Raw genomic sequence first — 115,343 nt, forward strand, 5'->3', positions numbered from 1 at the left:
GTCGGCGCGAGCTGGTACGGCGCCAACCGGCAGATCAGCGTCACCGCCGCATGGCCGCTCGGCAACGCGGACCGCTCGCAGAGGGTCACGCGCGCGCCGAGTGTCTGGTTGCAGGCCGCGCAGTATTTCTAAGGAACCGAGCAACCGGGGCGGCCTCAAGTCGGCCGAACCGCACCGGCGGGCAGCCCCGCTGCCCGCATTCCGAAGGGGCGAATCCATCCGCTCCATCCGTTTCGCTTCGTCGCGCACACGCGCTGCGTCGTGCCGGCGAAGCGAACCAACCCTGAGGAAACAACAACGATGAACAAGACCTATGCATTGGTATGGAACGGCGCCCAGCGATGCTGGACCGCGGTCGGGGAAACCGCGCGCCGGCGCGGCAAGGCGAGCGGCGGCAAGCGCGCCGCCGTCACCGCCGTCTCGCTGCTCGGCTTCGCCGCGCTGCCCGCGTTCGCACTGCCCACCGGCGAGGCGATCACGTCCGGCAAGGCCGACATCCTGCGCACCGACGACGGCCGCACGATGAACATCAATCAGCAAACCGACAAGCTCGTCACGAACTGGCAGGACTTCAGTGTGAGCGGCGGCGAACGCGTCAACTTCCACCAGCCCACCGCGCAATCGATCGCGCTCAACCGCGTGATCGGCGGCAACGGCAGCCAGATCGACGGCCAGATCAGCGCCAACGGCCGCGTGTTCCTCGTGAACCCGAACGGCGTGCTGTTCGGCTCGGGTGCACAGGTCAACGTCGGCGGCCTCGTCGCCTCCACGCAGAACCTGTCGGATGCCGACTTCCTCGCCGGCAACTACCGCTTCTCCGGTTCCTCGACGCAAGCCGTCACCAACGACGGCACGATCACCGCCGCCGACGGCGGCAGCGTCGCGCTGCTCGGCGCGCGCGTCGCCAACAACGGCACGATCCAGGCGAAACTCGGCAGCGTCGCGCTCGGTGCAGGCAACGCGTTCACGGTGAACTTCGACGGCAGCGGCCTGCTGAACCTGCAGGTCGACGGCGGCGCGGTCGATGCGCAGGCGTCCAACGGCGGCCTGCTGAAAGCCGACGGCGGCGCGGTGCTGATGACCGCCCGCGCGGCCGACAACCTGCTCGGCGCCGTGGTCAACAACACCGGCACGATCGAGGCGCGCGGCCTCAGCACGCGCGGCGGCAAGATCACGCTCGACGGCGGCACCGTGAACGTCGGCGGCAAGCTCGACGCGAGCACGGCCGACGCCGGCGCAGCGGCCGGCTCGGTCACGACGCGCGGCGAACGCGTGAACGTCGCGAACGGCGCGCAAGTCGATACGCGCGCAGGCGACACGGCCGGCACGTGGGCGATCGAAGCCGCCAACGCGGGCGTGAACGGGGCGAATGTCAACGGTCAGGCAATCGACGCGGACACGCTGTCGCGCAACCTCGGTACGACGAATGTCGCGCTCGCGAACACGAAGGGCGACCTGACGGTCGGCGGCCCGATCGCGTGGACGAACGACAACGCACTGACGCTCACGTCGCAGAAGGGCAACGTCGACCTGAATCAAACGCTGTCGGCCACCGGGGCGAACGCGAGCCTGTCCGTCAACGCCACAGACCGGATTCGCGTGAACGATGCGGTAAAGCTCTCGGGCCGCAACGCGCATCTCGAGCTGAATTCGACCAACGGCCACACGCTGGCGAACGACACCGGCATCGTCACGCTGTCGGGCGACAACGCGTCGTACAGCTCGAACGGCGAAGGCTACAAGGTACTGCACACGCTTGCCGACCTGCGCAACGTCGACGCGGACCTGAACGGCCGCTACGTGCTCGGCAACGGCATCGACGGCGCGAACGCCGGTTTCACCAGCATCGGCGGCAGCAACAACGCGTTCGCCGGCACGTTCGACGGCCTCGGCAACACCATCCGCCGCCTGACCATCAGCAATCCCCGCAGCGACGTGGTCGGACTGTTCGGGTGGAACTTTGGGACGATCGGCAATCTGAGACTCGACTCGCTCGCCGTCAGCAGCGTATCGACGTACTACAACGCGATGATCGGCGGGCTCGTCGGCGCCAACTTCATGGGCCGGATCCACGACGTCTCGGCCACGAACGTGAACGTCGTCCACAACGGCGCGGGCCTCGGCTGGGTCGGCGGCATCGTCGGCCGGAATGTCTCCGGCACGATCGACAACGCCCGCTTCAGCGGGAAGCTCGACGGCACCCGCGACACGATGAACATCGGCGGTATCGCCGGCAGCAGCGAAGGCGCGCGCGCGACGATCACGAATAGCCGCGCCGACGCCGACATCAAGATTGCCCGCGCCAAAGATCTTGCCCAGCACATCCAGAGTGCCGGCACGCTGGTCGGCCTGAACACCGGCACCATCGAGAATTCATCCGGCAGTGGCCGCATCGCAGCCGGCGACGGCATGAACGTCGGCGGGCTCGTCGGCCTGAACGACGACGGCACGCTGCGCAACGTGTCGGCGGCCGCAACCGTCACCGCTGGCAAGGGCAGCCAGGTTGGCGGGCTCGTCGGCAAGGCCGTCGGCGGCACGATCGAGCATGCGTCGGCGAGCGGTACGGTCAACGCGACGCAAGCCGCGGCAGCCGGCGGCCTCGTCGGCCTCAACGAGCACGGCAGGATCGCCAACGCGTCGTCGTCCAACACCGTCCAGGCCGGCACGTCGGCCTACGCAGGCGGGCTCGTCGGCTTCAACTCAGGTGTCCTGTCGAAGGTCTCGGCAAGCGGTCAGGTCGTCGCGAACGGCCCGGGCTCCGTCGGCGGCCTCGTCGGCCGTCACACCGGCACGATCGAGAACGCGTCGGCCGACGTCGACGTCTCGGCAGGGCGGGATGCCAACGCAGGCGGCCTGGTCGGCACGAACGGCGGCGGCGTAATCCGCAACGCATCGGCCAAGGGCAGCGTCAAGGCCCTTCGTGCCAACGTCGGCGGCTTGGTCGGTGTCAACGAGAAAGGCGGGCTGATCGAGAGCGCCAACGCATCCGGCGTCATCGGCGGCGCTGGTTCGACTCTTGGCGGCCTCGTCGCGATCAATGACGGGGCAATCCGCTCGTCCGAGTCGCATACGACGCTCGATGCCAACGCATCGACCAACCCCGGCTTCCGCGGCGGGCTGGTCGGATTCAATAGCGGCTCGATCGAATCGAGTGCCACCTTCGGCCCCTCGAAGCAATTCAACACCGTCGGCTTCAACGTCGGCCTCATCGACGGCCAACGCCGCCCGGGCCAGATCAGGTAAGTCACACCGGCCAGCGTCGGCTTCCCGCACGGCGCTACCGGTACGAGCAGCCGCATCGCGACCGTGCGATGCGGCTGCCGGGGAGCAGGCAAAGCCCGCTCCCACCAGATTCGCTTCGCCCCATGTCTCGCCGCCTCGCCGCTTTGAACCCCGGCGCAGGCGGCCGACTCGTCCCGCCCCCCGTCGCGGATTCCGCGTCGGGTCCGGGAACATTTCCCGCTGAAGATCAGCGCAACCCTGAGGAAACAACAACGATGAACAAGACCTACGCATTGGTATGGAACGGCGCCCAGCGATGCTGGACCGCGGTCGGGGAAACCGCGCGCCGGCGTGGCAAGGCGAGCGGCGGCAAGCGCGCCGCCGTCACCGCCGTCTCGCTGCTCGGCTTCGCCGCGCTGCCCGCGTTCGCACTGCCCACCGGCGAGGCGATCACGTCCGGCAAGGCCGACATCCTGCGCACCGACGACGGCCGCACGATGAACATCAATCAGCAAACCGACAAGCTCGTCACGAACTGGCAGGACTTCAGCGTCGCCGGCGGCGAACGCGTCAACTTCCAGCAACCCACCGCGCAATCGATCGCGCTCAACCGCGTGATCGGCGGCAACGGCAGCCAGATCGACGGCCAGATCAGCGCCAACGGCCGCGTGTTCCTCGTCAACCCGAACGGCGTGCTGTTCGGCTCGGGTGCACAGGTCAACGTCGGCGGCCTCGTGGCCTCCACGCAGAACCTGTCGGATGCCGATTTCCTCGCCGGCAACTACCGCTTCTCCGGTTCCTCGACGCAAGCCGTCACCAACGACGGCACGATCACCGCGGCCGACGGCGGCAGCGTCGCGCTGCTCGGTGCGCGCGTCGCCAACAACGGCGTGATCCAGGCGAAACTCGGCAGCGTCGCGCTCGGCGCCGGCAACGCGTTCACGGTGAACTTCGACGGCAGCGGCCTGCTGAACCTGCAGGTCGACGGCGGCGCGGTCGATGCGCAGGCGTCCAACGGCGGCCTGCTGAAAGCCGACGGCGGCGCGGTGCTGATGACCGCCCGTGCGGCCGACAACCTGCTCGGCGCCGTGATCAACAACACCGGCACGATCGAGGCGCGCGGCCTCAGCACGCGCGGCGGCAAGATCACGCTCGACGGCGGCACCGTGAACGTCGGCGGCAAGCTCGACGCGAGCACGGCCGACGCCGGCGCAGCGGCCGGCTCGATCACGACGCGCGGCGAACGCGTGAACGTCGCGAACGACACGCAGGTCGATACGCGCGCCGGCAACACGGCCGGCACGTGGGCGATCGAAGCCGCCAACGCGGGCGTGAACGGGGCGAATGTCAACGGTCAGGCAATCGACGCGGACACGCTGTCGCGCAACCTCGGCACGACCAGCGTCGCGCTGACCAACACCCGCAACGATCTGACAGTGAGCGGCCCGGTCGCGTGGACGAGCGACAACGCACTGACGCTCACGTCGCAGAAGGGCAACGTCGACCTGAATCAAACGCTGTCGGCCACCGGCGCGAATGCGAGCCTGCTCGTCAACGCCGCGAACCGGATTCGCGTGAACGACGCGGTAAAGCTCACCGGCCACAACGCACATCTCGAGCTGAATTCGACCAACGGCCGCACGCTCGCGAACGACACCGGCGTCGTCACGCTGTCGGGCGACAACGCGTCGTACAGCTCGAACGGCGAAGGCTACAAGGTACTGCACACGCTTGCCGACCTGCGCAACGTCGACGCGGACCTGAACGGCCGCTACGTGCTCGGCAACGGCATCGACGGCGCGAACGCCGGCTTCAACAGCATCGGCGGCGGCACGACGTTCGCCGGCACGTTCGACGGCCTCGGCAACACCGTCCGCCGCCTGACCATCAGCAATCCCGGCAACGACCGGGCCGGCCTGTTCGCGGCGAACAAGGGATCGATCGGCAACCTGACGCTCGATTCGCTCACCGTCAGCAGCGCGTCGACCTCCCCCAACGCATTCATGGGCGGGCTGGTCGGCATCAACTACGGCGGCCGGATCCACGACGTCGCGGCCACGAACATGAGCGTCGTCCACAACGGCAAGGGCATCGGCATACTCGGCGGGATCGTCGGCAAGAATAACGACGGCACGATCGACAACGCCCGCTTCAGCGGGCGACTCGACGGCACCCGCGACACGTTCAGCATCGGCGGGATCACCGGCAGAAACGAAGGCGCACGCGCGACGATCAGGAACAGCCGCGCCGATGCCGACATCAAGATTGCCCGGTCCTACCGCCTCCCCACGTATGCGCAGAGCGCGGGCACGCTGGCCGGCCTGAACACCGGCACCATCGAGAATTCGTCCGGTAGCGGCCGCATCGCGGCCGGCGAAGGCATGCACGTCGGCGGGCTCGTCGGCCTGAACGACCGCGGCACGCTGCGCAACGTGTCGGCGAAAGTGGCCGTCTCGGCGGGCAAGGACAGCCATGTGGGCGGGCTCGTCGGCAAGGCCCTCGGCGGCACGATCGAGAACGCCTCCGCCAACGGCACGGTCAACACGATGCATGCCGCGACAACCGGCGGCCTCGTCGGCCTGAACGAACGCGGCCGGATCGCCAACGCATCGTCCGACGTCAAGATCGATGCATTCGGCGGCGGCCCGGTGGGCGGCCTCGTCGGTCGCAACGACCGCGGTGCCATCGAGAACGCAAGCGCAACTGGCGACGTGCAAGCCTACGTGGCGGCGCCCGTGGGCGGGCTGGTCGGCAACAATACGGGCACGATCGAAAACGCGTCCGCCAGCGGCAACGTGATCGCCGGCACCCGCTCGGACGTGGGCGGGCTCGTCGGAACCAACACAGGCACGATCACGCGCGCATCGGCCAGCGGCAGCGTCACGGCCGGCAGGGAATCGAACGCGGGCGGGCTCGTCGGCCTGAACGACTTCAACGGCGTGATCCGTCAGTCGTCGTCGTCCGGCAGCGTCACCGCGGACCTTTCGTGGGTCGGCGGCTTGGTCGGCGCCAACGTCAACCTGATCGAAAACAGCCAGTCGACGGGTTCGATCGACGGCGTGAATTCGGATCTCGGTGGCCTGGTGGCGCTGAACATGGGCACCATCCGGTCGTCGGAGTCGAGCACCCGGATCGGCAGCCGTCCGTTGCCGGAACCGCTCCTCCGCGGCAGCCTGGTCGCGCTGAACTTCGGGAGCATCGAGTCGAGCACGGTGTCGGGTCCGTCAGCGGGCATGCAGATCGTCGGCGAAAACTGGGGTACGGTTGACGGCAAGACCGGCTGGTAATCGAGCAGTAATCGGTTGACCCCATCGGGCGGCGAGGTGGCCGGCAGGCCATCCTTGCCGCCCGTGTTCGTTTGGGGGTGGAAGGGTTCACCCCGTCTTCGTGCGTTTCATGGCATGCGAATCGATTGGTATTTCGGGATGTTCCGAAAGGGTCGAGGCTCCTCCGGCGGAACGATGCCTGCCCGGCACGGATGCACCGTGCCTCTGCCGAACCCGGCAAACCCGGAGCATCGTCAGTCGTGCAATCCCGTCACGGTACGAATGAAACGGGCGAATACGCGGCGATACCGCCATGGGGGCGCTACGCAGCCCGTGATCACCGCTTCGGAATAGGCATCCATCCGGCCGCAGTGGTGCGAGAGCTTGCCGGGATGGCACGTATCGTCTGGCATCGAGAAACGCGACGAAGCGCTGCGTCGCGAAACGCCAGCCGATATTGCGCGCTACGCCCGGATCACCGTGGCTGCTGCGCCCTTTACGCGTCCTCCGACCTGTACACCACTTCTTCGACTGCCGCAAACCCTCCCTTCTTCGCCAGCCGCTCTCAGCTCGTTGCGAATCGTTCGCGTCGACGACCCGACATTGCGCGTCCTTCTAAAGACAAGTCCGACTATGTCAATCGCCCATTCGGACGTGAATCCGGCTGATTCGTACACGTACTAATCCATTTCCACGGCAATTAGTAGGCGTTCTATTTAAATCAGGCCCCTGCTTCCCGAAAATTGACCCTGTCGAGTCGGCCGCAACGTTTCGCAAGCATTCGTCCTTCATCGCGCGAGGCTCGGATCGCACCGTTGCAGCGCATCCGGTCGACCGGCACCCCAGGCAGCGTCTCCTTCCCCGGTGGCATTTCCCATGCAGTGGAAACAGCGGCCGCGCTCCGCTACGGCCGAGCGTGCGGTTTCGCGTCGCGATCGGAACGACGGGCGTCCCTTTAAATCAGAACGGCAGCAGAAGGGTATATGGATATGTCATTCGAACCACGGCACGCGCACGCAGCGCGTACCGCCGGCGGCCTGATCGCGCGCATTGCTGACGTCGCCCTGATCTCGTCCGGCGCGCTGGCCGCCGCGCTCGTGTTGCCTGGCACGGACGTCGATCGGTCGTCCGAACTGGCCGCCGTCGCCTGCGCGGCAACCTTTGCGCTGATGCTGTTTCCCGCATTCCGCCTCTACCACTCGCCGGCCCGTACCCCCGCGCATCGCACCGCACTGCTGACCGCGTTCGCCTGGCTGATCGCGCAGGCCGGCGCGGCACTCGTGATGTTGGTGCTCGCGCCGACCCTGGCCATTGCGCTGCCCTGGTACCTGCTCTGGACGGCGATGAGCGGCATCGCACTTGTCGCATCGCGCGTCGTCGCCGGCACGACGCTCGAACGGATCGGCCGCCCGCAGGAAAGCGAGCGCCTCGTCGCGATCGTCGGCACCGGCGCCCATCGCGACGCCGTCCTCGACCGCATTGCCAGCGCGCCGTCGGCCGGATTCCGCACGGCCGCGATGTTCGACATCGCCATCGCCAACCCGACGAGCCCCGACGGCATGCCGCGCTTTTGCGATCTCGATACGTTCGCCCGGCATGTCCGCACGCACGCGATTCCCGAAGTCTGGCTCGCGCTGCCGATCGGCGAGGCGCGCATCGTGATGGCCGTGCTCGACGCGTTCCGCGACGATCTCGTCAACATCCGCTTCATGCCCGACGTCAGCAAGCTCGCGATGTTCGACGGCGAGATGATCGACCTCGTCGGCGCACCGGCGATCAACCTGGTCGCGTCGCCGCTGTCGTCGCGCGCGCTGCTGCACAAGGCGATCTTCGATCGCGTGTTCGCGGCCACCGTCCTCGTCGGCCTGGCGCCGCTGCTGCTCGCGATCGCGGCGGCGGTCCGGCTGTCGTCGAGCGGCCCCGTGCTGTTCCGCCAGCAGCGCAAGGGCGCGGACGGCCAGGCATTCACGATCTTCAAGTTCCGCACGATGCGGCTGCACGACGCGGGCGGCGAAGTGCACCAGGCGACGCGCGACGATCCGCGCATCACACGGGTCGGCGCGTTCCTGCGCCGCACGAGCCTCGACGAGCTGCCGCAGTTCCTCAACGTGCTGCGCGGCGAGATGTCGGTCGTCGGCCCGCGCCCGCACGCGCTCGAACACGACGACCTCTACCGGAAGATCGTCGACGGCTACATCCACCGCTACCGCGTCAAGCCCGGCATCACCGGATGGGCCCAGATCAACGGCCTGCGCGGCGAAACCGACCGCGTCGAAAAAATGCAGCGCCGCGTCGAAGCCGATCTTCATTACCTGCGCAACTGGTCGTTCGCCCTCGACATGCGCATCGTCCTGGCCACCGCCCTGCGCGGCTGGGCCCACCGCAACGCGTACTGATACGCACGCGGCACCGCCATCGTGCGTCGCCGCATCACGATAAGGATGACTGATGAAATCCGCCATGATCGAGCGGGCCGGAACCGCACGTCCCTACCGCGTGCGCACGCTGCTGGCCGCAACGGTCAGCGTCGCGCTGTCGGCCTGTGCATTCGCACCCGGCATGCAGATGAGCGCACCGCCCGCCACCACCGACGGCCAGTTTGCCGGACACGCGAACGCCAGCGCGAGTGCCCTGCCGTTCCGGATCACGACGATCGACGCCAGCCTGATCCGCCAGCTCGACACGCAGGCCGCGCAGCAGCCGAACCTGCCGTCCGGCCCGCTGGCAGCCACGCTCGGCGCTTACCGCCTCGGCCCCGGCGACGTGCTGCAGATCACCGTCTGGGATCACCCCGAACTCGCTGCCGCGCAAGGCGCCGCGCAGCAGAACGCACCGCGCACGGCCGACCCGGTTGCCGGCTTCGTCGTCGATCCGCACGGCAACCTGGCGTTCCCGTTTGCCGGCAGCGTGCCGGTCGCGGGTCTGACGGCCGACGCCGCGCAGGCGCGCCTCGCCGCCGCGCTGTCGCGTGTCTATCGCAATCCGCAAGTGACGCTGCGCGTCGCGTCGTTCCGCTCGCAGCAGGTCTATATCGACGGCGAAGTCCGCACGCCGGGCGCACAGCCCGTCAACGACGTGCCGATGACGCTCTACGAAGCGCTCGGCCGCGCGGGCGGGCTCGGCACGGCCGCCGACCAGAGCCGCATGACGCTCGTGCGCGACGGCGTGTCCTATCCGCTCGACCTGACGCGCATGCTGCGCGACGGCCGCAATCCGGCCGACGTCGTACTGTCGGCCGGCGACCTGCTGCACGTACCGGCACGCAGTGATTACGGCGTGTACGTGATGGGCGAAGTGAACAAGCCGTCGCTCGCGGTGCCGCTGCGCGACGGCCGGCTGACGCTGTCCGACGCACTGTCGCAGGCCGGCAGCGTGAACGCGAATACCGCCGACGCCGCGCAGATGTTCGTGATCCGCGGCTCGCAGACGGGCGACCCGCAAGTGTTCCACCTCGACGCGCGCTCGCCGGTGTCGATGGTGCTCGCGAACGAGTTCGCGCTGCAGCCGAAGGACATCGTCTACGTCGACGGCAACGGCCTGGTGCGTTTCAGCCGCGTGCTGAGCCTGCTGCTGCCCGGCGTCAACACCAGCGCCACCGCGGCGCTCGCCGTCAAATGAGCGCCATCGCCACGCTGCTCGTCGTGTGCGTCGGCAACGTCTGCCGCAGCCCGATGGCGCAGGCGCTGCTCGGCGCGCGCCTGCCCGGCGTCGACGTGCGGTCGGCCGGCATCGGCGCGCTCGACGGCCAGCCGGCCGACCCGCTTGCCATCGACCTGATGCGCGAGCGCGGCCTCGACCTCGCCCCGCACCGCGCGCGCCAGGTGTCGTCGCGGCACATCACGCGCGCCGACCTGATCCTGACGATGGACCTCGAGCAGAAGCGCTGGCTCGAGCGCCGCCACCCGTTCCTGTGCGGCCGCGTGTTCCGCCTCGGCGCCGCCGCGCATGGCTTCGACATCCCCGACCCCTATCTCGGCCCGCGCGCGTCGTTCGAACACAGCCTGCGGCTCATCGAGCGCGGTGTCGACGCGTGGTGCGCGCGCATCGCGCCGGCCGCTTCCTCCCCCACCCCGCTTTCCGGACCGAATCGATGACCTCACCCGTTTCCCGCGAACGATCGCACGATCGCGGCGCCGAACTCGACCTCGCCGGCGTCGTCGACGTGCTCGCCGCCCAGCGCTGGCTGATCGCGCTGACCACCGCCGCCTGCGTCGGCGCCGGCACGCTGTACGCGTTCCTCGCCCCGCCGCAATACCAGGCCGACATCCTGCTCCAGGTCGAGGACAGCGGCGACACGTCCTCCGCGAAAAGCATGCTCGGCGACGTGTCGTCGCTGTTCGACATCAAGTCGAGTGCCGCGGCCGAAGCGCAGATTCTCGCGTCGCGGCTCGTCGTCACGCGCGCCGTCGACGAGCTGCGCAGCTACATCGTCGCGCAGCCGAAGCGCTTTCCGCTGGTCGGCGATTTCGTGTCGCGCTTCAACACCGGCCTCGCGCACCCCGGCCTCCTCGGTTTCGGCGGCTATGCATGGGGCGAGGAAGCGATCGTGGCCGCCCGCTTCGATGTCCCCCGGGCACTCGAAGGCGAGCGCTTCGAACTGACGCGGCTCGACGGCCAGCGCTACCGGCTGACCGGATCCGCGCTGCCGTCGGCCGTCACCGGCCACATCGGGCGCCTGGAAATGTTCCCGACCGCGAGCGGCCCGATCGCACTCGATATCGCGCACATCGACGCGAATCCGTCCACCCGCTTCACGCTCGTGCGCGAATCGCGCGCCGAGACGATCGACGCGCTGCGGCGCGGCCTCGACGTGCAGGAGAAGATCAAGCAATCGGGCGTGATCGTCGCGACGCTGCGCGGCCCCGACCCGCAACGGATCCAGTCGCAGCTTCAGGCGGTCGCGAACCACTACGTGCGCCAGCACATCGAGCGCAAGTCCGCCGACGCGGCGCAATCGCTCGCGTTCCTCAACGCGCAGCTGCCGGTGCTCAAGCGCCAGCTGCAGGAAGCGGAACAGCGCTACACCGACATGCGCAACGCGAACGGCACGATCGACCTGACCGAGGAAGCGAAGCTGATCCTGCAGCAGACGGCCGACGCGACCACGCGCCGCCTCGAACTGCAGCAAAAGCGCGACGAAATGGCCACGCGCTTCGCGCCGGGCCACCCCGACATGGTCGCGCTCGACGCGCAGATCGCCACGCTCGGCCGCGAGCAACGCGGCTTCGAGCATCAGGTGCGACGGCTGCCCGACCTGCAGCAGGACGCCGTACGGCTGATGCTCGACGTGAAGGTCGACACCGATCTCTACACGGCGCTGCTCGCGAACACGCAGCAGCTCGAACTGGTCAAGGCCGGCAAGACCGGCAGCGTGCGGCTCGTCGATACGGCAATCGTGCCCGAGGATCCCGTGCGCCCGAAGCGGCCCGTCGTGATCGCGGCAGCCGCGCTGATCGGGCTCGCGCTCGGCATCGCGCTCGCCTTCGCGCGCGACTTCCTGTTCGGCGGCGTCCGCCACGCGGACGAGATCGAGCGGCATCTCGACATCGACGTCTACGCGACGATTCCGGACTCGGCGGCGCAGCGGCAAATGGCGCGGCGCATCGCGCAGCACGCACCGGGGCCGAACCTGCTGAGCGCGCGGCACCCGCACGATCCGGCCGTGGAAAGCCTGCGGAGCCTGCGCACGGCGCTGCGCTTCGCGATGCAGGGCGCGCGCAACAACGTGCTGCTGCTGACCGGTCCCGCGCCGGGTGCGGGCAAATCGTTCGTCGCGGCGAACTTCGCGGCGCTGCTCGCGGCCAACGGCGAGCGCGTGCTGCTCGTCGACGGCGACCTGCGCAAGGGTCATCTGCACGAATCGCTCGGTGTCCCGCGCGAGCGCGGCTTCGCCGAGTTGCTGTCGGGCACGGCCGCGCCGGTCGACGTGATCCACCGCGACGTGGTGCCGCGCCTCGATTTCATCCCGACGGGCGCCGTGCCCGCGCATCCTTCCGAACTGCTTGCCGACGAACGCGTCGCCGCACTGCTCGACGCGCTGTCCATCGGCTACGACACCGTCGTGATCGACGCCGCGCCGATTCTCGCGGTGACCGACGCGGTCACGCTCGGCCATCACGCCGGCACCGTGCTGCTTACGGCGCGTGCCGCGACGACACGCGTTGCCGAGCTGGACGAAGCGATGCGGCGCCTCGCGCACAACGGTGTCGCCACGAGCGGCGTTCTGCTCAACGGCGTCGATCCGCACGTCGGCCGATACGGTTCGCGCTACGGCGCCTATCGCTATACGCAGTACCGTTACGCGCCATCGCGTTGCGGACTGGCATCGTCGGTCGGCCGAAGGCTGCGCGCGCTCGTGTCCCGCCGCCGGGGAGCGCCGCGATGAGCGATTCCCGTCACCTCGAACGCGTCGCGATACGCGATGCCGCGCCGGCGGGCACGTCCGCCACGACCGAAATGCGCGCCGGCCCCGCGCCGGCCCGTGCGGGACGCCTGCGGATCGCGCTCATCGTCGAAGCCGCGGGCGGCGGCGTGGCCGTCCATCTCGCCGACTTGATCGACGGACTGAGCGCAACCGACGGCATCGAACTGCACCTGATCGTGCCGCACGGCCCACGTTTCGACGCAACGATCCTCGATGCACGCGTGCTGTCCCGCTGCGCGAGCGTGCAGGCGGTGCCGATGCGGCGCGCGGTTGGCTGGCGCGACGCGCTCGCGGTCGCCGATGTCTATCGCCACCTGCTGCGCATCCGCCCCGACATCGTGCACAGCCACAGCTCGAAAGCCGGCGCGATTGCACGCCTGTGCGTCGGGCCGTGGCGGCAGGTATACACGCCGCATGCGGTCTATACGCTGAACCCGACGCTGGGCAACCGCCAGCGCCGTTTCTACGGAACCATCGAGCATCTGCTCGGCCGCCTGTGCACGCACCGGATCGTCGCCGTGTCGTACGACGAGGCCCGACATCTGAACGAAGCGCTCGGCATTCCGGCCGCGCGGATCAAGACGATCGTCAATGGCGTCCGATCGCCCGCGCTGATACCGCGCGAAGCGGCAAGGCGCGCGCTCGGCATCGCACGCGATGCATGCGTCGTCGGTTTCGTCGGGCGCTTCGATCATCAGAAGGGCATCGACCGTCTCGTGCGGATCGCGCGCGGCGTGTATCGCCAATGCGGCCGCACGGTGCAGATCGTCGCGATCGGCTCGGGCGACTTCATCACGGCCGCCGGCAACGAGGCCGACGATCTGCCGCCGAATCTTCACGTCGTCGGCCGCGTGAACCATGCGAGCCGCTATTTCTCCGCGTTCGACCTGTTCGCGTTGCCGAGCCGCTACGAAGGCTTTCCCTACGTATGCCTCGAAGCGATGGCGGCCTGCGTGCCGATCGTCGCCACGCAGGTGTCCGGCGCGACCGAGCTGATCGCCACGCATGACATCGGCGTCGTGGTGCCGAACGAAGACGACACGACGCGTTTCGCCCGCGCGGTCGTCGCGCTCGCGAACGATCCAGCTACACGCGACGCGATGCGTGCGAACTGCGTGGCGGCCTTCGAGCACTTCTCGGCCGAAACCATGGTCGCACACACGCTCGACCTCTATCACACCCTTTCCGGACGAGGCCCGGCATGACTGCTCCCATTCACGTCGCGCTGCTGCATGCCTACAGCGCCCGCAATTCCGGTGACGGCCTGCTGGTCGACCTGTCCGTCGGCCTGCTCCGTGAAGCCTTCGGCGATGCCGTCCGCGTGTCGATCGTCGCGGCCGATCCGGCTTCGTTTCCGTCTTACGACGACGTATGCGGGGCGCCTGTGCTCGCCGAACGCGGCAAGAGCCGGCTCGTCGGCGCCGCCGCTGCCGCACTGCCCGTTCGCATGAACCGCAGGTTGAACGCACTGCGCGACCTGCTCGACGAAGCCGACCTGATCGTCGGTGTGGGCGGCGGCTATCTGCGCGCACGCACGGCCATCGAAGCGCTCAAGCTCGAAGCCGGCCACCTGCTGCAAATGCGGGCCGCGCGCGCTTCCGGCAAGCCCGCCGTCTATCTGCCGCAAAGCATCGGCCCGGTGCTGTCCTCGCGCGCGGTCGGCATGCACCTTCAGTCGCTGCTCGGCGCGTTCGATACGGTATTCGTGCGTGACGACCGTTCCGCCGCGTTTCTCGCCGCGAATCCGAATGCGCGGCGCGCGCCCGATCTCGCGGTGCTCGACTTCGGGCATCGCAGCGAGTCCATCCTTCGGCATGCCGCGCCGACGAGCGACACCGCCCGCCACGTCGCGTTCGTGCTGCGCCGCGCGCCGGCCTGGAGCGCGAAGCGACGCGCACGCTATGACGCGTCGATCGCGCGGCTGGTCGAGCAGGTGCGCGCGACGTGCCGGGTCAGCTTTGCGGTGCAAAGCACCGGGCGTGGCAACGACGATCCCGCGTACTACCGCAGTCTCGGCATTCGGGAACCGCTGACGCCGCTCAAGACGCTCCTCGAAACCGACCGGCCGGACATCACGGTGTCGGTCCGCCTGCACGGCGCGCTCGAATCGATCCTGCATGGCGTACCCGCGTTCCACGTCAGCTACGAGCGCAAGGGCTTCGGCGCGTATGCGGACATGAAGCTCGGCGACTGGGTCGTCAACGGTGCGGATTTCGATCCGGCGCAGGTCTGCCGGACGATCCTCGCCCCCGGCGCTACCCAGGCGTTCTGGAACGCCGCGCAGGGCGGCTTTACGCGCATCCGTGCCGCACGCGCACGCGTGATCGACACGCTGCGCGCCGCCCGTCGTGCCGATTCCGGCTCCGACGTCGAAACGAATGCCGGAGCCGACGTAAAAGCGACAGCAGCCGTCGACGAGGTCACGCCATGCTGACGCGCCTGCTCCTGCGCGGCCTGGCGCTCGCCCTGAAATTCGCGCTCGCGATCATCGTCGCGCGCACGCTCGGCTTCGACGCGGTCGCCGCATACGGGCTCGCGGTCGCCGCAACCGTGATCGCATCGAAACTGCTCGGCCTCGGCTTCAGCCCCGAACTCAACCGGCGGCTCAGCGAAGCTGATCCGTCGCCAGCGTTCGGCGCAATGCACACCCTTTGCCTCGCGTACGGCGGGCTCTACCTGCTGCTCATTGCGACGCTCGCCATTGCGACGGCCAACGGCGACGCCGGCCTGCTCGCCCGCTTCGGCCTGTCGACGCGGCTCGCGTGGTGCGTGCTGCTCGTTGCGCTGTCCGAGCATGCGGCATTCGAGGCGAACGGCTGGCTGTTCTCGCTGCATCGACCGCGCGCCGGCTCGCTGCTGCTGTTCGTCCGCACGGGCGCGTGGGCCGGCCTCGCGTGCGCGGGGCTGCTCGTCGGTGCGCTGCATTCGATCGAGGCCGTCCTGGCCCTGTGGTCCGCGGCCAATACGTGCGTCGTCGCGCTTTCGTGGTGGCGTATCCGCGCGGTTGCGCGCCACGCGCACGGCAGCCCGCAGGCGGCTCGCGCATCGGCCGCGCGCGAGCGCGGTGTGCTGTCGGTCTGGTGGCACGGGTTGCCGTTCTACGTGGCCGGCATTGTCCTCGCGTCGCTGCAATACGCGGAGCGGTTCATCGGCGGCGGCCACCTGGACGCCGATGCACTCGGCCGGTACGTGTTCGCGTGGTCGATCGCCAACGCGATCCAGGCACTCGCTTTCTCGACCGTCGTCGTGACGGCCGGCCCGCGCTTCGTGCGCGTGCTGTCCGACGCGCCGCACACCTTCGCCCGGCTTGCCGTGCGCGCGACGATCGCCAGCGTGGCCGTCACCTCGATCGCGGCGGCGGCGGTCCTTGTGCTGCATCGCGACCTGCTCGCGCTCGCGCACGAGCCCGCTGGCCCAGGCCAGTTCGCATTGCTCGCGACACTGCTCGTGTCGTTCGTGCTGCGCGGCGCAGCAGACGTGCTGTGGACGGCCGCGATCGCGCTGCGCACCGGCTTCGCCGTGATGGTGTCGATGATCGCGCTCGCGCTGTCGTACTTGCCGCTTGCGTGGAGCCTGATCGTTCACGCGGGCGCGATGGGGGCGGCCATCGCCCATCTGGCGGCAAGCGTCGGCATCGTCGTCACGCTGGCACTGATCGTCGCGCGCACCGGCCGGTCGCGCATGGACGCAAGCATGGAGGCTGCCCCGCATGCTGCGTAACCTGATAGCCGGTGGGCCGGCACTGAGCCGAGGCGTCACGCGCGCGGTCGGCGCGATGATCGTGTCCGTCTACTGGATCGTCTACGCGAAGGCCGGCACGTTCCTGCCCGAGTTCGTGTTCCGCGACGCGGAGAAGATCCAGAGCCAGATCGGCGGCGGGAGCACTTACGAGGGCACGTCGTTCGATGCGGTCGCGAAGTTCTATGCACTGCTCGGCCCCACGGGCACGTCGCTGTTCGTTGCCGCGATCGGTACGGCGTTCATCTGGCGGATCGTCGGCGAAGGCCGCCGCGTCGGGTCGCTGGCCGCGACCGTCGTGCTGCTGGTGCCGTGCGTGTTCTTCAACCTGTTCGTCGCGAGCAAGGACACGCTGGTCGTGCTGATCGCGCTCGTGCTGGCCGGCACCATGCGGCGCCGCTCGAGCGCGTGGACCTTCGTGGCCGTCGTTGCGCTCTACGCCGGCTACGCGGCCGTCGTGCGCAGCTACTTCGCATTGATTCTCGCGATCGCGCTGGCCGCGTTCCTGTTCCGGCACGTGTCATGGCGCGGCAAGACGTTGCTGATCGGCGCGGGTGCGATCACGCTGTTCCTGCTGCCGCCGGACGTGTACTACCTGCTCCAGCATCCTCGCGACATGGCGGCCGACTATCTCGCCTACGGTTCGCCGTTCGGCGCGCGCACGAGCTTCTACAACCCGGTCGCGCCCGATTCATTCATCGCCTTTTGCGCGAACTATGCGTATGCGGTGCTGCGGTTGAATCTGCCGCTGCTGTTCGATGTGGGCCCCAAGGAATTCGCGATGCAACTGTTCGTGTGGATCGCGCTGGCTGCCGTGTGGCGTCGTGCGCGGCATCGCACGCATCCGGCCCGCGACCTGCTTGCCTGCGTCGTCATCGGTCACGTTGCCGTATCGATGCTGTTCGAACCGGATCTCGGCAGCTATACGCGCCACCTGTCGAGCGTCGCGTTGCTGTGCGCGCTTCAGTTCGCGGGATTCGATTCGCGTGCCGGTCGACGCCGGCCGGAGCGCGACGCAGCGGCGAACGGCATACGACAACCGAACGCACCTGCCGCGCCAACTCTCGCCCGCCTGCCGCACATGGACACCCCCCGCTGAACCCGACATGCAGACCTTCCCCCTCCATTCCGGCATCTTCCGGAACCTCCAATGCGCGCGCGCGTTTGCAGCGCTCGCCGTCGTCGGGTATCACATGGGCGTGCTTCCGTTCGGACAAGCCGGTGTCGACGTCTTCTTCGTGATCAGCGGCTTCATCATGTCCGTCGTCACGCCGCGCGAGGGGCGCGACTTCCTGCGCAAGCGCCTGATCCGGATCGTGCCGCTCTACTGGCTGACCACGCTGGGCGTGTTCGCGATCGCGGTCGTGAAGCCGCAATGGCTGAATTCGACGACGGCCAGCGTCGACTATCTCGTCAAGTCGCTGCTGTTCGTGCCGTACGTGAAGGAGAACGGACATTGGGGGCCGCTGAACCTCAATGGCTGGACGCTCGAATACGAGATGCTGTTCTATCTCGTCATCGCGGGGTCGATGTGGCTCGTCAGCGTTCGTCATGCAACGGCGTTCGCGGCGTTCGCGCTTGCGCTGTTCTGCGCGTACGTGGCCGCCGGCGGCCCGGCGGGCGAAGTCGTCGCTCATCTCGGCCAGCCGTTCGTGCTCGAATTCGGGCTCGGTGTGCTCGCCTGCCGCGTGCTGGAAACCGGCATCGCCAGGCGCCTTCCAGGCTTCGCCTGGCTCGCGGCTGCCGCAGCCGCGCTTGCTGCGATACCGCTCGCCGCCAACCTGTCCGGGACGCTGGCCGGTTTTGAACGTGTTTTCTGGTGGGGCGTGCCGGCCTGCGTACTGATCGTCGCCGCGGCCGCGCTCGATCTGAGGGGCTGGACAATCGGAAGCCCGACGCTCGCCCGGCTCGGCGATGCGAGCTATTCGATCTATCTGCTGCATCCGTACGTGATCGGCGCTGCGAACAAGATCGTCGACGCGCGTCTCGATACCGGCACGGGGTCGGGCACGGCGGCCGTGCTCGCGACGCTGGCCGCCGTCTGTGCATGCGGCTATGCCTGTCACGCGTGGATCGAGCGGCCGATGCTTGCTGCCATAAAGAACGGGTAGTCGTGGAAGCGCCGTGCGTCGGCGTCTTGAGCTCAGTTGCGATTGACGCGAAAACCTGACGCGAATGAATGATGGGAACAAGTCATTCGTACTTGTTCCGTCGCTGGGCCGACGGTTTGATTGGCGTCAACATCGGCCGCATCGACCGCTCGGCGACGAAGAGCCGCATCGCATTCACGAACCGCTATGGCCCGAATTGCGACGCACTTGTCGCTGTCAACCAGGAAACGCCAAGCGATAATCGCGTGCCGGTAAAAAAGATGGGCATCTTGAAGAAGACGCCGATCGATCAACAAAAATAAGACAAGTAACGGCGGATAAATATGTGAGTTAGTACGTGTACTAAATACACCGTCTCACCGCCCCAATATCATCACTTCTGCAAACAACCGGCTCCTCAATCCCGGCATCGACGCAGAGGATGGCAGTTTCCATCTCGTCCACCCCGAGCCGCTTCGCGACGGTAAATCCACTCGTGCGTGCTTCGCCGTACCGGGTACCACGGGTAGCCCGGACGTCACGGCCAGCCTCGGTCGAGGTGCGATTCGACCCCAGGTTCGATTCTGGTGGCGGCACATTCAACGACCGGCTTGTGAAGACAAGTGGCGGCACTGAGCCAGCCAGGCTCGCGCTCCAGGACCGCACACGCGGCCCCGATCAATGACATGAGGACCTCGACTTCCGATCATGAACAATCTCGCCAAATTCAGCCTGATGCTCCTGGCATCGATCCTGCCGTTCAGTGCGCATGCAGCAAGTGATTGCACAGCAGACACGACCGACGGCAAGGACTATTACATCGTCCACGTCAGCGGATTCAATCCGCCCCCTTTCAGCCCGAGCGCCGTTCCGATCGGCGGCATCATCTACGAGGCGAAAGGTGTTCGACTCAAATTTGCTAACGCGAAATTCCCGGATTCACCGACCACGCGTTGCAAGCGGCCAATCAACAACTATGCGAGTGGTGTCGGCACCGTGGGCGCGAACAATATTTATCCGACAAACATACCCAATGTCGGAATACGAATCCTCGACCCCAATCGGATGGTCCCCTATCCATTTGCCGACCCAGGTGTTTGGTGGAATGTCGCTTCGTGGAGTACGGACTATGTGCCGATCATACAATTGATCAAGACAGGAAACATCACGGAAGGCGGTGTATTGAGCGGCGCCTACGCGGAATATCGCTACCGCGGCTCCGATGGCCAGACGATGGTCTCATTCCAATACGCCAACCCTGTCCTCGTCACGCCCAAGGTTCCAACCTGCAACGTCACGACACCGGCCATCTCCGTTCCGATGGGGACGACGCTCGCCACAAAGACCTTCACCGGAGTCGGCTCGACGGCGCCTGCCCAGCATTTCTCGATCAACCTGGCCTGTTCGGGCGGCGATGCGGGGACGGCAGTCAACATCTATGCCACGTTGACCGACGTCACCACACCCGCCAACCGGTCCTCGATGCTTTCGTTGTCGTCCACGTCAACGGCAACCGGCGTAGGCATCCAGATCCTGAAGGATGACACCGTGCTGAGCTACGGCCCGGACTCCTCGGCCCTCGACAACCCCAATCGATGGTTCGCCGGCAAGGTCAGGCAAGGCGAAACCGGTCTGACCATCCCGCTGCAGGCGCGCTACGTGCAAACCGAATCCGAGATCACGCCCGGGTCGGCCAATGCCAATGCTTCGTTCACGATGAGCTATCAATGACAGGCAAAGCTCCCGCGTTCGATTTCCACGGTAAATCGAAGCGGGGAACTTGCAGCCCTGGCCCTCACACTTCAATCGAAATCGACTCCATTCAAATCGAACTATTTTTTCAAACAAGGAAAAACAAAATGCTAAAGATCGGTGTTTCAGTCATGGGCCTGATGATTGGCACAATCTTGCCAGCAACAGTTTGGTCCAAGTCTGACTGCTGGATTCGGTACGAAACTTCTACCGCGGTCTACACAAAACCGGCAGTTTCCACGATACCTGCGGTATCGCCACCGAGTTTCAGCCCGTCCGTGCCAGTCGGCACGGTACTGATTCGAGAGTCGCTGAAATCGACTTCGCCTCTCTTCTTGCTTCGTTGCGACAACGGCCTTATTAACACCCACTACACGCGATCGGGTGCGCAAGGCACCTTCAACACCTGGCCAACCGGCATCGATGGAATCGGTGTGCGAATGAAGTGGATGGGCGGCGGTGGGAAGGACGTATGGTGGCCCATCTCGTTCGAACTGGGCACGCTAAAGGAGGCCTCCTATGGGGGCGATCGCGAGTTGGTTATCGAATTCGTCAAAACGGGGCCCATCACCGCTGGTGGAAAGATCACTGGGGAGATAGGCGGCGCATGGGCGCGCAACGATGAGTTCCAGTACATGTCATTCCAGGTCGCCGGCGGTGGAATCGCCATCACGCCTCGGGTACCAACCTGCAAGGTCCGGCAGACGTCGATCAACGTGCCGCTTGGCAACGTTTCTGCCAACCTGACCATGCCGAACATCGGCGATACGTCAGACGCAAAGCCTTTCAAGATCGTGCTGGATTGCGACGGCGGCGAAGAAGGCAGCATCACGAAAACGTTCATGACGCTGACCGACGTGAATGACAGCGCGAACATGGGAGATACGCTAACGTTGTCGCCCGAGTCGACCGCGAAAGGTGTTGGCGTGCAAATCCTGAACGACTCGGGCGTCGTGTCGTACGGCCCCGACAGTAGCGCGACCGGCAATACCAACCAGTTCTCAACCGGCACGACCAAGAACGGCGTGCTCGAGATTCCGCTGAGCGCGCGCTACGTGCGCACCGGTACGTTGATCGGTGGCACCGTGAACGCGCGTGCGTCGTTCACGATGAGCTATCAATGACAGGCAAAGCGATTAAGGGAGCCGGTTCCCACTCGGCACGCGGGCGAACGCAGCGACCCACGGAGCGGCTCGACACCACCATCCGTGACGCGCAACCGCTCAACACACCAAATGAACGAGGTTACGATCCCATGAACCAGAACCGAAAGAGATCCGTCGCGACCAGCGCGGGATTAGGCTTGGCTGTGTTGCTGAGTGCGATGGCACCTGGCGACGCGTCAGCTCTCGAATGCCGGACGCTTGCCGGTGAAAAACTCCCCTTAATCATGAAGGTCTCGTCCTTTTCTCCGCCACCGTTCAGTCCATCGGTACCCGTCGGAACCGTGCTACACAGCGAGAAAGTCAATGTGAAGCCGCCCAACGGCAAACCTACGCAAATCGTATGCGACAAATACTTCCGCACCTTCAGTCAAGGGGGCAACAAGGTCACCGGCCCGGATAACACGTGGCCAAGTCCGGTCGCCGGCATTGGTATTCGTATGCGCGTCGACGGCTCCGATCAGTGGTGGCCCCGAACGTCGACGGTATATCAAAACACGCTAAACGTCGGATCCTTTTCTTTCATTATCGAGTTCGTCAAGACGGGGCCGATTACTGCCGGTGGATCGATTTCGGGCGAACTCGTCGGCTCTTGGATTGACACCGTCCAGTATGCGTCCTACGTCATCGATAGCCCAGCCGAAATCAAGCCGATGGTGCCGACCTGCAAGGTCCGGCAAACGACGCTCAGCGTGCCGCTGGGCGACATCGCGGCCAACCGTGTCATGCCTAACGTTGGCGATACGTCGGAGGCCAAGCCCTTCAAGATCGTGCTGGATTGCAGCGGCGGCGAAGTCGGCAGCATCACGAAAACGTTCATGACGCTGACCGACGTGAACGACAATGCGAACATCGGAAGCACGCTGACACTGTCGCCCGAATCGAGCGCGAAGGGTGTCGGCGTGCAGATCCTGAAGGGCTCGAAAGTCGTCTCGTACGGCCCGGACAGCAGCGAGACCGGCAACACCAACCAGTTCTCCACCGGCACGACCAAGAACGGCGTGCTCGAGATTCCGTTGAGCGCGCGCTATGTGCGTACCGGCATGATGATCGGCGGCACCGTGAACGCGCGTGCGTCGTTCACGATGAGCTATCAGTAAGTAAAGACAAACGGCGCGCCCTTGGCGCCCGTTTCATACGCTCGGCCGCATTCATCGGCCGACAATCGAGCAGCATCGATCCGCGTTCCGGCATGGTGAAACGGTGGCCCCGAAACGACGCCACCTCTCTCCGCCTCCCCTTCCGACTCACCGCGCGTCAACGCATCGCATACACGACGCGTCGCCCCGGCAATCCATCCGGTCAAATTTACATTCATTTATTTCGCAATACATATCGATATCCCAATACCGGAGGGTGACGTATCACGACTACGCCCACCCGATCGAGTCCGCGTCGCGAAAGCAAGATCTGCCCGACCGCGCGCGAATCGTCAAATCTGGCTAACAGTCTGAAAAGGACAGGCGTGTCCCTCACTAATTTTCATTAATTCGTACGTGTACTAGTAGTTATTGGACCTTATTCGATCTCGTCCAATTTTCTCGAATCCCCTGAATTTCGATAATTGACACCGAAATGTAAAGCACTGCTCTCCTGCAAAACCGGCGGGCGCCGCCTCTACTTTTCACCCTGTCAATCTATCGTTTGAGATCGAGAACATGAAAATCGCAACGCGCACTAAAGTCCTTTCGACGCTTCTGGCTGTGGCGGGCCTCGGCCTGGTATCGGCCGCCCATGCATCGGACGGCACGATCACGTTCACCGGCAACATCACTGCCGCAACCTGCAAGATCGACGGCACCGACGCAGGCCAAACGTCGAACAAGTCGGTGGCGATGCCGACGGTCAGCACGGGCTCGCTGAATGCAGCGGGGGCCGTCGCGGGCCGCACCGCGTTCGGCTTCAAGCTGAGCGGCTGTGCCGTGGATACCGAAACGAGCAAGGGTAACCCGACGAAGGTCCGTGTCGCATTCGAAACCGCGACGAACGTCACCGCCGACGGCAAGCTGTCGCTCGACAAGGGCACGGCGGAAGCACCGGAAGCCGGCAACGTCGTGCTGCAGGTCCTCAACGACCAGCAAGCACCGATCAAGGTCGGCGCGAACGCGAACGACCAGAACTCGCAGGTCGTGACGATCGGCGCAGACGGCTCCGCGCAGATGAACTTCTTCGCGGAATACCTGGCGACCGGCGCCGCAACGGGCGGTTCGGCGAACTCGAAGGTCCAGTACTCGGTGGTCTACGAGTAAGCGCTTGACGAGGCCCGCCGCCCGGCGGGTCTCGTTCTTCGTTCGCCCCTCCCTAAAACGAAAAAAGGCCGCCATGAAACTCATCCAATCGCTCCAATCCATTGCGCTGATCTCTACGCTGATCGCCTCGCAAGCCTATGCGAGCGTGGTGATCTCTGGCACCCGCGTCATCTTCCCGGGCAACGAACGTGAAGTGACGATCAAGCTGTCGAACGACGGAAAAGCGCCCGCGCTCGTCCAGACCTGGATCGACACCGGCGATCAGAATGCATCTCCGGAAAACATCAACGTGCCGTTCACGCTCACGCCCTCGATGTTCCGGATGGAACCGAACAAGGGCCAAACGTTGCGAATGGTCTATACGAACGAGCCGCTGCCTGCCGACAAGGAATCGCTGTTCTGGCTCAACGTACTCGAAATTCCGCCGAAAGCCGATGACAGCACCGATCGCAACCAGTTGCAGATCGCATTGCGCACGCGCATCAAGGTCATGTTCCGTCCGGAAGGGCTGAAGGGCGACGCGAAAGACGCACCTGCCCAGGTCCGCTGGCAGATCGCCCCCGGCAAACAGGGCGCCTACGTCCTGAAGGCCACGAATCCCACGCCGTACGTCGTCAATATCGGCAGCATCCTGCTGCACACGGGCGGGCAGAAATATGACGCCGGTGCAGGCTACGTCGTGCCCGGCGCCACCCAGGAATTTCCGGTTGCCAAGCTTAACGCGATGCCGGCTGCCGGCGCGAAAGTGCAATTCAACAGCATCAACGACTGGGGCTCGTCGACCAACAACGAACAGCCGCTGTCGGCTCAGCCGTAACACCGGTTGACTCCGCGCCCCTGATCACCGGCGAAGCGGGCACATCGTGCCCCGCTCGACAGGGGCGATCAACCCGATCGCCGATTGACCCACTTTCTTCTTCGCTCATGACGCGTGCGTTCGACATCGCGAACGTTTGCGTCGCACAAGCGTGCCTCAGCGGATACGCACACATGACCCTCAACTGGAGTGCCGGGGAATGATTTCGCCGATTGAACGTTCGAGCGCCGAGGTATCCAGCCTGCCTCGGCTCAAACCTGTCTACGCGCTGGTGCTGTCGAGTCTCGCGGCGTGGTCGGCCGAGGGCCGCGCGGATGCGCTCGAACCGCCTGCGGCCCCCATCGAGCGCATCCAGCTCGCGCAAACGGATTTCGCGCAGGCCACTTTCGACCCCGGCTTCCTGAACAACGGTAGCGGCCAGGCCGTCGACATCTCGCGCTTCTCGCGCGGCAACGTCGTGCAACCGGGCACCTACACGGTCGACCTCATCGTCGGCCAAAGCTGGAACGGCCGCTACAGCATCGCGTTCAACAGCGCGCCGGGCACACCCGACGCGCAGCCCTGCTTCGACGAGAAGCTGCTGCGCCGGATCGGTGTCGATTTCACGAAGCTGCCGGCGGAGACGGTCGCCGCAATCGCCGTCAAGGGCGAATGCCGCCGGATCGGGCAGGTGATTCCCGAAGCCAGCGTGTCGTTCGACTTCAGCGAGCAACGCCTGACGCTCAGCATTCCGCAGGCATCGCTCGTGAACCAGGCGCGCGGCTACGTGAGTCCCGATCAATGGGATGCCGGCGTGCCCGCCGGCATGGTCGACTACAACCTGAACGTCTACAGTTCGAAAGTCCGCGACAGCCGCGCCGACACGCAGGCGTACCTGGGCCTGAACGCTGGCTTCAACGTCGGCAACTGGCATTTCCGTCATCAGGGTTCGGCTACGTGGTCGCAACGCGGCGGCAGCCAGTACCAGAACCTCTCGACCTACGTGCAGCGCGATCTGCCGAGCCTGTCGTCGCAACTGGTGCTTGGCGAGACGTACACCTCCGGCGAACTGTTCGACTCGTCGCAGTTCCGCGGTGTGCGGCTGTCCAGCGACGACCGGATGCTGCCGGATTCGCTGCGCGGCTATGCGCCGGTCGTGCGCGGCGTCGCGAACTCCAACGCGAAGGTCACGATCAGCCAGAACGGCATGACGCTCTACGAGACGACCGTCTCGCCCGGTGCGTTCGAGATCCGCGATCTCTATCCGACCGGTTACGGCGGCGATCTCCAGGTGTCCGTCACCGAAGCGGACGGCACCGTGCATACGTTCTCGGTGCCTTACGCAGCCGTTCCGCTGTCGCTGCGGCCGGGCATCCATCGCTACAGCTTCGTCGCGGGCGCGTTGCGCAACCAGCAGAACTCGAGCAACCCGCTGTTCGCGCAGGCCACCTACCAGCGCGGCCTGACCAACATGCTGACGGGCTATGGCGGTGTCACGGTTGCGGCCGGGTACGCATCCGCGATGCTCGGTGCGGCCTTCAACACGCCGATCGGTGCGGTGGGCCTCGACTTCACGCAAGCGTCCACGTCGATCCCGGGCGTCAAGCGCTTCAATGGGTCGAGCTTGCGAGTCAGCTACGCGAAATCGATCGAACCGACGGGCACCAACGTCTCGATCGCGGCCTACCGCTATTCGACGAGCGGCTACTTCAATCTGAACGACGCGATGAGCACGCGCGACGCGGTGCGAATCGGGTATCCCGTCGATACGGTCTGGCGGCAGCGCAACCGCGCGTCGCTGATGCTCAGCCAACAGCTCGGCAAAAAGGCAGGGCAGCTCAGCCTGACCGCGTCGGCCGCCAACTACTGGAATCGCCCCGGCTCCGACGTCAACTATTCGGCCGGCTACAACAACTCGTTCCGCAACATCTCGTACAGCGTGTCGGCCTCGCGTCAGCGCAGCTTCAATGGCGAGAAAAGCACGCTGTACTACGTGAGCGCGACGATTCCGTTCGGCAAGGCAAGGCCGTCGACGCTTTCGAGCAACGTGTCGCACGACACGCAGGGCCGCACGCAAGTTCAGTCGATGCTCAACGGTTCGCTCGGCACCGACAACGACCTGTCCTACGGGCTCGCCGCGAACCACACGAGCGGCAATGGCGGGTCGAGCACCGAAGGTAGCGGCAACCTCACGTATCGCGCCCGCTTTGCCGAGCTCAACCTCAGCGCAGGCGGCAGCTCGAACTACCAGCAAGGCTCGATCAACATTCGCGGCGCGGCGGTTGCCCACCCGGGCGGCGTCACGCTGTCGCAGCCGCTGTCGGAAACCTTCGGCATCGTCGAAGCGAAGGGGGCCGAGGGCGCGCGCGTCGCGAATGCGTCGGGCGTACGCGTCGACGGCCGCGGCTATGCGATCGTGCCGTACCTGACACCGTACAACCTGAATACGGTCGAGCTCGACCCGAAGGGCATGTCGATGGACGTCGAGCTGAAGGAAACGAGCCAGCAGGTCGCACCGCGCGCGGGCGCCGTGCCGTTCCTCAAGTTCGAGACCGATACCGGCCGCTCCGCCGTGATTCTGGCGCGCAAGTCGGACGGCACGCCGATTCCGTTCGGTGCTGCGGTCACGGACGAAGCCGGCAAGGAACTCGGCCTCGTCGGCCAGGGCAGCAAGCTGTTCGTACGCGGCCTGAAGGACAACGGCGAACTCGTCGTCAAATGGGGCAACGATGGCCGTTCGGTCTGCAAGATCGTTTACGACCTCCCGGTCAAGGCGAGCGAGCGCAAATCGACGTCGTACCGGCAGATCACCAGCGTGTGCCGCACTGGCGCGATCTGAGTCAGCGCCTTCATGTGCAGACAACGCCCGCCTTTTGGCGGGCGTTGTCGTTTCCGGGTGCCGGCCGCGTGATAACGTCACCCTGGGGCCCGCGCTTCACGCCCCCTCATTCCAAGTCAGCGCCCGAATTCCGCCAGACGATCCAGCGCTTCATCGATCCTGTTACGGAAGTCCGGCCAGTTCGCGCCGAATGCCGTCAGCCCGTCGTCACGCACCGCAATCGCCTCCATCTCCGCACAGGCGTCGCGCGCGGCGTTGTCGCCGGCGAGCGCGAAACCGCCCCGCATCGAATGCAGTTCGACTCGGATCGACGCGGTATCGCCAACGGACAATGCGGCATCGAGCACGTCGAGCGAGCGCAAGGTCGCCTCACGCAACGTTCGGCGGATTTCATCGGTCACGACCGGCGCCGCATGCCGTGCAGGCGCGCCCGTCGAACCGCTGTCGGCACTATCGCGTGCCGCGTGCTTGTGGCCATGCCGCAGCAACACCGCGTCGAGCACATCGATCGACAATGGCTTGAGCACCACTTCCGCCACGCCCACCTGCGCACAGCGGCGACGATCTTCATCGGTCGCATGCGCGGTCATCGCGATCACCGGCACCTTTGCACCCTGTTCGCGCAGGAAATTCGCCAATGCGAAACCGTCGAGCTGCGGCATGCTCAGGTCGGTCAGCACGACGTCGAACGTGTGCGCGAAATACGCACGCATCGCTTCCATCCCGTTCTCGACGATCATCGCGTCGTGGCCGAGCGCATCGAGCTGATCGCGCAGCAGCGCGCGGCTGGCCGGGTGATCCTCGGCGACCAGCACGCGTAGCGACGGCACGTCATCGCGTTGCTGATGCGCTTGAGCAACGTGCGCCGCATCCGGTTCGGGTTCGGCGCCCAGCCAGCCGCCCGGCGCGTCGGGCAACGGCAACGTGGCCACGAACGTCGAGCCCTCGCCGGCCCGGCTCTCGACCGTCAGCTCGCCGTGCATCAGCCGCGCAATGCGGCGGCACAGCGGCAAGCCGAGCCCGGTGCCGCCGAAGCGGCGATAGATCGATGCATCGGCCTGCATGTACACGTCGAACAGCGTCGGCAACGCGTCCTCGGGAATGCCTACGCCCGTGTCGCGCACGGCAATCTCGACGCAACCGGCGCTCGCGCCGCCACGCGCCAGCCGTGCGTCGATCGAAATGCCACCATGCTCCGTGAACTTGATCGCATTGCCGACGAGGTTCGACACGAGTTGACGCAGCCGCGTCGGATCGCCGACGTAGCCATTGGCCAGTTCCACCGCGACATGGCATTCGAGCGCCAGCCCCTTCGCCTCGGCAAGCGGCCGGAAAATCGCCGCAACGTCTTGCAGCACACGCCGCAGGTCGAACGCGATGTGCTCCAGCGCCATCTGGTTCGATTCCGCTTTCGACAGGTCGAGCACGTCGTTGATCACGCGCAGCAGCGCATCCGACGACGACACGATCGTCTTCAGGCGGCGCTGCTCGACCGCCGGCAATTCGGCCCGCCCCATCAGCTCCAGGTTGCCGACGATCGCATTGAGCGGCGTGCGGATCTCGTGGCTCATCGTCGCGAGGAACGTCGATTTCGCCTTGTTGGCGTCGTCTGCAGCCACGCGCGCCTCGCGCAGCTTGTCTTCGGTCAGCTTGCGGGCCGTCACGTCGGTCAGCGTGCACAGCAGCACGTCGACGCCCCGGAACTTGGTACGGACGATATGTGCCGCGAGGTAAGTCGTGTCCTGACCGGGGCGCTCGACAGCCAGCTCCTGCTGCATCACGAAACGCCGCTCCGCCGCGCCTGCCGCCTGCCGTTCGCGATACGCATGCCAGATGCGTTTGCCGAGCGGCGGCCCCGATGCGCCGTTGTCGTACGCAAGCGCGGCGTCGTTGCGCACCACCGTGTCGCCGTCGGCCGCCGACAGCAGCAGCAAGCCGGCCGGTGCCGTGCGGATCAACGTGCGGTTGAACGCCTCGCTTTCGATCAGGCGGATCGCGCGGCGGTTCGCGGGGCGAAGCGCACGGCGGTCGAATGTGACGATCGCGATCCACAGCATCGCAATGGCAAGCAGCGCGGCGGCCAGCGTCACGCTCACGCCAACGGCAGTCGCCCTTGCCACGCTTCGCCACGAGAACGTCGTCAACACGGTGAGGCTGGAATCAGCCGACCGGTCGCTGATCACGAACCGCGTGCCGATCCGGCGCACGGCGACATGCCGAACGGCCGATATACGCGCGTCGTTCAGGACGCGCTCGATCATCGCCGGATCGCGCTGTCGCCCGAACACTACCGCACCGCGCGCGTCCACGACCGCGACATCCTCGTCGTCGGATTGCGGCGTCATGATGTCGTCGAGACGGAACTGGCCGTTGAAGACGAGCCAGCCGAACGGGCGGCCGGACGCGTCGTCGAGCCGGCGCCCGAACCGCACGACGGTGCGACCGACGATCGGATCGTAGCGACGGTCGATCATGTACTGGCCGACGTCCAGACCGAGCTTCTGCTTCGTCGCGCCGGTCGGCATCAGGCGGGCGGTCAACGCGTGCAGGTCGGTATCGGGCGGCAACGACCGTGCGTGCGCAACGAGCCCGACACCCAGCACGCCGAGAAACGTCCCGTCGAGCCCGATCAGGTAGCCGCCGAGCGGCTCGGCGTTTGCCGGGCGCGGCGGAAGTAACGAACGGCCCGAGCCGCTGTCGAATTGCGGAAGCATCGCCCCGAGATATCCCGCATACGACTCGGCCGGCCGGGCCGCCGTGACTTCCGCGATCGCGAACAGGCGGTCCCCACGACCGAGATTGCCGGCGGTCAACCGGCCGTGTGCCGCCGAGAAGGCCTGGAGTGCATCGGGCGGCGGCTGTGCCCCCTGGCTCCAAAGTTGTTCCGCCCTGGGCCCGAAGGTCGCCAGCATCCCGTCCACCGCCTTCTGGTTCGCGTAGAACTCGGCCTCGCGCAGCAGAAACGTCGACCGCGCCTGCCCCAGGCTGTCCTGCACCTCGAGCCGGATGACCAGCGCCGCGCAGACCAGGATGAATGCGGTGACCGCACCGCCGCCGCCGTACAGCAACACCTGCTGCTGCCAGCGCACGCGACCCGGATCGAACGGCTTGCGGCCCACCGCCGCCGCGTGCGCGAGAAGTCGTTTCAGTTTTGCGGGCATGGATCGTTATCGGTGGCGCCGGACAGGGTGGTCACGCGCCGTACGCATGCATCCGGCGCGCCGCTCGGCCGGATCGCCCGTCGCCGTGCGACGCAATGGTCGATGCATCCGGCAGGGCCGCATTCGGCTTGCCGGCTATTCGCTTGCGGCAGGCGCATCGGGCGCCGGTACGTCCGACACGGGTGTGTCGGGCAGGTTGCCGTCGCTCGCATAGCGGATCAGGTCGGCGTCGCGCACGACGCCGAGCTTCTTCATCGCACTCGTTTTCTGCGAGCTGATCGTCTGCTTGCTGCGATGGAGCTGTGTGGCGATTTCGCCGACCGTATAGCCGGCGCCGAACAGCCGGACCACCTCGATCTCGCGTGTCGTGAGCGGGCGTGCCGTATCCAGCGTGCCCGCCGACTCCAGCAATTGCTTGATGTACGGCGACAGGTAGTTGGCGCCGACGTACGCTGCATGCACCGCACCGACGAGATGGGAAATCGCATCCGACTTGCTCAGGATGCAGCCGACGCCCTGCTTGCGGATCGCGTGCAGCACGCTCGGATTGTCGATCATCGTGATCGTCACGAGCTTCAGCGCCGGATAGCGGCGCTGCAGGAACGACAGCAGCACGAGGCCGTCGCCGAACTTGCCGCCCGGCATCACGTAGTCGACCACCAGCACGTCGCTCGGTTTCTCGTCGAGCGCCGCCACGAGATCGGTCGAATTGGACACGGAGCCGACGAGCCGGATCGTGCTGCTCTCCGCGAGCGCCTGCGACATGCCCATCGCGGATGATGGGTGGTCGTCCGCCACCATCACACGCACAAAGAATTCATCCATGGTCCCTGTTCTCCCCGAGGCTTTCGATCGCGCATACGCCGGCGGCCGCCAATGCGGGCCGCGGCTCCGTTCCATCCAGCGGACGGGCCGTCGAGTCGACCGTCGCTTCGATACATCGGAGAATGCTAGCGCGCCTCGATTTTAAGATAAAACACTGACAAGACCGTAAGCATTGGCTGACCGGCAGAGGCGGGCCGTGTTCCGCGCCGCCCCGTGACGTGACCCGCATGCGGATACCGGGCGCACGCACCCGGCTGTTGACGATCAGCATACGCTTGCAGGGAAGCACCACGGGCGCGGGTGAAACGGACGACGACGCACGCCGCAGGCTCCCGGTGCGATGCACCGCGGCGCCCGGTTTGCCGCAGCGCCGTCGTGACCGCCTGCGTGGCGGCGCACCCGTCACACAGCCATTGCACACCGGCGTGCTACCCGCCGTGACTATCTGTGCGTCCCCTCATCCGACTCGCCCCGCTCCTCCAGCACCTGCTTCCACTCCGTGATCGCGCGCCGCTTCTGTTGCGGCGACATGATCATGAATTCGTTCATCCTGCCGAGAAAATCCTTTCTGGACTTCTCGGGAAGCGTGGCGAAATCGAGCAGCATTACGAAGACTTTCACCATATAGCGCACGGTCTCCCCCTCTTTTCTCCTGATTGATCTGCGCCGCTCCTGCCGATGCGGCGCGCTGCCTTCCATTCTTCGGACCCCGCCACCTTCGGCCGCGACACACGATCCCCATTCATGTCGTGTCGCCATGCGCGAAATTCGCGACGTCCTGTTCTTGTATTCCTTCTCCGCCCTCAGGCACGCCGCACCGCCGGCCAAGGCCCGCCAACGCGCCGCGCAGGTGCGCGAGCGTCACCGGCCTGGTGAGCACGCAGCCGATTCCCGCGTCGCCATATCGCTGCCCGTCACCGGGCGCGACATGCGATGTCACGACCACCACGTCGCAATCCGTGCCTAGCGCGCGCACGGCGTTCGCCAGCGCGCAGACCGACATGTCCGGCAGGCGGGCATCCACCAGCAGCACGTGCCACGCGCCGGTGGCCAGCAGGTCGAGCGCCGCTTCAGCCGAACCGGCCGCCTGCACCTCGCAGCCAAGCACGTGGAGTTGCTCCCGCAACAGCGTGCTGCTAACGGAATCGATGCCGGCGAGCACCACGTGCCATGCGCCCGGACGCACGGTTTCCACGTGCTTGCTCGCCGGCCGTTGCGCGGCCAGGCCGCCGGCGTCGGCCATCGCCTGCGCAAGCGCAGCCTTCAAGCCGCCCAGCGCATAACCCGACACGCGTATCGTCCTGCCCGCCCGGTACGCTTGCGGCGGGCCGTCCGGTGTGGCGAACACGACAGGGCCGTCACCGCCCAGACTATCGAGCTCCGCGCGCGACCACGCATCCGAATCGCCGAACAGGACGATCGCGGCGGCCCGCGCACGACGGTCAGCCGGGATCCGCGCCGGGCGCTCGTATGCGTCGACGTCGAAGCCCCATGCACGCAGATGCGGCAACGCAAAGCGCTGCCATTCCGTACGCGCGACGACGATCACCGGCACGCGCGCGCCGCGCGCGGGATGCGCGTCGAGCGGCACGACCGCCATGCCGAGCGGCAGCGTCAACGTGAAACGGCTGCCGGTGCCCGGCACGCTCGCCACGTCGATCCGCCCACCCATCGCGGCCGCGAGGCGATCGCACAGCGCGAGCCCGAGCCCGGTGCCGCCGTAGCGGCGCGTGATCGACGCGTCGACCTGCGAGAACGCCTTGAACAGCTTATGGCGATCGGCGCCCGCGATGCCGATGCCGGTGTCTTCGACCGCGATCGACAGCTCGGCGCTGCCGCGTCCGGCCGACGCGACCGACACGCGCACCAGCACATGCCCGCTGGCGGTGAACTTGATCGCGTTGCTCAGCAGGTTGCCGAGCACCTGCCCGAGCCGGGTCGGATCGCCGCGCATCCGCTGCGTGTCGCTCGCGTCGATTTCACAGAACAGCGACAGCCCCTTCGCCTTCGCGACCGGCGCGAACGCACCGAGCGTGCGCTCGATCACGCCGATCACGTCGAACACGATCGCTTCGACCGTCATCGCACCGGCTTCGATCTTGGAGAAATCGAGGATGTCGCTGACGAGCGTGAGCAAGCCCGACGCTGCCGTGCGCAGCGTCTGCACGCGGCCGTGCTGCGACGCATCCAGCGCGGAACGGTCGAGCAGTTCGAGATTGCCGAGGATCACGTTGAGCGGCGTGCGGATCTCGTGCGTGATCGCCGCGAGGAACGACGACTTCGCCGCATTCGCCGAATCGGCCGCGCGCACCGCTTCCTCGAGCTGCCGGACGAGTTGCCGGCGTGCCGTGACATCGGCGACCGCGACGATCAGCACGTCGATCTCCTGGTAACGCGCGCCGCACGCGCTCACCTCGAGATGCAGCGGCGCGGCGCCTGCGCTCGCGTCGGCCAGCACGAGATCGGTCTGCAGCGTGCCGCCGGCCGCGCCGCCTGCAATGAACGCGTCGTAGCGCGCGACGGCCTGCGCGGACAGCGTGCGGTAGTCGCTGCCGAGCCGCGCGATCATCTCGGCCAGCGCGGGGCTCACGAGCATGAAATGCCCGTCGGCGCGCGAGATCAGGCCGAGGCCGACCGGTGCCGTTTCGATCACGCTGCGGCACAGCGCCTCGCTGTCGAACACGCGCTGCGAGCGCGCGTAGACGGACGCGAACACACGCCAATGGAAGCGCACGAGCAGGATCCACATGATCGCGATGGTGAGCAGCGACGCGCCGAGCAGCAGGCTCGCACGCCACGCGACGTTCGCGACGACGTCCGTCCACGGCAACGCATAGGCAAGCGTCCAGCCCGTCGCATCGAGGGTGCCGTGGAAGATCACGAAGCCGTCGCGGAACGCGGCCTGCTCGGGCTTCGTGCGATCGCGCGACGGATCGAGCGCCAGCAGGCGGGCGGTGCGTGCTTCGTCGCCGGCCACGCCGGGGCTCGCCGCGACGAGTTGATTGTCGCCGGTCGTCACGAAGAACACGCCGTCGACCGGATGCTCGGGCAGCCATGACAGCAGATGCTCGGGGGCGTATTCGGTGACGAGTACCGCGAACGGTTCGCCGTCGGCCTGTGCCTGCGCGGCGAGCCGGATGCGGGCGGCGCCCGAGATCGGATCGATGAACGGCGGCAGCCAGCGCACGTGCGGGCGACCGGGGGTGCCGCCCTCCTGCGCCGGGACGGCGCCGAAATCGATCCGCAGCGCATCCATCACGCGCGCGCGGCCCTCCGGCGTCGCGAGCGCGCCGCCGCCGGCGCCGGTATCCGGCACGAGCCCGAGCAGGCTCGTGCGCGTGCTGTAGTGATAGCCGACAAGGGTATGCCCGCGATTGATCGAGCTTGCCGCGCAGATGCGCGCCAGCAGCACGGACAGCGACAGGTAGCGGGCCACCTCGGTACGATCGGCGGGCTGCGTCGACACGCCGAACACGACGGACGGATAAGGCTTGATCGCGGCCCGCTCGCCGTCTTCGTAGAACGCATCGATCACGCGCTCGGGCGCCGGCTCCGTCTCCCGCCAGATCAGCTGTGCATTGGTCACGCCGTTGCGGAACGACGTCTCGCTCACCTTGATCTCGTTGAGCGTCTGCACCATGCCCGTCAGGAAATTGTGCCGCTCGCCATCGAGATAGCCGTACACGATCGAACCCATCCCGAGCGCGCAGGCGATCAGGATCAGGATCGTGACGACGATCCCGCCGCCGAACACCGAGATGTTCTGATAGCGGCGGATGGATTGGAGCGGACTGTATGGCATGTCGCAATGCGACGACGCCGGAGCACCGGGACGCGTCTGCATCCGGCTCCGGTATCGCGGACGAAAGTGGCCCAGGGAATTGGAATGCCACGATCATGCCAAACGGTTTTCCTAAAATCAGTCCGGAATGAACGATTTAGTACAAGTCCAATATGATTGAATTTTGATTTGGAACTTGAACGAAATCCTCCCCCCATCCGGTCGGCGAGGGTCAGAACGATGTCCGTGATTGCCGGATCTGCGCCGGATGCAAAAAAGCGGGGGAGCGCCGAACTCCGGCTCTCGCCCCGCTTCGAAATAATGCCCGGCCGGCGGCTGTCGCAGCCGCGTCGTTCGCTCAGTTCTGCGTGAGCGGATTCAGTGTCGTGCACAGGAAGCCCGTGCAGTTCTTCGGCGTGAAATAGAACGACGCCATCGCGAGCGGCGGCGTGGTGCCGAGCGCCATGTCGCTCAGATACGCGCTGCCCTGCCCGCCGAACGTGTTCGACTGCTGGACGAAGCTCGCGCCGGTCGACTGGATCGCGGCCGACTGGTACGTGAAGGTCGGCGACTGCGTCTGGTCCTTCACGTAGACCCACGAGATCGCCGTGCCGAACGCCATCGCGCCCTTCGCGCGATACCCCTTCGCCCCTTCGCTGTTGGCCTGCGCGATGAAGTCGCTGACGGTCGACGCCGGCGCCAGCGCGTCGTACGTATAGGTCGCGCTCGACGCGTTGTTCTTCATGTAGATGTTCGCCTGCACCGATGCCACCGCGATCGGCCCCAGGAACCAGTAGCCCGACTGGCCCTGGCCGTTCGCCTGCGTGAGGAACGCATTCGCATCGGCCGGCAAGCCGGTCGTCGTGTACGTGTACGTGGCCGACGAGCCGCCGTCCTTGCGATAGAGGTCGCCATACGTGAGCGGCCCTTCGTAGCGGTAGCCGCTCGACCCTTGCGCATTGGCCGTGTTGACGAACGACGTCATGTCGGCCGGGGCGTTCTGCAGCTGGTACGTGTAGGTCTGCGCGGTGCCGTCGTTCACGAAGATCGATTGCGTCCCGCCGTTGCTCGCGCTGTAGTAATAGTCGCCCAGATAGCGGTAGCCCTTCGCGCCTTCGCTGTTGACCAGCGTCAGGAAGCTCGCCTTGTCGGCCGCGACGGGCTGCGCCTCGTAGCGCCACGTCAGCGTGCCGCCGCCCGAGCCGCCCGAGCCACCGGAACCGCCCGAACCACCGCTGCCCCCGCTTCCCGTCCCGCCCGAACCCGTGCCGCCGGTTCCACCGGTGCCGCCGTTGTTGCTCGTGCCCGATCCACCGGACGCCGCGGGCGAGGAATCGTCGCCGCCGCAAGCGGTCAGCGCCAGACAGGTCAATGCGATCAGGGCAACGGCTTTCATCGGGATCACCTGGGTGCAAAAAAGGACGAACGAAGCCGGCACGCGCGGATCACGCCGCGCGCACGGACAGTCAAGCATCACGAATCAGGAATCGGCCGGCGGCGCACCGCCGGCCCGTGGACGTCAGTTGACCTGGAGCTGGCCACCGCGGCCGAGACCGCCCTTGACGTCCTGCGCCTTGTAGCTGCGCAGCGCGACGACCATCTTGTTCCACGCATCGATGAACGCAACGACCGTCGCCTTGCCTTCCGGCGTCGTCGAGAAACCGGCGAGCCCGCCACCCACGCCGCCGCCGAAGCCGCCCAGCGCCGCGCCGTAGTTCGTCGCCGTCGAGCTGCCTTCCGACGCCGCGATCTGCACCGCCGAGCGCACGTCGAACAGCGTCAGCGTCACGACCGACGCCTTCGTCTGCAGATGGCCCGCTACCGCGGCCACCGCGCTGTTGCCGATCAGCCCGCCGATCATGCTGCCGATGCCGCCGATCGGCGAATCGTTGATGACGATCTGCGGTTCCATGTAGTAGTCGGCCGCGACACGCTGGCCCTTCTGCTGCTTCGAGCCCGCACGGTACTCGCCCGAGTTGCGCTGCAGCTGCGTGATGCGCGACAGGCGCGCGTCGCTCTTCTGGTTGCCGATCGACGTGATCACGAAGCAGTTCGACTGCTGCACCGCCAGGCGCAGCAGCGGGTCGATGCTCGTCACCTTGGTCGCACTGCCGAACGGGCCCCACCAGTCGGCGTTGCGGCCATCATCGACAGCGATCGTGCCGAGCGGCGACGTGCAGCGCTGCAGCTGCGAATCGGCGCCGGCGCTCGCGCCGCCCGCGGCGGCACCGGTCACGCCCGCGTTCTGGCCGCCGGGCGTCACCACGCCGCCGCAGCCTGCCACGGACGCGCAAAGCGCTGCCACCAGCGCACCTTGAGTGAGACGTTGGGAAAGGATGGTCTTCATGTCGTTGTCGATCGATTTAGAGTCGTTGTTCGGCTTATGTGTTCGTGCGAACTTCGATAAGCCCCCCGGCTGGCGCGCGATGGTGGTCTCCCCGCTGCTGCCCCCGTTGCTTTAGCCCCGGTCAGTAGTACCAGTACGTCTGCTGCCAGACGCCGTAGTACGGATAGCCCGAGTACCAGTAGCCGTAATAGCGATCACGCCATTCCGTGCGCCATTTCCAGTCTTCTTCGTCTTCCTTCTTGGCCTTGCGCGCCAGATCGAGCAGCTTCTTCGACTCCTTGTCGCCGCGGCCGGCCGCGATCGACAGCCACTTCTCCGCTTCGCGCGCATCGGAGCCCATTTCCTCGAGGCCGAACAGGTAGAAACTGCCGAGCGCCTTCTGCGCCTGCAGGTCGCCACGCTCGGCGGCCTCGCGCATCCACTTGAGTGCCTGGTAGCTGTCCTGGCGCACGCCGTCACCGCGGAAATAGCGCAGGCCGAGGTCGTAGGCGGCCTTCGGCTGGGTCTTCGCGGTCTGCTTCAGCGCAGCGATGCGCGGGCTTTCCTGGTCTTCCGAATCGTCCCTCTTTTGATAGGAGACCTGATCTTTAGGACGGTCGGAACAGCCGGTGTCGTCGCAGATCCGCACCGTGTTGCTGGTGAGGGACGGATCCTGCGCGCACGCGGCCAATAGCAACAGCAGCCCCGATGCGATCAAACGGCGGTACATTGTTACTTTCCTCAGGTTTTATTGGCGCCGCAATTCTTCGAGCTATCCACCCCCGCGAGCTCGTACCCGGCGGCGCGCGGCGCAACGGATACAATCCGCCGACGCCGACACGCACTCCAAGGCTCTCTCAGGTTCTCTCTTCGAATCGTTCCGTCACTGCTTCATTGCTGTCGCTTTTCGTTGTTCCGGCTGTCGCCGGCATCGATCTCCAAACATGACGCGACAAACAATAGTGACGTGGTGAGCAATAATAATGAAGAAAAAAGGCATGTCAAGGTCATTCGCTTTTTCAAAGCTTGCATGACACGTCAGTTTTGATATGCTCACCCTCGCCAAAAACCCCTGGAGACCCCATCGAGATGTCCAACAGCGAGCAGGCCAACGTCGATCTGATCACCGCCAACAAGGTGCGCGACCTACTGAACCGGAACGGGATTCCGCCGCGAAGTCACAACACGACGATCGCGAACGTGCTCGGCCTGAGCTTCTCGGTCGTCACGCGCAAGATGAAAGGCCTGATCCCGTGGAACCTGTCGCAGTTGCAGGACATCGCGACGCACTTCGGCGTGCCGCCCGCGATCCTGCTCGACGACAAGGGTACGCAGCCGGCCGCCGCCGAGATGATCGACGCGACACTCGTGATCGAATCGCGGCGCTTTCGCTGCCGCGCCGCGATCTCGACCAAGGCCAGCAGCCAGAGCGAGACGGATTTCGTCGCGCTGCAGTGGCAGGGCGAATGGCTGATCACCGAGCGTCAGCACGCGCGCGAGGGCCGCACGTATCCGGTCGACGTCATCGAGCTGCGCTCGACCCAGCCGAACGTGTATGCGGCACGCATCGCCGTGGTGGACGATTCGCAGGATGTCGCCGAGACGGTATGTGAATATTTCATCGAGAAAGGCGTGAACGCGATTCCGTACTTCGACGGTGCGGCATTCCGCAAGGCACTGGAGGTCGAGGATTTCGACGGCTACATCCTCGACTGGATGCTCGGCGACCAGACCGCCGCCGAACTCGTGCGCGGCATCCGCTCGAGCGAGAACAGCGGCGCGCCGATCTTCCTGCTGACCGGCAAGATCTCGACCGGCGAAGCCAGCGAGGACGAAATCGCGCACATCGTGTCGCACTACAACGCGCGCTGCGAGGAAAAGCCGGTGCGCCTGCCGATCCTGTTCGCCGAAGTGGCGCGCGAACTGAAGATCACGCTGCCGGCCACGGCCGCGGCGAACTGAGACCACAACGACACATCACCACCGCACGACCGAGGGCAACCCATGCGAATCTCGACCATCTGGACCAAGCGCCTGCTGACGGCCTGCCTGCTCGGCATGGCCGCCGCGACCTGGGCCGCTTCGTCGTTCACGTTCACCGTCGACGGCAAGATCGACAAGCACAACCAGCAGGGCAAGACGGCGTACGTGTTTTCCGAGCAGGCGCTGATGGCGCTGCCGCAGCACACGATCGTCACGTCGACGAGCTGGACGCCGAAGGCGGCCTTCACCGGCCCGCGCCTGTCCGACATCCTGAAGACCGTCGGCGCGCACGGCACGCAGATCGAGTTCCGCTGCATCGACGAGTACACGTTCACGATTCCGGTGTCCGACGCCGATCGCTACGGCGTGATCCTCGCGCGGACGATGAACGGCAAGGTGCTCGGCAACGACAACTACGGCCCGCTGTGGATCATGTACCCGCGCGACCAGTATCCCGATGAACTGAAGACGCCGCTCGGCGAAGCCAAGTTCGCGTGGCAGATCATCGGCCTGACGGTGAAATGAAACGCCGGCGATGGAAAAATAGAAAAATCATCCTGGTCCTCGGCGCGCTGTGGATCATGGGGTTCGCCGCGTGGGCGTTCCTGCTGTGGGACCTGCTCGCCACCTCGGTCAACGAGGGCGTGCTCGAAGGGCCGCGCGAAGGCGTGTTCTGGACCGCCGCGCAATACCGCAACGTCTATACGCGGTTCGACCGGCAGCTGATCCTCTACGCGACACACCAGGACGACGACTTCAATCACGTGCAGATGCAGCTCGACAGCCTGTCGGTGTCGTTCGGCTTTCTGCAGCGGCCGTCGGAAGTGTCCGAATACTGGCTGCGCATCCCGCGCGCGCGCAACGAGATCGACGCGCTCGGCGAATTCATGACGCGCCTGAAGCGCGAAGTCCCGTTGCTGCGCGATTCGCCGAAAAGCGCGCAGCAGGTCATCGACGAGGTCAATGCGTACTGGCCGAAGGTCAACGGGCTCGCGAACTATTTCCGCGCGATCGAAATGGCGCAGCGCGACTTCACGTTCCATCAGCTGAAGGAAAAGCAGCGCGCGATCCTGATCCTCGGCATCGTGCTCGGCGTGATCCTGTGCGCGCTGTTCCTGTTGCTGTTCTATACGATGCGCACGCGTGACGACCTGCTCGAGCGGCAGGACGCGGCGCTCGACGCGGAACGCAAGGCGTCCGACCGCGCGTTCGAAATGATCGAGGCGAAGAACGCATTCCTCGGGATGGTCAGCCACGAGTTACGCACGCCGCTGCAGGCGATCTGCGGATCGGTCGAGATCCTGCTCGCGCGCCCGCAGTCGGAGGCGAACCTGAAGACGATCCGGCGGCTGCAGAATTCCGCGTTGTCGCTCGAGGCGCTCGTCAAGGATCTGACCGACTACATCAAGCTGCGCTCGACGAAGCGCCTCGCCGAACGGGAAACCGTCGGCATGGCGTCGCTGCTCGCCGAGGTGCTCGATCCATTGCGCGAGAAGATCGCTGCCAAGCGGATCGCGATCGCGCAGCAGGTCGAGCCGCACGACCTCACGATCCGTTCGGATCGCAAGCTGCTGCGCCAGGTGCTGTCGAACCTGATCGAGAACTCGGTCAAGTACACGCTCGGCGGGTCGATCGACGTGTCGATCACGCTCGCCGACGCGCCGGCCGGCCCGCAATTGAAGATCGCCGTGCGCGACACGGGCACCGGCATCGCGAAGCCGCACCTGTCGAAGATCTTCGAGCCGTTCTATCGCGCGAACGACGCGGTCGGACTGCATGTGGACGGGATCGGCATGGGGCTCGCCGTCGTGCGCGAAATCGTGACGACGCTGCGCGGGCATGTGGACGTGCGCAGCGTCGTGGGCGAAGGCAGCGAGTTCGTCGTGACGCTGCCGGCCGAAGTGCCCGGCATCGACACCGCCGGCCACGCGGCCGGCGACGCGCTCGCGCTGCCGCACGCATCCGTGCACCGCGACCGGCGCGCGCTGGTGGTCGACGACGACGACAACGCGCGCGAAACGCTCGGCGCGATGCTGTCGGCGCTCGGCATCGACGCCGAGCTGTGCGGCACCGGGCAGGAAGGCGTCGCGCGCTTCGGTACGGGCCATTACGACATCGTCGTGATCGATCTCGAGCTGCCGGACTTGAGCGGCTTCGAAGTCGCGCGGCGCATTCGCACGGTCGCGGTACCCAACGACGATGGCCGGCATCCGGCGATCCTCGGCGTCAGCGCATATGAATCGGCTGCACTGCGCGAGAACAAGCAGGTATTCGACGCATTCCTGCCGAAGCCCGTCCACCTGCGCGAACTCGGCGCGCTCGTCGAGAAGCTGCTCGCCTGAGCCGGTGTGCCGGCGTTGCGCCGCTGGTTGCCGCTTGTTGCGCTGGTTGCCGCTTAATCGCCGATCAGGTGCAGCACGATGTCGCGGCGGTGCGCCGCGCGGCGATGCTCGAACAGGTAAATCCCCTGCCACGTGCCGAGCACCATGCGCCCCTGCTCGACCGGGATCGACAACTGCACCTGCGTGAGCGCCGTGCGCAGATGCGCCGGCATGTCGTCGGTGCCTTCGGTGTCGTGCTCGTAGCGCGTGGCGTCCTCGGGCGCGAGCGTCGCGAAGTAGCGCTCGATGTCGCGCTGCACCGACGCATCGGCATTCTCCTGGATCAGCAGCGATGCCGAGGTATGGCGACAGAACACGGTGAGCAGGCCGGTGCTGATGACCTGCTGGTCGACGAACGCGCGCACCTGCGACGTGAATTCGACGAGGCCGCTGCCGCGCGTGTCGATGCCGATATGCGTGATCGCCTGTTGCATCGTCGTGACCTCAGGCCAGTGCAGCGAAGCCGTCGGCTTCGATCTGCTTCGCGTCGGCGGGCCGCACGACGCGCGCGACTTCGACACCATCGCGCAGGAACACCAGGGTGGGCCACAATTTCACGCCGAACGAGCGGCCGAGCGGCCGGCCCGGGCCATCCTCGATCTTCAGGTGCCGCACGGCAGGGTGCGCGGAAAACGACGCGACGATCGCCGGTTGCGCGCCTGCGCAAATCCCGCACCAGTTCGCGCCGAATTCGATGACGGTCGGGCCGCCAAGTGCGTCGACTTCCGCGCGCGTCGGCGCGTTGGCGGTGTAGCGTTGCTCGGTATCCATCAGGCCCTCGTGTGCGTTGGCGGAACAGGGCCGCGCGAGCCCGTGTGACGCGGCGGGCGCGGCCTGCGATTTCCTACTGTAGCGGAAAAGCCCGCGCGATGCCGGGCGTCCTGCCCGGCGCAAAGGGCGTTCCTGCCCACCTCCGGAATGACACGACAAGATTCGGAGCGCCGCGCCGTCGCGACAGGATCAGCATGCGGACTGATCCCTCAACGAAGGCACCGATCATGAACGCTCCGCATTGCGTCACCGAACCGAACATCCTCTATTTCGGCACGCCCGTCGTGCTGGTCAGCACGCGGAACGAAAACGGCTCCGCCAATCTCGCGCCGATCTCGTCCGCGTTCTGGCTCGGCTGGCGCGGCGTGATCGGCATCGCCGCCAGTTCGCAGACCACCCGCAACCTGCTGCGCACCGGCGAGTGCGTACTGAACCTGCCGTCGTCGGCACAGGCGCACGCGGTCGACCGGATCGCGCGCACGACGGGCACCTGCCCGGTGCCGGACGGCAAGCGCGCGAAGGGCTACGTGTACGAACCCGACAAGTTCGGCACGGCCGGGCTCACCGAGGCGGCCTCGCAAACCGTCGCGCCACCGCGTGCGCTCGAATGCCCGGTGCATATGGAAGCGGTCGTCGCGGCCACGCACGGGATCGGTGAGGAAACGCCCGACGTGCGTGGCCACATCCGCGTGTTCGAGTTGCGCATCCAGCGCGTGCACGTGCATCCCGACCTGCTGATGGACGGCCATGCGGACCGCATCGATCCGGACAAGTGGTCGCCGCTGATGATGAGTTTCCAAAAATTTTACGGCCTGACGCCGCATCAGGTGCATGCCTCGCGGCTCGCCGAGATTCCCGAGCGCGCATATCGCAGCCCGGACATCGAGCGCTCGCGTGATGCGGGCGTGCCGGCCGGCGCGGGGCGGTAGTGGCGTGGAGCGCGATGGCCGGCACGTTGGGGCAACGACCGCGTATGCCTGAGCCGCATCCTTGCCGCCGGACGATAGCCCGGCGCTGGCGTGGTGCACGGCCGGCGCCCACGTGCCGACCGGTGCGCAAAGGCCGATCGGATAAGATACGGCCGGCCATGCTCATTGGCCCCTGACCGAACCGACGGAGTGTTTTCAGTGATTCAACCGACCCAAGTATTCAAGGACAATCTCGCGCAACTGCCGGCCATCGACGGCGTCGCGCGCATCGATCTCGTCGGCGCGAACGGCGACGTGGTCGCGACCATCGAGAACCAGCCGGGCAAGCAAGGCTCGCTCGCGGTGTACCACTACCTGAAGCAGGCATTCGGCACGCTCGACGCGAAAGCCGCCGAGCACGGCCTCGCGGTGTTCGCCGAACATACGGCCGACGCACGCAACCGCCCGGGCGCACATCCGAACGTCGATCGCCTGCTGGCCATCGTCGACGGCGGCGAAGCGCTGAGGATCGACGTCGTCGCGAAGGGCTGAGTCATCGGTGGCACGCTGGTGCGCTGCCGGCCGGTGCGCGCGATCATGACACGCGGGCGCAAACCCGCGATCATCGCGCCCGTGCCCCTTTCCCCGGAGACCACCCAAGTGTCCCGTTTCGTTGCGTTGCCGTTTGCCCGCCGTCTTGCGCCGATCGTGTCGATCACAGCCATTGCATGTGCCGCGCTCGGCGGTACGGCGTCGGCCGACACGCTGCGTACGACCTCCGATATCGCGGGCGCGTCACTGGTGCCGCTCGGTGTGCTGCCGCACTCGCCGGAGAACGGTTCGCTCGACTCGTTCTGCGCGCAATATCGCGCAAAGACGACCACCGCGGCCGGCCGTGAAGTCGCGAAGCGCGACTGGATCGTGACGTCCGAAGCGCCGCTCGGCCGCTACACGGTCGTCACGTTCGCGAGCGGATTCAGTGCCGGCACGAGCGCGATCTGTTTCGCGCGCAACGGCAACGTCGGCGTGTTCGACGGCACGACGCTCGTCGCGCTCGGCTACACGGCGCGCAAGGCGGGCTGGCAACTCGGCACGGCCGATCGGCTGGAAAGCGGCGCGCTGCTGATCTGGGGCGGCGACGGCCCGGCGCCGCCCGTCGGCGAACTTCACGAAGAGAACGGCGGCCTGCGTCTGACCCGGGTCGCGGCTGAAAGCACCTACTGCCAAGGCCGCGTGGTCGTGCCCAACGTGTACGGCAAGCCGCTCGACGTCGCGCGCCGGATCCTGATCGCGAAAGGCTGGCAACCGCTGCGCCCGCGCGAGAAGCCGGATGCGATGGACGGCGCGGCGACGCTCGCGAAGCACGGCATCATCGAAGCCGAAGCGTGTTCAGGCACCGGCATGGGCTATTGCGCGCTGCGCTACCGAAATGCAGCCGGCGTGCTCGGCGTGACGACGGTCGGCGGCGAGCCGGACAAGCCGTCGGCGAATACCGTGATCGATTATCAGGTGGCCTGCCGCAAGCCTTGAACCGTGCGGCGATCGCGCACGCAAGGCGCTGCATGGGCGTATGCCGTTGATGCAGCGGCGGGCACGATCGGCGTGCCGCAGGCAGCGCATCGGGGTTGACGATCGGCCTCAACGGCCGGCCAGACCATCGTCCATTCGTTCGATTGACCGGCCTCGCGTGCCCTCCTAAACTGACCTCCCTTTTACGCGGCATCCACAAAAGGGACTCCCATGATCGACCTCCCCACGCTCGCGCTGTTCTCCGGCGCGTGTCTCGCACTGACTGCCACGCCGGGCCCCGACATGCTGCTGATCGCGTCCCGCAGCGTGAGCCAGGGCCGCCGCGCAGGCTTCGCGACACTCGCGGGCATCCAGGCCGGCACCTACTGCCACGCACTGGCGGCCGCGCTCGGGCTGTCGCAGCTCTTCGTCGCTGTGCCGCTCGCCTATGACGCCGTGCGCTTCGCGGGCGCCGCCTATCTGCTGTATCTCGCGTGGAAGACGTTCCGTTCGGATGCGACCGCGCTGTCGCCCGTCGCGTCGCCGCGTCGCCACTCGAGCGCGGCGATCTTCCGCCAGGGGCTGACGACGAACCTGCTGAACCCGAAGATGGCGCTGTTCGTGCTCGCGCTGTTTCCGCAGTTCGTGCGACCCGGACACGGTTCGATCGCCGTGCAGATTCTCGTGCTCGCGACGGTGCTGAACTTGATCGGCTTCGTCGTGAACGGCGCGGTCATCCTGTCCGCGAGCCGGCTGAGCCAGCGGATCGGCGCGCGCCGCCGCCCGTCGAAGCTGCCGCAGTACCTGCTCGGCTCGGTGTTCGTGGGGCTGGCGGCGCGGCTGGCGGTGGCGGGGCGGCAGTAGTCTTGAAGCTGTCAGAGAATCACGCTGGTGCAATCGAATTGATGAGGTTTGATATGGGAACGTATGAAGATCTGCGCAAACGCGCATTGTCCGACCCCGAGTTGCGCGCTGAATACGAACGACTGAACCGCGAGGAATTTGCAGCGCTCGACGCAATGCTTGCCGCGCGGCGAGCGGCCGGCGTAACGTCGACCGAAATCGTGGAAGACACGGAGCCGAGCGCGCCCACTGTGGAGTAACACCGGCTCGCGTTCGTGGCGAGCCGGCGTGCGCGATCACGCGATCGCCCCTCAAGCGGGCGACGGCCGGTGACAAAAGGTTCGTGACCTCGCTCGCTTGCGTCAAACGCTGTCCGGATCGTCACCTTCGGACACGTTCTCGACGTGCTTGCGCGTATCCGCCACGACCTTCAACGCCGCGCTATCGAGCAAACTCGCCGGCGTCACCGTGCGGCGGCGCCACGGAATCCGGCCGAAGTACCAGATCCGCCAGAAGCCGAGCGGATGATCGGGATTCCGGCGCAGCAGCATGTCGAAGGTCTCGACGTCGCCGAGCACGATCCGCGTCGCATCGCGCACGACTTCGCGCACGAACCGCGAGCAAAACTGCCGGCGCGACGCAAGATTGAACCCCGTGTCGTAGACCACGCCGATCCGGCGCATCGCCGCGTCAACAAGCCGGCGCCGCTGCGCGGCATCGAGCGGCTGCTTCAGCCGCGCGATCACGCACGCGCCGCGATCGGAGCGCGCAAGAAACCGCGACATCGTCGTGACGCGCGATAGCGGAAACGTACTCTCCGCAATCAACGGCTCGCCGCCGCGCTCGCCGACGACGATCCCGACGTGATTCGTCCACGAGCGCGTCGCGCTCGCCACTTCGAGAAACGGCCGCACGGTCACGCGGATGAAGACGATGTCGCCGATCTCGGGCTCGATCGGCAGCGTCATGTCATGCGGATCGTGCGGATCGTGTGAACCCACGGAGAAGAGACGCCGCCGGCCCGCTTCCGGCGAACGGATCATGAGCGGCTGGCAGCCGGTATCGACAACCATACGGACCTCGCGCGAGTGGGGATGGCGCGAGCATCTCAGCCGCCGCCGCGCGCCGCATCCGCTTCTTGCGCAAGGGCGGGTATCCGCGCCGCCGGGTGGCGGATTTCGATACCCGTGCGCGTACCGCCGCGCTTCGTTCAGCGTGTCGCGCCCAGCGCCACGCGCAGCCGCTCCATCAACTGCGTGTAGTACCGCAGCACGTCGTCCTTCGGCACGACGTTCGCCGTCGCGAAACGGTCCAACCACGCCGGTTTCCATTCATACGAGCCGTGCACGCTGCGATCGCCGTCGGGCGCCTGGACCAGCGAACGGATCCGCGCATCGCGGCCCGGGCCCGTATGCACGTCGAACAGCGCGTGGATATACATGTGATACGCGTCGTACACGTCGTCGTCGAACAGGTAGCGGTAGATGTGGAACGTGCGGTCGAGGTCACGCTTCGCGCGGATCACGTCGTCCGGCGAGATGTCCTTCCAGTAGCCGATCCACGTGTAGAAGCACAGCAGCGCATTGAGCTGCGGCGCGACCGCGTCGTACAGCGCGAGCCGCTTCTCGATCAATCGCTGGTTGGTCCACTGCACGAGTTCGAGCCGCTTCAGCCGGCGCGCGACGAGCCAGCCGAGACACGCGACCGACAACGGCGTCAGCACGCCTAGCACGAGCTTGACGATTTCCAGCGAATTCCACGGATTGTTGATTGGCTGCATGAATGGCCCGACAAGAAGAAACGCATTCGCATCACAGCACGACCCGGCACGCAGCGCCGCCTGCCCGATCACGTCGACATTGACCGTTAGTTGCTTGCGCATCGAACGTCGCGAAACCACTCGGGCAACCGGTTCGACGCAGCGTGATTCGTCAGTCTATCGGACGATTGTCACCGAGCCGTGACCGTTCGTCGACCCGTCGTCGTCGCATGGCTGAGCACGTGCGTCACGCTAGGTCGGCAGCGCCGACGTGAGCTTGACCTTCTGCATCGGGATGTCGGTCTTCACGCTCAGCACACCCGGAATACGCGTGAGGGTTTCCATCTGGAAGCGCCGGTAATCGTCGATGTCGGCCGCGACGACGCGCAGCAGGAAATCGCAGTCGCCCGCCATCAGGTGGCATTCGACGACTTCCGGCATCTGCTGGACGGCCTCGGCGAAGCGGTTCACCGATTCCGCGTCCTGCCCCTTCAGCCACACGCGCGTGAAGATCGTCAGCCCCTTGCCGACTTTCGCGGGATTCAGCACGGCCACGTATTTCTCGATCACGCCGGCTTCCTCGAGGAGGCGCACGCGCCGCAGGCACGGCGACGGCGACAGCCCGACCTCGTGCGCGAGCTCCACGTTCTGCATGCGGCCGTCGCGCTGGAGCGCACTCAGGATCCGGCGGTCGATGGCGTCAAGTTTCATTGGCATCCGATTCCAAAAAATTTTCAAATCACACGTTCAATGCCAAATTCTGAGAAAAATCTGGCCACAACGCAACCCGATTCGAGTCAAAAAAGCAGACAATTCCTCCCCCAAAGGAGGAGTAATGAGCAGTAGCGTTTCAACGTCGTCAGGGCTTCGCGACAAGCCCGCCTATGTCGCCGAGATGGGCCGCGGATTACGCGCGGCGCTGCCCGTCATGCTGGGTTTCGTGCCGTTCGCGCTCGTGCTGGGCGCGCAGGCCGCGCAGAAAGGGCTGAGCCTGTTCGAAGTGCCGATGATGACCGGCATGAACTTCGGCGGCGGCTCCGAATTCGCGGCGATCCATCTGTGGTCATCGCCGCCGCACATCGCGCTGATCGTCGCGATGTCGTTCCTCGTGAATTCGCGCCACATCCTGATGGGCGCCGCATTCGAGCCGTATATCCGCCGCCTGCCGCGCCGCCGCGCATTCTTCGCGCTGTTCTTCATGTGCGACGAAAGCTGGGCGATGTCGCTCGCCGATGCCCGGGCGCGCTCGGCCACGCACATCAGCGTGCCCTATTACGCGGGCATCTGCATGGGGCTCTACCTGACGTGGATCTCGATGACCACGCTCGGCGCGGCTGTCGGCCCGACGATCGGCAACGTCGAGCAATATGGCTTCGACATGGCGTTCACAGCCGTATTTCTGGTGCTGCTGCGTGGGATGTGGAAAGGGATGCGCGCGAGCCGCCCGTGGTTCGTGAGCCTCGTGGTCGCGGCGGCCACGCACCTGGCCGTGCCCGGCGCGTGGTACGTCGCGTCCGGCGCGTGCGCGGGGCTGATTGCCGCGCTGCTGTGGGAGCCGCGCGATGCCTGATTTCCCGGATTTCAGCACGGTCGCGACGATCGTGCTGATGGCGTCGACCACCTATCTGTCGCGCATCCTCGGCTACGTGCTGCTGCGCAACCGCACGCTGAGCCCGCGGATGGCGTCGGTGATGGAGAACGTGCCCGGCTGCGTGCTGATCTCGGTGATCGCGCCGGCCTTCGTGTCGACGCGCCCGGCCGACCTGCTCGCGCTGGCCATCACGCTGATCGCGGCGACGCGCCTGTCGATCCTGCCGACCGTCATCGTCGGCGTCGTGTCGGCCGGCCTGCTGCGGCACCTGCTCGGCTGAACGGTTCCGACCCGGCGCGCACGCCGCGGCACGGCCACCGACCAACGGGCGCGCGATGCGCCCGTTTTCACATCCTAGGCCACCGCGCGACACGACGATCCTCACGCGGGAATGCTAGCCTTGTGGCTTGCGCCACGCTGCACTCCCCTCTCATTGCCCAACTCCGCGAGGATCGTCCCGATGCAAGAAACCCGCCCGCTGTTCGACCGCGTCCTGCTCACCAACGACGACGGCATCGACGCCCCCGGCCTTGACGTGCTCGAACACGTCGCCACGCAACTGGCGCGCGAAGTGTGGATCGTCGCGCCGGCGGAAGACCAGAGCGGCACGTCGCACTCGCTGAGCCTGCACGAACCGCTGCGCGTGCATCGCAAGGGCGAACGCCGTTTCGCGGTGCGCGGCACGCCCGGCGATTGCGTCGCGATCGCGACCAGCCACCTGATGAAAGACGCACGGCCCGACATCGTGCTGTCCGGCGTGAATCGCGGCGGGAACCTCGGCACCGAAACGGTGTTTTCCGGCACGGTGGGCGCCGCGATGACGAGCATGCTGGTCGGCGTGCCGGCCATCGCGCTGAGCCAGGCCTTCACCGATCGCAACGCGGTGCCGTGGGACACGGCACGCTCGCTCGCGCCGGACGTCATTTGCCGGCTCGTGGCCGCAGGCTGGGACAGCGATGCGTGCCTGAACGTGAATTTCCCGCCGCGCCCCGCGCAGGACGTGCGCGGCCTCAAGGTGACGAACCAGGGCGCCGGCACGCTGCAGGGTGTCGAGATCGTGTCGGGGCGCGACCCGCGCGACTTCGAGTATCACTGGCTGAAGCTCTCGCGCGCGCCGCGCGACGACGATGCGGATTCGGAAACGGTCGCGCTGGGTGACGGGTATGTCGCCGTCACGCCGCTGAAGTTCGAGCGCACGCACGATCAGGCGCTCGCGCAACTGCGGTCGCGGCTCGGCTGATCGCGTCGCTCGGCAAGCAAGCGGTCGCGGTAGTCGCGCCTGTGACACCTGCGCGCGGGTGCGCGGCCGCATCCGCCTTCGGTGCTTCGGTGCTTCGGTGCTTCGGTGCTTCGGTGCTTCGGCGCTTCGGCGCTTCGGCGCTTCGGCGCTTCGGCGCTTCGGTGCTTCGGCGCTTCGGCGCTTCGGCGCTTCGGCGCTTCGGCGCTTCGGCGCTTCGGCGCTTCGGCGCTTCGGCGCTTCGGTGCTTCGGCGCTTCGGCGCTTCGGCGCTTCGGCGCTTCGGCGCTTCGGCGCGTCACCGGCTCTCGCCTCACGTCAGATTCATTCCCCCGTCGAGCATCACGATCTCGCCCGTCACATAGTCGGACGCGACGAGCATCGCGACCGTCTGCGCGATGTCGTCCGGCGTCGCCGCACGGCGCATCGGCGCGCGCTCGCGCCAGAGCTGCTGCGCGTCGGTCCAGTCGGCCGTGAGCGGCGTATCGACGAGCCCCGGCGCGACCGCATTGACGCGAATCGCAGGCGCGAGCGTTTTCGCGAGCAGCCGCGTCGTGTGATTGAGCGCGGCCTTCGCCGCCGCATACGGAATCGACGCGCCTTTCGGCCGCACGCCCGCGTGCGAGCTGACGTTCACCACGCACCCGGCCCGCCCGTGCGACGCTGCCTCGCGCAGCGCAGCCTCCGCCTCGGCGACGAGCCGGAACGGCGCGATCACATTGATCTCGTGCATCTCGCGCCACACGTCGGGCGTCGCCGCAGCGAGATCGTCGTGCGGAATCACGCGGCTGACGCCCGCATTGTTGACGAGCACGTCGAGCCGCCCGTGTACGGCAACGGCCTCGCGGATCAACCGCACACGCTCGGTATCGTCCGTGAGATCGGCCTGCACATAAGCTCCGCCGAGTTCGCGCGCCATCGCACGTCCCACGTCGGCCGAGCGGCGCGAATGCAGGATCACCGCGTAGCCGTCCGCCACCAGGCGGCGCGCGATCGCCGCACCGATCCCCGACGTCGATCCGGTGACGAGCGCGACCGGCCGATGCACGCGCGACGCGCGCGGCTCGGCGACGGTTTCGGTTTCAGGTTCCGTTTCGGAAATCGGGGCAGACATCGGCGGGAGCGGCGCGTCCATATCGGGGAACCCTGTCAGTGGCGTTCCCGCATCATAAGCGCGACGACGCCCCATGACACGAACGTGACGGCGACCGCCACCGGGATTGAACCGGTCAAGCCGAAGCGGTCGGCCGTCCGGTGCCGGATCCATTCGATGCCGAGCCGGAGCGGCATGAGCGATCTGCCGGCCGGGACGGAAACCATCGCCTGCTGTCGCGCCCCGTTTGCGTGTGAGCCGCCGAAGCAGTCACCGCGTTGGCGCATGGCGTCCCCGCCGCGCGGCCCAAGGACAGATCCCCGGGGCAGGCCGCTTCCTGCCTCGCGGCCGCGGCCCGCACCGTCGCGTCACATGAAGGGGAAGAAACGCGGCCCGCGTCGCAGCGGGCCGCTAGCAGCCGCTACTTGCCGGCCAGCGCCAGCGACGGCGCGAGCGCGCTGTTCGGATCCTGCCCATTCCAGGTGCTGACCCATGCGTCGTTCGGCGTCGACCCCATCACGAAATCGAGCGTGCCGCCGGCCTTCATCTCGTCGTACGTGATGTACGGCCGATGCAGCGGCGTGCCGTTCAGGCTGACCGACTGGACATAGCGATTGACCGACGACGGCGCGCCGCCGCCGGCCGTATGCGCGGTCACCGTGAAGCGCCGCGTCGCGCCGAACTTCAGGCCCTTGCCGTCCCCGCCGCCCGACGCCACCGGAATGTCGATCGTCGCCTCCTCGAACAGCGGCGTGCCGAGGTAGAACACGCCGCCCACCGGATTCAGCGAATAGATGCCGAGCGCGGACAGCACGTACCACGCGGACAACTGCCCGCAATCGTCGTTGCCGGGAATCGCCGCATCGCGCACGCGGCGCGGATCGGCCAGCGCGGCCTTCAGGCTGTCGCCGCTCAACAGCGCGCGATCGCCGGCCGTCAGCGTCAGCGAGTACATGTCGTCCATCACCGAACGCACGCGATCCTGCGTCTTCGACGGCACGCCCGCGACGTCGTACAGGTACGGCAGGTGGTTCGCCGGCTCGTTCCCCGCGAAGAACTGGCCGCTGCGTCCGGTCAGGTCCGGAAAGCCCTGGTTGTTGAGAAAGGTCAGCGGATTGGCCGGATCGAACGTGCGGTCGAGCTGCGCGATGAACTGGCTCTTGCCGCCGAGCAGCGCAACGAGGCCGGGGAAGTCGTGGAAGATGTTCCACGTATCGACCCACGAATTCGATTCGGAGAAGTCCGTCTTTTCCGCCGCCGTCGGATCGAAGCCCGCGACCCAGTTGCCCTGCGCATCCTTCGGCTGCGCGAACTTCCAGCCGTTGTTCGGCACCGGGTTGAACACATTCCGGTAGTTCTGGCTGCGTTGCAGGTAGGGCCGGTAGTCGGCCGTGCTCTTGCCCGCCGCCTTGCCGACTGCCGCCGTCGCCCAGTCGTCGAACGAATAGTCCTGCGTCGTCGACACCGATGCGTTGTCGCCCGCGGTCACGTAGCCGCTCTGCCGGTACTGGTCGAAGCCGTGCGCGCTCGCGTTCTGCGTGGTCGTCAACGCAGTCCAGATGTCGTCGATGCCCGCGCTCGTCAGGTGCTTCAGGTATGCATCTGCGATCAGCGGGATCGACGGATGGCCGGCCATCGTGAAGGTTTCCGTCTGCGCGAGCGGCCACACCGGCAGCTCGCCCTTGCCGTTCTGTTTGAACTGCGTGAGCAGCGACTTCACCCAGCCGTCGACGCGTTCGGGCTGCACCAGCGTCATCAACGGCGACTCGGCGCGGAAGGTGTCCCACAGCGAGAACGTCGACGAATAGTCGAAGCCCGGATTCGCATGCTTGCTCGTGGTCGGCGGCGACGTCGTGCCGTCGTTGGTCGAATCGGTGCCGACGTAGCTGCCGTCCGCATTGTTGTAGACCGTCGGCGCGAGCATCGTGCGGTACAGCGACGTGTAGAACATCGTCCGCTGGTCGGCGCTGCCGCCCTTGATCCGGATCCGGTCGAGCGCGGTGCTCCACACGCGCTCGGCCGCGCCACGCACCTGGTCGAACGACTTCGCGCCGACTTCCGAGGCGAGATTGGCCTGCGCATCCGCGATGCTCGACGGCGAGATGCCGACCTTCACGGTGACCGCGCCACCGCTGTCGTTGCCGTCGTCGAACGTCAGGTAGGCCTTGAAGCCGTCCGCGCTGAACGCGACATGCTTCGTATCGAACGGCTTCGAGAAACGCGCGACGAAATACGTCGGCTTGTTGTTCGCCCAGTTGTTCGTGATCTCCCAGCCGGCGATCGTCTGCGCATCGATGACCTGGATCTTGCCGCTCGCGGTCGAGCCGCCGATCGGGTTGTCGATGCTGACGATCATGCTGCGCTTCTGCGCGGCCGCGCTCGGGAAATACGTGTAGCGATGCACGCCCGCATGCGTGGTGGCCGTCATCTCCGCGAGGATTTTCGCGCCCTGCACGTTCCACGGCGTGTTGCCGCTGCCGACCGGCGCGATCTTCACGCGGTAGTAGCCGGGGCTCGCGGTTTCGTCGTCGTGGCTGAACGACGCGTTGTAGGTGATCGACGAATCGGCCGCGACCTTCGCCAGCGTCGCGGTGTCGACCGGCGCGAGCGTCGGCAGGAACCGCACTTCGCCGCCCGAGCCGATGCCGGTGCCCGACAGGTGCGTATGCGTGAAGCCGGTGATAAACGGATCGTCGTACTGGTAGCCCGACGTGCGATCCCAGTTCCACGGCAGCGTGTGTGCGCCGCCGGTCGTGTCCGGCCCGAGCTGCACCATCCCGAACGGCACGGTCGCGCCCGGGTACACGTGGCCGTGACCGCGCACGCCGCTGCTCCAGTCCGCGTTGATGTCGAGATTCGCGGTGCCGATCATCGGGTCGACGCTGTGCAGCACCGACCGCTTGGCCGCGCCGCCGTTTTCGCCTTGATCGTTCTGATCGCCCTGGTCGTTCTGGTTGCCTTGATCGTTCTGGTTGCCCTGCACGTTCGACCGCTGCGCGAGCATGCTCGCATCCGTCGAACCCTGATCACCGCCGCACCCCGACAACACGGCAAGGCACCCGATACCCACCACATGACGTAGCTTCATCCGTTCGTCCCTCCCTCTCTCTGCGTCGATCCTGTTGGCAAGAACCGCTCGTTGATTTTCCGGACCGTTACGGCGCGCTGGCCGCCTGCGGGAACGACGGCATCGCGGATGCGTCGGTGCCCCACGTCGTGGCGCTCGCGTCGGACGTCATCGCGTACGACAGCTTTCCGCCCTTCGCGATCTGCTCGAACGGCAGCCACGCGGTCGCGTACGGTGCACCGTTCAGCTTCAGCGACTTCACATAGAACGACGCGCTGTCGCCGGAGCCCGCACCCGGCGCGACGATGTGCAGCAGACGGTAGCTGCCGTCCTTCTGCCCGACGCGCACCGTGATCCTCTCGAACTGCGGGCTCGACAGCGCGACCCCGCTCACGCCCGGCACGACCGGGTAAAGACCGAGCGCGGCCCACACGTACCAGCCCGAGATCGCGCCGAGATCGTCGTTGCCCGGCAGCCCGGCCGCGCCGGTGCCGAACTCGTTCGCGAGCGACGCATGCAGCACGCGCTGCGTATGCGACGGCGCACCGGCCCATGCGTAGACCCACGGCACGGCCATCGTCACTTCGTTGCCGACGTAGAAATACGGCTGCACGGTGCCGATGTTCAGGTGCGTGAAGAACGTGTCGAGCCGCTTGACGACCGGTGCGGCGCCGCCCGCCTGCGCGACCACGCCGGCGAGATCGTGCGGCACGTACCACGTGTACTGCTCGGCATTGCCTTCCATGAAACCCGTGCCGTCGATGACCCACGCGCCGGCCGACGTCTTCGGCTGGATCGCGCCCTGAGCGAACAGGTTGTGCCAGTTGCCGCTCGACTTCAGCAGCGCGCCAGCCGTCGTCGTGTCGCCGAGCGCCGTCGCGAAACGCGACACCGCGAAATCGCGCACCGCGTATTCGAGCGTGTTCGATGCGGTCTGGTTGTCGCCCGAGCCCGACGACGGCACGTAGCCGAGCCGGTCGTAGTCCGCGCGGCTGCCCATCACCGGCGTGCCGGCGCACGCGCCGCCCGGCGCCGTGCTGCTCTTCATGATCGATAGCGCGGCCTGCGTGTCGAAGTTCGTCGCGCCGAACGCATGCGCGCTCGCGACGATGATCGAGCCCGCATCGCCCGGCATCACGGCCGTCTCGGTATTGAAATACGCCCAGCGCGGGAACGCGCCGCACGCCTTCGCATCGAGCACGAGCGACTGCACGATGTCGCTGGTCCGCACCGGATCGAGCAGCGCCTGCAACTGGATAAACGAGCGGTCGATGTCCCAGCCGGAGAAATTCGCGTACATCGTGCGGCCTTTCTCGACCTGACGTGTCGGCGCGGCCGCCGCGCCGTTCGACGCGTAGAAGTCCGGATACTGGCCGTTCACGTCGTTGAACACGTTCGGGTGCAACGACGCGTGATACAGCGCGGTGTAGAACTTCGTCTTGTCGGCATCGCTGCCGCCCGTGACCTGGATCGCGTTCAGGCGCGCATTCCACGCGGTGCTCGCCGCGCTACGCACGGTGTCGAAACGCCAGTTCCGGTTGCCTTGCGCGTCCGTCTCCGGATTCTCCGCGCGCAGGTTCGCCTTCGCATTCGCTTCACTGACGAACGAGATGCCGAGCTTCATCATCACGTCGGGATGCTTGCGGTCGACCTTGAACGTCACGGTCACCGGGCTGTTGTTCGACAGTGCCGGCTTGGCCGCGAACGGCTGGCTGAATTCCGCGTAGTAGTAGACGGGCACCGCATGCCCGGCCCAGCAGAACCCGCCGCCCGCGATCGTGCCCGACAACGCGCGATCGCCGACCTGGCTGATCGTGTCGGCCGTGGTGCCCTGCGCGCGGTTGTTCAGCACGGTCGGATCGATCGCGATCGTCGCCTGCTGGCCCTGCGCGAGCGCCGGATACGTGAAGCGTGCGAAACCGGTGCGCACCGTCGTCGTCAGCTCGGCCTTGATGCCGTTGCCGAGCGTGACGCCGTAATAGCCGGCCTGCGCGGTTTCGTTTGCGTGATTGAAGCTGGCCGGCGTGCCGGCGTCGCCCGGTGCGAGCTGCGGCATCACGTTCAGGTAGCCGCCGTTCGCCCAGCAGCCGGTGCCGCTCAGGTGCAGGATGCTGAATGCGTTGATCGACGTGTCGCCGTACCAGTAGCCGCCGGAGAAACCGGAGCCGTCGCCCTTGCTGCTGTCGTATTGGGCGGTCGGTGTCATCGGGCTCCACTGCATCATCCCGAACGGGACGGTCGGCCCCGGGAACGTGCCGCCGCCGAGGCCCGAGCCGACCGGGTCGGCCGGCTGGTCGGTCGCGTAGTCGGTGCCGATCAGCGGATTGACGTATTGCGCGACGCGGATGTCGGCGTTTTTCTTCGACGACTCGTTGCCGTTGCTGTTGTCGTTTTCGTTACCGTTTTCGTTGCCGCCGTTGCCGTTTTCATTGCCCTGCGACTGCGCGGCAGCCGACAGGTTCGCTGCAGCCACCGACGGTGAATCGCCATCACCGCCGCAGGCAGACAAGACAACGCACAGCGCCAGCAGCGCCGTTCCCAACCCCCAGTTCCTGGACATCGCCCGTCTCCGTATCGTTCTTGAATCTGGATATTGATTCGAACTACTGAGCTTTCAATCAGGATGCTTTTGATGAATTCCGCTTGCCCGGCCAATCGGTCGAAAATCCCGGCTGTGTGTCGTTATTTCCGAATGCGCGCACCTGGAAACAGACGCGCCGGCATGTCGAAATACCGGCGCCCCGCAACGGACAATGCGCACAAGCGTGCCCAAATAAACGCGTTTTCTCTACCCCGTGTTTTTACGAATTTTTATTTCGTTTATCTAAACACGCGGTCATTGATTCGGTTTTTATGTGGAATGGGGCACTGAATGCACGATTGGCGATCAAGGCTGCTTCGGCAGATCGACATAGTCCTCGAGCTCGCCGGCGATATAAAGCCGCTTGCCGAGTCGCGGGTATTCGCAGACGTCGTGTTCGAGCCGCTGCCCGCCGACGAGCAGCTCCAGCGGCGTATCGCCGGTGTTCTGCACCGTATGCGCTTCACCGCCGCGCGGAAAGCCGATGAAATCGCCCGGCCCAATTTCACTGGTGCGTTCACCGATCGTGACCGCGCCCGTCCCGGACAGCACGTACACGAACTCCTCTTCGTACAGATGACGGTGATACTCGGCCGATTCGTGACCGGGCATCAGTGTGAGCAGGTGAACACCGAATTGCGTCAAGCCGGTCAGATCGCTGAGTTGTCGCTTGAGACGAACGGCATTGGGATTCAGCGAATGCACCGCGCGCGTCGGTTCCATCTTCGCGATATCGGCGGCCTTCAGCAGTTCCCGGGGAAAGGGAGTCGACATGGGGATCTCGCAAACGTGAATTCTTTGGTTGAACGCGGCGCCAGCTTGGCGCGCGCAGCGGCCATTGTCCGACATTTTCACGCTTGCGGAGGGGTTGCGGGCCCCGCCATCGCATGCGGCTAGCGCGCGCAATCGGCCAGCAGGTTCGCCAGCACCGATGCGCCTTGCGCGAGGTGCACCGGATCGGCCTCTTCCGCTTCGTTGTGGCTCAAGCCGGCCTTGCACGGCACGAACACCATCGCGGAAGGCGCGACGTACGACAGGTTCACCGCGTCGTGCCCCGCGCCGCTGCACATCTCCTTGTACGGATAGCCGGCGGCAGCCGTTGCCTGCCGCACGCGCTCGACGCATTCCGCATCGAACACCACCGGCTCGTATTCTGCAATCGTCTCTACCTGCACGCTCGTGCCGCGCAGCGCGGTGCGCTGCATGCAGATCGCCTCGATGTCGGCGACCAGTTGCTGCAACGCCGGCCGCGACGGGTGACGCACGTCGACGCTGAACCGGACCTTGCCCGGAATCGTGCTCGGCGAATTCGGCTGGCACGCGACATGACCGACCGTCACGCGCGCATCGTCGTCGAAGGTGTGACCGTGCTCGACGATCGCCGCGATCATCGCGGCCGCCGCGCCCATCGCGTCACGGCGCACGCTCATCGGCGTCGTGCCCGCATGCGACTCGAAGCCGGTCACCGTGACGTCGAGTTCGTAGATGCCCTGCACGCCCGTCACGACGCCGATCGGCAAGCCGGCCTGCTCCAGCACCGGCCCTTGCTCGATATGCGCTTCGAAATACGCCTTCGGCATTTGCCGCTCGCGCGCGGGGCCAGCGAAGCCCGTGCGTTCGAGTTCGTCGCGCAGCAGCGCGCCCGTCTGCATGCACGGGCGATCCAGTGCGTAGTCGAGATCCAGCGCGCCGGCGTAGACGGCCGAACCCATCATGCCCGGCGTGAAGCGCGAACCCTCTTCGTTGGTCCACGCGACGACGTCGATCGGATGTCGCGTTTCAATGCCGTGCTCGTTCAGCGTACGAATCGCTTCGAGGCCCGCGAGCACGCCAAAGACGCCGTCGAAGCGGCCGCCGAGCGGCTGCGTGTCGAGATGGCTGCCGCACGTCACGGGCGGCAAACCCGGTTCCGTGCCCGGCCGGCGCGCGAACACGTTGCCGATCGGATCGATGCGGATCTCGCAACCGGCTGCTTCGCACCACGCGATGAAGCGGCGCCTGCCGCGCGCGTCGTCGTCGCTGAGCGCGAGCCGGCAGCTGCCGCCGTGCGCGGTCGCGCCGATCGTCGCCATCTCCATCAGCGAATCCCACAGCCGTTGCTGGTTAACGAGGATCATCGTGACCGCTCCTGAAAAGCACCGAGCATATACACTCGACCCAATAAGAAAAATCCAAGATTTCGTTGTGGACGATAACTTTTTCTTGTCACCTGGCGTTCGGCCCGGCCCGCGCTTCCTTCGTATTCGGATCGGTCATTCATGAAGCTCAAGCAGCTCGATGCGTTTCTCGCGGTCGCCGAGCATCGCACCATTCGCGGCGCGGCGCGCGCGCTCGGCGTCACGCAACCGGCGATCAGCAGCATCGTGCGCGAGCTCGAACAGGAACTCGGCGTGCCGCTCGTCGTGCGCAGCGTAAAGGGAATTGCGCTGACCGATTACGGCAGCGCGTTTGCGATTCGCGCGCGGCTGATCGTCGAGGAGATCCAGCGCACGCGCGATGAAATCGAGCAGTTGCGGCTCGGCACGACCGGCTCGGTGTCGATCGCGGTCAGCCCGACCGTCGCGCTGACGCTCCTGCCGCGTGCGTTCGCCGCGTTCTCACGCGACCTGCCCGGCGCCACGCTGAACGTCGACGATGCGCTCACCGCGACCGATCTCGCGCGGCTGCGCGACGGCTCGCTCGACTTCATCGTCACGCATCAGTTGTCGAACGCGATACCGGACCCCGATGAATTCGCGAGCATTCCGTTGTTCCGGACGGCGTTCGCGGTCGTCGCGAGAAGCCGGCATCGGCTCGCGCGCGCCCGCTCGCTGCGCGAGCTCGTCGATGCGCAGTGGTGCGTGCCGCGCTACGGCGACGAGGGAGACGATCTGGTGCGCTCGATCTTCATGCCGTTCGGCATCGACGTACCGAAGCGGGTGATCCACTGCCCGTCGTTTGCCGCGACGCTCGGGCTCGTGTCGCAAACGGATGCGCTCGGCGTGTTCGCGCGGCCGCTCGCCGACGTCGAACGCAAATCACGCGGCATCGTCGCGCTGGATCTTGCCGAGCCGATGCCCGCGTTGACGGTTGCGATCGTGATGCGGCGGCATGCGCTGCTGACGCCGGCCGCACTGCATTTCATCGAGTGCCTGAAGGGCGCGGCTGCAACCGTTCAGGGCACGGACGGCGCATGATGCTCAGCGCACGTGCACACCGCGCAGCTCCGTCAGCAAGGCCACGAGACGATCGATGTGCGCGTCTTCGGTGCGCCACGACGACACGCTGATCCGGAACGCCGGCCGCCCCTGCCACACCGTCGCGCCGAACCACACGTCGCCCGACGCCTGCGCGGCCGCGAGGATCGCCGCCGTTTCATCGTCGGTGCCGGCGCGCACCAGCACCTGGTTCAGCACGACACGGTTCAGCACGTCGTAGCCGGCGGCACGCAGGCCGTCCGCGACGCGCGCCGCCTGCGCGCAATGCCGCTCGACCATCGTGGCCACGCCGGCGCGGCCGAGTGAACGCAGCGCGGCCCACACGGGGATGCCGCGCGCGCGCCGCGAGAATTCGAGATTCAGGTTCTTCTGCGCGTCCTGCGCGCCGCTCAGGTACACGGCGTCGCTGTTCATCGCGGTCGCGAGCGCGGCCGCGTCGCGGCAGATCACCATCGCGCCGTCGTACGGCGTGTTGAGCCACTTGTGGCCGTCGGTGGTCCAGCTGTCCGCGCCGTCGATGCCGTCCGTCAGCGCACGCTTCGACGAGGCGCGGGCCCACAGGCCGAACGCGCCGTCGACGTGCACCCACGCCCCGGCCGCCTTCGCGGGCGGAATCAGCGCCGCGAACGGATCGAATTCTCCCGTGTTCACTTCGCCGGCCTGCACGCAGAGGATCGTCATGTCGTCGAGCGCCGGCAGCTGTGCCGGATCGATCCGGCCATGCGCGTCGACCGGCGCGACGATGAGGCGCTTCATCCCGAAGCCGAGCACGCGCAGCGCCTTCTTCACCGTGATGTGCGCCAGCTCGGAGATCACGACCTTCACTTCGGGCGCGCCGATCAGGCCATCCGCGTCGATGTCCCAGCCTTTGCGCGCGAGCAGCGCGCGCCGCGCGGCCACCAACGCGACGAGCGTGCAGGCCGTCGCGCTCGTGCCGAAACCGACCGCGCTGCCTTCGGGCAACCCAAGCACGTCGACGACCCAGCGCGCGGCCTGGCGCTCGATCGTCGCGGCGACCGGTGAATTCGCATACGACGACGCGCACTGGTCCCACGCGAGCATCAGCCGCTCGGCCGCCGCCGCGGCCGGCAGCGTGGCGCCGATCACGAAGCCGAAGTAGTTCGGGCCGTTCGACGCGACGGTCGCGGGCGTGCCGCGCTCGTCGAGCAGGCGCAGCACGTCGTCGGGGCGGCCCGTATCGGGCAGCGGCTCGTCGAACGCCGCCAGGCCGGCCAGTGCGGCCGCGTCGGGAAACGCGCGCCGCTCGTGCGTCGCGGCCAGATACGCGTGCGCGCGCCGGTCGGCGTCGGCCAGCAATGCAAGTTCGTCCATGTCGGTTGCCTCGGTGTGAGTCAGAGTTGCAAAAGATCGCAGCCGAGCTGCTGCAGCGCGCCGTCGATCCGCTTGTAGTACGTGAACTTGCCGACGCGGGTCGCCTGCACGAGCCCGGCATCCGCGAGGATGCGCATGTGGCGCGTGGTCGTGGCCGGCGCGATGCCGAGCTTCTCGGTGATGTACGTGCAGCACACGCCGAGCTCGTCGAAATCGCCGTGCGGCTGCGGCGGGAAATGCTTGCGCGGCTGCTTGAGCCAGCGCATCACGGCCAGGCGGCTTTCGTTGGCCAGTGCGCTGATGCGGGTGACGTCGTCCATGGGTTCGGTTTCATTTAACGTTTTGAATATTAGCTAAATGACGAAATGTGTGCAATCCAGCGAACGCCGGTTTTGGCTGACGACGTCGCACGCCGGATCGTCACGCCGACCTTCGCTTCGAGCGCGGCAAGACAAATCGCTGCGACACTCGGCGGATCGCATGAACCCTGCCTGTTCCTTTACGCGCCTCCCAGCGCCTCTGCCACCCTCTCGATCAGCGCCCGCACCCGCCGCGGCTGCACGGCGTTGCCCGGATAGACGATCTGCAGATCGACGTCGCCCGGCGAGAACGCGCGCAGGACTTCGACAAGCGCGCCGGACGCCAGATCCTGCTCGACGTCGACCAGCGACTTCAGCGCGACGCCGTGCCCCGCGACGCACCACGCGCGCACGAGTGCGCCGTCGTTGGCCACCCGCCGGCCGCGCACCGTCACGCGCCGGGGTTCGCCATCGATGCTGAACGGCCATTCGGCATACAGCTCTGGCCCGAAGCGCATCACGATGCAGTCGTGTGCGGCGAGATCGTCCGGATGCCGCGGCGTGCCGTGCGCTGCGAGATACGCGGGCGACGCGCACACCACGCGCCGCGCACGGCCGAGCGAACGGCTGCGCAGCGAACTGTCGGCGAGCACCCCGCGACGGATCGCGAAATCGAGCCCCTGCCCGACGACATCCACGTAGCCGTCACCGAGATGCAGATCGATCGTGACGCCCGGATGCTCGGCCAGAAACGCGTCGACGACGGGCACCACGCGCTCGCGCCCGAGATCGGCCGGCGCGCTCAGGCGCACCGGCCCCGACAAGGTCTGCACGCCGAGCCGCACTCGGCCTTCGAGTTCATCGGCCTCCGCCAGCAGGCGCCGCGCGCCGTCGACGAGCATGCGGCCTTCGTCGGTCAGGCTGATCGCGCGCGTCGTGCGCGTGAGCAGCGTCGCGCCGTAGTGGCGCTCGAGCGCGGTCAGCCGCTCGGACACGGTGGCCGGCGACAGCCCGAACTCGCGGCCCGCCGCGGCCAGTCCGCCCTTCTCCACGATGTGCAGGAACAGCGCGAGGTTGTCGAGCAGCATTATTCGCTCCTTCCGAACGATATTTTCGAAGTCTGCCCAATTATCCGAAATATCCGCAAGCGATACAGTGTGCCAACGCTGGCCTCGCGGCCGCCCCTCGACCGGTCGATCCCCCAAAGGAAACCCGCCATGGAATACCGCACCCTCGGCCGCTCCGGCCTCAAGGTTCCTGCCCTGAGCTTCGGCGCCGGCACGTTCGGCGGCACCGGCCCGCTGTTCGGCGCATGGGGCAACACGGGCGTCGACGAAGCGCGCCGCCTGATCGACATCTGCCTCGAAGCCGGCGTGAACCTGTTCGACACGGCCGACGTGTATTCGGACGGCGAATCCGAGCGCGTGCTCGGCGCCGCGATCAACGGACGTCGCGACCAGGTGCTGATCTCGACGAAAACGGGCCTGCCGACCGGCAGCGGCCCGAACGACGCGGGCACGTCGCGCGCGCGGCTGGTCCGCGCCGTCGACGACGCGCTGCGCCGCCTCGACACCGACTACATCGACCTGCTGCAACTCCACGCGTTCGATGCGAGCACGCCGGTCGAGGAAGTGATGTCGACGCTCGACGATCTCGTGCGCGCGGGCAAGCTGCGCTACATCGGCGTGTCGAACTTCGCCGGTTGGCAGATCATGAAGTCGCTGGCGGTGGCCGACCGGCACGGCTGGTCGCGCTACGTGGCGAACCAGGTCTACTACTCGCTCGTTGGCCGCGACTACGAGTGGGACCTGATGCCGCTCGGCGCCGACCAGGGGCTCGGCGCACTCGTCTGGAGCCCGCTCGGCTGGGGTCGGCTCACCGGCAAGATCCGGCGCAACACGCCGCTGCCCGAAGGCAGCCGCCTGCATGAAACGGCCGGCTTCGGGCCGCCGGTCGACGATGCGCGCCTGTACGACGTGGTCGATGCGCTCGACGCGATCGCCGAGGAAACCGGCAAGACCGTGCCGCAGATCGCGCTGAACTGGCTGCTGCAGCGCCCGACGGTGTCGTCGGTGATCATCGGCGCGCGCAACGAGGAACAACTGCGGCAGAACCTCGGCGCGGTCGGCTGGGCGCTGACCGACGCGCAGGTCGCGAAGCTCGATGCGGCAAGCGCGGTGGAAGCGCCTTATCCGTACTTTCCGTATCGGCGCCAGCAGGCGTTCGCGCAACTCAATCCGCCGCTGCGTGGGTAAGCGCCGACGGCCTCCCTTTTCACGGGAGGCTTGCAAATTCAAGCGTTGTTCCGGAACCATCCAGACTCGACAAAACGGCGGCTGGCGATCACATTGACATATCGGTAATTCTCGATATACTCGCTGCCCATGGAATTGCTCGACATCTTCAAAGCCCTCTCGAACCGGACTCGCCTTGAAATCCTGCAGGGTTTGAAGGACCCCGTGAAGAACTTCCCGCCGCAGGATGAAGGGGACGTTCATACGGTGGGCGTCTGCGTCAGCAGTATTCAGGAAGGTGTCGGGCTGTCGCAATCGACGGTGTCCGATTATCTTGCGACGCTGCAACGAGCCGGCCTGGTGGAAGTCAGGCGCATCGGCCAGTGGACCTACTACAAGCGCAACGAAGCAGCCATCAGTGCGCTGGCCAAGGCCATCGGGAAAGACCTGTAATTTTTTGCCCCATGATATCGATAATTCCCGATATCCCTTTTTATCGAAACGCGGAGATGCAATGAAAGCGCTGTTGCTCAAGTCATTTGGCGGCCCGGAATCATTCGAACTACGTGACGTACCCAAGCCGGCGCCGCACGCCGGGCAAGTCCTGGTTCGCGTCCATGCCACCTCGATCAATCCATTGGATTACCAGATCCGACGGGGAGACTATCCGGACCTGGTACCCCTTCCGGCCATTACCGGACACGACGTATCGGGCGTGGTCGAAGCCGTCGGGCCCGGCGTGACGGCCTTCTCGCCGGGAGACGAAGTCTGGTACACCCCGCAAATCTTCGACGGGCCGGGCAGTTATGCCGAGTACCACGTGGCGGCCGACAGCATCGTCGGCAAGAAGCCGCCTTCGTTGAGCCATCTCGAGGCGGCCAGCCTGACCCTGGTGGGCGGCACCGTTTGGGAAGCACTGGTCGTGCGTGCGGCGCTTCGTGTGGGCGAAAGCATTCTGATACACGGCGGTGCGGGAGGCGTCGGCCATGTGGCGATCCAGCTCGCGAAAGCCATCGGTGCAAGGGTGTTCACGACCGTGCGCGAAGCAAACGTCGAGTTCGCCCGAAGCCTGGGTGCGGATGTGGTCATCGACTACGAACAGGACGATTACGTCGACGCCGTCATGCGAAACACCGGTGGCCGCGGCGTCGATGTCGTGTTCGACACCATCGGCGGCAACACCCTGTCGCGCAGCCCCGATGCGCTCGCCCAGCTTGGCCGCGTCGTCACGATCGTGGACATCGCCCAGCCACAAAACGTCATTCAGGCGTGGGGCAAGAACGCGAGCTATCACTTCGTTTTCACGCGACAAAACCGCGGCAAGCTGGATGAGTTGAGCGCGTTGATCGAACGCGGACAGCTGCGGCCACACGTGGGCGCCGTCTATTCCCTCGCCGACGTTCCGCTCGCGCATGCCCTGTTGGAGCGTCCCAACAACGGGCTTCGAGGAAAAATCGCGATCGCGGTCGAGCCGTCGGCTTATCCCGAACCTGTTGCCGGTACTCGAGCGGCGTGATCTTTGCTCGCATGTGGACCGGAGCAAGCTGCGCGTGATTCGCAGGGCGCCGCGAGCATCAGGGTTGCGAGAGGGCCGAACCAGTCTGCCCTAAGCTCTGCCGGCGTGATCGCAGCAGGTTCTGACGGACAGTCGACATCGTGAGAATGATGCGGATCGTGGCACCATGAAATGCGGTCGCCATGGGCCTACTCATGAGGCCGCGAACTTCCTATCGTAGAGACCTGCGACGCGCCTGCCGGATCGGCGGCGCGCCCTCTTCTCATCGACAGGTCCGCCAACATGAACGCCAACGACACCGGACTGACCGTACGCGCGGTCACGGAACACGACTACGACCAGTGGCTGCCGCTGTGGGACGGCTATAACCGCTTCTATGGCCGCTTCGACGATACGGCCCTGCCCCTGCGGGTCACACAACTCACGTGGTCGCGCTTCTTCGACGGCTACGAACCGGTGCATGCGCTCGTCGCGGAGCGCGCCGGCCGGCTCGTCGGGCTCGTGCATTTCCTGTATCACCGCAGCACGACGCATATCGGGCCGACCTGCTACCTGCAGGACCTGTTCACGCTCGACAGCGAGCGCGGCAAGGGTGTCGGCCGCGCGCTGATCGAAGCCGTGTACGACGCTGCGCGTGCGCATCGCGCCGAGCGCGTCTACTGGCAGACGCACGAGACGAACCACACGGCGATGCGGCTCTACGACACCGTCGCGGCAAAACCGGGGGCCGTGCTCTATCGGAAGGAGTTGTCGCGCTGAGCGGAACGGCGAAACAGGGGCAGCGCCATGTCACAGATGGCCCCGCCCGATTGAAGACCACGATCGCTTCCGGAAACAGCCGCTTCGGCAAACTGGGTAGCCCCTGGGATACAAGACCATCCTTTCGGCCGATTTTTGTGTCCCCGGGGCTACTCAATCAAGCCACCGGCCGCGCCTTCATCCACAGAAACAGCGGCACGCGCGCCCACTGCTTCAACTGATCCGTATCGGCGTGGTCGGGCGGCGGCTCGCGCAGCGACACGATCGCGAACCCGGCCGCTTCCAGCGCCTCCATGTAAGCCTGCAGCGGCAGCGACCAGCCGGCGAAGTGCATCGACAGCCCGTCGCGCGTTTCCACGCCATCGAAATGCTCCCGCCCGAAATAGCTGCCCTTCAGCACGAACGGCGCATCCGGTTGCGGCCCCGCGAACCCGCCGCGATCGCGGAACGGATGCACGAGCGAGATGAACAGCGTCCCGCCCGGCTTCAGCACGCGGCGCGCTTCGTTCAACGCGCGCTGCATGTCGTCGAGATCCATCAGCACGTTGTACGCCATCACGAGATCGAAGCTGGCCGCGTCGAACGGCAGCGACGCCGCGTCGGCCAGCTTGTAGCGATGCGCGGAATCCGCGTGACGCGCGGCGTCGAGCATCGCGGGCACCACGTCGGTCGCGGTCACGTCGTAGCCGAGCGCCTTCAACTCGCGGCTCACGCGGCCTTCGCCGCAGCCGATCTCCAGCGCGCGGCCGGACTCGCGGCCAATATAGGCCGCGAGCCCCGCGCGGTATTTCCAGAACGCGTCGTGCCCCGGCTTGCCGGCCCAGTCGATCCATTGGTCGGCGACCTGCGTCCAGTGTTCGGTGATGGCTGTCGTGTCGGTCATGTGCGCTCCCGCCCGGTGTGCGTCGTTGGCTCAGGATGCGCATGGTAAGCCGAAGCGGCGGAACGCGTCGGCGGGGTGCGCCGCGCAGCCGGTTTCCGTTTCCGGCTGCGACGTTCTACAGTGACATAAAACAATCTGCGCCGTTGCACGTCGCCGTCGTTCGACGATGCGCACCCGATTCCGAGGACATCCGATGCCGAGCATCCTGGCCGCGCCCGCCAATCTCCCCCCGAGCCCCGTCGCGGCCGAAACGCGCATGGTGCACGACGTCGCGACGCTCAAGCCGTCCGACTACCGTGGGGCGGACGGTGCGTCGTGGGTCATCGCCACCGTCACGCCGGCCGCGGACAGCGGCACGAACGTGACCGGCACGACGTACTTCGACACCGCCAAAGGCCAGACCGTCCCGGTGCCCGACGCGCGACGCCGCTATGCGAATCGCGGCACGTGGCAGGTCGTCGCGAGTTCGAGCCCGTCCGTGCCCGCCACCGGCCGCTACGACTGGCTGACGCTCGCGTGGCTGCCGATCAACCGGCGGCCGCTGCCGCAAACGCCCGAGCACCTGTATTCGCCGTTCATTCGCGGCGGCACGATCGTGTATCGATGGAATCCGGCCGCGGAAGGCGGCGAGCAATTCGGCAACGTGCGGATGATTTTTCCGGAATGGACGCAGCAGGTGGCCGATGCGTTGCGGGCGGCTCCGGCAGCGTCGCCGGACGGGGCGAGCGCGTCGGCCGCACCGCCGCCGCTCGATCGCCTGAAAGCGGACACGAATCCGATGACCGCCGTGCTCGACTTCAGCGATGCGCTGCGCGACGAGCCCGTCGAGCGGATCGTCGCGCGGCTGCCGGGCCTGCTACGCGTGAAGGATCTGCACGAACTGTCGGCGATCGTGTTCCTGTGCCTGTCCGGATCACGCGCCGAAGACCGGCCGCGCTTCGCGGAAATGATCAACGGCTCGATCGCGTCGACCGACGACAGCGCGCGCCTGCTCGCGATCGCCTACGGCGCGTTCGCGGCCGGCCGGGCGCGGCCTTATCCGTTCAACGATGCGGGGCAGACGGCGCGGATCAACGACGTGTTCGGCGCGTTGAAGCGGCGCACGGCGGCGCTCAATGTGCCGGTTGGGGAAGGTTCGCCCTGGTATGAGTTCTTCACCGCGTATCGGCTTGGCGGGGCCGTGTCCGGCAACGGACAGTGATCGCGCGTACGGGTCAGCGCCGCGAGGATCGCGGATGCGCAGCCCGTCGGGCGACGGCGGTGGATCACATGCCACCGCCAATGAATGGTTTCGCCGATCGAGAACCGACCGTCGTGCAATGCGCGAGTGAATGCCCGGTGCTCGCATCTGGCAGCGGTCCTATTCCGTTTGATCAGCCGACAGGAGTCGGTTCGCGGCCGCGCCCACCGGCCGCCACCAGGCATTCACGCCCGCACGCTCGATGACAAAAAATCGGCCGCCCGGGGGAGAGCGGCCGTCAAGGAGAGATCCCTGTACGGGATGCCGGCGGACACCACTCCGGACCGGCCTGGGTATTGTTGATGAACGCGATTCCGATGACCATCAGACCGGTCTGATTTGCAGCCTGCCCGCCTGAAAATCACGGAGCCCTGAGCCTGCCGCCTCCATCGAATCCGCAACGCGCCGTTACGTTCTCGACGGGAACCCCCATACGCGGCGACCTGTCGAATCGCCGCACGACCGTCGACGGCATCATCGCCGTGGCGGACAATCCCCTCTCCAGCCCCGCTCGATCACGTCCCGCCCTTTCATGCTGAGCATTGGTCCCTTCTCGATCCGCGTCGTCGCGGTAGCCGTCGCCGCGCTGCTCGCGTGGCTCGTCGCCCGTTTCATCCAGCGTCGCCCGCCGGACGGACATCACAAGACCGCATCGAGCCTGATCCTCGATGCGTTGCTGTTCGGCCTGCTCGCCGCGCGCATCGGCTACGTCGCGCAGTGGTGGCATGAATACGCCGCCGCGCCGCGCTCGATCATCGCGCTCGGCGACGGCGGCTTCGACTGGCGCATCGGCCTCGCGGCGGGAATCGTGTTCGCGGGCTGGCGCCTGCGCCGCCTGACCGCGCTGCGTCGCCCGGTGATGGCCGGCATGCTCGCGGGCGTGGCCGCATGGGGCATCGCGCAGGGCACGTTCACCACGTTGCAGCACGGCGCGCCGCCGCTTGCCGCGTTGCAGCTCGAAGCGCTCGATGCCACGCCGGTGCCGGTGCAACGCTTCGCGGGCAAGCCCGTCGTCGTGAACCTGTGGGCCACGTGGTGCCCGCCGTGCCAGCGCGAAATGCCGATCCTTGCGCAAGCGCAGCAGGAGCATCCGGGGATGACGGTGCTGATGGTCAACCAGGGCGAAGACGCGCAAGCGGTGCGCGCGTTCCTCGAACAGAAAGGGTTGCGGTTCGATCACGTGCTGCTCGATCGCACGCTGCACGCGATGAAAGCCTACGGTTCGCGCGGGCTGCCGACGACGCTCTTCTTCGACGCGAAAGGCAATCTCGTCGAATCGCACATGGGCGAGATCACCGCCGCGCGGCTGAAGGATGCGGTGGCGGACCGCTTCGGGCAGTAACGCGCGTCGTCCAAAGGGCAGCCGCGCCTTCACGTCCGCGCCTCGACCGCAGCCACGGGGCCGGGCCGGGACTTGTTCCGGCAGATGGACGCGCTGCACGCGCCAGGCCAGATCGCGCGCGGCGGAACGTGCGACGCCGAAATCAGACTCGTCCGATTGGCCCTGCCGGATGCCATCCGTAAACTCCGGCGCATGATTTCCGCACTCCAGTCCACCTTCGACGCGCTGCGCGACACCGTCGCGCGTTGCACCCGGCGCCCCGCGCTCCTCCGCAACCTCGACATCGTGGTGCTCGCACTGATCGTCGCGAGCGTGCTCGTCGTGATGGCCGACAGCGTGCACGACCTGCACGAACGGTACGGCCACGCACTCTATGCGGCCGAATGGGCATTTACGCTGCTGTTCACGGCCGAATACGTGGTGCGATTGCTATCCGCACCGAAGCCGCTTCACTACGTGCGCAGCTTTTTCGGGATCGTCGATCTCGTGTCGATCCTGCCTACCTATCTCGCGTTCTTCTTCCCCGGCCTGCATGCGCTGATCGACGTGCGGCTGCTCCGGCTGTTGCGCGTGTTCCGCATCCTCGGGCTGTCGATCTATCTCGAGGAAGGGCAGATGCTGATGCTGGCACTGACCCGCGCGCGGCGCAAGATTTTCGTGTTCATCGGCGGGATGTTCGTGCTGACGGTGATTCTCGGCACCGTGATCTTTCTCGTCGAAGGGCCCGAGAACGGCATCACGAGCATTCCGGTGGGCGTGTACTGGGCGGCCGTGACGATGAGCACGACCGGCTACGGCGACCTGACGCCGCATACGCCGCTCGGCCGGCTCATCACGTCGTGCGCGATCCTGCTCGGCTACGGGATCATCGCGTTTCCGACCGGGATCATGGGCGCGGAGCTGGTGGCGTCGGCGCTGGAGCGCACGCGTGCCAACGCACGCCCGGCCACGGGCGATGAACCGTGCTGCCCGCATTGCGGCGTCGCGCTGCCTGAGCGCGGTGCGAGCGACACGCCGCATCCAAAATAGGCCCCGTCCTATTCAGCTTCACCTCCCCTTGTTCGAAACTGGGTTTATCGAGCGGTTCGGTCGCTGCATCGCCGGTCGTCACGACACGCGATGCGCACCTTGGATACGCCGCTCGTCTTCCAGCCATTTCGATAAGGAGTTCACATGATCATTCGATCGACCCTGGCGATGCTCGCCGCCGCTACGCTGACCACCGCCGCTTCCGCGCAAGTCCTTCAGGAAGGGAATCTTTCACTGACCCTGGCGACCGAAATCGCGCAGCAGACCATCCAGGCCTGCTCGGCGAGCGGCTACAGCGTGGCCGTCACCGTCGTCGACCGCAGCGGCGTCGCACGCGCGATGCTGCGTGCCGACCATGCCGGCCTGCATACGGTGGATGCGTCGCAGCGCAAGGCCTATACGGCGCTGTCGACGAAGACGCCGACCGGCACGCTCGCCGCGAATCTGCAGAAGAACCCGGCCGCCGCGCAGATGACGGCCATCGACGGGTTCCTGGTGCTGGGCGGCGGCGTGCCGATCAAGGCCGGCGACGAAGTGATCGGCGCAGTGGGGGTGGGCGGTGCGCCGGGCGGGCATCTCGATGAAGCCTGTGCGCAGCAGGGGATCGCGCGCGTTCAGGCGAAGCTGCTGTAACGGCTATGCCCGGATCCCGGCAAGTCGAATCGACAAGGTAACGTTACGTTACGGCGTGACGACTCTCCGGTTCCGGGCGCCGCCGTGGAATGTCTGCCATGCCGGACCATGTGCCGCCCAGCGCCGCCAGACGTCTGGCGGCCTGGGTACATATACCCCATCTGTAGGGTCGTTATCACGATGTAGACGCGAGTTCCGGTGTCTCGTACCGGTCAATCCGATAGCCAGAGATTTCGTCGTCGGGCACATTGAAGCGCCGTAACCACGCTTCGCTCACGACGGTCGCGCGAAAGAAAGGAGCAACGCCGTTGATCGTGCCGTCCTGCAGGCTATCGATCGTGGCGGCGACGATCGGAAGCAGAGCGCGCGACACATCGTCGATTCGTCGATCATCGCAGTGCTCGAGTAGAACGGGTATCGCTACGCTTAAATCAGCTCAATCGCTTCGCGCAGCTTTTGGCATGTCTGAGGTAGTCCTGTGGCTTCCAGCTTGTCGAGATACTCACCAGCCGAGAGAGGCGGCCTCTTGAGCCGCGATCGGACTTCCTTCACCGTTGTTAGGGTCTGAACGGGATCCAAGTCGTATTGGGAGGTCAAAAAGTCGTCGGGGGGGTTGCGGACAAAATCTTGGACTACCTTGGAGGTAGTTCATGTATTCGTACGAAGACCGGGTTCGAGCGGTTCGGCTCTACATCAAGTACGGTAGGAGCGCGGCGGCAACTATTCGCGAGTTGGGATATCCCTCGCGGAAGAACTTGGCACGATGGTACCGTGCGTTCATTGAGGTTGGCGATTTGCCGGCGGGCTATCGCCGCTCCAGGCCACGATACTCCGCCGAACAGAAGCAGATCGCGGTCGAGCATTATTTGAGTCATGGCTGCAATTTTGCCGCGACCACGAGAGCACTGAGGTATCCGTGTCGCGCAGTGCTGGCCGCGTGGGTCCACGAGCTGCGCCCTGATATTCGGAAACGTCTTGTCAGCAATGCTCCGAATGTGCTGTCGTCCCCAGCGTTGAGGCAGGCAGCGGTCATTGAGCTGTGCACCAGAGACGAAGGTGCACGCGTGATCGCGGAAAAGATAGGCGTGAGCAGGCCGACGCTATACAACTGGAAAAATAAGCTACTCGGTCGTGAGGCTCCGGCATCCATGAAACGCCATAAGAATCTGGCATCGGCCCCTGAGCGGGCAGAACTGGAGCAGCAACTGGAATCGCTTCGACGCGACATACGGCAGTTGCAACTCGAACACGACATCCTGAAGAAGGCCAATGAACTGTTAAAAAAAGGTCTGGGCATCGACCCGCGGCTCCTGAGCAATCGGGAGAAGACGACGCTGGTTGATGCCCTGAGACGAATCTATGCACTGCCAGAGCTGCTCGCCGTATTGGGTCTTGCCCGCAGTTCCTACTTTTATCATCGCGCACGACTGCTTGTCGCTGACAAGTATGCTGGCATGCGTCGCGTCATCACAAACATCTTCGAACTCAATTACCGTTGCTACGGCTATCGCCGGATACGCGCGGCACTCGGTAAGCAGCAGGTCTTCATATCGGAGAAAGTCGTGCGACGTTTGATGAGGCAAGAAGGCTTGGCCGCTGGCAGTTCCCGCCGGCGTCGCTACGGCTCCTATCAAGGAGAAATAGGCCCCGCGCCAGAGAACCTCATCAATCGTGATTTCCGGGCGGCAGCGCCGAATAAAAAGTGGCTCACCGACATTACGGAATTTCAGATTCCAGCCGGCAAGGTGTATCTATCGCCCGTGATCGACTGCTTCGATGGGCTCGTTGTCAGTTGGTCGATCGGCACGCGTCCGGACGCCGATCTTGTGAATACCATGCTCGACGCAGCGATCGAGACGGTGGCCGACGGCAAACACCGTCCAATGGTCCACTCCGATCGCGGTGCGCACTATCGCTGGCCCGGGTGGCTCTCACGGATGCACGATGCCAAGCTGATTCGCTCGATGTCGCGCAAAGGTTGCTCGCCCGACAATGCGGCATGCGAAGGTTTCTTCGGCCGGCTGAAAACGGAGCTGTTCTATCCCCGGGGCTGGCAGGCTACAAGCATCGAACAGTTCATCGAAGCGGTCGACTCTTACATCCGCTGGTACAACGCCAAGCGGATTAAGATCTCGCTTGGCTCACTGAGCCCGCTCGAATACCGGGAGAGCCTCGGACTCGCGGCATAAACCAGTCCAAGATTTTAGCCGCACCCCCGGGGTGAAGAATTTCAATGCCGTGGTTGAGAGCCACGTCGTCGCCCGGGAAATCCTTCATGTTGAACGTCACAATTGCGTCTGCATGGCCGACAATGGCTGCAGCCAATACGTGACGGTCATTCGGGTCGGGGAGCACTAGCGACTCGACGAAAGGCTTATACCCGGTAATCAGACAGTCCGGTACAGACTCGTCCATCATCTGACGAGTGCGCTGCAGTGCTTCAGGTTTCACGTCATCGCGCTGCTTGAGCAAATTCCGGATCCACTCGTCGTGGATGTCTTCTGTCCAACGGGCGCGAAATAAACCCGCCACCGACAGACTGAGCATCAAGTCTCGTACCGGGGCGGGATACAGAACACAGGCATCGAGCACCGCTGTGTAGGCGATATACCCTGCCATCAATACCCCATGCCAAGTTCTTGTGCTTGATCAGAGAGTGCCGCCAAAGCATCGACAGAAGCTTTTCTACGCTCCTCTTTGAATTTCAGCGCATCTTCCAAGCTAATGCGCCGATGCTTCCCGACTTTGTGGAACTGGATTTTTCCGCTTTCCAGTAGCCCCACAAGATACGGGCGCGACACATTGAGAAGCATCGCTGCCTGCTGCGTAGTTAGATCCATTGATTGCGGCAAGACAGCAACCGGCTTCCCTTGCGATAGGGCTCCAAGCATGTTTGCAAACAGTCGCAGAACTTTGGGGGGCAAGCGGAGCAAAGGTGTGCCGTCGGTGACGCGTTCGACCCCATCTTCAACGAGCGCAAGGTTTACCGCTTTGGAGTGGTCAAGCGCTGCAACGATACAGCGTTGCGCCGTCTTCGCCAGTTCCACTTCCTTTTCATCTAAGACGGTATCGAGCAGGTCATTTTTGCTGAGCATGGTGCTTCCTCGCGGGACTGATGTTTCGTCATGGCATTTGTACTTCCAGCCGTTGACGCCGAAGCACTACCTTTTTTCAGGAGCCTTGGTAGCGACAGCAAATTGCTACGCAATTTGCTGTCGCTACCAAGGCCCTTCAAACTCATTGTAAACGCAGTATACGAAATAAACGAAATATTCGCAACAGCTCGGCATACGTGATTAGGGCAGCGTCGGCGATCACGACAGCTCCAAATCCTTGCAGTGCGCCATCAGCTTCGGCAGATCGTCGCCATGCACGGCGCTGTCGCCGCCCGGCACGTCGGGCGCGTTGAGCATCGACCAGCCGGCCACGGCCACCGCGAAGCCGCCGCCGATCCGCAGCGCTTCCATTGAAATCCCGAAGAAATTCAACACCGGCGCGCCGATGAAAAAGATCACGAGCAGCGTGAAGAACACGTTCGTCGCGAGCTTTTTCGACAGCGTCGCGCGCTCGGCCTCCGTCAGCGATTACGTGCGTTCGAGAAACACGAACGCCATGCCGAACGGATTGATGATGCCGATCAGGCCGGTGAAGCCGAACAGGATTTCAGAGATCAGGCGGTCGACCGGCATCGCGATCGTGCTCCTCGGTAACGAACAGGAAATAAAAAAAGGCGACCGGTCGAGATGACCGGCCGCCATGAGGACACACCTCAAAGTCCGGCGCGCGCGGGGGGTGCCCCTATGTCCTTCGTCAAGCGTTAGGGGCGGACTTGGGTTGGTAAATGGTGCCGTCGCGCAGCATGGCGAACAGGACGTCGCAGCGTCGCCGTGCCAGCGCGATGAGTGCTTGGTTGTGGCGCTTGCCCTGCTGGATCTTGCGCGCGTAGTAAGCCCGCGAGACAGGATCCCGCAATGCCGCGAAGGCGGATAGGAACAAGGCGCGCTTGAGCACCTTGTTGCCGCGTCTGGATGGGTGCTCACCACGGATGGATGAGCCTGAGCGCCGGGTGACCGGGGCAAGACCAGCGTAGGCCGCCAAGTGGGCGGCCGAAGCGAACGCTTTATGCGCGACCTCGGTCAGGAGTCTGGCGGCGGTCCTGACGCCGACTCCCGGCATGCTGGTCAGGACCGGCCAAAGAGGGTGAGCAAGCACCAGTCGCTCAACTTCGGCGGCGACCTCGTCACGTTGCTTACGCAAGGCCGCAAGCTGCTGGGCCAAGCGAGGCATGACGATGGTGGCGGCTTGCGTGCCGGGCACGGTCACGGCTTGTTCGCTGAGTGCCTGAACGATCTCGGTCGCCAAGCCTTTGCCCATGCGCGGTGCGAGTTTGGTCAGGCGGTTGGCGAGCGTCTTCTCGCTGGTGGCGGCAAGCGCGGCTGGCGACGGGTAGCGCTCAAGCAGATCGAGTACCGCTGGATGATCGAGGCGCGGTCCGAGAACGCGTTCGAGAGCGGGATGGATCTGGGTGAGCAAGCCGCGAATGCGGTTGCTGGTTTGAGTGACTTGGTCGGCGAGATCGTCGTCGAAGCCGCACAGCATGGTGAGTTCGGCGAGCTGCTCGTCGGCCAACCGAAGCGAGCGCAGTGTGTGCGGCATCGAGCGAGCGGCTTCGGCAATGATCGCGGCATCGCGGGCATCGGTCTTGGCTTCGCCTGCATGTAGGTCGGCGATGCGGCGCATAGCCAGTCCCGGCAGATAGGCGACGAGTACGCCTTCGGCGCGGGCGACGGCTACAGGAAGCGCGCCGATGGTGGATGGCTGATCGACGACGAATAGCAGTTGACCCTGAGTCTTGAGCTCGGCGATGAGGGCTCGCAGCTTGGCCTCGTCGTTGGGTAGCGCCTTGTTGTACAGGCGCTTGCCGTTCCGATCAAGCGCGACGGCATGATGCTGGCCTTTACCGACATCGACGCCGATGAAGACATCGACGGCGCCATGTTGTTGAGTGTCTTGCATCGAAGTATGAGCAGAGTGAACGGATTGGCCTGCAACAACGGTGGCAAGTCTCGGCATCCACGTTACGGACGGCGTCGGGATATCCCGGCCAAACCCCTATTAGCGATCACCAGCCACCCACCAGGCCCGGTGACAACACCCCCCGGATCATGACTGCGACTGGGGGCGAGAATCATGCCGGGCCTGGCTGGCCAAAGCCCCAATTATCGGGGCGTGAAGATAGTAACGGGGCGCGCCGACCCGCAGAACCCCGATTGTCGATGAAGCGCGGCGTGCGGAAAATCAGTCGCGTCTGATTTTGCGGAGCGATGGTCGACGCGATTCCCCCGTGCCAATGGCCGATGGGTCTCGTCGCATGTCGGGAGCACACAGAAGATCACGCGGTAAAAAAACGGCGGCCAGTCGTGACGAGCGGCCGCCCAAGAGAGGAGAAACTTCCACGAATCGTCACGGCTTGTGGTGTGAACGCACCGCGCATCAGCCGCAACGTTGCTGCACCGACGTACCCTGCACAGCGACGCTGCCGTCCAGTCCAGGCCCCTCAGTACCCGACCAGTCGCGTGTGGCTCGGCAGGTCGACCGTGAGATCGGTGCCGCCCGCGTCCGTCTTCGTCGACGACGCAGCCGGCCGTGCCGTATCGCGCGTCGCCGCGAGCCAGTGCGTGAATTCGGCTGCGGTCATGCCGACCGCCTGCGCGGCACTCGATGCTGGTGCAGCCGGTGGCGCATCGGCCGCCGTTGCCGCCTGCTGCGCGTGCGCCACCGCACCGTGAGCCGCAACCGCTCCGTTCTGCCCGCCACGCGCGCTCGGTGGCATGCCGCGCGCCGTCTTGCCGCGCAATGCGACCGCCGGCTGCGCCGCCGCGCGCGACTTCACGGCAACCGGCTTGGCCGCCGACGATGCAGGGCCCGCAAGCGGTACCGGCGCGGGTGCCGCCACTTCCGCGACGACGGCATCCGACGCGACGACCATCGCAACGGCCACCGGTGCGCTCGCCGACGCATCCGCGCCGGCATGCAACGCTCGGGATTCCGCGGAGACGGCCTGCGCCGCCGTCATCATCCGCGCATCCGTCGGCGCCGGGTGATCCGCCGGCACGATCGCCACTTCCGCCGGCCGACCAGTCGCATGCGCCACCTCGGCTGCCGCGACAGCCGCCGTCGGCGCGATCGAAATCGCCGCCGCGTACACGTTGCCGGGCGTCGCCACATGCTGGCGCTCGTCGATCAGATGCGTCGCCACCACGCACACCACGCCGAACATCGCGGTGGCCAGCAGCGTCATCTTCCAGCGGCGGCGCAACGGATGCGGCCTGACCCACGCGCGGTTGTCCGAACCGAAATCCTCGGCGCGAACCGGCCTGGCGGCCCTCGCCGCCTTCGCGCCGCGTGCCGGCGCGGCGGCCTGCACGCGCCGCTGGCCATGAATATCGAAAACGTACTGTCGCGCACGCCGGCTCGCCACGAACGGCCGACGTCGCCGGCCATACGGCGGCGGCACGTCCGAGAACGGAAGTGCCAGCGGAATCGCGTAATGCCCGGTGATGTCCTGCATGCTCATGATGTCGGCGACGTATCGCGCAGCTTCCGCCGCGGCAATCCGTACGTGCTCCTGTAGTTGAATGGTCGGCTTCGAGTATCGCCGCCGGGCCGTCGCCGAACAATCGGACCAGGCCGTATCCGAGGCGACACGGAGATCGGCCCAGTCCTACAGTCGTGTCAATCATCGTCAAGCGCATCGGCACGGTGTCCTGCAGCGTCCGACACGTTGCGATGTGTCCCATCCTGTCGGCGTCGCGGAGAACCGGACGGTCGAATCCTCGCGGGCCGACGGCCTGCCATGCGCGGCCCGACCACTCAACTCCCGCGATACACCGACGCGTACCACGGCGTACACAGCAGCGGCACGTGGTAGTGCTGCGCCGGATCGGTCACGGTGAAACGCACGGGCACGATGTCCAGCAGCGCGTCCGGCACGTTGAAATGCTCGCCGAGATGAAACCGCAACTCGAACGTCCCGCTGCGCGCCAGATCGCCGTCGAGCATCGGCGCGTCGTTGCGCCCGTCCGCGTTGCTGACGGCCCGCGCAACAAGCGCCGGCGGCCGCTCGCCCAGGTCGAACAGTTCGATCCGCACGCCGGTGATCGGCTTGCCGCTGGTCACGTCCAGCAGGTGCGTGCTGATGCCAGCCGCCATGTCGCGCTCCTTTTACGTTGTCGCGGCGGGCTCACGTGCCGCGGTAATACGTGTAGTGCCACGGGCCGAACTGCACCGGCACGTGCAGCCGTTGATCAGCACTTGCGATCCGGAACCGGATCGGCACCGTCGTCAGGAACGACGGCTTCGCCCCTTGCGCATCGATCGCTCGATCGCGGTAATACGCGTCGACATGCAGCAGCAGCACGTACGAACCGGCGCGATACACATCGCCCGCGAGCAGCGCGCCGCTCGTGCCGCCTCGTGCGTCGACGGTCGCGGTGCGCAGCGGCACCTCGCGTTCGCCGTCGACGCGCGACAGCTCGACGCGCAGCCCTTCGGCCGGCACGCCATGCAGCATGTCGACGATGCGCACCGTCAGGTCGGGATGCGCATTGCGCCACCTGCCGCGCATCGCACCCCACGCCTGATCGGTCGGTGTGGCCTCGGCGGCCCCGGCGGGCGCCGACGCCAGCGCACCGCCGCCCGCCAGCGCCGCTGTCGCCAGCACGAGCCTGCGTCGCCCCGTATCGATGACGTCCTTCATCTCCCCTGCCTCCTCGCGGATCGATTCGATCCCGCGCTTAGAACCGGCCGCGCAACCCGATGAACACTTCGTTCGACGACAGCTTCGACTTCAGCTGTTCGTCACGCGCGTTGATGCGGTTCGCGAAGGTGTTGAAGCCCGTCTCGACGTTGCCCATGTCGACATAGCGGTAGCCGAGGTCGATCGAGAAACGCTTGTTGATCGCGTAGCTGACGCCGGCGCCGGCCGAGTACGCGAGGTTGGTTTGCGTCTTCGACGCGAAGCGGCGCGAGTCGTTGGTCTGCCAGCCGTCGGCCGACACGATCGCGACACCGATGCCGAGCGTGCCGTACACGGAGAAGCCGCGGCCGAGATCGAAATCCTTGTAGCCGTTCAGCATCAGGCGCTGCGCCGATACGTGGAATTCGTTCGCGTTCGCGTCGAACGGCGCCCAGTAGCTCGTGAAGTTGTTGGTGCGCTTGAACACGTATTCGCCTTCCGCGCGCCAGCCGTTGCCGAACTGATAGCCGAGGCCGAGCGAGCCGGTGAGGTTCGAACCGGTGTCCGGGCCGCCGACGCGGCTTGCCACGCGCGGGCTCGTCAGCTCCATGTTCACCGCGTTGTCGAACGCGCCGATGATGCGGCCCGTCGCGTAGTAGCCGGCGTCGCCGAGTTCGGGGGCCTTCTTCGTTTCCGGCGCCGCGACGGTGTCGGCGAAAGCGGCACCCGAGAACAGCAGGGCGAGCGTGGACGGCAGGGCAAAGCGCTTGATCATGATGAGTTGGATTCCTTGACGATGAGTGACTTGTCGGAGAAGCCGTCATCGTAGGAATCGTGCCGCGATCGTTGAACCCGTTCGGCTACGGGTTGCGCCTCCGTAGCGCTACGGAGGCGTGAGAGAAACGCTAAGGCGACGACGCACCCGCGAACACCGCGTAATCGCGCACGAGCTCGACCAGCGATGCAGCCTGCAGCTTGTCGAACACGTTCGCGCGATAGGTCTCGACGGTGCGCGGCGACAACCCGAGTTCGCGCGCGATCTCCTTGTTGCTCCAGCCGCGTACGATGCCGTCGAGCACTTCCCGTTCGCGCACGCTCAGCGTCGCGATACGCGCCGCACGCATTGCGTCCGTGCCGGCGTGTGCGCCCTGTTCGCGCTGCGCCGCGTGCTGGCGGATCGCCTGCTGGACCGCGTCGATCAGCTCGTCGTCGTCCACCGGCTTGCGCAGGAAATCGAGCGCCCCGCGCTTGAACGCACGCCGGCACGCGTCGATGTTGCCGTGGCCCGTCATCACGATCGCGGGCAGGTCGCTGCGCGCGCGCAGCTCGTCGAGTGCGTCGAGGCCGCTCATCCCCGGCATCCGGATGTCGAGCAGCACGCAGCCGAGCGCCGCGGCATCGGCGTCGACGAGGAACGCCTGCGCATCCGCGTAGCAGCGCGTCGGCAGGCCGACGGAGCGCAGCAGCAACGCGAGACCGTCGCGCACGGCTTCGTCGTCGTCGACGATCGCGACGACCGACGCGTCGGGTAGCGCATTCAACGGTTCGCTCATGCGACCTCCTCTTCGGCCAGCGGCAACAGCAGCGTGGCTTCGACACCGCCCGCCGGTAAATTGCGCACCGTCAGCGTGCCGTCCTGGCGCTGCGCGAGCGTGTCGCACAGCGGCAGCCCGAGGCCGAGCCCGTGCGTGCGGGTCGTGAAGAACGGCTCGAACAGGCGTGGCAACGCATCGTCCGGCACGCCGGGGCCGTTGTCGACGACGCTGAAGCGGTAATGCCGGCCGACCCGCGCACCGCTCACGCGGATCTCGCCGCGCGAGGTGCCGGCGAGCGCATCGCGCGCGTTCTGGATCAGGTTGTGCAGGATCTGTTCGACCGCGACCTGTTCGGCGAACGGCCGCTCGCGCGGCGCCGCGTTGTGCCAGCCTAGCGCGACGTGCTCGCGCGCGCAGTCGTCGCGGTACAGGAACAGCAGCATGTCCATCACGGCATCCGGATCGATCGCATCGCGCTGGCCGGCGCATGCGGACGTCACCGCCGCGCGCAGCCGCTCCAGGATCGCTGCCGCCCGCTTCGCCTGCGCGACGCTCGTCTGCAGCGCGCGTCGCACGCTGTCGTGTTCGGCGGGACGATCCAGCAGGCGCTCGGCTGCGCGAGTGTGCGTGACGATCGCGGTGAGCGGCTGGTTCAGCTCGTGCGCGAGGCCCGCGGCCATTTCGCCGAACGTGTCGAGCCGGCCGAAGCGGTCGAGCCGCGCGCGGGCGTCCTCGCGACGGCGTGCCTCGCGCAACCGCCAGGCGACCCACGCGCCCGCGACGAGCAGCGCCGCCACCGCGTTCCACAGCGCGATCGGTAGCCACGGGAGGTCGGCGATCGTCAGCGTGCGAGTCGTATGCAACACGAACGCCTGCGGCTGCGCGGGCAGGTGCTTCTCGAGATGCATCGTCCAGCCGGGCAGCGCGCTGCCGGACTCGCGCGACAGCAAGTCGATACGACGATCGCGCAGCGCCAGCGCCGCCGATGAGATCGCCGACGACCAGTCGCCCGGCGGGATCATCTGGCGCGGATCGACCCGCACGGCCCAGCCGGAATTGGCCACCAGCCAGTAGGCGGCCGGGCCGTCGAACATCAACGTGAACGGCTTCCCGGGCCTCGGCTGCGGCGTCATGGCAGGCGCTGGCCCCCCATCGGCCTGCCAGCCCGCGCCGCGCCGCCAGTAAGCGAGCCCGTCGAGCTGCGGCATGCGCTCGCGCAGGTTGTCGAGCATGTGCGCGGGCGGCGCCGTCAGCGACGATGCACCGAGCGTCGCGAGAATCGCCTCGTGCTGCGCGGCTTTCTGCGCGAGCAGGCGGATCGTGATGCTGGAATCCTGGAAGAAGCGGCCGTATGCATCGGAGACGGCGCGCGACACGACGAAGGCCGTGCCGGCGAGGCTGAGCGCGAGCCACGCGAGCAGCGCGACGAGTCGGACGGAAGGTTTCATGAGCTAGAGCGGTTCGGCAATGGATGACGCATCGCGAGTAGCGCTGCACAGCGCGGTGGGCGGCCGACGCGATGCGGCGAAGGCGGCGAATGCCGCGGACTCGGTGCCGGCATTCCGCCGCCACACGCGACGCTCTCCATTGTCGGCAAGTCCGCACAGCCCGTGGTCCGAACTCCGTTATGTTTCCTGTCAGCCCCGTCCCAAACTTGGCGCTCACCGACAACGCCACCCGCAATTTCAGACCGGTCTGATTTTCTTCAGACTCCGAACCGACCACAATCGGCTTGCTTGTTCTCCGTGGCCTCCGGGAGACCAGGCTCCATAGTCGATATTTTCCCGCCCACCCCGGCGGGACTTTTTTTGAACGGCATCTCGCCGCTACCGCCCGGAACCCGTCCGGCCATGATCCCGCTTCCCTTCATCCGATCGCGAACGCACGCTGCGACCGCACCGCGCCGGCTTCGCCCTTTTGCATCGTGATCGACACCCCGTCCACTTCCATCGCGATCCTGACGATCGACCACCCGAGCCGCGGTGCGTTCGACGATCGCCTGCGCCGCGCGGGCTACGGCTACGACCGGCTGCGTATCGACGACATCCTGCGCCGGTCCGGCTACCGTCCGGCGCGCTTCGAGTATCTGCCCGACCTGCTCGCGGCCTGCGACACGCAGTCGTTCGACCTGTTCATCGTGCAGTGCGAAACCGCCTGCTGCCGCACGCTCGACGCGATCCGCGCACTGCGCGCGCGCTTTGCCGGCACGGTCGCGATCGTGTCGATCAGCCAGCGCGACGCCGACGCGTCGCGCGGCGCGTGCTTCATGGCCGGCTCGAACGAGCACCTGCCCTACGCGTCGCCGGCCGACACGCTGATCGCGAGCATCGCGACATGGCTCAGGTGGTCGCATCACCGCGCGACGCATCATCGCCACTGGCGGGTCGGCTGCTTCGAATTCGACTCGGCCGCGCGCATCGTGCGCGTCGCCGGCCGCGAGCACGTGCTGACGGAGAAGCACTTCCAGATCGCCACCGCGTTCTTCCTGAACCTGGGCCGCGCGCTCGACCGTGCGCACGTGAGCCAGCTCGTATGGGGCTCGCTCGTCGCGTCGCAGAGCCGGCGGCTCGACACGCACGTCGCGTACCTGCGCGACCGGCTCGAACTCGACGGGCGGCACGGCGTGAAAATGATGACGATGTACGGCTTCGGCTACCGGCTCGTGACGTGCGAGACGGCCGCGCCTTCCCCGGATGCACCCGCGCCGTGACGACGGACGCGCCGCCGCGCGCGGGGCGCGCCCTCGCAAGCCTGACAGGCCCCATTGCGCGCTGATCGGACTCCATTATCATGGGGGCACCTCGGCCGACCGCCCCGCCCCCGATGGACCACCGCGCCGCACCCGCTCACCCCCGCCCGGCCGCCGATCCCACCCCGGCCGGCCGCCGCCAGCGCGCGCTGCTGTACGGCGGCGGCATCGCCGTGACCGTCGCGATCCTGCTCGCGAGCGGGCTGATGCTCTACACGATGGCGCGCGAGGCGATTCAGGCGCGCTATACGACGTTCGCGGTGCGCCAGTTCCTCGTCCAGTTCGAATTCAAGATGCGCACGACGGGCATGGACACGCTCGTCACGCACGACGAAGCCGTGTGGAACGCGCGCCCGACCGACCCCGCCCGCGTGGCCGCGCTCGCGGCCGGCCGCGGCCGGCTCGTGATTCAGGGCAGCCCGACCTTCCCGCCCACGCTGGTGCTCGCCGACCTGTCGCCCGAGCACCCGGCCGCGTCCTACGCACACGATCTCGCGATGGCGAGCGACATGGCCTATCGCGTCGGCGCGTATGTCGCGAAGCACGATGCCGACCGCGCGATCGCAGGCTACGCGTATCGTCCCGACCGCAGCTTCGGCGTCGTCATCCCGGAGCCCGTGCCGGCCGATCCGCTGACCGCTTCGCCGGATACCAATGCGCAGACGCTCGTCGCGAAAGTCGCGGCCGGCATCGACACGCCGCCGCCGGGGCAATACCAATGGCATGCGCCCGTCTACGATCCGGTGCAGCGGCGCGACGTGTTCCGGATCGCCGGCGCCGTCTATGACGGGCACCTGCCGCGCGTGGTGTTCCTGTCGACGCTGCCCGTCGACGTGCTGCGCACACGCCTGACCATGGGCGAGACGACCGACGCGGCGATCGTCGCCGACGCTGGCGGTCGCACACTGTTGCGCGCCGGCACCGCCGCCGACGACGACGCGACGCGCGCGTCGGTCGAACGCCTCGGCGCGCGCCTGCGCGCGGCCGGGGGCCACGCCGGGCCGCGCACCACATTCGGCGACGGCCTGTTCGCGCTGAGTCAGCCGATCCCCGACACCGACTGGACGCTCGTGCAGGCGTTCTCGCTGCGCTCGCTGCTCGCGACGCTCGGCTTGCGCGCGGGCGGCTACGCCGCGCTGATGCTGGCCGTGATCGCGCTCGTCTGGTGGCTGCTCGTGCGCTTCGACCGCCGCGTGCTGAAGCCGGACGAAGCGCGCCGCCGCCGCACGATCGAAAGCGAGAACCTGAACCGCACGATCGTCGAAGCCGCGCCGTCCGGCATCGCGCTGCTGTCGCTCGCCGACGGCGCGGTGCTGCTGCAGAACGACACGATGCGCGACTACGATGCGCGCCGCGCGGGCGAACCGTCGCTGCCGGCGCGCTTGCTCGAACGCTTCGACCGCTCGGCCGGCACCGACGCGTGGCAGTCCGGCCTGCACGTGCTGCTGCCCACCGCCAACGGCGACGCGGTCGACCTGCTCGTCAACCTCGTGCGCACGCGCTACCGCGACGCGGACGTCGTGCTGGCCAACTTCTCCGACATCACGTCGCAGAAGAACGTCGAACGCGAACTCGACAACGCGCGGCAGGCCGCCGACGCGGCGAACAATGCGAAGTCGGCCTTCCTCGCGACGATGAGCCACGAGATCCGCACGCCGCTGAACGCGATCCTCGGCAATCTCGAACTGATCGGCCGTGAGCCTTTGGCCGATACGCAGCGTGAACGGCTGCATACGGTCGAAGGGGCTTCATCGGTGCTGCTCGACCTGATCAACGACATCCTCGACCTGTCGAAGATCGAGGCCGGCCAGATGACGATCGAGGCGATCCCGTTCGATCTCGCGGACACGATCCGGCAGACCGGCGCGATGTTCGAGCCGCTGGCCGCGGCAAAGGGGCTGCAGTTCGACGTGTTCGTCGACGATGCGCTGGCGTCCCGCTATCTCGGCGACCCGACGCGCATCCGGCAGATCGCCGCGAACCTCGTCGGCAACGCGATCAAGTTCACGAACCACGGCGAAATCACGCTCGAGGTGTACCTGCGCGACGACACCGATCCGGATTCGCCGATCGCGATCGGCGTCAGCGACACGGGCATCGGGATGACCGACGAACAGCAGGCCTCGCTGTTCCGCCCGTTCACGCAGGCCGACACGTCGATCACGCGGCGCTACGGCGGCACGGGCCTCGGGCTCGCACTGACGAAGCAACTCACGCAGATGATGCACGGCGCGATCGACGTGAAGAGCGAAGCCGGCCACGGCAGCACGTTCGTCGTCACGCTGCCGTTGAAGCCGGCGACCGGCGAGCAGATCGCCGCCGCGCAGGAAGCGGCGCGGGCCGACGATGCAGCGCTGCCGGCCGTCACCGCGCGCGTGCTGGTGGTCGACGATCATCCGGTGAACCGCACGCTGCTGCAGGGACAGCTCGTCACGCTCGGCTATGCGGCGGACGCGGCCGAGGAAGGCGCGTCGGCGCTGCGGCGCTGTACGGATACGCGCTACGACCTCGTGATGACCGATCTCAACATGCCGGGGATGGACGGTTATACGCTGGCCCGCGTGCTACGTGCGCAGTATCCGGCCCTGCCGGTGGTCGCGGTCACCGCGCATGCGAGCGCGGCCGAGCATGCGCGGTGCGCGGAAGCGGGGATCGTCGCGGTGCTGGTGAAGCCGGTGCTGCTGGAGACGATCGATCGCACCGTGCGGCGTCATGCGCATGCGGTGCCCGCGCGGGCGGCGGGGCGGCAAACGCTGGTCGATCTGGCCGAAGGCCCGCTGCCGCCGGACGTGCATGCGCTGCTCGACGCGAGTCTCGCACAGTCGCTGGCGGCGGCTCGCGAGGCGGTGTCGCGTGGCGATATTCCTGCGCTGCGTCACGAACTGCATTCGCTGCGCGGCGCATTCGCGACGATTCATGAGCATGCGGTGGCCGATGCGGTCGGCGAGTTGCAGGCTGTCGTGCAGGGTGGCGATTTGACGTCGTTCGATTCGCGGCTCATGCACGCGGAAAGCCTCGCGCGGGATGCGCTGCAACGGCGCACGACGCCGGCGCCTTCTGCCTGAATAGGGCCTCCCCTGCGGTCACTGGCTGGCCTCTTCCGTCCTTTCTTGTTTCGACTCGCGGACCATGTCCGCGAGGCTTCAACACGCATGTAGGACTGGGCCTACACAGTCGCTATCTCGAATCAGCCCCGGACGACTGATTGGGACGAGGCCGATCCTTACGATGGGTTTGTTATCTGACAAACCGTAAGGAGTGGCGCAATGAACAAGACCTATCGCAGCATCTGGAACGCAGCAACGAGCACGTGGACGGCAGCGGCCGAGACCGCGAAGTCGCATTCGAAGGGCTCGGCGCGCGCGGCACGGCAGGCCGTGATCGCCATGGCGCTGGGTGGCGCGGCGATCGGTGGCGCTTTTGCGGCCGACTCCTGCACGACCAGCGAGGGCCTGGACGGTGTGATCGACACGAATAACGTATGCCGGGTGTCGAGCAAGAGTACATCGTCTGGCGGCGGGATCGGAACCATGGCGACCGCAACGCAACTCGACACGGATATTCAGTTCGGTGCGATGAGTGCCGGTGGTTCAGTGGGAGCCCGCTCTGGTGGACTGAATTCGATCGCGATCGGACGCAACTCCAACAGCTCCGCTGATGGCGCTACGTCGCTCGGGTTCAATGCTGCTGCGAGCGGAATCGGTTCCGTGGCCATCGGTTCAGGCTCGGCTACAAATCGCGATCGCGGCTTCGCCGTCGGATCGACGACAGCCCCACGTCAGATCGTCAACGTCGCCGCCGGCACGCAAGACACGGATGCCGTGAACTTCGGCCAGATGAACGCCGCGCTGTCGACGAAGGCCGATGGCGCGTATGTCAAGATCAACAGCACCGGTGCAGCTGCAGCCGCTGACGGCACCAACGCGATCGCTGTCGGCGTCGCCGCCTCGTCCGGCGGGGCGTATTCCGTTGCACTCGGCGCGAACTCGACGACCACGGGTCAATATAGCGTCGCAATCGGCAGCGCCGGCGGTGATGGTCGCGGCGCGGTCGTGACGGCAAACAACGCAGTGTCGATCGGTACGATCAGCCATGCAACGGCCAACAATTCCGTCGCGCTAGGATTCGGGTCCGTCAGTGACCGTGCCGATACCGTGTCGGTTGGCGCGGGCGTGCCCAATGCGGATGGACGAACCTTCACACGCCAGATCGTCAACGTTGCGGCCGGCACGGAAGACAATGACGCCGTGAACGTCGGCCAGTTGAACACCGGTCTCTCAACAGCGAACGCATCGATCGCGGCAGTAGACGCGAAATTGTCGTCGACCAACGACACGCTGGCCGGACTCGGCAACGACATGACGGCCGCGAAGCGCGACATCAAAGGCAACGCGGACAATATCTCGAAGATCAGCGACCGCATTGATGGCCTCTCGGACGGTACGATCGGGCTCGTCCAGCAAGCGTCCACAGGCGCTGATCTCACCGTCGGCGCGAACACCGATGGCGCGGCCGTGAACTTCAGCAGCAAAACGGGCACCCGCAAGCTCACCGGCATCACGGCTGGCGACGTCTCGGCGGCCAGCACCGACGCTGTCAACGGGTCGCAGTTGCACGGCGTCGCGGACAGTGTCGCGTCGGCCATCGGCGGCGGCTCGACGGTGAACCCGGACGGCTCGATCTCCGCTCCGACGTTCTCGGTCGGCGACGGCAGCGGCGGTACGAAGATCGTGAACTCGGTCGGCGACGTCGTTACCAACCTCGACGACCGCGTCACGCACAACGAAGGCGGGATCAAGGATCTTGCCGACAAGATCGGCAGCGGCACGGTCGGTCTCGTCCAGCAAGCCACCCCGGGCGACGACATCACCGTCGGCGCGAACACCGACGGCAACGCCGTGAACTTCAGCAGCAAGACGGGCACCCGCAAGCTCACCGGCATCACGGCTGGCGACGTCTCGGCGGCCAGCACCGACGCGGTCAACGGGTCGCAGTTGCACGGCGTGGCAGACAGCGTCGCGTCGGCCATCGGCGGCGGCTCGACGGTGAACCCGGACGGCTCGATCTCCGCTCCGTCGTTCTCGGTTGGCGACGGCAGCGGCGGCACGAAGATCGTCAACTCGGTCGGTGGCGCTGTTACCAACCTCAATGATCGCGTCACGAACAACGAAGACGGAATCAAGGACCTCGCCGACAAGATCGGCGGCGGCACGGTCGGTCTCGTCCAGCAAGCCACCCCGGGCGACGACATCACCGTCGGCGCGAACACCGACGGCAACGCCGTGAACTTCAGCAGCAAGACGGGCACCCGCAAGCTCACCGGCATCACGGCCGGCGACGTGTCGACGGCCAGCACCGACGCTGTCAACGGGTCGCAACTGCACGGCGTCGCGGACAGCGTCGCGTCGGCCATCGGCGGCGGCTCGACGGTGAACCCGGACGGCTCGATCTCCGCTCCGTCGTTCTCGGTCGGCGACGGCAGCGGCGGCACGAAGATCGTCAATTCGGTCGGCGACGTCGTCACTAACCTCGACGATCGCGTCACGAACAACGAAGGCGGAATCAAGGATCTTGCCGACAAGATTGGCGGCGGCACGGTCGGTCTCGTCCAGCAAGCCACCGCGGGCGACGACATCACCGTCGGCGCGAACACCGACGGCAACGCCGTGAACTTCAGCAGCAAGACGGGCACGCGCAAGCTCACCGGCATCACGGCCGGCGACGTGTCGACGGCCAGCACCGACGCTGTCAACGGGTCGCAACTGCACGGCGTCGCGGACAGCGTCGCGTCGGCCATCGGCGGCGGTTCCACGGTGAATCCGGACGGCTCGATCTCCGCTCCGTCGTTCTCGGTCGGCGACGGTGCCGGCGGCACGAAGATCGTCAACTCGGTCGGTGGCGCTGTTACCAACCTCAATGATCGCGTCACGCACAACGAAGGCGGAATCAAGGACCTCGCCGACAAGATCGGCAGCGGCACGGTCGGCCTCGTCCAGCAGGATGCGATGAGCGGCACGATCACGGTTGGCGCAGGCCTCGGCGGCTCGGCAGTGAACTTCGCCGGCAGCGGCGGCCCCCGTGTGCTGTCCGGCGTCGCGAACGGCGTGGACGACGACGACGTCGTGACCGTCTCGCAGCTCCGTGCAACCGGCCTGATCGACTACACGGGCAAGGAAGTCGGTGCGGTCACGTATGACAGCGGCCTGTCGTTCGACTCGGTGACCTTTGCGGGTACGAACGGCACGGTGCTGAGGCAAGTCGCAGCGGGGCTGGTCGACCGGGGCAGCATGGAAGCCGTCAACGGCGGTCAACTCTTCGATCTGCAAGAGCAGTTCGCGAAGCAGTACGGCGAGCTGAGCGGCCAGTTCGGCGACCTGTCGAACCGCTTCGACGATCTGTCCAGCCGCCTGGGCGATCTCGAGGAAAACCCGGGCACCGGCGGTCCCGGCACGGGCGGCGGTTCGACCGTCGTCGGCGAAGGGGCGGTCGCGTCGGGCGAGAACAGCTCGGCCATAGGCGACAGCTCGCTCGCGTCGGGCGACAACAGCTCGGCAGTCGGCCAAGGCGCAGTCGCTTCGGGTGAAAACAGCTCCGCCATCGGCCAGGGGGCGAGCGCATCGGGCAGCAACAGCTCGGCGGTCGGCCAGGGGGCGGTGGCGTCGGGCGAGAACGGCACGGCGCTCGGCCAGGGCTCGGCCGCATCGGGCAAGGACAGCACGGCCGTCGGCCAGGGCGCCGTCGCATCGGGCGAGGGCAGCACGTCGCTCGGCCAGGGCGCGTCGGCCACCGGCAGCAACTCGGTCGCGATCGGCCAGGGTTCTGTGGCAACGGAAGCGAACACCGTGTCGTTCGGCGACGGTACCGCGGATGGCAACCGCCGCCTCGTCAACATCGCGGACGGCATCAACGCGTCCGACGCGGCAACGAAGGGCCAGCTCGACCGCGCGATGGAATCGGTCGACCAGCGCTTCAACGACACGAACCGTGCGATCAACGACGTCGCAAAAAATGCGTACGCCGGTATCGCGGCCGCGATGGCGATGCCGAACATGACGCCGTCGCAGCCGGGCAAGACGGTCGTCGCGGTCGGTGCCGCGAACTTCAAGAGCGGTTCGGCCATCGCGGCCGGCGCGACCTACCGTTCGCGCAGCGGCAACTGGCTGGTGAACGGCGCGACGTCGGTCACCTCGGTCGGCGACGTGGGCATCCGTGCGCAAGTCGGCTACGAGTTCTGACCGAACGGCTCCGCGCAAGCGGAGCGTCGACCCGAAGCGGGGGGAGCGATCCCCCCGCTGTTCGGCCGACGGCCAGTGGCGATTCCTCCGAGTTGCCACCGGCCGTCGGCGCGACGGCGTCGCGTCCGGCCAGCCTTTTTGCCGCCCGCGACGGCGCCCCCGCGCCGGCCCCACCCCGCTCAACAACGCCGAACGCGTGCCGCCTGGCACCGCGCAACGCGTGAGAACTTCATGAACAAATCCTTCCCCATCCGCATCGTGATCGCCGACGACCATCCTGCGATCGTCATCGGCGCGCGCTATGAACTGTCGTCGACGAACACCGTCACGGTCGTCGCGACCGCGCACAACTCGACGGAACTGATGGAAGCGCTCGCGAGCCATCCGTGCGACGTGCTCGTATCCGACTACGCGATGCCCGGCAGCGATTACGGCGACGGGCTCGCGCTGTTTACGGCCGTCCTCAAACGCCATCCCGGCCTGAAGATCGTCGTGATGACGATGATGGAAAACGCGGTCGCGCTGCGCGCGCTGATCAATCTCGGCATCGCGTGCATCGTCAGCAAGTCGGATTTGCCGAATCACCTGACGATGGCGATCCACGCGGCCTATACGAGCGGCCGCTACCTGTCGCCGTCGATGGACAAGATCCTGCGCAACGCGGGCAGCGTGACCGGCAAGGCGCCGGCGCTGTCGGTGCGCGAGGTCGAGGTGATCCGGCTGTTTGCGTCGGGACTGTCGGTCAACGAGATCGCCGAGAAGCTGAATCGCAGCAAGAAGACGATCAGCACGCAGAAGAGTTCGGCGATGCAGAAACTCGGCATCGAGCGCGACGTCGATCTCGTCCGCTATGCGATTTCGTGCGGGCTCGTGACCGATTACGGGTATGCGTCGGCGCAGCCCGCCGGCGAAGCGGACTGATCGCACCGAAACCTTGAGATGAAAGCATCGGCACCCGTGCGGTGCCGATGTGTTTGCCCATGCCGTCGTATCGCTTCGCGACTCGGCTGGGCCGCTGCGCGCCGCGATCCTGCGGCGCGTGACACCATGCGTCCGGTCAGGCGGGATCGCCGCCCTGTGCGCCTTCCGTTTCCCCGCTGCGCCCGTCGCTGCCCGCCGCGGCAACGATCCCGTTCTCGATCGCATAGCGCAGCAGGTCGATATCCTTCTCCACGCCGATCTTTTCCATCGCGCGCGCCTTCTGCGTGCTGATCGTCTTCTTGCTGCGACTCAGCTTCTCCGCAATCTCGTTCACCGTCAGGCCCGACGCATACAGACGTACGACCTCGATCTCGCGGGCGGTCAACTCGCGCTTCTGGTCGGCGGCCCGCGCGCTCGAATGCGAGGTCAGCGTGCGCACGACCTTCTCTACCGACGGCGAGTAGTAGGTGCCGCCCGTCGCGGCCGCGTGAATCGCCGGAATCAGGTGATCGACCGTATCGGACTTGCTGACGATGCAGGTGATGCCGAGGCGCGTGAGCGCGCCGATCACCGCCGGGTTGTCGAGCATGGTCAGCACGACCAGCTTCGCGGCCGGGTAATTGCGCTGCAGGTAGGAGAACAGCGTGATGCCGTCGCCGTGCGCGCCGCCGGGCATCGCGTAATCGGACACCACGACGTCGCATGCACCGGCGTCCAGTAGCCGGATCAACTCGGTCGAACTGCCGGCCTTGCCGGTCAGCTGGATCGTCGGCACCGACGACAGCCCATGCTCGACGCCGGCGAGCATCGCCGGATGGTCGTCGGCCAGTACCACGCGTATCAGATAGCTTCCCATAGTCGTCCAGATTTGCGCGGCCTGGCGTCGTGGCGGAAACCGCCACGCGCCGGCCGGCGACGGCGCTTGCGCGCGTCGTGGATCGTAATTGGGCGCTATCTTCGCATGAAACCAGGGTGGTATCCATGGATCGGGCCAACGGGCCGGAGTCGGGTTGTGCGGGCGCACAAAAAAGCCGCCGGCTCGTTGCGAGCGGGCGGCTTCGGGTCAATGCCGGGCCGGGGAAGCGGGCGCGTCAGCCGCACCCGCCACTCAGCGCATCGTCAGGTCATCGTGCGTCGATCCGGATCTCGACGCGACGGTTCTGCGCGCGGCCTTCGGCCGTTGCATTGGTCGCGACCGGATCGGCGGCGCCCAGGCCTTCGGACTGGAACGACTGCGCCTTCAGGCCGTTGCTGCTCAGATAGCTCATCACGTTGCGCGCCCGCGAAGCTGACAGCGCGAGGTTGTGCGTCTTGCCGCCCGTCGAATCCGTGAAGCCCGTGACCGTCACGCGACGGAACTCGACGCCGCGGTTGATCTCGATGAAGCGATCGAGCTGGTTACGCGCCTGCGGCGACAGCGCCGCGCTGTCGAGCGCGAAGTTCGCGTCGCCCTGCAGCAGTACCTGGCGCTGCGGCACCTGCTGCGGCGCGGGGGCCGGCTGCGGCTGCGGTTGCGCGACCGGCGCAGCGACCGGGGCCGGCTGCGGCTTGCCGCACATGAACGTGATTTCACGCGGATCCTTCATCGGCGCGCGGCTGTACACTCGGTCGATCATCTCGAGCGGCGTGAAGCCCTTGCCCTGGCAGAACTCTTCGGCTGCGCGGGCGCAGGCGTTCGCGCTGCCCAGCAGCCCGTCGCAGCTCACGCGGAACACGTTGTCCGGCTTGCCCGGGATCGATACCGCGCGAATGTCGTAGGTGAGGCCCGATTGCGTCGTGCACGCACCGAGGGCCATCGCGATCGCGCCGATCGAGGCGGCGCGCAACAACAAGGTGGAAATTTTCATGGGAAAACGTCCGCCCGAAGGCGGACGATAAAAATCGGATTAATGGAAAGGAAGCAGGGACGGCACGGGCGGGGCTTGCGCCCCGCCCTGCGCATTACCACTGATACGAAGCGCCCACGCCGACGGTGTTGCCGCCGCTCGACAGGCCCACGCCGGCCTTCATCTTCAGGTTCTGCGTGATGCGTGCCTCGCCGCCGAACGCCACGGCCTGGTAGCCCTGGAACGTCGCGCCGCCGATACCGAACGACAGCGTCTTGCCCGGATCGACGCCCGGAATCATCGTCAGCGCGGTCGCTGCAGCGATACCCGAATAGGCGTTGCGCGACAGCTCGTTCATCTGGCCCTGCATGCCGCCCATGGCCCGGTCGAGCTGACCCTTCGTCGCCGCGTCGGTCGCGTTCACGCCGTCCGCGAGGTTCGAGATCGTGCGCTGCTGCGTCGCCGACCCGACGGACACGGTGTTGTCGCTCGTGGCCATCGAACCGGCACCCAGTGCGACCGAGTTCGAACCGGATGCATTCGCACCATCGCCGATCGCCGCCGACTTGCTGCCCGACGCGTTGGCGTTGTTGCCGATCGCCGTGGCGCCTTCTGCCGAGCTCTTCGAACCCGAACCGATTGCGGTGCCGTTGCTTGCGGACACGTTCGCATTCGAACCGACCACCGTGCCGTTGTTCACACCCGTGCCGACCACCGCGCCCGAACCGGCCGCCGTGTTGCCGACGCCGGTGCCGGCGCTGGCCGGGGTCGTGCCCGTGCCGACGTCCGTGCCGGCGAAGTAGTCGCTGCCGCCCGAACCGCCGCCCGGAGGCGTACCCTCGCCCGGGTTCTGCTCAAGCCGACCGACGCGACCGTCGACGTCGCCGAGCCGGTCGCTCAGCTCGCTCAACTGGCCGAAGTTCACGGCGTCGTACTGGTTCACGCCGTCGGCGACGTTGCCCAGTCGTACCGGTGCCGCACCCGTCCCGCCGAGGGTCACCGAACCGTAGTTCGGCGAGCCGTCACGGTTCAGGTCGTAACGCACCGCCAGCGAATCGGTCGCGCCGTACGCGGCCGCGGCCTGGACGGCTTCCGCCACGGTCTTGTACTTGCTGCCGTTCACTTCGATCGACGTATCCGCGAGCTTGCCGTCCGCATCGACCGTCGTCCCGCCGCCGATGGTGTCGGCCACGCTTTGCGCCGTGCCATGCAGCTGCGAACCGTTGATCGCGTCCTTGCTCGTCGCGCTCACCGCGCCCGCGCCCACACCGGTCAGCACGCGCTCGCCTTCCTTGCCGGCGAAGTTCACGGTCTTGCCGTCCGTGTCCTTCGCGACCGTGATGTCGCGCGTGTCCTCGTCCTGCTGCACGAGGCCGATCGAACCGTGGACGAGGCTGCTCGAAATGTTCTCGAGCGCATCGCCGACGTTGTCGAACTTCTCGTTGTTGACCGTGTACGTCGGATTCGTCACGTTGCCGTTCGCGTCGACCGTCGCGCCGCCGCCCAGTGCCTTCGCGACGCTCTGCGATGCGCCGTACAGCTGCGAGCCGTTGATCGCGTCCGTGCTGGTCGCGCTCACCGCACCGGCCTTCACGTTCGTGATCGTCGTGCCGTTCTCGCCCTTCAGCGAGATCTGGTCGAAGTTCGCCGAGCCGTCCGCATGCTTGTCGTACGTCACCGCGAGCGACGTCAGGCCCGTACCCGGGTTCGCCGGATCGACCGGCGCAACCAGGCCCGCGTCCTGCAACTGGCCGAGGTTGATCGCGTCGTGGCGATCCGTACCGTCCGCGACGTTCTTCAACGCCACCGGAGCCGTTGCGTCCGCGCCGCCCAGCGTCACCGAGCCGCGGTTCGGCGTGCCGTCCGCGTTCCGGTCGTACGTCACCGCTGCAAGCGTCTGACCGGTCGACGGATCGACCAGACCCGAGTCGCCCAGCTGCTTGTTGATCACGGTGATGTTCTCCGTGTTCGTCGACGTACGGCCGTCCAGGTTCGCCAGCGCGTCACCCACGTTGTGATACTCGGTCTTCGTCGAGCCGTCCGTCGGGTCGGCCAGCGAGTACGTCGGGCTCGTCACCTTGCCGTCCGCATCGACGGTCGAACCGCCGCCCAGCGAATCGGCCACGCTCTGCGCCGTGCCGTACAGCTGCGCACCGTTGATCGCGTCCGTGCTGGTGGCCGTGACCGCGCCCGCCTTCACGTTCGTGAGCGTCGTGCCGTCCGCACCCTTCAGCGTGACCTTGTCCTGGTCGACGCCGTCGTACGTCACCGCCAGCGACTTCAGGCCCTTGCCCGGATTCTCCGGATCGACCGGTGCAACGATACCCGCAGCCTGCAACTGGCCCACGTTCACTGCGTCGTTCGCGTCCACGCCGTCGGCAACGTTCTTCAACGCCACCGGTGCCGTTGCGTCCGCACCGCCCAGCGTCACCGAGCCGCGGTTCGGCGTGCCGTCCGCGTTCCGGTCGTACGTCACTGCTGCAAGCGTCTGACCGGTCGACGGATCGACCAGACCCGTGTCGGCCAGCTGCTTGTTGATCACGGTGATGTTTTCCGTGTTCGTCGACGTACGGCCGTCCAGGTTCGCGAGTGCATCACCCACGTTGTGGTACTCGGTCTTCGTCGAGCCGTCCGCCGGATCGGCCAGGGAGTACGTCGGGTTCGTCACCGTGCCGTCCGCGCCCACGGCCGAGCCGCCGCCCAGCGCATCGGCCACACTCTGTGCCGTGCCGTGCAGCTGCGCGCCGTTGATCGCGTCCGTGCTGGTCGCGCTCACTTCGCCCGCCGCGACGTTCGTCAGCTTCGTGCCATCCGCGCCACCCTTCAGCGTGATCTGGTCAAAGTTGGCCGAACCGTCTGCCGCCTTGTCATACGTCACCGCCGTCGACGTCAGGCCCGCACCCGGGTTCGTCGGATCGACCGGCGCAACCAGGCCCGCGTCCTGCAACTGGCCCAGGTTGATCGCGTCGTGACGATCCGTACCGTCCGCGACGTTCTTCAATGCCACCGGAGCCGTCGCGCCCGCACCGCCCAGCGTCACCGAACCGAGGTTCGGCGTGCCGTCCGCGTTACGGTCGTACGTCACCGCGGCAATCGCCTTGCCGTCGTCGCCGATCAGGCCCGAGTCCTTCAGCTGGGATACGTTGACCGCGTCCATGTCGGCCACACCGGCCTTCACGTTCGCGAGCGTCGTGCCGGTCGCACCCGCCATCGTCACGGTGTCCTTCGCCGTGCCGTCGTACACCACCGCCAGCGACTTGCCCGTCACCGGATCAATCACGCCGCCATCCTTCAGCGAGTCCTTCAGATCGCCGATGCTCTGGTTCGTCGCGAACAGCTGCGAACCGTTCACCGCGTCCGTGCTCGTCGCCGTCAGCGCGCCTTCCGCCACGTTGTGGATCGCCACCGGCGTACCGGCATTGCCCAGCGTGATGGCGTTCTTCGCCGCGTCGTCGTACGTCACGGCGAGCGAGGTCAGGTTGCCCGAACCGTCGTCGCCGACCAGGCCCGCGTTCTTCAGCTGGCCGAGGTTCAGCGCGTCGCCGTCGTCCGTCGCATCCGCGACGTTCTTCAGCTGCGTCGGGCCTTCACCGTGGCCCAGCGTCACCGCACCGTAGTTCGGCGTGCCGTCCGCATTGCGGTCGTACGTCACCGCTGCAATCGCCTTGCCGTCGTCGCCGATCAGGCCCGAGCCCTTCAGCTGCGACACGTTCACCGCATCCATGTCCGCCACACCGGCCTTCACGTTCGCGAGCGTCGTACCGTCCGCACCCTTCAACGTGGCCTTGTCCTGATCGACGCCGTCATACGTCACCGCCAGCGACTTCAGGCCCGCACCCGGGTTCGACGGGTCGACCGGCGCAACCAGGCCCGCGTCCTGCAACTGACCCAGGTTGATCGCGTCGTGGCGATCCGTACCGTCCGCGACGTTCTTCAGCGCCACCGGGGCCGTTGCGTCCGCGCCGCCCAGCGTCACCGAACCGAGGTTCGGCGTGCCGTCCGCGTTGCGGTCGTACGTCACTGCTGCGATCGACTGACCGGTCACCGGATCGACCAGACCCGAATCGGCCAGCTGCTTGTTGATCACGGTGATGTTTTCCGTGTTCGTCGTCGTACGGCCGTCGAGGTTTGCCAGTGCATCGCCCACGTTGTGGTACTCGGTCTTCGTCGAGCCGTCCGTCGGATCAGCCAGCGAGTACGTCGGGTTCGTCACTGTGCCGTCCGCGCCCACGGTCGAGCCGCCGCCCAGCGCGTCCGCCACGCTCTGTGCCGTGCCGTGCAGCTGCGCACCGTTGATCGCGTCCGTGCTGGTCGCGCTCACTTCGCCCGCCTTCACGTTCGTGATCGTCGTGCCGTCCGCGCCGCCCGCCAGCGTGACCTGGCCCTTGGAGGCGTCGTCATAGGCAACGGCAAGCGGGTTGCCCGGGATTCCAGGGTTGCCCAGTTGGTCACCCACGTAGTCCTTCATCTGGCCGAAGTTGACCGCGTCCGTGTTGTCCGTCGCCGCTGCCACGTTCTTCAGTTGCGTCGGACCTGCGCCGTGACCCAGCGTCACCGAGCCGTAGTTCGGCGTGCCGTCCGCGAGACGGTCGTACGTCACCGCGGCAATCGCCTTGCCGTCGTCGCCGATCAAGCCCGAGCCCTTCAGCTGCGACACGTTCACCGCATCCATGTCGGCCACACCGGCCTTCACGTTTGCCAGCGTCGTGCCGTCCGTGCCCTTCAGCGTCACGGTGTCCTTCGCGGTGCCGTCGTACACCACCGCCAGCGATTCGCCCGTGACCGGGTCGATCACGCCGCCCTTGCCCAGCGAGTCTTCCAGATCGCCGACACGCGTGTTCGTCGCGAACAGTTGCGAACCGTTCACGGCATCCGTGCTGGTTGCCGACAGCGCGCCTTCCGCCACGTTGTGGATCGCCACCGGCGTACCGGCGTTGCCCAGCGTGACCGAGGCCTTCGTTGCATCGTCGTACGTCACCGCGGCAATCGCCTTGCCGTCGTCGCCGATCAAGCCCGAGCCCTTCAGCTGCGACACGTTCACCGCATCCATGTCGGCCACACCCGCCTTCACGTTTGCCAGCGTCGTGCCGTCGGCACCCTTCAGCGTCACGCTGTTCTGGGCCACCGTGTCATACGACACGGCCAGCGGATTCGTGCCACCTTCGACGTCCTTGATCGCCTTCGTCAGTTGGTCGACGTTGACCGCGTCCGTACCGGCCACGCCTTGCGCAACGTTCGACAACACAACCGGATCGGTCGTATGGCCGCCGCCGAACGTCACCGAACCGTAGTTCGGCGTGCCGTCCGGGTTACGGTCGTACGTCACCGCGGCGATCGACTTGCCGTCGTCGCCGATCAGGCCCGATCCCTTCAGCTGCGACACGTTCACTGCATCCATGTCGGCCACACCGGCCTTCACGTTCGCGAGCGTCGTACCGTCCGCGCCCTTCAGCGTCACCTTGTCCTGCTCGGTGCCGTCGTACACGACCGCCAGCGATTTGCCCGTCACCGGATCGATCACGCCGCCATCCTTCAGCGAGTCCTTCAGATCGCCGATGCTCTGGTTCGTCGCGAACAGCTGCGAACCGTTCACGGCATCCGTGCTCGTCTCCGACAGCGCACCTTCGGCCACATTGTGGATCGTCACCGGCGTACCGGCGTTGCCTAGCGTGACCGCCTGATGCGTGTCGTCGTCGTACTTCACCGCGTTCGGATCGTCACCGCCATTCGCGGCAATCGCGTCGAGCGCGTCGCCCACGGTGTTGTAATCCTTGCCTGCGACGTTGTACGTCGGCTGCGTGATGCTGCCGTCCGCGCCCACGCCTGCACCGCCGCCGAGCGCATTCGTCACGCCCTTCAGCTGGCCCACGTTGACCGCGTCGGTGTTTTGCGTACCGGCCGCCACATTGATGATCTGGCGTTCCGCGCCCGCACGGCCGATCGACAGCGCGTTCGCACGGTTGGCCAGCGCGTTGTCGCCCAGTGCGATACCGCCGTTCGTCGTGGCCGTCGCACCGGAGCCGAGCGCCATCGCGCCCTGGACGTTTCGTGCGACGTTCGCACCGGTGCCCATCGCGATCGAATTCGTCGCACCCGCGCGCACGTTCGCACCGCTACCGACCGCAACCGAACCCGTGCCGATCGCCTGCACGTCGTTGTTACCGATCGCCGTCGCGTAGTCCGCGTTGGCCTGCGCGTTCGCACCCATCGCCACGGCCTGCGTGCCGTTCGTCTGCACGTTCGAACCCATCGCGACCGAGTACTGCTGGCCCGCGCCCGTCTGCGCAAAGCTGCCCAGCGCCACCGAATTGTCGGAGCCGGCAACGTTCTGCACGCCGATCGCGACTGCGTTGGCGCCGCTCGCGGCGGACGACGTACCGATCGCCACCGCAGTGGCCGTGGCAGGGTCCGCACCGTTCAGCGAAGCGAGGTTGTCGCCGCGCAAGCCTTCGACCGCCACCAGCGGATCGGTGACGTCCATCGGCTGAATCGACTGCGTATTCATCTCGTTGATCGCGGCCTTCGTCTTTTCGTCGATCGCCGACGAGAAGCTGTCGATCGCCTGTTGCGTCTTCGAGTTCACCGACGTCGACAGGTCATTCAGCGCGGCGTAGAGCTGGCCGCCGTTGACGGCGTCCGTGCTCTGGAAATCGACGAGGCCATCCGCCACGTTGACGATACGGCGCTCGTTGCCGACGCTACCGACCGACACGACGTTGTTCTGGTTGGCTATCGAGTTGTAGCCGATCGCGACCGAATTCGCACCGGACACGCGCGCACCGCTGCCCAGCGCCAGCGCGTTCGCACCCGCTGCCTGCGCACCGGAACCGATGGCGACCGCCAGCGCGCCCGTCGCGAGCGCAGGCGTGCCCGTCACCGGGTCGGCGTTGACCTTGACGAAGCGCAGGTCGGCGCCCTGCATCCGCTCTTCCAGCGCGTTCATCTGGTTGACGTTGACCGCGTCCGTGCCGTCGACACCCGCCGCGACGTTCTTGATCTGCGTCGGACCTGCGCCGTTGCCCAGCGTCACCGTGCCGTAGTTCGGCGTGCCGTCCGCGTTACGGTCGTACGTCACCGCGGCGATCGACTTGCCGTCGTCGCCGATCAGGCCCGACTCCTTCAATTGAGCGACGTTGACCGCATCGGAATCCTGCGTACCCGCCGCGACGTTGACGATCTGGCGTTGTTGCGTGGCCGAGCCGACCGACACGGTATTGTCGCGATCGGCAACCGAGCCCGCGCCGAGCGCAACAGTCGATTCGCCCTGAGCACGTGCGCCCGCTCCCAGCGCCGCGCTGTCCTTGCCTTGCGCGTTTGCCGCGATGCCAATCGCGATCGCGCCCGCACCGCCGGCCGACGCCAGCGCACCGATTGCGGTCGCCGTGTCGCCCGTTGCCTTCGCCGCCTCGCCGAATGCGGAAGACGACGCCCCCGACGCGCTGGCCGCGTCGCCGAATGCCGAGCCCAGATGGCCGGCAAAGGCGCCCGCGCCCACTGCCGTGGCAAAACCACCGGTAGCCGTTGCGCCCTCGCCGATTGCCACCGCGCCGTCGCTCAAACCGCCGCCGTCGGCAATGCGGCTATCCGCGTATGCACCGCCGCCGATCGCAATCGCGCGCTCGGAGGCCGCCGTCGCAGGCGGCGGCGTGCCGTCGTTGCTCCGGACCTTGATCAGGGTGTCGTCCGCCTTCGTCGCAAGCGCGTCGTTCATCTGGCCGACGTTCACTGCGTCCATGTCGGCCACGCCAGCCTTCACGTTCGACAGCGTCGTGCCGTCCACGCCTTGCAGCGTGACCTTGTCCTTCACCGCGCTGTCGTACGTCACAGCGAGCGACGTGAGGTTGCCCGAGCCGTCGTCGCCAACCAGGCCCGTATCCTTCAGTTGACCGAGGTTCAGTGCATCGTGGTCGTCCGTCGCATCCGCGACGTTCTTCAGTTGTGTCGGGCCTTCGCCATGGCCGAGCGTCACCGAACCGTAGTTCGGCGTGCCGTCCGCATTACGGTCGTACGTCACCGCGGCAATCGACTTGCCGTCGTCGCCGATCAGGCCCGAGTCCTTCAGCTGCGATACGTTCACCGCGTCCATGTCGGCCACACCGGCCTTCACGTTCGACAGCGTCGTGCCGTCCACGCCGGCCAGCGTCACCTTGTCCTTCGCGGTGCCGTCGTACACGACCGCCAGCGATTCGCCCGTCACCGGATCGATCACGCCGCCATCCTTCAGCGAATCCTCGAGGTTACCCACGCGCGTGTTCGTCGCGAACAGCTGCGAGCCGTTCACGGCATCGGTGCTCGCCGCCGACAGCACGCCGTCCGCCACGTTGTGGATCGCCACCGGCGAACCGGCGTTACCCAGCGTAACGGCATTCTTCGTCGCGTCGTCGTACGTCACGGCAAGCGACGTCAGGTTGCCGGCGCCATCGTCGCCCACCAGGCCCGCGTTCTTCAGCTGCCCGAGGTTCAGCGCGTCGTGGTCGTCCTTCGCATCCGCGACGTTTTTCAGCGCGACAGGCGTCGTTGCACCCGCGCCGCCCAGCGTCACGGTGCCCTTCGTCGCATCGTCGTACCGCACCGCATTCGGATCGGCACCACCATTCGCGGCAAGCGCATCGAGCGCGTCGCCCACGTTGTGATAATCGGTGCCTGCAACGTTGTATGTCGGCTGCACGATGCTGCCGTCCGCACCCACGCGTGCGTTGCCGCCGAGCGCGTTCGTCACGCCCGTCAGCTGGCTGACATTCACGGCATCGGTCGCGCCCGTACCGGCGGCCATATTGGTGATGCGTCGCTGTACCGTCGCAGAACCGACGGAGACGGTGTTTTCCGCGTCCGCAATGCTACCCGTGCCCAATGCAACGGAATTCCGGCCACCCGCGGTCGTGCTCGATCCGAGTGCCATACCACCACTTCCGGATGCGGAACTGCCATATCCGAGAGCAACGCCCAGGCCGCCGCCCATGGCGCTGGCGTTGCCGCCCAATACCGTTGCACCCGACCCGGAATGACGCGCATTCGTCCCGATCATGATCGAGTCGGTACCGCCGGCGGAGGCACCATTACCGATAGCAATCGAGGAATTGGCGCCGGCTACGCCGCCGGCATTGACCACGGCATTCGGTCCGATGGCAACGGAATTGGTCGTACCAGCCTGCGCTGCGGTTTCAGTACTGTTGACCTTGAAGTAAGTATTGTCAGCCTTCGTTGCGAGCGCCGTATTCATCTGCCCGAGATTCACGGCATCGGTGTTCTGCGTGGCTGCTGCGACGTTCGTAATCTGCCGCTGTTGACCGGCTGAACCGACGGACACCGAGTTGTCGCGATTCGTTGTCGACCCGGCGCCCAGTGCAACCGAGTTCGCATTGCCAGCCGCCGCGCCGCTGCCGACGGCAACCGCGTTCGCACCCGCGCTGCTTGCACGGTTACCGAGCGCGACGCTCGCATTCCCGCTCGCATCCGCGAGGACACCCATCCCGACGGCGTTGGTGGTGCCCTTTGCCTGATAGCCGATCGCGGTGCCGTAAGTACCGCTGGTGCTTGCGCCGCGCCCGACTGCGATGGCGTTGTTGCCCACGGCACTCGCGGCATACCCGAGCGCAGTTGCGCCATCCGTCGTGGCGACGGAACCGGAGCCCACAGCAGTGGTATTGGCAGCCTGCGCCGCGGCTGCCTGCCCAAAGGCCGATGCATTGGCACCAGCCGCATTCGCACTCGTGCCGACCGCGACACTTTCCGAACCGGTCGCTCGCGACAACGTGCCGATGGCGGTGGCGTTCTGATTACTCGCTACCGTATTGCCACCGAGTGCCACGGCGGAAATACCGGTTGCGCTCGAATTAGCGCCGACCGCGGTCGCACTGGAACCTGCCCGCGCGGCTGTCGCCGCAGCGTAGTTGCCCGTGCTGATTGCAACATACGGATTGCTGGCGCCCGCCACCGCCGCATTCAACTGATTCAGGTTAACGGCATCCGTCCCGGCAGTCCCGTTCGCCAGGTTCGTGATGCGATGATTCGTCATGCTCGCGTTGCTGTCGAAATCCACCGGGCCCCTGAGGTGCACGCCGGATCCACCGAGCAGGAAGAGGTGCCCGTCGACAGTGCCGCTGATGCCGGCCTCGGTCGCGGCAGATGCCTGACCGATACCGCCGCCATTGACGTTACTGTGGTTGTACAGCTGGAACGCCCTCTCGTGGCCTTCGCTGAGCCTGAAGTTCTGGATCGCGCCGCCGCATGCCGCGGTAGTCCGGGTGCCGGCAATATTGCCGCCGCCGAACGTCGTTCCGGTCGCGCCGGTTCCGGGTGCGCAAAGCGACAGCGACCCGCCACCATTCGCAGCCTGCGCCATCGCATCCATCGACATCGCGCCGCCACCCACCCCGGCCATCACCGCGACCGCCGCCGTCACCGACGACTTCATCGTCGAGTTCGCTTTCGATTTCGTGCGCATCCGCGCCGTTTCGGGCGCTGCCGCCCATGTGCCCGTCGTCGCGTTCCAGACGGTCCGATAAGTCTTGTTCACGTTGATAGCCTCTGTAGAAAGAGAAGAAGAAAGGACAAGCCTCGTCCACAGATGCCAATGTATTGATCGGCTGTCATTTGGTTAATCAGACGGCCGGACGTGTGATGACTTATTTTGTAGGACCCGTCCTATCCTGACGTTGCTTGACAATCGCCTGTGTCAAACGGCCCCGAATGCTACGTTCTCTTGATCGATTTTCGATTTGATTTGACAGGCGCGCGCGACGGGATTTATATACGCATCGCGCAAGTGCTCGAACAAATAGGACTGGTCTTAGTCATTGCCCTCGATTGTTTCGGATTGCCCTACATACGGGCAATTCCACTATCCCGATAATTCGCTCGTTCCCCGAGCCGGCAGCGCGATTCGCCTGCCTCACCAGACGGCTTACGGATATCGCCCCACGTCCCGGCTTGCGCGCGGCCTGCGCCGCGCGAACCGTTCGCGGCTCCTGATTTGCGCATCGATTCACGGTATTCGCTCCATGCCCATCCGACATCTCTTCGCGTCCCAGGCGGATGCCAGCGCGCCGTTCGCTTCGATCGGCGGCGAGCCGCGCGACCTGGGTCTGCTGCATCGCTACCAGCGCTTCACGCTGTATGGCGGCGCCGTGCTCCTGTCGCTCGTGATGCTGTTCGCGGCGAGCATCCTGCTCACCGGGTCGGTGCGCGACTACATTTCGAAACGACGCGAGTTGCTCACGACGCACAAGGCGCTCGTCCAGCTCGAAATCGATGCGAAGCAGGCGTCGATGCGCCGCGCGGTGATCAATGCGGAATTGCTGTGGAATGGGCATCCACCGCATGCACGCGCGTCGTCCGATACGCTGCGGCGCGACGGACATGTGCTGCTGTCGCCGATGCGCGGCGCGACCGAAGTGTTCGTCGCGTCCACGCCCGATGCCACCGCCAACGGCGAATTCGATCGCTACGTGCAGTTGATGGAGCGCCAGACGATCTCGATTGCAGCCGCCGAGCGCCAGACCGGCCGCCCGGTCACCGGTTATGCGTACAGCCCCGACCATCGCGTCATCGCGATCACGCCGCCGCCGAACACGCCGTACCCCGACCTGCTCGCGCGCATGGGCGTGCACGACACGCACGGGCTGATCGATCGTCTGGCGTTCGATGTCGCCGACTGGCGTAATCCGGCGGTCGCGCGCCATTGGCGTCTCACGCGCCACATTGCGTGGCAGCCGCCCGCGGTCGATCCTCTCACGGGCAAGACGGTATTCCGTCTCGTCGAGCCTGTGTTCGACGGCCCCGATCACGTGATGACCTTCGTCAGCGACCTCGACGTGGACGTGATCGCCGACCGGATGGATCACGCTCCCGACGATACAGTCGCGATGCTCGTCGACGAAAGCGGCCGCATCCTGCTGAGCGCCGACCGCACCAACGCATCGACCGACGGTGCCGCGCTGATGCGTCAGGCGCTCGACAGCGGTGATTGGCGGCATGGCTTCGACCGGCTCACTTCGAACTACCGCGACGGCATCTTCACGGTCAGCGACCGCATCTCGGATACGGGTTTCGTGATCGTCTATGCGTATTCGTGGCGGATGATCGCGCACGCGATCTGGCCCGCGATGCTGCGCGAATTCGGCACGACCGCGCTGATGCTCGCCGTGCTGTGGGCACTCGTGATCACGTTCGACCTGAAGCTGTTCGCGCCGCTGTTCCGCCGCTCGCGCCGCGTGTTCGAAAGCGAGCAGATGAGCCGCGCGATCATCGCGACCGCGCCGTTCGGCATCGGCCTCATTTCGCTCGGCTCGCGCCAGGTGCTGTTGCGCAACCGGATGATGGAGCTGTACGAGAACGAGGCCGGCTCGCCGCCGCTGCATGAGCGCCTGCTGGCGCGCTATCGCGAGCGCCAGGACGGCGACGCATTTCAGCTCGATGTCGAACTGCCGGTCACGCTGAACGACGGCCGCACGCGCGACCTGCTCGTCAACTTCGTCCGCGCACGCTACAAAGGGCGTGACACGCTGCTGTGCAGCTTCTCCGACATCACCACGCGCGCCGACGCCGAGCGCGCGCTCGGCAGCGCGAACCGCGCGAAGTCGACCTTCCTCGCCACGATCACGCACGAGATCCGCACGCCGCTGAACGCGATGCTCGGCAATCTCGAACTGCTCGACAAGGCGCCCGATCCGAGCCGGCAGAAGCGGCGCCTCCACGCGGTCACGTCGGCCGCACGGATGCTGCTCGACATGCTGAACAACGTGCTCGACATGACGAAGATCGAAGCCGACCGGATGACGCTCGAAGCGACCAGCTTCCGCATCGACGACCTGATGCGCGACCTCGCCGACCTGTTCGAGCCGATGGCCGCCGCGAAGGGTGTGGCACTGCGCGTGGATATCGACCCGGCCGTCGCGCATGCATACGTCGGCGATCCGATGCGCGTGCGGCAGATCGTCGTGAACCTGGTCAGCAACGCGATCAAGTTCACCGATCGCGGCACGGTGGCGCTGTCCGTGTCGGCATCGGCCGTCGATGCGACGCCCGTGACGATCCGCGTCAGCGATTCCGGGATCGGGATGACGGCCGACCAGCTCGCACACATATTCGAACCGTTCGCGCAAGCCGACCGGTCGATCGCGCGACGTTTCGGCGGCACCGGGATCGGGCTGGCGTTGAGCCACAAGCTCGTCGAATCGATGGGCGGCAACATTGCGGTCGACAGTGTGCCGGGCGTCGGCTCGACGTTCATCATTACGCTGCCGCTGCCGCTCGATCACCGGCCGGGCGCCGCGCGCGCCGACGCGGGGGCCGACGCGCCGAACGCCCGCGTGCTGTTCGTCGACGACAACCCGGTGAACCGTTCGCTGATCCACGACCAGCTCGACGTCCTAGGCTATCCGGCCGATGTCGCATCGAGCGTCGCGGAAGCGCTCGACCTCGTCGATCGACACGACTATGCGCTCGTGATGACCGATCTCAACATGCCGGGGCTCGATGGCTATGCGTTTGCGCGGGTGTTGCGTGAGCGGGGCCGTGCACGGCCGATTCTCGCCGTGACGGCACATGCCGAGCCCGACGAATTGCGTCTGGCGCGGGAAGCGGGGATCGACGAGATCGTCGCGAAGCCGACGTCGTTGAAATCGCTCGAGCAGGCGATCACGAAGCACACCGGGCCGTCGCAGGCGGCTCATTCGCCGCCGCCGTCGCGCCGGCACGGGCCGCTGCCCCATGATCTGCACAAGGTGCTTTCCGACACCGCATACCGGTCGAATGGCGCAATCGCACGCGCGCTCCAGGATGGGGACTTGAAAGCGGCCCGCACGGAGATTCACAGCATGCGTGGGGCGTTCGCGATGATCGGCGAGCACGAGATATCCGCGGCTTGTGCATCGATGGAAGCGTTGGCGCTGGCGGGCGACGCCGCGGCGTTCGCGCGTGAGTTCGAACGCTATCGGCACGACGCGAAAGAGATCCTCGTGCGACGTGCGGCTGGCGAGTCGCAACAACCGGTCGACACTATTTCTGACATATCTGCGATGAAGTGACGAAGCGGTCCGCCAGCGCAACTGCCCTGAAATCGTTGACCATCAAGGATACAAGGCATCGGCCGAATGGCCAACGTCGATAAAACCGTACAAGACCGATATCAGACAGCAGTCGATCTCGGTAGAGTGGTTGCACGTTTTCGCTTCGGATGTTCAGTCATTTCGACATGCCAATCATGCAACGGAATGGCGATCGAAATCTGCTGCGTAAACGAGCGCGGCCCGCCGGTGAGAACAACACCTGCGGGCCGCTGACCACAACCAACTCAACTAAGGAGTTGACCATGGCTGGCGCGAATCATAACGCACCGACGTATTTCCGCGATTGCTTTTTTTCCCCGCAATCGTCCTCTCACTCTGGCCGCCTCGTCCCGCACGTCAGGCTGACCGACATGGCACCGCCTGTGATGTATCTGTGGACGAAATTGTCCGGCCGATGGATCGAGGCGGCGGGTTTCGATCCCGAGCAACGCTTGCAGATCGAGGTATCGCACAAGCGGCTGGTGATTACCCCGATCGATGATGCGGGCGGCGATCATTGCGTCAGGCACGAACGCCCCGATGACGATCCCGCAACGGGACGGCAACTGGAATCGGTGATGGCAGGAGAAGCACCATGAACCACGACGCCCCGAATCAATACCCCGACGACGTCCCGGCCGATTTCGACTTCTACGATGTCGGGGAACTGGCGGCCAAGTCCGCGCTCGTGCTGAAGGTCAATGCGCTGATCGCGTCGCGCGGCCTGAGCGCGGAAGAGGCTGCTGCGCTGGCCGAGATGACCCGGCCGGTGGTCACCCCCGAGCAGCGCGACAGGCTTCGGAACGTTTCGCTGGAAACGCTGATGGTGACGCTCGCCTCGCTCGGCCAGCATGTGGAAATCGTGGTGCGGCCAGTGGGGGAATCGGGGCCGTCGGGTATCACGGTTTCGGTCTGACGGTCGGTGAAGTCGGCTGAACATTGGCAAGGGGCGCTTTCGACTCCGATAGATAAGCGCCTCTGGGCCACGAGTTCGAAACGATAGCCCTAACGCTGCCCGATGAATCAACGGGCGCACAAATTCCGGGGTTTTTTCTAAGTTGCCGGATTTCCGCGACACAATCGCGCGGATTCCGGCACGTGTCATTTATATCCGAACGGATATAAATGTAAATCGGAAACGAAAACTTCTGTACTGGGAAGGTTCGTCGAAGAAGGAATTCAAAACGTTCCCTGCCGACGTACAGAAAGACATGGGCGTGGCATTGTTCATCGTCCAGCTGGGCAGCACGCCTGACTCGGCCAAGCCCTGGAAGGGATTGGTTTCCGGGGTATATGAGCGACGAGAAGATCATCGCCGCGATACTTTCCGGGCGGTCTACGCCGTGTGCGTAAGCGATTCGGTCCATGTCCTCCACGCGTTCCAGAAGAAATCGACGTCCGGTATTGCGACACCGAAGCCAGACGTCGAACTGATCACGAAACGGTTGAAAGCAGTGTTTGTCCGTCACGGGCGAGCGGGAGATCGATGATGAATCGCAATGACTGTCCCCAAGGCACCCACAACGTGCTATTGAACCTGGGTTTCGACGAGGGCGCGGAACTGTCGGCCAAAGCGGCGCTCGCGCTCAAATTCAACGAACTGATCGACCGACGCGGCCTGAGCCAAATCGAGGCAGCGGCGATCACCGGCATGACGCATGCCGAAAGTATCCCCGGTGCGCCGTTACAAGCTGCAGAACATTTCGCTCGAACGGCTGATGCACGCATTGGTATCGCTGGGCCAGCATGTCGAAATCGACGTGCAGCCTGCGCGACGCTCTCGGTCGGCCGGCATCACGGTCGCCGCCTGACTGCCGGCGAAACATCGCGAAGGGAGGCGTGTGGTAACCGGAATATCTTCGGCGCTCGCATAAGGCAGCGTTAGGAGTAGTGCTATCACACGAATAGCAAGGCTACGACCGGGCCCGGCGGCCGCCGCCAAAGCCCCTCCGGTACCACACCCGTTCAATTTAGCGTCAACAACCGTCACAACCTATCAGACCAGGCTGATTCTTCGTTCGGCACTCGCATAAAAATGCCGCTGCCGTGGATAACGGCAGCGGCTGGCGCGATGATTCGGTCGAATCCCCGGGGTATCCGGGTTCGCGCTTACTGCTGGATCGTTGCCTGCGAGCCGAGCTTCTCCACCAGCGCGGCCATCGCGCGCTGCTGCGCCTGCGTTTCGAGTTGCTGGCGCAGCACGTTCCTCGCCGCCTCGAAGCTCGGTGCAACGGTCGGCCGCTTCTCGTCGAGTTTCACGATCGCAAAGGCCTTCCCGACCGCGAACGGGCCCGTGACCGTGCCCGGCTTCATCGACGTGATCACCTGCGCGAGCGGCACATCCATCCCGCCCGTCTTGCCTTCGACGATCGGCGTGCGCAGTTCGGCCCATTGGGCAACGCCGGCGTTAGGTGCCGTGTTGTACTGCTTCGCCATCGCTTCAAACGGCACGCCCTTCTTCAGCTCGGCCATCGCCGCCGCCGCGGTCGCCGCATCGGCCACTGCCACCACTTCGGCGCGGTATTCGAACTGGCCGGCATTCGCGATGATCTGGTCATAGCGCGCCTTCACCTGCGCGTCGGTCACCGGTTGCGGGCGAGCCTGCTCGCGCAGGAACAACTCCGACGCGGCCACCGTGCGGGCCCGCATCGCAGCCTTCACCGCTTCGGGACGGCTGCCGTAGTTGGCCTTGTCGGCCGCCTGTTCGACCAGTTGCTGAACGATCAGGTCGCGCTTGATTTGCTCGCGCAGCATGGGCGAATCGGGCTGGCCCGACGCCTTGACCCGCTCGTCGATATCAACATGCGGAATCGGTACGTTGTTTACGACGGCTTCGACACTGGGCGGCAGCGGCGTTTCCGTTTTCGTGCCGGCGGCGCGGGCGATCGGTGCACCGCAGGCACAAGCGAGCGCGATCAGCGTGTAAATGACTGGAAAGTGATGTTTCATCGGAAGGTCCTTCATCGAGAGGTAGGAATGCCGCACGTCACCGCGGCGAGGAGGGAAACTGCGGCATCGCCATCGGCATTCGCATGGACAGACGCACAACGAAACGGGACGGGCACAGGCCGGTCGGCCAGGTACCGCGCAGCGACGAGAGGCAAACACGGGCGAGGGACGCCGACTCGCGGCAAGCACACAGCGGCCCACCAGCAGACACGCGTGAATGCCCTGCGCTCGCATCTGGCAGCGTTCTCCCAACTTGCGACCTCATCGGCCGAAGAGCGGCCGAGCCCACCGACCGCCGCAGGGCATTCACGCGTGTCCGTCCGGCACGCACCGCGCGGTCGAGACGAGCGCTCGTCCGGCGAAAAATACGCTGCCCGGGGCCGGGCAGCGCGTCCAACGAAGCCAGGCTTCGTACACGGGGTATCGGGCGGACTCCAATCGACCACTCGATGGCTCCATTGTCGGAGCACGGCAGTCCACCGCACAATCAGCCTGGTCCGATTCTGCGTCGAATCCATGATCGTCGGGCGCATGCATGCGTTCATGTTCACCCCTGCTGGATCGTCGACGTCTCGCGCACATTCATCGTCACGGCGAGCGGCGGAAAGGCAGCCACGCTGCGCATCGCGCCGTAGAACTTGTTCATCGCGACGTCGATGCCATAGTTCGCGATCGGACGGCCAAGCCCGTGCGAAAACAGCGTCTCCGGCTGCAACGGAAAGCAGCGATCGAGCAGGAACCGCGCACCGGCCGGCGAGATCGTGTACGCGCAGATCCCGTAGAACTCGAGCAGGTTCATCATCAACGCGGGACCGCGGTCGATACGAAAATCGTCGACGGCACGCGTGAGCGCCGCCGCGTCGAACTGCATCGTCACCGGCGTGCGATCGTTGAAAAGCGTGCCACGCAAGATCGAATCGAAGTTGTAGCCCCATGCGATGAAGTCGAGACGATCAGGCTGCGCGCGCAGGAACTGCATGAGCACGTCGTTGAAATCGGGACGGAAGATTGCGTCGTCCTCGGCGATCGTCACGAGCGCGTCGCCGGATGCAATCTCTGTCCACAGCCGATGCGTCGTCATCGCCACGCCGATTGCCCCACGCGTGTACGGCAGGCCGGGGGCGAACAGCCCGCTCGCCGCAATGTCGTCATCCAACAGCGCGCCCCCGTCCACTGCGTCGATGAATGCGAAATCAAGGTCGGGGTTGTTCGCGCGAAACGTGTCACGGCGGCCGCGTGCGTCATTCAGCGAGATGACGCGCAGCGTACCGCGTACGGAAAGCGGGTGCGCTGCGGGAGCAGGTTCGGTCGCGGGCATGGTCGCGGTATCGACGGCCCCCAGTCGGTCGGTAACGGGCATGTTCATCATTGCCACCCCGTCACGACGGAGATACCGAACACGATACCCAGCACGATGCCGACGGTCCGCCCTTGCAGCAACGGCTTCACCGCCGCCGGTTCGAAAAACGGATCGACTACGTCGGCCCGGTTGCGCCATGCGGCGACGAGCGGCGGCACAAGCAGCAACAGCGCCATCGCCAGCGCGGTCACCAGGGTCACGTTCAGGCCGCTCGCGTTCCAGCGCGTGCCGACCTCGACGACGAAATGAATCGCCGCGACCGCCGCTGCACTGGCAATCATGCCCAGCACCGCGCCCTTCACCAGATGATCTGCGTCGCTCATTTTCAATACTCCTTGTCGTATGGATGCCGAACGGTGCCAGCAGGAACAGGTTGTATTAAAAAGGTGTGCGATACCGATCTCCATCGGACGGGTCTTACGTGATGCGGCTGTCTCGCATAAATCGGACTGGGCCTACAGCGCCACGCTTGTGCTCCGCCGAATCCGCCCCAAGGTCCGTCCCGGGTGGCAAACAGGATTATTTAGGACGATATGTTCCAAATATCCAATCCATTTAGGACTTGTCCGATTTAGTTGTCGGGGACGACTGCATAAAGTGGATTCCGACACGGCAACGGGTGTCCGCCGACATCGGAACGACAGCCCACACGCCACCCGGCCCCGGTTTTCGCCAAGCGAACCGTCGGCGGCCGCCCCGATTGACGATGCCGCCGATCCACGCCTCGCTGCGCGGCGGCTTTACGGAGCGACTTCAGATGCAGATCACCCCGCACGACATGCCCGCCCTCGCAACCCTCCCGCAGCTGCGTGACACGCTCGACGACGCGATGACGCTCGACCTGCTCAACGCTGACGCGTCGCCCGATACCAACGACGACGCGATCGTCACGGCGACGCAGACGATGATCGACCGTGGCGATATCGAGCGGGCGGTCGAACTCGCTGCATTGCACTGGCGGCTTCGCCCGATGTCGGCCGCCGCGGCATTTAATTGCGGCTACGCGCTTCAGATGGCGGGCCGTCACGACGAAGCGATCGCGCCATACCGCCACGCACTCGGCCTGGCGCCCGCATGGCCTTCGCTGAAGAACAATCTCGCGGTCGCGATCCGGATGTCGGACGGTGATCCCGATATCGAACATGCGCTGATCGAAGGCGCACTCGACGACAACGCTGACGATCCCCGCGCGTGGACGAACGCGATCGTCACGCGGATGAGCCGATTCGATCTGGACGGCGCCCAACGCGCGGCCACGCGCGCCGCGGCGCTCGCACCGAACGATCCGCTCGCCGCGAACAACATCTCGCTCGTGATGAAGGAAGCGCAGCGCTGGGACGAAGCGGAACACCACGCGCAACGCGCCGTCGCGCTCGCGCCTGACAATGCGTCGTATCGCCACAATCTGTCCCTGCTGACGCTCGCGCGTGGCGATTTCGAAGCTGGCTGGCCGCTTTACGAGGCACGCTGGAAAGGCTCGTCAGAACTCAGCGGCGGCCTGCCGGCCTTTCCTCGCCCGCGCTGGCGCGGCGAACCGCTCGCGGACAAAACGCTTTTGTTGTGGGGTGAACAAGGCATCGGCGACCTGCTGCAGTTCTGCCGTTACGTCCCGCTGCTCGCCGAGCGCGTGCATCGCGAAGGCGGACGCATCGCGTGGAATACGTTTCCGCAGGCAGGCGCACTGATCGAGCGAAGCCTGGGTCATCACGTCGACCTGTTCGACACCGCTACGCGCGTCGACCGCCTGCCCGAACACGATTACGAACTGCCGCTGATGAGCGTTCCGTGGATGCTCGGCCTCGACGGCGACGCGCTCGCGGCATCGGCGCCATACCTTCATGCAGACGCTGCGGCCACCAATGCATGGCGTCACGCGCTCTCCGGCGAGAAGCGGATGAAGGTTGGCCTCGCATGGACAGGCAGCCTCACGCATGCGCGCAACCGCTTCCGTCGCGTCGGCCTCGAACGTTATGCCGATGCGTTCACCGGCATGCAGGACGACGTCGCGTTCTATTCGCTGCAGCTCGGCGCACAACACGACGTCGAGGCAGCGTGCGCGGCCGGCTTTAACGTGACCGACATGACCCGCGAGTGGAAGACGCTCGAAGACACGTCGGCGTTCGTCGGCGCGCTCGATCTCGTGATCACGGTCTGCACGTCGGTTGCGCACCTGAGCGGCGCGCTCGGCCGGCGCACATGGATATTGCTCGATGCCAATCCGCATTGGGTCTGGCAGCGCGACCGACGCGACAGCCCGTTTTATCCGACCGCGTCGCTGTATCGGCAGAAGACGTTCGCCGACTGGGATCCCGTGCTCGATGAAGTCGTCGCCGATCTTCGCGATCTCGCCCACTGACCGGAACGGGACGCGTCATGAACTACAACATCTGCCTCGTTCGCCCGCCCGGTTATGCACACACCGGCGCGTTCACGGAACTCACCGAAGTCATCGCATACGGACTCGAGGATCTCGGCCACGTCGTGCATTGCCACGAGAACAACATGATGTCGGACGCGAGGAACATCCTGATCGGCTGCCATCTCGCCGATCCGGGCCTGACCGACCACGTGCCGGACGACACGATCATCGTCAACACCGAGCAGATTCACGTCGACGAGCAGCCGTGGAACGAGAACATCTATCGTTGGGCGTCGCGCTACGAAACCTGGGATTACAGCGAACGCAATCTCGCGAAGCTGAAGGCGCTCGGCATCGGGCACGCCCGTTATCTGAAGGTGGGTTTTCATCCGAAGCTGCGCCGCATTCCGAACGACGTCGGGCAGGATATCGACGTGCTGTTCTACGGGACGATCGGTCCGCGCCGCGCGGCGGTGCTCGACGCATTGCAGGCACGCGGGCTCAAGGTCGGGATCGTCAGCGGCGGCATCTATGGCGCTGAACGCGATACGTACATCGCGCGTGCGAAGGTCGTGCTGAACCTGCATCACTACGCGTCACACATCTTCGAAGTCGTACGCGCGTTCTATCTGATGACGAACGGCAAGGCGATTGTCGGTGAGGTATCGCCGACGACGGCGATCGATCCCGACTATGTGGCCGGATTCCGCGCAGCGCCTTACGACGCGCTGGTCGATACCTGTGTCGAACTGGTCCGCGACATCGCCCAGCGCCGCCAGTTGGAGGCAGCCGCGCTCGATACGAT

General features: G+C 66.1%; 88 protein-coding genes and 3 pseudogenes (2 of these 91 running past the window's edge). 51 read left to right on the plus strand and 40 right to left on the minus strand.

The window, feature by feature from the left end:
• The 19 genes from CFB43_RS30955 to CFB43_RS31045 form a co-directional block, all read left to right on the plus strand.
• Nucleotides 1-132, plus strand: the 3' end of a protein-coding gene (locus CFB43_RS30955; RefSeq protein WP_256990140.1) for a ShlB/FhaC/HecB family hemolysin secretion/activation protein. Its footprint begins 1,512 nt before the window's first position; only the last 132 of its 1,644 coding nucleotides appear in the window; its start codon lies off the left edge, out of view; the stop codon is at nt 130-132.
• 168 nt (nt 133-300) lie between these two features.
• Entirely contained in the window at nt 301-3,243 is a 2,943-nt protein-coding gene (locus tag CFB43_RS30960; RefSeq protein WP_089497882.1) for a two-partner secretion domain-containing protein, read from the plus strand.
• Between the two features lie 254 nt (nt 3,244-3,497).
• On the plus strand, nt 3,498-6,509 hold the full coding sequence (locus tag CFB43_RS30965) for a GLUG motif-containing protein (protein ID WP_089497883.1): 3,012 nt from the start codon (nt 3,498-3,500) through the stop codon (nt 6,507-6,509).
• Between the two features lie 962 nt (nt 6,510-7,471).
• Complete coding sequence (locus CFB43_RS30970; protein WP_089497884.1) at nt 7,472-8,884, plus strand: undecaprenyl-phosphate glucose phosphotransferase; 1,413 nt, start codon at nt 7,472-7,474, stop codon at nt 8,882-8,884.
• 52 nt (nt 8,885-8,936) lie between these two features.
• Nucleotides 8,937-10,106, plus strand: coding sequence for a polysaccharide biosynthesis/export family protein (locus CFB43_RS30975; RefSeq protein ID WP_089497885.1), 1,170 nt, complete (start codon nt 8,937-8,939; stop codon nt 10,104-10,106).
• The gene (locus CFB43_RS30980; protein ID WP_089497886.1) at nt 10,103-10,582 is read left to right on the plus strand and encodes a low molecular weight protein-tyrosine-phosphatase; all 480 of its coding nucleotides are present in this window, start codon (nt 10,103-10,105) and stop codon (nt 10,580-10,582) included. Before CFB43_RS30975 ends, CFB43_RS30980 begins: the two co-directional genes overlap by 4 nt.
• Complete coding sequence (locus CFB43_RS30985) at nt 10,579-12,873, plus strand: polysaccharide biosynthesis tyrosine autokinase (protein WP_089497887.1); 2,295 nt, start codon at nt 10,579-10,581, stop codon at nt 12,871-12,873. The genes CFB43_RS30980 and CFB43_RS30985 overlap by 4 nt, the downstream gene beginning before the upstream one ends.
• A complete protein-coding gene (locus CFB43_RS30990) occupies nt 12,870-14,117 on the plus strand; it encodes a glycosyltransferase family 4 protein (protein WP_089497888.1) in 1,248 nt (415 codons plus the stop codon). The genes CFB43_RS30985 and CFB43_RS30990 overlap by 4 nt, the downstream gene beginning before the upstream one ends.
• On the plus strand, nt 14,114-15,346 hold the full coding sequence (locus CFB43_RS30995) for a polysaccharide pyruvyl transferase family protein (RefSeq protein WP_089497889.1): 1,233 nt from the start codon (nt 14,114-14,116) through the stop codon (nt 15,344-15,346). The genes CFB43_RS30990 and CFB43_RS30995 overlap by 4 nt, the downstream gene beginning before the upstream one ends.
• Nucleotides 15,340-16,632 (plus strand): oligosaccharide flippase family protein, encoded by a 1,293-nt coding sequence (locus CFB43_RS31000; RefSeq protein ID WP_089497890.1) that lies wholly within the window; start codon nt 15,340-15,342, stop codon nt 16,630-16,632. The genes CFB43_RS30995 and CFB43_RS31000 overlap by 7 nt, the downstream gene beginning before the upstream one ends.
• Complete coding sequence (locus CFB43_RS31005; protein ID WP_089497891.1) at nt 16,622-17,749, plus strand: hypothetical protein; 1,128 nt, start codon at nt 16,622-16,624, stop codon at nt 17,747-17,749. The genes CFB43_RS31000 and CFB43_RS31005 overlap by 11 nt, the downstream gene beginning before the upstream one ends.
• A 7-nt stretch (nt 17,750-17,756) precedes the next feature.
• The gene (locus CFB43_RS31010) at nt 17,757-18,761 is read left to right on the plus strand and encodes an acyltransferase family protein (RefSeq protein WP_089497892.1); all 1,005 of its coding nucleotides are present in this window, start codon (nt 17,757-17,759) and stop codon (nt 18,759-18,761) included.
• A 68-nt stretch (nt 18,762-18,829) separates the two neighbouring features.
• Nucleotides 18,830-19,063 carry a hypothetical protein gene (locus CFB43_RS31015; protein WP_144023137.1) on the plus strand — a complete coding sequence of 78 codons (234 nt, stop codon included), beginning with the start codon at nt 18,830-18,832 and terminating at the stop codon, nt 19,061-19,063.
• Between the two features lie 385 nt (nt 19,064-19,448).
• Nucleotides 19,449-20,471: a fimbrial protein gene (locus CFB43_RS31020; protein WP_089497894.1), complete on the plus strand. Its 1,023-nt coding sequence runs from the start codon at nt 19,449-19,451 to the stop codon at nt 20,469-20,471.
• A complete protein-coding gene (locus CFB43_RS31025; protein WP_089497895.1) occupies nt 20,468-21,616 on the plus strand; it encodes a fimbrial protein in 1,149 nt (382 codons plus the stop codon). Before CFB43_RS31020 ends, CFB43_RS31025 begins: the two co-directional genes overlap by 4 nt.
• A gap of 131 nt (nt 21,617-21,747) precedes the next feature.
• Nucleotides 21,748-22,755: a fimbrial protein gene (locus CFB43_RS31030; RefSeq protein WP_179254928.1), complete on the plus strand. Its 1,008-nt coding sequence runs from the start codon at nt 21,748-21,750 to the stop codon at nt 22,753-22,755.
• 558 nt (nt 22,756-23,313) lie between these two features.
• Nucleotides 23,314-23,904 (plus strand): fimbrial protein, encoded by a 591-nt coding sequence (locus CFB43_RS31035; protein ID WP_089497897.1) that lies wholly within the window; start codon nt 23,314-23,316, stop codon nt 23,902-23,904.
• A 73-nt stretch (nt 23,905-23,977) separates the two neighbouring features.
• Nucleotides 23,978-24,721 carry a fimbrial biogenesis chaperone gene (locus CFB43_RS31040; RefSeq protein ID WP_089497898.1) on the plus strand — a complete coding sequence of 248 codons (744 nt, stop codon included), beginning with the start codon at nt 23,978-23,980 and terminating at the stop codon, nt 24,719-24,721.
• A gap of 199 nt (nt 24,722-24,920) precedes the next feature.
• On the plus strand, nt 24,921-27,539 hold the full coding sequence (locus CFB43_RS31045; protein ID WP_089497899.1) for a fimbria/pilus outer membrane usher protein: 2,619 nt from the start codon (nt 24,921-24,923) through the stop codon (nt 27,537-27,539).
• Nucleotides 27,540-27,655: 116 nt separating this feature from the next.
• On the opposite strand, the gene CFB43_RS31050 is transcribed toward CFB43_RS31045, so the two are convergent.
• The 7 genes from CFB43_RS31050 to CFB43_RS31080 form a co-directional block, all read right to left on the minus strand.
• Nucleotides 27,656-30,700, minus strand: coding sequence for a hybrid sensor histidine kinase/response regulator (locus CFB43_RS31050; RefSeq protein WP_089497900.1), 3,045 nt, complete (start codon nt 30,698-30,700; stop codon nt 27,656-27,658).
• A gap of 135 nt (nt 30,701-30,835) precedes the next feature.
• Nucleotides 30,836-31,525, minus strand: coding sequence for a response regulator (locus CFB43_RS31055; protein WP_089497901.1), 690 nt, complete (start codon nt 31,523-31,525; stop codon nt 30,836-30,838).
• A 441-nt stretch (nt 31,526-31,966) separates the two neighbouring features.
• Entirely contained in the window at nt 31,967-32,149 is a 183-nt protein-coding gene (locus tag CFB43_RS31060; protein ID WP_179254950.1) for a hypothetical protein, read from the minus strand.
• A gap of 118 nt (nt 32,150-32,267) precedes the next feature.
• On the minus strand, nt 32,268-35,327 hold the full coding sequence (locus tag CFB43_RS31065) for a hybrid sensor histidine kinase/response regulator (RefSeq protein ID WP_256990141.1): 3,060 nt from the start codon (nt 35,325-35,327) through the stop codon (nt 32,268-32,270).
• A gap of 337 nt (nt 35,328-35,664) precedes the next feature.
• A complete protein-coding gene (locus CFB43_RS31070) occupies nt 35,665-36,702 on the minus strand; it encodes a hypothetical protein (protein ID WP_089498203.1) in 1,038 nt (345 codons plus the stop codon).
• Nucleotides 36,703-36,825: 123 nt separating this feature from the next.
• Entirely contained in the window at nt 36,826-37,653 is an 828-nt protein-coding gene (locus tag CFB43_RS31075; RefSeq protein WP_089497903.1) for a hypothetical protein, read from the minus strand.
• 121 nt (nt 37,654-37,774) lie between these two features.
• Nucleotides 37,775-38,362, minus strand: coding sequence for a tetratricopeptide repeat protein (locus tag CFB43_RS31080; protein WP_089463341.1), 588 nt, complete (start codon nt 38,360-38,362; stop codon nt 37,775-37,777).
• 359 nt (nt 38,363-38,721) lie between these two features.
• Here CFB43_RS31080 and CFB43_RS31085 point away from each other — a divergent pair, with 359 nt between their 5' ends.
• Genes CFB43_RS31085 through atsR form a run of 3 tightly spaced genes read left to right on the plus strand, consistent with a single transcriptional unit; the run spans nt 38,722 to nt 41,957 of the window.
• On the plus strand, nt 38,722-39,594 hold the full coding sequence (locus CFB43_RS31085) for a response regulator (protein ID WP_089497904.1): 873 nt from the start codon (nt 38,722-38,724) through the stop codon (nt 39,592-39,594).
• 42 nt (nt 39,595-39,636) lie between these two features.
• A complete protein-coding gene (locus CFB43_RS31090; RefSeq protein ID WP_089446952.1) occupies nt 39,637-40,140 on the plus strand; it encodes a molybdopterin-dependent oxidoreductase in 504 nt (167 codons plus the stop codon).
• Nucleotides 40,137-41,957 (plus strand): hybrid sensor histidine kinase/response regulator AtsR, encoded by a 1,821-nt coding sequence (atsR, locus tag CFB43_RS31095; protein WP_089497905.1) that lies wholly within the window; start codon nt 40,137-40,139, stop codon nt 41,955-41,957. Before CFB43_RS31090 ends, atsR begins: the two co-directional genes overlap by 4 nt.
• Nucleotides 41,958-42,010: 53 nt before the next feature.
• Here the strand turns inward: atsR and CFB43_RS31100 are convergent, their stop codons facing one another.
• On the minus strand, nt 42,011-42,430 hold the full coding sequence (locus CFB43_RS31100) for a secondary thiamine-phosphate synthase enzyme YjbQ (protein ID WP_089497906.1): 420 nt from the start codon (nt 42,428-42,430) through the stop codon (nt 42,011-42,013).
• A gap of 10 nt (nt 42,431-42,440) precedes the next feature.
• Entirely contained in the window at nt 42,441-42,767 is a 327-nt protein-coding gene (locus CFB43_RS31105) for a thioredoxin family protein (protein ID WP_039369742.1), read from the minus strand.
• A 227-nt stretch (nt 42,768-42,994) separates the two neighbouring features.
• Between CFB43_RS31105 and CFB43_RS31110 the strand changes: the two genes are divergently transcribed.
• From CFB43_RS31110 to CFB43_RS39020, 5 genes are all read left to right on the plus strand, one after another.
• Nucleotides 42,995-43,696: a flavin reductase family protein gene (locus CFB43_RS31110; protein ID WP_089497907.1), complete on the plus strand. Its 702-nt coding sequence runs from the start codon at nt 42,995-42,997 to the stop codon at nt 43,694-43,696.
• 198 nt (nt 43,697-43,894) lie between these two features.
• Complete coding sequence (locus tag CFB43_RS31115; RefSeq protein WP_041493406.1) at nt 43,895-44,227, plus strand: DUF2322 family protein; 333 nt, start codon at nt 43,895-43,897, stop codon at nt 44,225-44,227.
• A 108-nt stretch (nt 44,228-44,335) separates the two neighbouring features.
• Nucleotides 44,336-45,205 carry a PASTA domain-containing protein gene (locus CFB43_RS31120; protein ID WP_089497908.1) on the plus strand — a complete coding sequence of 290 codons (870 nt, stop codon included), beginning with the start codon at nt 44,336-44,338 and terminating at the stop codon, nt 45,203-45,205.
• A gap of 210 nt (nt 45,206-45,415) precedes the next feature.
• Nucleotides 45,416-46,048, plus strand: coding sequence for a LysE family translocator (locus CFB43_RS31125; RefSeq protein ID WP_089497909.1), 633 nt, complete (start codon nt 45,416-45,418; stop codon nt 46,046-46,048).
• 2 nt (nt 46,049-46,050) lie between these two features.
• Nucleotides 46,051-46,287, plus strand: coding sequence for a hypothetical protein (locus CFB43_RS39020; RefSeq protein WP_256990142.1), 237 nt, complete (start codon nt 46,051-46,053; stop codon nt 46,285-46,287).
• Nucleotides 46,288-46,389: 102 nt separating this feature from the next.
• Here the strand turns inward: CFB43_RS39020 and CFB43_RS31135 are convergent, their stop codons facing one another.
• The 3 genes from CFB43_RS31135 to CFB43_RS31145 all read right to left on the minus strand — a co-directional run bounded on the left by CFB43_RS31135 (nt 46,390) and on the right by CFB43_RS31145 (nt 48,497).
• Complete coding sequence (locus CFB43_RS31135) at nt 46,390-47,100, minus strand: YebB family permuted papain-like enzyme (RefSeq protein WP_089497910.1); 711 nt, start codon at nt 47,098-47,100, stop codon at nt 46,390-46,392.
• A 137-nt stretch (nt 47,101-47,237) separates the two neighbouring features.
• Complete coding sequence (locus tag CFB43_RS31140) at nt 47,238-47,807, minus strand: hypothetical protein (RefSeq protein ID WP_089498204.1); 570 nt, start codon at nt 47,805-47,807, stop codon at nt 47,238-47,240.
• A 231-nt stretch (nt 47,808-48,038) separates the two neighbouring features.
• The gene (locus CFB43_RS31145) at nt 48,039-48,497 is read right to left on the minus strand and encodes an Lrp/AsnC family transcriptional regulator (RefSeq protein ID WP_012365188.1); all 459 of its coding nucleotides are present in this window, start codon (nt 48,495-48,497) and stop codon (nt 48,039-48,041) included.
• Between the two features lie 124 nt (nt 48,498-48,621).
• Between CFB43_RS31145 and CFB43_RS31150 the strand changes: the two genes are divergently transcribed.
• From CFB43_RS31150 to surE, 3 genes are all read left to right on the plus strand, one after another.
• Nucleotides 48,622-49,356, plus strand: coding sequence for an AzlC family ABC transporter permease (locus CFB43_RS31150; RefSeq protein WP_089497911.1), 735 nt, complete (start codon nt 48,622-48,624; stop codon nt 49,354-49,356).
• Nucleotides 49,349-49,657: an AzlD family protein gene (locus CFB43_RS31155; protein WP_011356491.1), complete on the plus strand. Its 309-nt coding sequence runs from the start codon at nt 49,349-49,351 to the stop codon at nt 49,655-49,657. The genes CFB43_RS31150 and CFB43_RS31155 overlap by 8 nt, the downstream gene beginning before the upstream one ends.
• Nucleotides 49,658-49,837: 180 nt before the next feature.
• Nucleotides 49,838-50,617, plus strand: a complete 780-nt coding sequence (gene surE, locus CFB43_RS31160) for a 5'/3'-nucleotidase SurE (RefSeq protein WP_089497912.1) — start codon at nt 49,838-49,840, stop codon at nt 50,615-50,617.
• 309 nt (nt 50,618-50,926) lie between these two features.
• On the opposite strand, the gene CFB43_RS31170 is transcribed toward surE, so the two are convergent.
• The 6 genes from CFB43_RS31170 to CFB43_RS31190 form a co-directional block, all read right to left on the minus strand.
• A complete protein-coding gene (locus CFB43_RS31170; RefSeq protein ID WP_089497913.1) occupies nt 50,927-51,748 on the minus strand; it encodes an SDR family NAD(P)-dependent oxidoreductase in 822 nt (273 codons plus the stop codon).
• A gap of 14 nt (nt 51,749-51,762) precedes the next feature.
• Nucleotides 51,763-51,903 (minus strand): hypothetical protein, encoded by a 141-nt coding sequence (locus CFB43_RS38600; protein WP_179254929.1) that lies wholly within the window; start codon nt 51,901-51,903, stop codon nt 51,763-51,765.
• Nucleotides 51,904-52,127: 224 nt separating this feature from the next.
• Entirely contained in the window at nt 52,128-54,794 is a 2,667-nt protein-coding gene (locus tag CFB43_RS31175) for a GH92 family glycosyl hydrolase (RefSeq protein ID WP_089497914.1), read from the minus strand.
• Between the two features lie 67 nt (nt 54,795-54,861).
• Nucleotides 54,862-57,333 carry a GH92 family glycosyl hydrolase gene (locus CFB43_RS31180; protein ID WP_089497915.1) on the minus strand — a complete coding sequence of 824 codons (2,472 nt, stop codon included), beginning with the start codon at nt 57,331-57,333 and terminating at the stop codon, nt 54,862-54,864.
• A gap of 327 nt (nt 57,334-57,660) precedes the next feature.
• Nucleotides 57,661-58,128: a cupin domain-containing protein gene (locus CFB43_RS31185; protein ID WP_089497916.1), complete on the minus strand. Its 468-nt coding sequence runs from the start codon at nt 58,126-58,128 to the stop codon at nt 57,661-57,663.
• Between the two features lie 119 nt (nt 58,129-58,247).
• Nucleotides 58,248-59,471 (minus strand): Zn-dependent hydrolase, encoded by a 1,224-nt coding sequence (locus tag CFB43_RS31190; RefSeq protein WP_089497917.1) that lies wholly within the window; start codon nt 59,469-59,471, stop codon nt 58,248-58,250.
• A gap of 141 nt (nt 59,472-59,612) precedes the next feature.
• On the opposite strand from CFB43_RS31190, the gene CFB43_RS31195 reads away from it, so the two are divergent.
• Complete coding sequence (locus CFB43_RS31195) at nt 59,613-60,530, plus strand: LysR family transcriptional regulator (protein ID WP_089497918.1); 918 nt, start codon at nt 59,613-59,615, stop codon at nt 60,528-60,530.
• A 3-nt stretch (nt 60,531-60,533) separates the two neighbouring features.
• Here CFB43_RS31195 and CFB43_RS31200 read toward each other — a convergent pair whose 3' ends face one another.
• From CFB43_RS31200 to CFB43_RS31210, 3 genes are all read right to left on the minus strand, one after another.
• Nucleotides 60,534-61,883, minus strand: a complete 1,350-nt coding sequence (locus CFB43_RS31200; protein ID WP_089497919.1) for a pyridoxal phosphate-dependent decarboxylase family protein — start codon at nt 61,881-61,883, stop codon at nt 60,534-60,536.
• 20 nt (nt 61,884-61,903) lie between these two features.
• Nucleotides 61,904-62,203, minus strand: coding sequence for an ArsR/SmtB family transcription factor (locus CFB43_RS31205; RefSeq protein ID WP_089497920.1), 300 nt, complete (start codon nt 62,201-62,203; stop codon nt 61,904-61,906).
• Between the two features lie 179 nt (nt 62,204-62,382).
• Nucleotides 62,383-63,270: a LysR family transcriptional regulator gene (locus CFB43_RS31210; protein WP_089497921.1), complete on the minus strand. Its 888-nt coding sequence runs from the start codon at nt 63,268-63,270 to the stop codon at nt 62,383-62,385.
• Nucleotides 63,271-63,399: 129 nt separating this feature from the next.
• Here CFB43_RS31210 and CFB43_RS31215 point away from each other — a divergent pair, with 129 nt between their 5' ends.
• The 4 genes from CFB43_RS31215 to CFB43_RS31230 all read left to right on the plus strand — a co-directional run bounded on the left by CFB43_RS31215 (nt 63,400) and on the right by CFB43_RS31230 (nt 66,691).
• Nucleotides 63,400-64,437 (plus strand): aldo/keto reductase, encoded by a 1,038-nt coding sequence (locus tag CFB43_RS31215; protein ID WP_089497922.1) that lies wholly within the window; start codon nt 63,400-63,402, stop codon nt 64,435-64,437.
• Between the two features lie 129 nt (nt 64,438-64,566).
• The gene (locus CFB43_RS31220) at nt 64,567-64,869 is read left to right on the plus strand and encodes an ArsR/SmtB family transcription factor (RefSeq protein WP_089428545.1); all 303 of its coding nucleotides are present in this window, start codon (nt 64,567-64,569) and stop codon (nt 64,867-64,869) included.
• Between the two features lie 61 nt (nt 64,870-64,930).
• Nucleotides 64,931-65,932, plus strand: coding sequence for a zinc-dependent alcohol dehydrogenase family protein (locus tag CFB43_RS31225; RefSeq protein ID WP_089497923.1), 1,002 nt, complete (start codon nt 64,931-64,933; stop codon nt 65,930-65,932).
• A 282-nt stretch (nt 65,933-66,214) separates the two neighbouring features.
• Nucleotides 66,215-66,691: a GNAT family N-acetyltransferase gene (locus CFB43_RS31230; protein ID WP_089497924.1), complete on the plus strand. Its 477-nt coding sequence runs from the start codon at nt 66,215-66,217 to the stop codon at nt 66,689-66,691.
• A gap of 157 nt (nt 66,692-66,848) precedes the next feature.
• Here the strand turns inward: CFB43_RS31230 and CFB43_RS31235 are convergent, their stop codons facing one another.
• Nucleotides 66,849-67,574 (minus strand): class I SAM-dependent methyltransferase, encoded by a 726-nt coding sequence (locus CFB43_RS31235; protein ID WP_089497925.1) that lies wholly within the window; start codon nt 67,572-67,574, stop codon nt 66,849-66,851.
• A 193-nt stretch (nt 67,575-67,767) separates the two neighbouring features.
• Between CFB43_RS31235 and CFB43_RS31240 the strand changes: the two genes are divergently transcribed.
• The 4 genes from CFB43_RS31240 (at nt 67,768) to CFB43_RS31255 (ending at nt 71,818) form a co-directional block, all read left to right on the plus strand.
• Nucleotides 67,768-68,775: a hypothetical protein gene (locus tag CFB43_RS31240; RefSeq protein WP_089497926.1), complete on the plus strand. Its 1,008-nt coding sequence runs from the start codon at nt 67,768-67,770 to the stop codon at nt 68,773-68,775.
• 571 nt (nt 68,776-69,346) lie between these two features.
• Entirely contained in the window at nt 69,347-70,156 is an 810-nt protein-coding gene (locus CFB43_RS31245) for a TlpA disulfide reductase family protein (protein ID WP_089497927.1), read from the plus strand.
• Nucleotides 70,157-70,348: 192 nt separating this feature from the next.
• The gene (locus CFB43_RS31250) at nt 70,349-71,185 is read left to right on the plus strand and encodes an ion transporter (RefSeq protein ID WP_089497928.1); all 837 of its coding nucleotides are present in this window, start codon (nt 70,349-70,351) and stop codon (nt 71,183-71,185) included.
• 144 nt (nt 71,186-71,329) lie between these two features.
• Nucleotides 71,330-71,818 (plus strand): GlcG/HbpS family heme-binding protein, encoded by a 489-nt coding sequence (locus CFB43_RS31255; RefSeq protein ID WP_089497929.1) that lies wholly within the window; start codon nt 71,330-71,332, stop codon nt 71,816-71,818.
• A 175-nt stretch (nt 71,819-71,993) separates the two neighbouring features.
• Here CFB43_RS31255 and CFB43_RS31260 read toward each other — a convergent pair whose 3' ends face one another.
• On the minus strand, nt 71,994-72,191 hold the full coding sequence (locus tag CFB43_RS31260) for a hypothetical protein (RefSeq protein ID WP_179254930.1): 198 nt from the start codon (nt 72,189-72,191) through the stop codon (nt 71,994-71,996).
• A gap of 277 nt (nt 72,192-72,468) precedes the next feature.
• On the opposite strand from CFB43_RS31260, the gene CFB43_RS31265 reads away from it, so the two are divergent.
• Nucleotides 72,469-74,007: an IS3 family transposase gene (locus tag CFB43_RS31265; protein ID WP_089497930.1), complete on the plus strand. Its 1,539-nt coding sequence runs from the start codon at nt 72,469-72,471 to the stop codon at nt 74,005-74,007.
• On the opposite strand, the gene CFB43_RS31270 is transcribed toward CFB43_RS31265, so the two are convergent.
• The 10 genes and pseudogenes from CFB43_RS31270 to CFB43_RS31315 all read right to left on the minus strand — a co-directional run bounded on the left by CFB43_RS31270 (nt 73,943) and on the right by CFB43_RS31315 (nt 82,539).
• Nucleotides 73,943-74,437 carry a PIN domain-containing protein gene (locus tag CFB43_RS31270; protein ID WP_089497931.1) on the minus strand — a complete coding sequence of 165 codons (495 nt, stop codon included), beginning with the start codon at nt 74,435-74,437 and terminating at the stop codon, nt 73,943-73,945. The genes CFB43_RS31265 and CFB43_RS31270 overlap by 65 nt on opposite strands.
• Nucleotides 74,437-74,913, minus strand: coding sequence for a helix-turn-helix domain-containing protein (locus CFB43_RS31275; RefSeq protein WP_089497932.1), 477 nt, complete (start codon nt 74,911-74,913; stop codon nt 74,437-74,439). Before CFB43_RS31275 ends, CFB43_RS31270 begins: the two co-directional genes overlap by 1 nt.
• A gap of 279 nt (nt 74,914-75,192) precedes the next feature.
• Nucleotides 75,193-75,507 (minus strand): annotated as a pseudogene (locus CFB43_RS31280) (MarC family protein); the annotation flags it as partial.
• Nucleotides 75,508-75,628: 121 nt separating this feature from the next.
• Nucleotides 75,629-76,834, minus strand: a complete 1,206-nt coding sequence (locus tag CFB43_RS31285; protein WP_179254787.1) for an IS110 family transposase — start codon at nt 76,832-76,834, stop codon at nt 75,629-75,631.
• A 541-nt stretch (nt 76,835-77,375) separates the two neighbouring features.
• Entirely contained in the window at nt 77,376-78,389 is a 1,014-nt protein-coding gene (locus CFB43_RS31290) for a serine protease (RefSeq protein WP_256990143.1), read from the minus strand.
• 302 nt (nt 78,390-78,691) lie between these two features.
• Nucleotides 78,692-79,030, minus strand: coding sequence for a hydroxyisourate hydrolase (uraH, locus tag CFB43_RS31295; protein WP_089497934.1), 339 nt, complete (start codon nt 79,028-79,030; stop codon nt 78,692-78,694).
• A 31-nt stretch (nt 79,031-79,061) separates the two neighbouring features.
• A complete protein-coding gene (locus CFB43_RS31300; protein ID WP_089497935.1) occupies nt 79,062-79,577 on the minus strand; it encodes a hydroxyisourate hydrolase in 516 nt (171 codons plus the stop codon).
• 37 nt (nt 79,578-79,614) lie between these two features.
• Nucleotides 79,615-80,331 (minus strand): outer membrane protein, encoded by a 717-nt coding sequence (locus CFB43_RS31305; protein WP_089497936.1) that lies wholly within the window; start codon nt 80,329-80,331, stop codon nt 79,615-79,617.
• A gap of 130 nt (nt 80,332-80,461) precedes the next feature.
• The gene (locus CFB43_RS31310; protein WP_089497937.1) at nt 80,462-81,109 is read right to left on the minus strand and encodes a response regulator transcription factor; all 648 of its coding nucleotides are present in this window, start codon (nt 81,107-81,109) and stop codon (nt 80,462-80,464) included.
• Nucleotides 81,106-82,539 (minus strand): sensor histidine kinase, encoded by a 1,434-nt coding sequence (locus CFB43_RS31315; RefSeq protein WP_089497938.1) that lies wholly within the window; start codon nt 82,537-82,539, stop codon nt 81,106-81,108. Before CFB43_RS31315 ends, CFB43_RS31310 begins: the two co-directional genes overlap by 4 nt.
• 476 nt (nt 82,540-83,015) lie before the next feature.
• Between CFB43_RS31315 and CFB43_RS31320 the strand changes: the two genes are divergently transcribed.
• From CFB43_RS31320 to CFB43_RS31335, 4 genes are all read left to right on the plus strand, one after another.
• Nucleotides 83,016-83,801, plus strand: coding sequence for a response regulator transcription factor (locus CFB43_RS31320; protein ID WP_256990144.1), 786 nt, complete (start codon nt 83,016-83,018; stop codon nt 83,799-83,801).
• Between the two features lie 113 nt (nt 83,802-83,914).
• On the plus strand, nt 83,915-86,905 hold the full coding sequence (locus tag CFB43_RS31325; protein ID WP_089497939.1) for a hybrid sensor histidine kinase/response regulator: 2,991 nt from the start codon (nt 83,915-83,917) through the stop codon (nt 86,903-86,905).
• A gap of 201 nt (nt 86,906-87,106) precedes the next feature.
• Nucleotides 87,107-91,075, plus strand: a complete 3,969-nt coding sequence (locus CFB43_RS31330) for a YadA family autotransporter adhesin (protein ID WP_089497940.1) — start codon at nt 87,107-87,109, stop codon at nt 91,073-91,075.
• 231 nt (nt 91,076-91,306) lie between these two features.
• The gene (locus CFB43_RS31335) at nt 91,307-91,996 is read left to right on the plus strand and encodes a response regulator transcription factor (protein WP_089497941.1); all 690 of its coding nucleotides are present in this window, start codon (nt 91,307-91,309) and stop codon (nt 91,994-91,996) included.
• 136 nt (nt 91,997-92,132) lie between these two features.
• Here CFB43_RS31335 and CFB43_RS31340 read toward each other — a convergent pair whose 3' ends face one another.
• The 4 genes and pseudogenes from CFB43_RS31340 to CFB43_RS39235 all read right to left on the minus strand — a co-directional run.
• Nucleotides 92,133-92,852 carry a response regulator transcription factor gene (locus tag CFB43_RS31340; RefSeq protein WP_089497942.1) on the minus strand — a complete coding sequence of 240 codons (720 nt, stop codon included), beginning with the start codon at nt 92,850-92,852 and terminating at the stop codon, nt 92,133-92,135.
• Between the two features lie 268 nt (nt 92,853-93,120).
• The gene (locus CFB43_RS31350; protein WP_089497943.1) at nt 93,121-93,843 is read right to left on the minus strand and encodes an OmpA family protein; all 723 of its coding nucleotides are present in this window, start codon (nt 93,841-93,843) and stop codon (nt 93,121-93,123) included.
• 94 nt (nt 93,844-93,937) lie between these two features.
• Nucleotides 93,938-102,595, minus strand: coding sequence for a YadA-like family protein (locus CFB43_RS31365; RefSeq protein WP_256990145.1), 8,658 nt, complete (start codon nt 102,593-102,595; stop codon nt 93,938-93,940).
• Between the two features lie 36 nt (nt 102,596-102,631).
• Nucleotides 102,632-104,338: pseudogene (locus CFB43_RS39235) on the minus strand (YadA family autotransporter adhesin); the annotation flags it as partial.
• A gap of 484 nt (nt 104,339-104,822) precedes the next feature.
• Here CFB43_RS39235 and CFB43_RS31375 point away from each other — a divergent pair.
• From CFB43_RS31375 to CFB43_RS31395, 5 genes and pseudogenes are all read left to right on the plus strand, one after another.
• The gene (locus CFB43_RS31375) at nt 104,823-107,849 is read left to right on the plus strand and encodes an ATP-binding protein (protein ID WP_089497944.1); all 3,027 of its coding nucleotides are present in this window, start codon (nt 104,823-104,825) and stop codon (nt 107,847-107,849) included.
• A 176-nt stretch (nt 107,850-108,025) separates the two neighbouring features.
• The gene (locus CFB43_RS31380) at nt 108,026-108,469 is read left to right on the plus strand and encodes a type I toxin-antitoxin system SymE family toxin (protein ID WP_256990148.1); all 444 of its coding nucleotides are present in this window, start codon (nt 108,026-108,028) and stop codon (nt 108,467-108,469) included.
• Nucleotides 108,466-108,786 carry an XRE family transcriptional regulator gene (locus CFB43_RS31385; RefSeq protein WP_089497946.1) on the plus strand — a complete coding sequence of 107 codons (321 nt, stop codon included), beginning with the start codon at nt 108,466-108,468 and terminating at the stop codon, nt 108,784-108,786. Before CFB43_RS31380 ends, CFB43_RS31385 begins: the two co-directional genes overlap by 4 nt.
• Before the next feature lie 205 nt (nt 108,787-108,991).
• Complete coding sequence (locus CFB43_RS31390; RefSeq protein ID WP_089498206.1) at nt 108,992-109,360, plus strand: type II toxin-antitoxin system RelE/ParE family toxin; 369 nt, start codon at nt 108,992-108,994, stop codon at nt 109,358-109,360.
• Nucleotides 109,360-109,681, plus strand: a pseudogene (locus CFB43_RS31395) (helix-turn-helix domain-containing protein). Before CFB43_RS31390 ends, CFB43_RS31395 begins: the two are co-directional and overlap by 1 nt.
• A 298-nt stretch (nt 109,682-109,979) precedes the next feature.
• Here CFB43_RS31395 and CFB43_RS31400 read toward each other — a convergent pair.
• The 3 genes from CFB43_RS31400 to CFB43_RS31410 all read right to left on the minus strand — a co-directional run bounded on the left by CFB43_RS31400 (nt 109,980) and on the right by CFB43_RS31410 (nt 112,586).
• Complete coding sequence (locus CFB43_RS31400; RefSeq protein ID WP_089497947.1) at nt 109,980-110,819, minus strand: peptidylprolyl isomerase; 840 nt, start codon at nt 110,817-110,819, stop codon at nt 109,980-109,982.
• A 547-nt stretch (nt 110,820-111,366) separates the two neighbouring features.
• Nucleotides 111,367-112,137, minus strand: a complete 771-nt coding sequence (locus tag CFB43_RS31405; RefSeq protein ID WP_226275554.1) for a glycosyltransferase family 25 protein — start codon at nt 112,135-112,137, stop codon at nt 111,367-111,369.
• A 47-nt stretch (nt 112,138-112,184) separates the two neighbouring features.
• Nucleotides 112,185-112,586: a hypothetical protein gene (locus CFB43_RS31410; protein ID WP_256990149.1), complete on the minus strand. Its 402-nt coding sequence runs from the start codon at nt 112,584-112,586 to the stop codon at nt 112,185-112,187.
• 350 nt (nt 112,587-112,936) lie between these two features.
• Here CFB43_RS31410 and CFB43_RS31415 point away from each other — a divergent pair, with 350 nt between their 5' ends.
• Together CFB43_RS31415 and CFB43_RS31420 are read left to right on the plus strand one after the other, a co-directional pair.
• Nucleotides 112,937-114,535 (plus strand): tetratricopeptide repeat protein, encoded by a 1,599-nt coding sequence (locus CFB43_RS31415; RefSeq protein ID WP_089498207.1) that lies wholly within the window; start codon nt 112,937-112,939, stop codon nt 114,533-114,535.
• A gap of 17 nt (nt 114,536-114,552) precedes the next feature.
• Nucleotides 114,553-115,343, plus strand: partial view of a hypothetical protein gene (locus CFB43_RS31420; RefSeq protein WP_089497950.1) — the 5' portion only. 64 nt of this gene lie beyond the right edge of the window; 791 of the gene's 855 nt are visible here — the first part of the coding sequence; it begins with the start codon at nt 114,553-114,555; its stop codon lies beyond the right edge, outside the window.

Source organism: Burkholderia sp. AU15512 (assembly GCF_002223325.1).
In the GTDB taxonomy this organism is placed as follows: Bacteria; Pseudomonadota; Gammaproteobacteria; order Burkholderiales; family Burkholderiaceae; genus Burkholderia.

Bases quoted from the DNA above. Each gene is read 5' to 3' on its own strand.
- CFB43_RS31410 (WP_256990149.1), bottom strand. From the start codon at position 112,586: ATGGAGATCGGTATCGCACACCTTTTTAATACAACCTGTTCCTGCTGG.
- CFB43_RS31315 (WP_089497938.1), bottom strand. From the start codon at position 82,539: ATGAAACCTTCCGTCCGACTCGTCGCGCTGCTCGCGTGGCTCGCGCTC.
- CFB43_RS30980 (WP_089497886.1), top strand. From the start codon at position 10,103: ATGAGCGCCATCGCCACGCTGCTCGTCGTGTGCGTCGGCAACGTCTGC.
- CFB43_RS31225 (WP_089497923.1), top strand. From the start codon at position 64,931: ATGAAAGCGCTGTTGCTCAAGTCATTTGGCGGCCCGGAATCATTCGAA.
- CFB43_RS31030 (WP_179254928.1), top strand. From the start codon at position 21,748: ATGAACCAGAACCGAAAGAGATCCGTCGCGACCAGCGCGGGATTAGGC.
- CFB43_RS31175 (WP_089497914.1), bottom strand. From the start codon at position 54,794: ATGAAGCTACGTCATGTGGTGGGTATCGGGTGCCTTGCCGTGTTGTCG.
- CFB43_RS31375 (WP_089497944.1), top strand. From the start codon at position 104,823: ATGCCCATCCGACATCTCTTCGCGTCCCAGGCGGATGCCAGCGCGCCG.
- CFB43_RS31330 (WP_089497940.1), top strand. From the start codon at position 87,107: ATGAACAAGACCTATCGCAGCATCTGGAACGCAGCAACGAGCACGTGG.
- CFB43_RS31255 (WP_089497929.1), top strand. From the start codon at position 71,330: ATGATCATTCGATCGACCCTGGCGATGCTCGCCGCCGCTACGCTGACC.
- CFB43_RS31275 (WP_089497932.1), bottom strand. From the start codon at position 74,913: ATGCTCAGCAAAAATGACCTGCTCGATACCGTCTTAGATGAAAAGGAA.
- CFB43_RS31250 (WP_089497928.1), top strand. From the start codon at position 70,349: ATGATTTCCGCACTCCAGTCCACCTTCGACGCGCTGCGCGACACCGTC.
- CFB43_RS30975 (WP_089497885.1), top strand. From the start codon at position 8,937: ATGAAATCCGCCATGATCGAGCGGGCCGGAACCGCACGTCCCTACCGC.
- CFB43_RS31010 (WP_089497892.1), top strand. From the start codon at position 17,757: ATGCAGACCTTCCCCCTCCATTCCGGCATCTTCCGGAACCTCCAATGC.
- CFB43_RS31180 (WP_089497915.1), bottom strand. From the start codon at position 57,333: ATGTCCAGGAACTGGGGGTTGGGAACGGCGCTGCTGGCGCTGTGCGTT.
- CFB43_RS31125 (WP_089497909.1), top strand. From the start codon at position 45,416: ATGATCGACCTCCCCACGCTCGCGCTGTTCTCCGGCGCGTGTCTCGCA.
- CFB43_RS30965 (WP_089497883.1), top strand. From the start codon at position 3,498: ATGAACAAGACCTACGCATTGGTATGGAACGGCGCCCAGCGATGCTGG.
- CFB43_RS31185 (WP_089497916.1), bottom strand. From the start codon at position 58,128: ATGTCGACTCCCTTTCCCCGGGAACTGCTGAAGGCCGCCGATATCGCG.
- CFB43_RS31290 (WP_256990143.1), bottom strand. From the start codon at position 78,389: ATGCAGGACATCACCGGGCATTACGCGATTCCGCTGGCACTTCCGTTC.
- CFB43_RS31200 (WP_089497919.1), bottom strand. From the start codon at position 61,883: ATGGACGAACTTGCATTGCTGGCCGACGCCGACCGGCGCGCGCACGCG.
- CFB43_RS31040 (WP_089497898.1), top strand. From the start codon at position 23,978: ATGAAACTCATCCAATCGCTCCAATCCATTGCGCTGATCTCTACGCTG.
- CFB43_RS30995 (WP_089497889.1), top strand. From the start codon at position 14,114: ATGACTGCTCCCATTCACGTCGCGCTGCTGCATGCCTACAGCGCCCGC.
- CFB43_RS31080 (WP_089463341.1), bottom strand. From the start codon at position 38,362: ATGTACCGCCGTTTGATCGCATCGGGGCTGCTGTTGCTATTGGCCGCG.
- CFB43_RS31110 (WP_089497907.1), top strand. From the start codon at position 42,995: ATGAACGCTCCGCATTGCGTCACCGAACCGAACATCCTCTATTTCGGC.
- CFB43_RS31150 (WP_089497911.1), top strand. From the start codon at position 48,622: ATGAGCAGTAGCGTTTCAACGTCGTCAGGGCTTCGCGACAAGCCCGCC.
- CFB43_RS31270 (WP_089497931.1), bottom strand. From the start codon at position 74,437: ATGGCAGGGTATATCGCCTACACAGCGGTGCTCGATGCCTGTGTTCTG.
- CFB43_RS31065 (WP_256990141.1), bottom strand. From the start codon at position 35,327: ATGCCATACAGTCCGCTCCAATCCATCCGCCGCTATCAGAACATCTCG.
- CFB43_RS31230 (WP_089497924.1), top strand. From the start codon at position 66,215: ATGAACGCCAACGACACCGGACTGACCGTACGCGCGGTCACGGAACAC.
- uraH (WP_089497934.1), bottom strand. From the start codon at position 79,030: ATGGCGGCTGGCATCAGCACGCACCTGCTGGACGTGACCAGCGGCAAG.
- CFB43_RS31350 (WP_089497943.1), bottom strand. From the start codon at position 93,843: ATGAAAATTTCCACCTTGTTGTTGCGCGCCGCCTCGATCGGCGCGATC.
- CFB43_RS31025 (WP_089497895.1), top strand. From the start codon at position 20,468: ATGACAGGCAAAGCTCCCGCGTTCGATTTCCACGGTAAATCGAAGCGG.
- CFB43_RS31055 (WP_089497901.1), bottom strand. From the start codon at position 31,525: ATGGATGAATTCTTTGTGCGTGTGATGGTGGCGGACGACCACCCATCA.
- CFB43_RS31300 (WP_089497935.1), bottom strand. From the start codon at position 79,577: ATGAAGGACGTCATCGATACGGGGCGACGCAGGCTCGTGCTGGCGACA.
- CFB43_RS31015 (WP_144023137.1), top strand. From the start codon at position 18,830: ATGATGGGAACAAGTCATTCGTACTTGTTCCGTCGCTGGGCCGACGGT.
- CFB43_RS31380 (WP_256990148.1), top strand. From the start codon at position 108,026: ATGCAACGGAATGGCGATCGAAATCTGCTGCGTAAACGAGCGCGGCCC.
- CFB43_RS30990 (WP_089497888.1), top strand. From the start codon at position 12,870: ATGAGCGATTCCCGTCACCTCGAACGCGTCGCGATACGCGATGCCGCG.
- CFB43_RS31005 (WP_089497891.1), top strand. From the start codon at position 16,622: ATGCTGCGTAACCTGATAGCCGGTGGGCCGGCACTGAGCCGAGGCGTC.
- CFB43_RS31220 (WP_089428545.1), top strand. From the start codon at position 64,567: ATGGAATTGCTCGACATCTTCAAAGCCCTCTCGAACCGGACTCGCCTT.
- CFB43_RS38600 (WP_179254929.1), bottom strand. From the start codon at position 51,903: ATGCCGCTCCGGCTCGGCATCGAATGGATCCGGCACCGGACGGCCGAC.
- CFB43_RS31090 (WP_089446952.1), top strand. From the start codon at position 39,637: ATGCGAATCTCGACCATCTGGACCAAGCGCCTGCTGACGGCCTGCCTG.
- CFB43_RS31385 (WP_089497946.1), top strand. From the start codon at position 108,466: ATGAACCACGACGCCCCGAATCAATACCCCGACGACGTCCCGGCCGAT.
- CFB43_RS31195 (WP_089497918.1), top strand. From the start codon at position 59,613: ATGAAGCTCAAGCAGCTCGATGCGTTTCTCGCGGTCGCCGAGCATCGC.
- surE (WP_089497912.1), top strand. From the start codon at position 49,838: ATGCAAGAAACCCGCCCGCTGTTCGACCGCGTCCTGCTCACCAACGAC.
- CFB43_RS31235 (WP_089497925.1), bottom strand. From the start codon at position 67,574: ATGACCGACACGACAGCCATCACCGAACACTGGACGCAGGTCGCCGAC.
- CFB43_RS31285 (WP_179254787.1), bottom strand. From the start codon at position 76,834: ATGCAAGACACTCAACAACATGGCGCCGTCGATGTCTTCATCGGCGTC.
- CFB43_RS30985 (WP_089497887.1), top strand. From the start codon at position 10,579: ATGACCTCACCCGTTTCCCGCGAACGATCGCACGATCGCGGCGCCGAA.
- CFB43_RS31020 (WP_089497894.1), top strand. From the start codon at position 19,449: ATGAACAATCTCGCCAAATTCAGCCTGATGCTCCTGGCATCGATCCTG.
- CFB43_RS31340 (WP_089497942.1), bottom strand. From the start codon at position 92,852: ATGGGAAGCTATCTGATACGCGTGGTACTGGCCGACGACCATCCGGCG.
- CFB43_RS31240 (WP_089497926.1), top strand. From the start codon at position 67,768: ATGCCGAGCATCCTGGCCGCGCCCGCCAATCTCCCCCCGAGCCCCGTC.
- CFB43_RS31070 (WP_089498203.1), bottom strand. From the start codon at position 36,702: ATGAAAGCCGTTGCCCTGATCGCATTGACCTGTCTGGCGCTGACCGCT.
- CFB43_RS31060 (WP_179254950.1), bottom strand. From the start codon at position 32,149: ATGGTGAAAGTCTTCGTAATGCTGCTCGATTTCGCCACGCTTCCCGAG.
- CFB43_RS31325 (WP_089497939.1), top strand. From the start codon at position 83,915: ATGGACCACCGCGCCGCACCCGCTCACCCCCGCCCGGCCGCCGATCCC.
- CFB43_RS31310 (WP_089497937.1), bottom strand. From the start codon at position 81,109: ATGAGCGAACCGTTGAATGCGCTACCCGACGCGTCGGTCGTCGCGATC.
- CFB43_RS31085 (WP_089497904.1), top strand. From the start codon at position 38,722: ATGTCCAACAGCGAGCAGGCCAACGTCGATCTGATCACCGCCAACAAG.
- CFB43_RS31305 (WP_089497936.1), bottom strand. From the start codon at position 80,331: ATGATCAAGCGCTTTGCCCTGCCGTCCACGCTCGCCCTGCTGTTCTCG.
- CFB43_RS31405 (WP_226275554.1), bottom strand. From the start codon at position 112,137: ATGCCCGCGACCGAACCTGCTCCCGCAGCGCACCCGCTTTCCGTACGC.
- CFB43_RS31400 (WP_089497947.1), bottom strand. From the start codon at position 110,819: ATGAAACATCACTTTCCAGTCATTTACACGCTGATCGCGCTCGCTTGT.
- CFB43_RS31140 (WP_089498204.1), bottom strand. From the start codon at position 47,807: ATGCAGCCAATCAACAATCCGTGGAATTCGCTGGAAATCGTCAAGCTC.
- CFB43_RS31215 (WP_089497922.1), top strand. From the start codon at position 63,400: ATGGAATACCGCACCCTCGGCCGCTCCGGCCTCAAGGTTCCTGCCCTG.
- CFB43_RS31365 (WP_256990145.1), bottom strand. From the start codon at position 102,595: ATGGCCGCCGGTACGGGCGCGACCGATGCCGTGAATGTCAGCCAGCTG.
- CFB43_RS31155 (WP_011356491.1), top strand. From the start codon at position 49,349: ATGCCTGATTTCCCGGATTTCAGCACGGTCGCGACGATCGTGCTGATG.
- CFB43_RS31000 (WP_089497890.1), top strand. From the start codon at position 15,340: ATGCTGACGCGCCTGCTCCTGCGCGGCCTGGCGCTCGCCCTGAAATTC.
- CFB43_RS30970 (WP_089497884.1), top strand. From the start codon at position 7,472: ATGGATATGTCATTCGAACCACGGCACGCGCACGCAGCGCGTACCGCC.
- CFB43_RS31415 (WP_089498207.1), top strand. From the start codon at position 112,937: ATGCAGATCACCCCGCACGACATGCCCGCCCTCGCAACCCTCCCGCAG.
- CFB43_RS31105 (WP_039369742.1), bottom strand. From the start codon at position 42,767: ATGGATACCGAGCAACGCTACACCGCCAACGCGCCGACGCGCGCGGAA.
- CFB43_RS31205 (WP_089497920.1), bottom strand. From the start codon at position 62,203: ATGGACGACGTCACCCGCATCAGCGCACTGGCCAACGAAAGCCGCCTG.
- CFB43_RS31075 (WP_089497903.1), bottom strand. From the start codon at position 37,653: ATGAAGACCATCCTTTCCCAACGTCTCACTCAAGGTGCGCTGGTGGCA.
- CFB43_RS31190 (WP_089497917.1), bottom strand. From the start codon at position 59,471: ATGATCCTCGTTAACCAGCAACGGCTGTGGGATTCGCTGATGGAGATG.
- CFB43_RS31245 (WP_089497927.1), top strand. From the start codon at position 69,347: ATGCTGAGCATTGGTCCCTTCTCGATCCGCGTCGTCGCGGTAGCCGTC.
- atsR (WP_089497905.1), top strand. From the start codon at position 40,137: ATGAAACGCCGGCGATGGAAAAATAGAAAAATCATCCTGGTCCTCGGC.
- CFB43_RS31100 (WP_089497906.1), bottom strand. From the start codon at position 42,430: ATGCAACAGGCGATCACGCATATCGGCATCGACACGCGCGGCAGCGGC.
- CFB43_RS31035 (WP_089497897.1), top strand. From the start codon at position 23,314: ATGAAAATCGCAACGCGCACTAAAGTCCTTTCGACGCTTCTGGCTGTG.
- CFB43_RS31265 (WP_089497930.1), top strand. From the start codon at position 72,469: ATGTATTCGTACGAAGACCGGGTTCGAGCGGTTCGGCTCTACATCAAG.
- CFB43_RS31050 (WP_089497900.1), bottom strand. From the start codon at position 30,700: ATGCCCGCAAAACTGAAACGACTTCTCGCGCACGCGGCGGCGGTGGGC.
- CFB43_RS31210 (WP_089497921.1), bottom strand. From the start codon at position 63,270: ATGCTGCTCGACAACCTCGCGCTGTTCCTGCACATCGTGGAGAAGGGC.
- CFB43_RS31045 (WP_089497899.1), top strand. From the start codon at position 24,921: ATGATTTCGCCGATTGAACGTTCGAGCGCCGAGGTATCCAGCCTGCCT.
- CFB43_RS30960 (WP_089497882.1), top strand. From the start codon at position 301: ATGAACAAGACCTATGCATTGGTATGGAACGGCGCCCAGCGATGCTGG.
- CFB43_RS31170 (WP_089497913.1), bottom strand. From the start codon at position 51,748: ATGGACGCGCCGCTCCCGCCGATGTCTGCCCCGATTTCCGAAACGGAA.
- CFB43_RS31145 (WP_012365188.1), bottom strand. From the start codon at position 48,497: ATGAAACTTGACGCCATCGACCGCCGGATCCTGAGTGCGCTCCAGCGC.
- CFB43_RS31335 (WP_089497941.1), top strand. From the start codon at position 91,307: ATGAACAAATCCTTCCCCATCCGCATCGTGATCGCCGACGACCATCCT.
- CFB43_RS31135 (WP_089497910.1), bottom strand. From the start codon at position 47,100: ATGGTTGTCGATACCGGCTGCCAGCCGCTCATGATCCGTTCGCCGGAA.